The 99,412-nt window shown below is 41.6% G+C and carries 82 protein-coding genes and 3 pseudogenes; 43 read left to right on the forward strand and 42 right to left on the reverse strand.

Annotation, left to right across the window (positions count from 1 at the left end):
• Both PN457_RS16165 and PN457_RS16170 read left to right on the forward strand, forming a co-directional pair.
• Nucleotides 1–370 (forward strand): hypothetical protein (locus PN457_RS16165; protein ID WP_271734450.1); only part of this gene is annotated, 370 nt, incomplete at its 5' end.
• A gap of 75 nt (nt 371–445) precedes the next feature.
• A complete protein-coding gene (locus tag PN457_RS16170; protein WP_271734452.1) occupies nt 446–1,654 on the forward strand; it encodes a GNAT family N-acetyltransferase in 1,209 nt (402 codons plus the stop codon).
• On the opposite strand, the gene queA is transcribed toward PN457_RS16170, so the two are convergent.
• The 5 genes from queA to panB all read right to left on the reverse strand — a co-directional run bounded on the left by queA (nt 1,629) and on the right by panB (nt 7,432).
• Nucleotides 1,629–2,762: a tRNA preQ1(34) S-adenosylmethionine ribosyltransferase-isomerase QueA gene (gene queA / locus PN457_RS16175; protein WP_271734453.1), complete on the reverse strand. Its 1,134-nt coding sequence runs from the start codon at nt 2,760–2,762 to the stop codon at nt 1,629–1,631. The two genes, PN457_RS16170 and queA, sit on opposite strands and share 26 nt — an antisense overlap.
• An 11-nt stretch (nt 2,763–2,773) precedes the next feature.
• Nucleotides 2,774–3,670: a 50S ribosomal protein L11 methyltransferase gene (prmA, locus tag PN457_RS16180; RefSeq protein ID WP_271734454.1), complete on the reverse strand. Its 897-nt coding sequence runs from the start codon at nt 3,668–3,670 to the stop codon at nt 2,774–2,776.
• Nucleotides 3,671–3,717: 47 nt separating this feature from the next.
• Nucleotides 3,718–5,298, reverse strand: coding sequence for a phosphoglycerate dehydrogenase (gene serA / locus PN457_RS16185; RefSeq protein ID WP_271734456.1), 1,581 nt, complete (start codon nt 5,296–5,298; stop codon nt 3,718–3,720).
• A gap of 534 nt (nt 5,299–5,832) precedes the next feature.
• Nucleotides 5,833–6,630 carry a Uma2 family endonuclease gene (locus tag PN457_RS16190; RefSeq protein WP_271734458.1) on the reverse strand — a complete coding sequence of 266 codons (798 nt, stop codon included), beginning with the start codon at nt 6,628–6,630 and terminating at the stop codon, nt 5,833–5,835.
• A gap of 31 nt (nt 6,631–6,661) precedes the next feature.
• Nucleotides 6,662–7,432 carry a 3-methyl-2-oxobutanoate hydroxymethyltransferase gene (panB, locus tag PN457_RS16195; protein ID WP_271734460.1) on the reverse strand — a complete coding sequence of 257 codons (771 nt, stop codon included), beginning with the start codon at nt 7,430–7,432 and terminating at the stop codon, nt 6,662–6,664.
• A 755-nt stretch (nt 7,433–8,187) separates the two neighbouring features.
• Here panB and PN457_RS16200 point away from each other — a divergent pair.
• The 3 genes from PN457_RS16200 (at nt 8,188) to PN457_RS16210 (ending at nt 10,508) form a co-directional block, all read left to right on the forward strand.
• Nucleotides 8,188–9,618, forward strand: a complete 1,431-nt coding sequence (locus PN457_RS16200; RefSeq protein ID WP_271734461.1) for a form I ribulose bisphosphate carboxylase large subunit — start codon at nt 8,188–8,190, stop codon at nt 9,616–9,618.
• 103 nt (nt 9,619–9,721) lie between these two features.
• On the forward strand, nt 9,722–10,120 hold the full coding sequence (rcbX, locus tag PN457_RS16205) for a RuBisCO chaperone RbcX (RefSeq protein ID WP_271734464.1): 399 nt from the start codon (nt 9,722–9,724) through the stop codon (nt 10,118–10,120).
• Nucleotides 10,121–10,178: 58 nt separating this feature from the next.
• Nucleotides 10,179–10,508 carry a ribulose bisphosphate carboxylase small subunit gene (locus PN457_RS16210; RefSeq protein ID WP_271734466.1) on the forward strand — a complete coding sequence of 110 codons (330 nt, stop codon included), beginning with the start codon at nt 10,179–10,181 and terminating at the stop codon, nt 10,506–10,508.
• A gap of 210 nt (nt 10,509–10,718) precedes the next feature.
• Here the strand turns inward: PN457_RS16210 and mgtE are convergent, their stop codons facing one another.
• From mgtE to fabG, 3 genes are all read right to left on the reverse strand, one after another.
• Nucleotides 10,719–12,086: a magnesium transporter gene (gene mgtE / locus PN457_RS16215; RefSeq protein ID WP_271734467.1), complete on the reverse strand. Its 1,368-nt coding sequence runs from the start codon at nt 12,084–12,086 to the stop codon at nt 10,719–10,721.
• Nucleotides 12,087–12,387: 301 nt separating this feature from the next.
• Complete coding sequence (locus PN457_RS16220; protein ID WP_271734468.1) at nt 12,388–12,816, reverse strand: hypothetical protein; 429 nt, start codon at nt 12,814–12,816, stop codon at nt 12,388–12,390.
• A gap of 114 nt (nt 12,817–12,930) precedes the next feature.
• Nucleotides 12,931–13,626 carry a 3-oxoacyl-ACP reductase FabG gene (gene fabG, locus PN457_RS16225; protein WP_271734469.1) on the reverse strand — a complete coding sequence of 232 codons (696 nt, stop codon included), beginning with the start codon at nt 13,624–13,626 and terminating at the stop codon, nt 12,931–12,933.
• A 353-nt stretch (nt 13,627–13,979) separates the two neighbouring features.
• Here fabG and PN457_RS16230 point away from each other — a divergent pair, with 353 nt between their 5' ends.
• Together PN457_RS16230 and PN457_RS16235 are read left to right on the forward strand one after the other, a co-directional pair.
• The gene (locus PN457_RS16230; RefSeq protein ID WP_271734470.1) at nt 13,980–15,845 is read left to right on the forward strand and encodes an ABC transporter ATP-binding protein; all 1,866 of its coding nucleotides are present in this window, start codon (nt 13,980–13,982) and stop codon (nt 15,843–15,845) included.
• Nucleotides 15,842–17,365 carry an AbgT family transporter gene (locus PN457_RS16235; RefSeq protein ID WP_271734472.1) on the forward strand — a complete coding sequence of 508 codons (1,524 nt, stop codon included), beginning with the start codon at nt 15,842–15,844 and terminating at the stop codon, nt 17,363–17,365. Before PN457_RS16230 ends, PN457_RS16235 begins: the two co-directional genes overlap by 4 nt.
• A 142-nt stretch (nt 17,366–17,507) precedes the next feature.
• On the opposite strand, the gene yidD is transcribed toward PN457_RS16235, so the two are convergent.
• On the reverse strand, nt 17,508–17,765 hold the full coding sequence (gene yidD / locus PN457_RS16240) for a membrane protein insertion efficiency factor YidD (protein ID WP_271734474.1): 258 nt from the start codon (nt 17,763–17,765) through the stop codon (nt 17,508–17,510).
• Nucleotides 17,766–17,826: 61 nt separating this feature from the next.
• Here yidD and PN457_RS16245 point away from each other — a divergent pair, with 61 nt between their 5' ends.
• The 8 genes from PN457_RS16245 (at nt 17,827) to PN457_RS16280 (ending at nt 25,059) form a co-directional block, all read left to right on the forward strand.
• The gene (locus tag PN457_RS16245; protein ID WP_271734477.1) at nt 17,827–18,540 is read left to right on the forward strand and encodes a diacylglycerol/polyprenol kinase family protein; all 714 of its coding nucleotides are present in this window, start codon (nt 17,827–17,829) and stop codon (nt 18,538–18,540) included.
• 238 nt (nt 18,541–18,778) lie between these two features.
• Nucleotides 18,779–19,078, forward strand: coding sequence for a CTB family bacteriocin (locus PN457_RS16250; RefSeq protein WP_271734479.1), 300 nt, complete (start codon nt 18,779–18,781; stop codon nt 19,076–19,078).
• 290 nt (nt 19,079–19,368) lie between these two features.
• On the forward strand, nt 19,369–19,671 hold the full coding sequence (locus tag PN457_RS16255) for a CTB family bacteriocin (protein WP_271734481.1): 303 nt from the start codon (nt 19,369–19,371) through the stop codon (nt 19,669–19,671).
• A 300-nt stretch (nt 19,672–19,971) separates the two neighbouring features.
• The gene (locus PN457_RS16260; RefSeq protein ID WP_271734482.1) at nt 19,972–21,486 is read left to right on the forward strand and encodes an HlyD family secretion protein; all 1,515 of its coding nucleotides are present in this window, start codon (nt 19,972–19,974) and stop codon (nt 21,484–21,486) included.
• Between the two features lie 132 nt (nt 21,487–21,618).
• Entirely contained in the window at nt 21,619–23,784 is a 2,166-nt protein-coding gene (locus PN457_RS16265) for a peptidase domain-containing ABC transporter (protein WP_271734484.1), read from the forward strand.
• 33 nt (nt 23,785–23,817) lie between these two features.
• Nucleotides 23,818–24,123: a hypothetical protein gene (locus PN457_RS16270; RefSeq protein WP_271734487.1), complete on the forward strand. Its 306-nt coding sequence runs from the start codon at nt 23,818–23,820 to the stop codon at nt 24,121–24,123.
• Between the two features lie 335 nt (nt 24,124–24,458).
• Nucleotides 24,459–24,662, forward strand: coding sequence for a hypothetical protein (locus PN457_RS16275; RefSeq protein WP_271734489.1), 204 nt, complete (start codon nt 24,459–24,461; stop codon nt 24,660–24,662).
• A 160-nt stretch (nt 24,663–24,822) separates the two neighbouring features.
• Complete coding sequence (locus PN457_RS16280) at nt 24,823–25,059, forward strand: hypothetical protein (RefSeq protein ID WP_271734492.1); 237 nt, start codon at nt 24,823–24,825, stop codon at nt 25,057–25,059.
• Between the two features lie 858 nt (nt 25,060–25,917).
• Here the strand turns inward: PN457_RS16280 and PN457_RS16285 are convergent.
• Entirely contained in the window at nt 25,918–26,814 is an 897-nt protein-coding gene (locus tag PN457_RS16285) for an alpha/beta fold hydrolase (RefSeq protein WP_271734494.1), read from the reverse strand.
• Between the two features lie 375 nt (nt 26,815–27,189).
• Here PN457_RS16285 and pyrH point away from each other — a divergent pair, with 375 nt between their 5' ends.
• The 3 genes from pyrH to PN457_RS16300 all read left to right on the forward strand — a co-directional run bounded on the left by pyrH (nt 27,190) and on the right by PN457_RS16300 (nt 29,770).
• Nucleotides 27,190–27,918 (forward strand): UMP kinase, encoded by a 729-nt coding sequence (pyrH, locus tag PN457_RS16290; RefSeq protein ID WP_271734496.1) that lies wholly within the window; start codon nt 27,190–27,192, stop codon nt 27,916–27,918.
• Nucleotides 27,905–28,453, forward strand: a complete 549-nt coding sequence (frr, locus tag PN457_RS16295; protein WP_271734522.1) for a ribosome recycling factor — start codon at nt 27,905–27,907, stop codon at nt 28,451–28,453. The genes pyrH and frr overlap by 14 nt, the downstream gene beginning before the upstream one ends.
• Nucleotides 28,454–28,654: 201 nt before the next feature.
• A complete protein-coding gene (locus PN457_RS16300; RefSeq protein ID WP_271734524.1) occupies nt 28,655–29,770 on the forward strand; it encodes a geranylgeranyl reductase family protein in 1,116 nt (371 codons plus the stop codon).
• Between the two features lie 176 nt (nt 29,771–29,946).
• Here PN457_RS16300 and bchB read toward each other — a convergent pair whose 3' ends face one another.
• The 3 genes and pseudogenes from bchB to PN457_RS16315 all read right to left on the reverse strand — a co-directional run bounded on the left by bchB (nt 29,947) and on the right by PN457_RS16315 (nt 32,903).
• A complete protein-coding gene (gene bchB, locus PN457_RS16305) occupies nt 29,947–31,473 on the reverse strand; it encodes a ferredoxin:protochlorophyllide reductase (ATP-dependent) subunit B (RefSeq protein WP_271734526.1) in 1,527 nt (508 codons plus the stop codon).
• Between the two features lie 353 nt (nt 31,474–31,826).
• Nucleotides 31,827–32,237, reverse strand: a pseudogene (locus PN457_RS16310) (ATP-binding cassette domain-containing protein); the annotation flags it as partial.
• Between the two features lie 342 nt (nt 32,238–32,579).
• Nucleotides 32,580–32,903, reverse strand: a complete 324-nt coding sequence (locus PN457_RS16315) for a hypothetical protein (protein WP_271734528.1) — start codon at nt 32,901–32,903, stop codon at nt 32,580–32,582.
• 981 nt (nt 32,904–33,884) lie between these two features.
• Here PN457_RS16315 and PN457_RS16320 point away from each other — a divergent pair.
• The 5 genes and pseudogenes from PN457_RS16320 to PN457_RS16340 all read left to right on the forward strand — a co-directional run bounded on the left by PN457_RS16320 (nt 33,885) and on the right by PN457_RS16340 (nt 38,749).
• On the forward strand, nt 33,885–34,148 hold the full coding sequence (locus PN457_RS16320; protein WP_271734530.1) for a hypothetical protein: 264 nt from the start codon (nt 33,885–33,887) through the stop codon (nt 34,146–34,148).
• A gap of 404 nt (nt 34,149–34,552) precedes the next feature.
• Nucleotides 34,553–35,089, forward strand: a pseudogene (locus PN457_RS16325) (beta-ketoacyl synthase N-terminal-like domain-containing protein); the annotation flags it as partial.
• A 9-nt stretch (nt 35,090–35,098) separates the two neighbouring features.
• Complete coding sequence (locus tag PN457_RS18480) at nt 35,099–36,133, forward strand: phosphopantetheine-binding protein (protein ID WP_271734535.1); 1,035 nt, start codon at nt 35,099–35,101, stop codon at nt 36,131–36,133.
• Between the two features lie 129 nt (nt 36,134–36,262).
• Complete coding sequence (locus PN457_RS16335; RefSeq protein ID WP_271734537.1) at nt 36,263–36,955, forward strand: hypothetical protein; 693 nt, start codon at nt 36,263–36,265, stop codon at nt 36,953–36,955.
• 126 nt (nt 36,956–37,081) lie between these two features.
• A complete protein-coding gene (locus PN457_RS16340) occupies nt 37,082–38,749 on the forward strand; it encodes a PfaD family polyunsaturated fatty acid/polyketide biosynthesis protein (RefSeq protein WP_271734539.1) in 1,668 nt (555 codons plus the stop codon).
• A 285-nt stretch (nt 38,750–39,034) separates the two neighbouring features.
• Here the strand turns inward: PN457_RS16340 and PN457_RS16345 are convergent, their stop codons facing one another.
• The gene (locus PN457_RS16345; protein ID WP_271734540.1) at nt 39,035–40,126 is read right to left on the reverse strand and encodes a DJ-1/PfpI/YhbO family deglycase/protease; all 1,092 of its coding nucleotides are present in this window, start codon (nt 40,124–40,126) and stop codon (nt 39,035–39,037) included.
• A 53-nt stretch (nt 40,127–40,179) separates the two neighbouring features.
• On the reverse strand, nt 40,180–40,566 hold the full coding sequence (locus PN457_RS16350; protein WP_271734541.1) for a DUF2267 domain-containing protein: 387 nt from the start codon (nt 40,564–40,566) through the stop codon (nt 40,180–40,182).
• Between the two features lie 262 nt (nt 40,567–40,828).
• Between PN457_RS16350 and PN457_RS16355 the strand changes: the two genes are divergently transcribed.
• Nucleotides 40,829–41,227, forward strand: coding sequence for a DUF6335 family protein (locus PN457_RS16355; protein WP_271734543.1), 399 nt, complete (start codon nt 40,829–40,831; stop codon nt 41,225–41,227).
• A 42-nt stretch (nt 41,228–41,269) separates the two neighbouring features.
• Here the strand turns inward: PN457_RS16355 and PN457_RS16360 are convergent, their stop codons facing one another.
• Nucleotides 41,270–41,659 carry a hypothetical protein gene (locus tag PN457_RS16360; RefSeq protein WP_271734544.1) on the reverse strand — a complete coding sequence of 130 codons (390 nt, stop codon included), beginning with the start codon at nt 41,657–41,659 and terminating at the stop codon, nt 41,270–41,272.
• A gap of 131 nt (nt 41,660–41,790) precedes the next feature.
• Between PN457_RS16360 and PN457_RS16365 the strand changes: the two genes are divergently transcribed.
• Together PN457_RS16365 and PN457_RS16370 are read left to right on the forward strand one after the other, a co-directional pair.
• Complete coding sequence (locus tag PN457_RS16365) at nt 41,791–41,991, forward strand: nuclear transport factor 2-like protein (protein ID WP_271734546.1); 201 nt, start codon at nt 41,791–41,793, stop codon at nt 41,989–41,991.
• A gap of 40 nt (nt 41,992–42,031) precedes the next feature.
• A complete protein-coding gene (locus tag PN457_RS16370; protein ID WP_271734548.1) occupies nt 42,032–42,823 on the forward strand; it encodes an MBL fold metallo-hydrolase in 792 nt (263 codons plus the stop codon).
• A 210-nt stretch (nt 42,824–43,033) separates the two neighbouring features.
• Here the strand turns inward: PN457_RS16370 and sodB are convergent, their stop codons facing one another.
• The 3 genes from sodB to PN457_RS16385 form a co-directional block, all read right to left on the reverse strand.
• Entirely contained in the window at nt 43,034–43,636 is a 603-nt protein-coding gene (sodB, locus tag PN457_RS16375; protein WP_271734549.1) for a superoxide dismutase [Fe], read from the reverse strand.
• Nucleotides 43,637–43,849: 213 nt separating this feature from the next.
• On the reverse strand, nt 43,850–45,448 hold the full coding sequence (locus tag PN457_RS16380; protein WP_271734550.1) for a bifunctional pantoate--beta-alanine ligase/(d)CMP kinase: 1,599 nt from the start codon (nt 45,446–45,448) through the stop codon (nt 43,850–43,852).
• Nucleotides 45,449–45,568: 120 nt separating this feature from the next.
• Entirely contained in the window at nt 45,569–46,645 is a 1,077-nt protein-coding gene (locus tag PN457_RS16385; protein ID WP_271734609.1) for a septal ring lytic transglycosylase RlpA family protein, read from the reverse strand.
• A 779-nt stretch (nt 46,646–47,424) separates the two neighbouring features.
• On the opposite strand from PN457_RS16385, the gene glsA reads away from it, so the two are divergent.
• Nucleotides 47,425–48,405 carry a glutaminase A gene (gene glsA / locus PN457_RS16390; protein WP_271734551.1) on the forward strand — a complete coding sequence of 327 codons (981 nt, stop codon included), beginning with the start codon at nt 47,425–47,427 and terminating at the stop codon, nt 48,403–48,405.
• Here glsA and PN457_RS16395 read toward each other — a convergent pair.
• Nucleotides 48,402–50,438 (reverse strand): glycoside hydrolase family 10-like protein, encoded by a 2,037-nt coding sequence (locus tag PN457_RS16395; protein ID WP_271734552.1) that lies wholly within the window; start codon nt 50,436–50,438, stop codon nt 48,402–48,404. The two genes, glsA and PN457_RS16395, sit on opposite strands and share 4 nt — an antisense overlap.
• A gap of 202 nt (nt 50,439–50,640) precedes the next feature.
• On the opposite strand from PN457_RS16395, the gene PN457_RS16400 reads away from it, so the two are divergent.
• A complete protein-coding gene (locus PN457_RS16400) occupies nt 50,641–51,102 on the forward strand; it encodes a hypothetical protein (protein WP_271734554.1) in 462 nt (153 codons plus the stop codon).
• Between the two features lie 13 nt (nt 51,103–51,115).
• Here PN457_RS16400 and PN457_RS16405 read toward each other — a convergent pair whose 3' ends face one another.
• The gene (locus PN457_RS16405; protein ID WP_271734556.1) at nt 51,116–52,513 is read right to left on the reverse strand and encodes an amidohydrolase; all 1,398 of its coding nucleotides are present in this window, start codon (nt 52,511–52,513) and stop codon (nt 51,116–51,118) included.
• A 377-nt stretch (nt 52,514–52,890) separates the two neighbouring features.
• Between PN457_RS16405 and PN457_RS16410 the strand changes: the two genes are divergently transcribed.
• The 4 genes from PN457_RS16410 to PN457_RS16425 all read left to right on the forward strand — a co-directional run bounded on the left by PN457_RS16410 (nt 52,891) and on the right by PN457_RS16425 (nt 55,500).
• Nucleotides 52,891–53,259 carry a helix-turn-helix domain-containing protein gene (locus tag PN457_RS16410; RefSeq protein ID WP_271734558.1) on the forward strand — a complete coding sequence of 123 codons (369 nt, stop codon included), beginning with the start codon at nt 52,891–52,893 and terminating at the stop codon, nt 53,257–53,259.
• An 83-nt stretch (nt 53,260–53,342) separates the two neighbouring features.
• Nucleotides 53,343–53,840: an IS630 family transposase gene (locus PN457_RS16415; RefSeq protein ID WP_271734559.1), complete on the forward strand. Its 498-nt coding sequence runs from the start codon at nt 53,343–53,345 to the stop codon at nt 53,838–53,840.
• A gap of 430 nt (nt 53,841–54,270) precedes the next feature.
• Complete coding sequence (locus tag PN457_RS16420) at nt 54,271–54,726, forward strand: cupin domain-containing protein (RefSeq protein ID WP_271734561.1); 456 nt, start codon at nt 54,271–54,273, stop codon at nt 54,724–54,726.
• 153 nt (nt 54,727–54,879) lie between these two features.
• A complete protein-coding gene (locus PN457_RS16425; protein WP_271734563.1) occupies nt 54,880–55,500 on the forward strand; it encodes a 4Fe-4S single cluster domain-containing protein in 621 nt (206 codons plus the stop codon).
• Between the two features lie 59 nt (nt 55,501–55,559).
• Here the strand turns inward: PN457_RS16425 and msrA are convergent, their stop codons facing one another.
• Both msrA and PN457_RS16435 read right to left on the reverse strand, forming a co-directional pair.
• Complete coding sequence (gene msrA / locus PN457_RS16430; protein WP_271734566.1) at nt 55,560–56,228, reverse strand: peptide-methionine (S)-S-oxide reductase MsrA; 669 nt, start codon at nt 56,226–56,228, stop codon at nt 55,560–55,562.
• A 127-nt stretch (nt 56,229–56,355) separates the two neighbouring features.
• Nucleotides 56,356–58,503, reverse strand: a complete 2,148-nt coding sequence (locus tag PN457_RS16435; protein WP_271734567.1) for a recombinase family protein — start codon at nt 58,501–58,503, stop codon at nt 56,356–56,358.
• Nucleotides 58,504–58,590: 87 nt separating this feature from the next.
• On the opposite strand from PN457_RS16435, the gene PN457_RS16440 reads away from it, so the two are divergent.
• Complete coding sequence (locus tag PN457_RS16440) at nt 58,591–59,910, forward strand: proton extrusion protein PcxA (protein ID WP_271734568.1); 1,320 nt, start codon at nt 58,591–58,593, stop codon at nt 59,908–59,910.
• A 100-nt stretch (nt 59,911–60,010) separates the two neighbouring features.
• On the opposite strand, the gene argJ is transcribed toward PN457_RS16440, so the two are convergent.
• The gene (gene argJ, locus PN457_RS16445) at nt 60,011–61,279 is read right to left on the reverse strand and encodes a bifunctional ornithine acetyltransferase/N-acetylglutamate synthase (protein ID WP_271734570.1); all 1,269 of its coding nucleotides are present in this window, start codon (nt 61,277–61,279) and stop codon (nt 60,011–60,013) included.
• 440 nt (nt 61,280–61,719) lie between these two features.
• Here argJ and PN457_RS16450 point away from each other — a divergent pair, with 440 nt between their 5' ends.
• Nucleotides 61,720–62,697 carry a CHAD domain-containing protein gene (locus PN457_RS16450; protein ID WP_271734571.1) on the forward strand — a complete coding sequence of 326 codons (978 nt, stop codon included), beginning with the start codon at nt 61,720–61,722 and terminating at the stop codon, nt 62,695–62,697.
• Nucleotides 62,698–62,785: 88 nt separating this feature from the next.
• Here PN457_RS16450 and PN457_RS16455 read toward each other — a convergent pair whose 3' ends face one another.
• Nucleotides 62,786–63,727 (reverse strand): N-acetylmuramoyl-L-alanine amidase, encoded by a 942-nt coding sequence (locus PN457_RS16455; RefSeq protein ID WP_271734572.1) that lies wholly within the window; start codon nt 63,725–63,727, stop codon nt 62,786–62,788.
• Between the two features lie 812 nt (nt 63,728–64,539).
• On the opposite strand from PN457_RS16455, the gene PN457_RS16460 reads away from it, so the two are divergent.
• Entirely contained in the window at nt 64,540–65,160 is a 621-nt protein-coding gene (locus PN457_RS16460; RefSeq protein WP_271734573.1) for a hypothetical protein, read from the forward strand.
• A gap of 229 nt (nt 65,161–65,389) precedes the next feature.
• Nucleotides 65,390–65,599 (forward strand): hypothetical protein, encoded by a 210-nt coding sequence (locus tag PN457_RS16465; RefSeq protein ID WP_271734576.1) that lies wholly within the window; start codon nt 65,390–65,392, stop codon nt 65,597–65,599.
• 60 nt (nt 65,600–65,659) lie between these two features.
• On the opposite strand, the gene hetR is transcribed toward PN457_RS16465, so the two are convergent.
• From hetR to PN457_RS16485, 4 genes are all read right to left on the reverse strand, one after another.
• Nucleotides 65,660–66,559 carry a heterocyst differentiation master regulator HetR gene (hetR, locus tag PN457_RS16470; protein ID WP_271734578.1) on the reverse strand — a complete coding sequence of 300 codons (900 nt, stop codon included), beginning with the start codon at nt 66,557–66,559 and terminating at the stop codon, nt 65,660–65,662.
• A gap of 857 nt (nt 66,560–67,416) precedes the next feature.
• Nucleotides 67,417–69,603 (reverse strand): EamA family transporter, encoded by a 2,187-nt coding sequence (locus PN457_RS16475; RefSeq protein ID WP_271734610.1) that lies wholly within the window; start codon nt 69,601–69,603, stop codon nt 67,417–67,419.
• A 769-nt stretch (nt 69,604–70,372) separates the two neighbouring features.
• On the reverse strand, nt 70,373–71,611 hold the full coding sequence (locus PN457_RS16480) for an inorganic phosphate transporter (RefSeq protein ID WP_271734579.1): 1,239 nt from the start codon (nt 71,609–71,611) through the stop codon (nt 70,373–70,375).
• 119 nt (nt 71,612–71,730) lie between these two features.
• Entirely contained in the window at nt 71,731–72,777 is a 1,047-nt protein-coding gene (locus PN457_RS16485; RefSeq protein WP_271734612.1) for a zinc-dependent dehydrogenase, read from the reverse strand.
• 132 nt (nt 72,778–72,909) lie between these two features.
• Between PN457_RS16485 and PN457_RS16490 the strand changes: the two genes are divergently transcribed.
• Both PN457_RS16490 and patX read left to right on the forward strand, forming a co-directional pair.
• Entirely contained in the window at nt 72,910–74,664 is a 1,755-nt protein-coding gene (locus tag PN457_RS16490) for an FAD-dependent oxidoreductase (protein WP_271734580.1), read from the forward strand.
• 106 nt (nt 74,665–74,770) lie between these two features.
• A complete protein-coding gene (gene patX, locus PN457_RS16495) occupies nt 74,771–75,004 on the forward strand; it encodes a heterocyst-inhibiting protein PatX (RefSeq protein WP_271734583.1) in 234 nt (77 codons plus the stop codon).
• A gap of 197 nt (nt 75,005–75,201) precedes the next feature.
• Here patX and gndA read toward each other — a convergent pair whose 3' ends face one another.
• The gene (gene gndA / locus PN457_RS16500) at nt 75,202–76,632 is read right to left on the reverse strand and encodes an NADP-dependent phosphogluconate dehydrogenase (RefSeq protein WP_200987492.1); all 1,431 of its coding nucleotides are present in this window, start codon (nt 76,630–76,632) and stop codon (nt 75,202–75,204) included.
• A gap of 350 nt (nt 76,633–76,982) precedes the next feature.
• Between gndA and PN457_RS16505 the strand changes: the two genes are divergently transcribed.
• The 3 genes from PN457_RS16505 to PN457_RS16515 all read left to right on the forward strand — a co-directional run bounded on the left by PN457_RS16505 (nt 76,983) and on the right by PN457_RS16515 (nt 80,146).
• Nucleotides 76,983–78,212, forward strand: coding sequence for a cation:proton antiporter (locus tag PN457_RS16505; RefSeq protein ID WP_271734585.1), 1,230 nt, complete (start codon nt 76,983–76,985; stop codon nt 78,210–78,212).
• A gap of 48 nt (nt 78,213–78,260) precedes the next feature.
• Nucleotides 78,261–78,977: a Ycf66 family protein gene (locus PN457_RS16510; protein ID WP_271734586.1), complete on the forward strand. Its 717-nt coding sequence runs from the start codon at nt 78,261–78,263 to the stop codon at nt 78,975–78,977.
• 392 nt (nt 78,978–79,369) lie between these two features.
• Nucleotides 79,370–80,146 (forward strand): DUF5131 family protein, encoded by a 777-nt coding sequence (locus tag PN457_RS16515; RefSeq protein ID WP_271734588.1) that lies wholly within the window; start codon nt 79,370–79,372, stop codon nt 80,144–80,146.
• On the opposite strand, the gene PN457_RS16520 is transcribed toward PN457_RS16515, so the two are convergent.
• From PN457_RS16520 to PN457_RS16530, 3 genes and pseudogenes are all read right to left on the reverse strand, one after another.
• Nucleotides 80,136–81,263 (reverse strand): three-Cys-motif partner protein TcmP, encoded by a 1,128-nt coding sequence (locus PN457_RS16520; RefSeq protein ID WP_271734589.1) that lies wholly within the window; start codon nt 81,261–81,263, stop codon nt 80,136–80,138. The genes PN457_RS16515 and PN457_RS16520 overlap by 11 nt on opposite strands.
• 378 nt (nt 81,264–81,641) lie before the next feature.
• Nucleotides 81,642–82,040, reverse strand: a complete 399-nt coding sequence (locus tag PN457_RS16525) for a helix-turn-helix domain-containing protein (RefSeq protein WP_271734590.1) — start codon at nt 82,038–82,040, stop codon at nt 81,642–81,644.
• Between the two features lie 159 nt (nt 82,041–82,199).
• Nucleotides 82,200–82,483, reverse strand: a pseudogene (locus PN457_RS16530) (type II toxin-antitoxin system HigB family toxin).
• A gap of 151 nt (nt 82,484–82,634) precedes the next feature.
• Here PN457_RS16530 and ileS point away from each other — a divergent pair.
• Nucleotides 82,635–85,511, forward strand: a complete 2,877-nt coding sequence (gene ileS, locus PN457_RS16535) for an isoleucine--tRNA ligase (RefSeq protein ID WP_271734592.1) — start codon at nt 82,635–82,637, stop codon at nt 85,509–85,511.
• A gap of 69 nt (nt 85,512–85,580) precedes the next feature.
• On the opposite strand, the gene PN457_RS16540 is transcribed toward ileS, so the two are convergent.
• The 4 genes from PN457_RS16540 to PN457_RS16555 form a co-directional block, all read right to left on the reverse strand.
• Nucleotides 85,581–86,465 (reverse strand): ParA family protein, encoded by an 885-nt coding sequence (locus tag PN457_RS16540; RefSeq protein WP_271734593.1) that lies wholly within the window; start codon nt 86,463–86,465, stop codon nt 85,581–85,583.
• 117 nt (nt 86,466–86,582) lie between these two features.
• Nucleotides 86,583–89,126: a DNA translocase FtsK gene (locus PN457_RS16545; RefSeq protein ID WP_271734596.1), complete on the reverse strand. Its 2,544-nt coding sequence runs from the start codon at nt 89,124–89,126 to the stop codon at nt 86,583–86,585.
• A 5-nt stretch (nt 89,127–89,131) separates the two neighbouring features.
• On the reverse strand, nt 89,132–91,225 hold the full coding sequence (locus PN457_RS16550) for an ATP-binding protein (protein WP_271734597.1): 2,094 nt from the start codon (nt 91,223–91,225) through the stop codon (nt 89,132–89,134).
• Between the two features lie 46 nt (nt 91,226–91,271).
• Nucleotides 91,272–92,093 carry a transcription factor RcaD gene (locus PN457_RS16555; RefSeq protein WP_271734599.1) on the reverse strand — a complete coding sequence of 274 codons (822 nt, stop codon included), beginning with the start codon at nt 92,091–92,093 and terminating at the stop codon, nt 91,272–91,274.
• A gap of 578 nt (nt 92,094–92,671) precedes the next feature.
• Between PN457_RS16555 and PN457_RS16560 the strand changes: the two genes are divergently transcribed.
• Nucleotides 92,672–93,835 carry a helix-turn-helix domain-containing protein gene (locus PN457_RS16560; RefSeq protein ID WP_271734601.1) on the forward strand — a complete coding sequence of 388 codons (1,164 nt, stop codon included), beginning with the start codon at nt 92,672–92,674 and terminating at the stop codon, nt 93,833–93,835.
• A gap of 284 nt (nt 93,836–94,119) precedes the next feature.
• Here the strand turns inward: PN457_RS16560 and PN457_RS16565 are convergent, their stop codons facing one another.
• The 5 genes from PN457_RS16565 to PN457_RS16585 form a co-directional block, all read right to left on the reverse strand.
• Entirely contained in the window at nt 94,120–95,106 is a 987-nt protein-coding gene (locus tag PN457_RS16565) for a hypothetical protein (RefSeq protein ID WP_271734604.1), read from the reverse strand.
• An 11-nt stretch (nt 95,107–95,117) separates the two neighbouring features.
• On the reverse strand, nt 95,118–95,363 hold the full coding sequence (locus tag PN457_RS16570; protein WP_271734605.1) for a hypothetical protein: 246 nt from the start codon (nt 95,361–95,363) through the stop codon (nt 95,118–95,120).
• Nucleotides 95,364–95,880: 517 nt separating this feature from the next.
• Nucleotides 95,881–98,850, reverse strand: coding sequence for a cation-translocating P-type ATPase (locus tag PN457_RS16575; RefSeq protein ID WP_271734607.1), 2,970 nt, complete (start codon nt 98,848–98,850; stop codon nt 95,881–95,883).
• A 128-nt stretch (nt 98,851–98,978) separates the two neighbouring features.
• Complete coding sequence (locus PN457_RS16580; protein WP_271734613.1) at nt 98,979–99,194, reverse strand: hypothetical protein; 216 nt, start codon at nt 99,192–99,194, stop codon at nt 98,979–98,981.
• Nucleotides 99,195–99,225: 31 nt separating this feature from the next.
• Nucleotides 99,226–99,412 (reverse strand): zinc ribbon domain-containing protein (locus PN457_RS16585; RefSeq protein WP_425332781.1); only part of this gene is annotated, 187 nt, incomplete at its 5' end.

Consider the following 99,412-nt stretch of genomic DNA (forward strand, 5'->3'; position numbering starts at 1 on the left):
GGTGACCGGTGCTGATTTATTGTTCATTGACCAATATCTGCTGTTACGGAATAATCCTAACGTCGATGCGATTCTCCAAACTTCCTTTAATCTCTTTAGCACTGAAACCGTGGGAGCCACAAACACCACAGGTGCAGCTTTAAGGAGTGCGATCGCCAATGGGGTCAACAACTTAGCTTTTGACGTTGATGGTAATGGTCAAGTGACAGGGGGGGATATCTTCTTAATTCGTCAAGGATTGTTACTCAAGAATAATCCTAACGTCAATGCGATTCTGGAAACTACCTTTAATCTGTTTACTAGTGAACTCACAGGACCGAGAAATACAGGAGCCGAAATTAATGCTTTCACCTCCGGGTTGCTGGGGTAGGCTACGCCAACACCCAGCGACTAAAATATATAGTAATTAGTCATCAGGAAGTTGGTTCCCCAGAAAAACCTTACAATGGTCAAACAAATCAAACCTAATTACTCTAGTCTCTGGATTAACCACATTGCACAAGTACCCCAAAATGCTTGGGATGCTTTAGCAATACCCCTGAAAACCCCGTTTTTAGAATGGGATTGGCTGAATAATTTGGAAATATCCCAGAGCGCGACGGCGAAAACCGGATGGTTACCCAATCACTTAACACTTTGGCGAGAGGGGACTTTGATAGCAGCAGCGCCACTGTACCTGAAAGGACATAGTTATGGTGAATTTGTCTTTGACCAGCAGTGGGCAGAATTAGCCCATCGCTTGGGAATACAATATTATCCCAAACTACTGGGAATGACACCATTTACCCCCGCTGAAGGCTATCGTTTTTTAATTGCTCCGGGGGAAGATGAAGACTACATTACAGCCATGATGGTACATGAGATAGATTCTTGGTGTAGTAAGCATGGAATTTCTGGGTGTCATTTTCTCTATGTTGATCCTCAATGGCGCACTGTCCTAGAACGCCAAGGTTTTACCACTTGGTTACACCATAGCTACATTTGGGAAAACCTGGATTTTAAAACTTTTGATGATTACTTAAAATTATTCAACGCTAATCAGCGCCGCAATATCAAGCGAGAGCGCAAAGCTGTGGAAAAGGTGGGTTTAGAATTTCAACCGGTGACTGGTGATGCAATTCCTCACTCTTTATTTCCTTTAATGTACCAGTTCTATGGTGATACTTGTGATAAGTTTGGCTGGTGGGGTAGTAAATACCTGACAAAGCAGTTTTTTGAGCAGCTACACACTAACTATCGCCATCGAGTGGTGTTTTTCCCAGCTTATCATCAGGAAGAGCAAGGGGAACCTATAGGTATGTCTTTTTGTTTGTATAAAGGCGATCGCCTATATGGACGCTACTGGGGGAGTTTTCAAGAAATAGACTGTTTACATTTTGATGCTTGCTACTATACACCAATTGAGTGGGCGATCGCCCATGGTATCCAAAGCTTCGATCCTGGTGCTGGGGGACGACATAAAAAACGCCGTGGTTTCCCAGCTACACCCAATTATAGTTTGCACCGCTTTTACAATCGGCGCTTAGAAAAAATTCTCCATCCCTATCTTAGGGAAGTAAATCAACTAGAACAGCAGGAGATAGAAGCCATCAATCAAGATTTACCATTTAGTCAAACTTCCCCCAGTATTAAAATCCCGGAAGAATTAACATAGCATCCCCAAAGGAATAAAAGCGATATTTCCCAGCTATAGCTTGTTGGTATATATTTAACAAACGCTCCCTACCAATCAACGCACTTACCAGCATCAACAAACTAGAACGCGGTAAGTGGAAATTGGTAATTAAACCATCTACTACCCGCCATTGGTAACCCGGATAGATAAATAAATCTGTTTGACCACAGAATGATTGTAAATCCCCAGACTGTGCTGCTCCTTCCAAGGCGCGGACTACTGTAGTCCCCACTGCAATAATTCGACCCCCCGCTGCTTTGGTGGCGCGGATTTGTTCTACCGTAGCGGGGGGAACCGAAATCCATTCTTGATGCATCTGGTGATTAGTTACGTCTTCTATTTCCACAGGGCGAAATGTCCCTACCCCCACGTGTAAGGTGATGAAAGCTTGATTAATGCCGCGATCGCGTAACTTATCTAGTAACTCTGGGGTAAAATGTAATCCTGCTGTAGGTGCGGCGATCGCTCCTGGTTGCTGGGCGTAAACCGTTTGATATTGTTCATCAGCAGCAGTGGATGAGGTAATATATGGCGGTAGAGGTATTTCACCGAATTGCTCTAAAACCTCTATCAAAGGTTTCCCATCGGGGACATCAAAATCTAATAAACGCCCTCCCGTAGCTGGGTCGGTTGCTAAAACAGTAGCAGTTAGGGTACTGGGATTTTGTAGAGAATCTTTAGATGTAAAAAAAATTCTAGATCCTATTTTGAAGCGTTTCCCGGGTTTAACTAAAGCTAACCAACAGTTATATTTTCGTTCTTCCAAAAGCAAAACCTCTACCATAGCACCAGTAGATTTACTGCCATACAGCCTAGCTGGAATTACTTTTGTGTCATTGACAATCAGCAAATCACCAGGGCGTAACAAATCTGGTAAATCTCGAAAAACATGATGTACAGGTGCAGTTTCGGTAGAGGAATTTACCACTAATAAACGGGAGCTATCCCTGGGAAATACGGGATTTTGAGCAATTAGTTCCTCTGGTAATATATAATCATACCCACTCAATGAGTAGTCTAAACTCACATCTGGTGTTTCTGTGGTAGCAGTTACCGGTAAATTACTATGTCTTATCTGTTGCTCCATTGAATTCATCACTAACTCTGAGAACGCCGCACATTCAGGCAACACCATTCTTTCTTTTTTAACAGGTTATCAACAATCCAACCATTTTTTTCTAAGGCATCAGCCACAGTTTGAGATTGTTCTACTAAAATCCCGCTAAAAATTCCCCAACTACTGGGTTTAGTGATGTTGCTCATTTGTGGAAGCAACTGAATAATCACATCAGCCAAAATATTACAAACAATGCCATCTACTGGTTCTTGTAACCCTTCCATGACCATATCTACACTACCTTCCGCCGGTACTAAGGATACTGGGCTAATCCGATTCATGTCACGATTACTCACAGTTGATTGCACCGCTAAGGGGTCAGTATCCACTGCATAAACTTTTTTTGCCCCCAGTAGTAATGCTCCTATGGAAAGTATACCAGAACCACAGCCGATATCAGCAACTAACTGACCACTTTTACCCTGAAAATCCACCTTTTCTAGGGATTCCAAGCATAATTGGGTTGTGGCATGATTTCCTGTACCAAATGCTACGCCAGGATCTAGAAGAATTACCAGGCGTTCCGGTGCGGCGGGTATTGGTAGCCAGGCGGGATTAATCAAAAAGCGATCGCCTATTTTTTCCGGTTGCCAGTATTGTTTCCAACTAGTAGCCCAATCTTCCTCGTTAATTAACTCACAACTGAGAGTAGGGATAGGTGAGCCCACACACACAGCATCTTCATGCAACTGGCTAGAGAGCAACTCTAAATCTAGAGTTGCTCCTGGCAATTTTGGTAGGTAAGCCTTCACCAGACACAAATCACCTTTACCCTCGCTGGCTGTACCACGGCTGCCAAAATCTTCCAGTCGCCAAAAGATAGAATCTTCTAGGGCTGGATCACATAAAATCTGTAATTCCCACCAACTGTTTGTCATATTTACTTCTGATTTCAAGAAATGAGGCAGGCCTCATTTCTTCAAGTTTATAAAGTTACTGTGTATGCGTCCCGAATTCCCGGTACTTTGACAATTTCATCCAAAATGCCATCCGGCAATGGATCATCGATGCTCAGAGCCATGACAGCATCACCACGGACAATTTTACGGCCTACCTGCATACTAGCAATATTGACATTAAAACTGCCCAGGAGCGAACCAAGTTTACCAATAATTCCCGGCATATCACGGTGTAAAGTAAACAGCATATATTTACTGGGGGGTACATTAATGGGGAAACCATCAACGTCAGTTAAGTGAATTTCTTTGTCCCCTAATAAAGCGCCTGTTACCGAATGAGTTCCCAAAGTACCTGTAGCTTCCAGGTGCAAAGATCCAGCGTAGTCACGAGCTGAAGCGTCCCGGGTTTCAATCACCCGAATTCCCCGCTCTTTGGCTTCTATACTCGCGTTGACGTAATTCACCCGTTCCCGCAAGGCTTGGTAAAGTAGTCCTTTCAAGGAGGCGACAACTAAAGGCTGACTCTTATTAGTTGCGAGGTCACCTTGTAGTCGGACATTGAGTAACTCCACTCTTCCACCAGCTAGCTGTCCCACCAGTTTACCCAGGGTTTCTGCTAACTGCATATAAGGCTTGAGTTCTTCTAGGACATCCGGACCCAATCCGGGTATATTCACTGCTGAACGCGCTGGTAGTCCTAAGAGAACGTCGCGAATTTGTTCGGCCACATCAATAGCTACATTTACTTGTGCTTCCGTTGTGGAGGCTCCTAAATGGGGGGTAAGGATGACTTCTTTACCGAGCGATCGCAAATCAGACTCACCCAGTGGTTCTGACTCAAACACATCCAACGCAGCACCGGCAATTTGACCTTCTTTAATTGCCGCTGCTAAAGCAGCTTCATCAATGATACCACCACGAGCGCAATTAATTATTCTGGCTGTGGGTTTCATTTTTGCTAGACTTTGAGCATTAATTAAGTGGGTGGTTTCTGGTGTTTTGGGGATGTGTAGCGTGATATAGTCAGCTTGTTGCATCAGTAAATCCATATCCACTAACTGACAGCCAAGTTGTTCGGCTCGTTCTCTGGAGATAAAAGGATCGTAAGCTAAGAGTTTCATTCCCATAGCTTTAGCTACTGCTGCAACATGGGAACCGATTTTACCCAAACCCACAACACCGAGAGTTTTTTTATAAACTTCCGCCCCTACGAAAGTTTTACGATCCCACTCACCGCTTTTCACAGAAGCGTTAGCATCGGGGATGTGACGAGATAAAGATAACATCATCGCTAGGGCGTGTTCCGCTGCGGCGATGGTGTTACCTTCTGGCGAATTGACAACGACAATTCCGCGCCTGGTCGCTGCGGGAACATCGACATTATCCACCCCCACACCAGCACGACCGATGATTTTTAACTGGGTACCAGCTTCAATAATTTCTTGTGTAACCCGCGTACCAGAGCGGATCATCAGCGCATCATATTCACCAATAATTTCGATCAGTTCTGCTGGTTTGAGACCTGTTTTGACATCTACCGTAGCAACTTGGGTGAGAATGTCAATTCCAGCTTGGTCAATAGGATCGGAGACGAGAACCTTGGACATGATTACTTGATTTTTTGGCAATTTACAGGTTATGCAGCACAAGACTTTTTAGTTTAGTCTTTATCTGTGGCAATTGAGCAGGAGTTTAAAATTTAGCATTTTCATATCAACTTCTTACCTGGTGATGGTACAAGTAAGAAAGCATCAGTTGCACAGATATTCCGGTACTGGTTTATCGGATCTGATTCCGTAGCGTGGCGTCAGCCATAGACTATTAGTGATTTGTGGCACCCTTCCGGTAATATAAACCATGATCATAGCTACAAAGCTAATATTTTTATAAATAATGGCGTAAAGTTTTTTCTAGTAGTTTGACGTTGGCGTATACTCTATCCATATTGTAGGGGCATGGGTGAGTTTTCCCAGTTCAATCACCGCTCCCAGAATCCCCTCAACTTCTGTAGGCCGCCCCTCGATTGTGCAACTAGACTGAATACATTTGACTTCAGTTGCTCATATGTCAAAGTTAGTTGGGCTGCTGTTAATAAGGCTGGATGATCGTCTTTTCCAGTTATCATATCTAAGTATATGATACTATACCATCCCATCAGGGTCAACACCTAGCTCACGTAACTTTGCTGCTAGTATTTCCGCCCGTTGGCGTTCTTGTTCAGCCCGTTGGCGTTCTTGTTCAGCCCGTTGGCGTTCTTGTTCAGCCCGTTGGCGTTCCTGTTCCGCTTGTTCACTACTCCACAACAACAAATTACCTTCTTTATCCCACCACCGCAACCAATTCATATTTTGGCATAGTCTCTCACCTGGCCAAATTCCCAGGAATAATTCTAACTGCTCAATCCAGTAACGACCATTATCATCTGCCGTCATTAAGCTATATTTTTCGTTTTCTAAACACCTGACTTCTAGAATCACTTCGTAGGGGTCATAGGTGATATAAGTGGGAACTTTAAGAATATGCTCGTAAAAATATAGTTTACCGTAGGGCGGTGTTGAACGGATTGATAGTTCTCCATTTTCTGTGTCTGATAAAAATTCCATGACTACAGCCACAGGAGCACCTTCTAAATAGGGGGTATAACTACGACGAATCACCCCAGAGGCTACGGGTTGGACTTGGGGAACGTACAACCAGTCAGGCGCTTTGACAACTATTTTTTTGTTGACTGTCGCTACTAGACCGAAGTTAGAAGCAATTAACATCTGGGGTTGGATGCGTTGTGTGGCTCCTAGTGCATCGGTCAGTGCCGAAGCCAGCGCCGGTTGTTGAATATTTTCCACTGGATCATCGGGTAGAATGAATTCGGCGGGAAGAGCTTCCCAAGTAATATTTAATTCTTTTTGTGTTTTTTGAGTAGGGGGAATTTGTACCAACATTTAACTACTCCTAATATTTCAGTATATCGGGTTAGGGAAACTGGCGATCGCGCACTTCTGATGCGTAATCTTTCACAGCTTTGGTTATTGTCTCTCGCAAATTTGTGTAAACTTTTGCAAAGGGTGGGTGCTTTTCTCCCAAACCTAGGACATCGGAGGTGACTAACACCTGTCCATCACAATCAACTCCCGCACCGATGCCAATCGTGGGAATATTTAATTTTTGTGTAATCTTGCTTGCTAAATCTGCGGGTATATGCTCTAAAACAATGGAAAATACACCGGCTTGTTCTAGAGCCATGGCCTGGTGGAAAATTCTCTCCCTAGCGTCCTGAGTTTTTCCCTGTTGTCTTAGTCCCAGTTGATGTACTGATTGGGGTGTCAAACCGACATGACCCATGACTGGGATCCCCGCTTGTACCAGTCGAGCCACAGTTTCTACCATGGCGGGATAACCACCTTCTAACTTAACTGCTTGGGCCCCTGTTTCCTTCAAAATTAATCCAGCTGAGTGCATCGCCTGTGAGATGCTTTCTTGGTAAGTTAAAAATGGTAAATCAACCACCACTAAAGCCTGTTTGACACCACGACGCACAGCTTTAGCATGGTGCAGCATTTCCTCTAGGGTAATTGGTAGTGTTGTTTCGTAACCTAAAATCACCGCCAGTGAGTCCCCCACTAAGATTAAGTCTACCCCTGCTGCATCTAGAAGTTGGGCGATCGCATAATCCCAAGCAGTCAAGGCGACGATTGACCGCCCCTGTTGTTTCCATTGAATTAATTGCCCAGTAGTAATTGCCATTGTTGAACTAGGTAGACGCGAGACTTATGCCTTCTGTACGCGAGAGTGGGGAAGCTGTGGACATTGAGTATAGTCTAGTTTATTCTCCGGTACATTTTCGGGTTATGCCTCCTCTCGTCTCCATTTCCTCCCACTTGGGTACATTTAAATTGGACTTTTGTAAATCAGTCTTAACAAAATGTTTAAAACTTTATGTAATAACAAATTTAAATAAATAAGTTAAAAACTTTGAAAGAATAACTTATCAAATTCTTGATATATTGTAAGACAACATACAAATGACGTGGTGTGCAATTTCTTTTTCTTTCGCTTATCACTCTGCCGAGTTTATGTCAAGCAAATTCTCCCGTGATCTATTCCCCCATTATGAGGGGAATAGATCACCGAGTCTATCCTTGGGATATCAACCCAGTCAGCTAAAAACGCCGTTATGTGGGGTAATAGTCCTGTGACCATCCTCAGACAGCGGTGTAAAGACAAAAATTTAGCGGGGTAAGAGAAAGAGTTAAAAGAGAATTTTTATTTACGGGATGAGGAAACAGCATGACGGGCTTGATGCACCCCAGCTTGGGGAGAACATTTGTAAATAAATGTTTCGTTGCCAGAAAATCTACCCGCCAAAACCAACCTCTAACAAAAAATTTTTCCTGATTTTTCGCCCAATCAATAAGGGTAAAAAGCGGGAGTGAGAAAAAGTTGCACAGAACGTGATTTGATTAAGTAATTAATAGAGTGACTTCTTGGAAGGGGAATTTATGTCTTACGCTCAAACGAAGACCCAGAGCAAATCAGGATATCAAGCCGGGGTTAAAGATTACAGACTAACTTATTACACCCCAGATTACACACCTAAAGATACAGACCTTCTAGCCGCCTTCCGGATGACTCCCCAGCCTGGAGTTCCCCCAGAAGAAGCGGGTGCTGCTGTGGCGGCTGAGTCTTCCACCGGTACTTGGACAACTGTATGGACAGACTTGCTCACAGACCTAGATCGCTACAAAGGTCGTTGCTACGACATCGAAGCCGTTCCTGGTGAAGATAACCAGTACATCGCCTATGTTGCTTATCCTCTAGACCTATTCGAGGAAGGTTCCGTTACCAATATGTTGACCTCTATTGTAGGTAACGTATTTGGTTTTAAAGCTTTGCGGGCGCTACGTCTAGAAGACTTACGGATTCCCGTTGCTTACCTGAAAACCTTCCAAGGACCTCCTCACGGTATCCAAGTAGAACGTGACAAATTAAACAAATATGGTCGTCCTTTGTTGGGTTGTACCATTAAGCCCAAATTAGGTTTGTCTGCTAAGAACTACGGACGCGCTGTATATGAGTGCTTGCGCGGTGGTTTGGACTTCACCAAAGACGATGAAAACATCAACTCTGCACCATTCCAAAGATGGCGCGATCGCTTCTTGTTTGTAGCAGAAGCCATCCACAAAGCACAAGCAGAAACCGGCGAAATCAAAGGTCACTACCTGAACGTTACCGCCCCCACCTGTGAACAAATGTTGCAACGGGCTGAGTTCGCTAAAGAACTGAAGATGCCCATCATCATGCACGACTACCTCACCGCAGGTTTCACAGCCAACACAACCTTGGCTCATTGGTGTCGTGATAATGGCATTTTGCTGCACATTCACCGCGCTATGCACGCCGTTATCGACCGTCAAAAGAACCACGGTATCCACTTCCGTGTATTGGCTAAAACCCTACGGATGTCTGGTGGTGACCACATCCACACCGGTACAGTAGTTGGTAAGTTGGAAGGCGAACGTGGTATTACCATGGGCTTCGTGGACCTGTTACGTGAAAACTACGTTGAGCAAGACAAGTCTCGCGGTATCTACTTCACCCAAGACTGGGCTTCTATGCCTGGTGTAATGGCAGTTGCTTCTGGTGGTATCCACGTATGGCACATGCCCGCACTGGTAGAAATCTTCGGCGATGACTCCGTACTCCAGTTTGGTGGTGGTACACTGGGTCACCCCTGGGGTAACGCACCTGGTGCAACCGCTAACCGCGTAGCTCTAGAAGCTTGTATCCAAGCTCGTAACGAAGGCCGCAACCTCGCTCGTGAAGGTAACGATATCATCCGCGAAGCTGCTAAGTGGAGCCCTGAGTTGGCTGTTGCTTGCGAACTGTGGAAAGAAATCAAGTTCGAGTTCGAGGCCATGGATACTGTCTGATCCTCAAGTAACCGGTAAAAAGTTAAAGAGTACAAGAAAATAATCATTCTTTCTTTTAACCTTTGACTTTTGACTTTTTACTTTTTATGGGCTGGGGTCAAGCATGAATCTAAAGCAAATTGCGAAAGACACAGCCAAAACTCTCCAAAGTTACCTGACTTATCAGGCGCTGCGGACTGTATTGGCACAGCTAGGCGAAACGAATCCTCCCTTAGCGTATTGGTTGCAAAACTTTTCTGCGGGGAAAATCCAAGACGGAGAAGCATATCTTGAGCAACTGCTCCAAGAAAAGCCAGATTTGGCACTGCGGCTCATGACAGTCAGAGAACACATAGCCGCAGAAATAGCCGAATTTTTGCCAGAAATGGTTTGTACTGGCATTCAACAAGCCAATATGGAGCAACGTCGCCAGCATCTAGAACGCATAACACAACTAGATACATCTAACCCCAGTCCGCACCCGGAACAGCAGACAAGTTCAGATCCCCACAGTGAAGAGTGAACAGTGGTTCACTAATAACTGAAAAACTACTATCAATCCCAAACCATTATCAAAAGCTATGCAAACTTTACCAAAAGAGCGTCGTTACGAAACCCTTTCCTACTTACCAGCTCTTACTGATGCTCAAATTGCCAAGCAAGTTCAGTACATTTTGAGTCAAGGTTACATTCCTGCTGTTGAGTTCAACGAAACTTCTGAACCCACAGAATTGTACTGGACAATGTGGAAGTTACCTTTATTCAACGCCACATCTACTCACGATGTACTCAGCGAAGTTCAATCTTGCCGTTCTCAGTATGGTAACTGCTATATTCGTGTTGTAGGTTTTGACAACATCAAGCAGTGTCAAGTTCTCAGCTTTATTGTTCACAAGCCCAGCAGATACTAAAATCTGAGAAGTTGAATTAATTTTTTCCCTTAAAGAGAGGTATAATTATGTACCTCTCTTATTTATTCAGGCACAGGTGCGGTAAATTTTAGCTCAAGGCCACATCATCAACTTTGAACACCTAACTGGAAAGGATGATTCAACGACTCAATCAGAGGTTAGTCAATAGCTATTTTTTCCCGAAACAGTCAGCTGCTTTGGCCGTTCTCCTCATAACCCTAAAATCATGCGAGCTACATTTAGGTAAATTAAAACCCCCAATACATCCACAGCTGTAGTAATAAAAGGTGCTGACATCAAAGCCGGATCTAGTCCCATCCCCCGGAATAAAAATGGCAATGCGGAACCAGAAACCGACGCTAAAACGCAGATGGAAAATAGACTAATACCCACCGCCAGGGCTACTGAGATATTAGCTTGTAATAAGTATGCCCAGACTATGACTACAGTACCTAACATACCTCCCAGGAGTATGCCGGCGATCGCCTCCCGTCTAATTATATTTAAAGCTTCGTGAGAGCGGACATCCTCTGTATTCAACCCCCTAATCACCACAGTCGAAGACTGAGCGCCTACGTTCCCCCCCGTATCAATTAATAAGGGGATAAATGCAGTTAAAGCTACTACTTTTTGTAAAACATCCTCTTGGTCTCTAATTACCGCCGCCGTTGCACTATTAGTAATCAACAGAATAAATAACCATACTACCCGCTTACGGGCAACAGTAAATAAGTTAGTTTGAAAATAATTATCACCACCAGCTTGTAGACCACCCAACTTATAGATATCTTCTGTAGTTTCTTGTTCTAAAATATCCAGGACATCATCCACCGTGACAATACCAACGAGGCGCTGTTCAGCATCTACCACAGGAATGGCCACAAAATCATAGTGCTGAATTGTCCGCGCCACCTCTTCCTGGTCAGTATTTGTATTGACAAATACCACATCACGGGTCATCATGCTGCCAATAGTTTCCTCTGGTTGAGCCAAAATCAGATCCCGCAGGGAGAGAATCCCCGTCAACCGACGAGCATCATCAGTGACATAAATATAGTAAATAGTTTCCCTGACATCAGCCTGAGAACGAATCTGTGCTAACGCCTGAGTAATGGTGATATTTTCCTTGAGTGAGAGATACTCAGGAGTCATAATGCGCCCAGCAGTATTAGGCGCATAACCTAAAAGCAAAGCAGTTGCATCCCGTTCATCTGGGCTGAGTTGCTGTAATAGCCGTCGGACAACTTTAGCCGGGAGTTCGTCAAACAGACGAGCCCGGTCATCAGGCGACATATTACCGACGATTTCCTGGACATCGTGACGCTTAAAGTCTTCTAGTAGTGTTTGTTGTACGGTAGGATCGAGGTATTCAAACACCTCTATGGACTCTTCCTTAGAAAGTAACCGAAAGGCGATCGCCTGGGTAGCCTCTGGTAAACCTTCAATGGATGCGGCAATATCTGCTACCTGAACGGGAACCAACAAAGCTTTAGCACCCTGAAAATTTTTCTGTTCAAGTAGGATTTGCAGCTGCTCGCGCACTAGGTCTTGTAAATCTTGTCTGGATCTGCTTTGCATTTGTGAACTAATAATAAAGGCTGTGTTCTCTCAAGCTCATTTACTTTTACTGTGACCAACTGTGACATTAGACTTTTTCCCTACTTTACAATAAGGTTTTGCGAGTTACTTATGTTACGAGTTTTTCTTCACTTATCCAGAGCAAGTTTATATTTTAGTTGCTTGCAGTCTGACTGCATAGGCAGTTTCTAGGCCGCAAATAATGAAGATGTGGAGGTTGACAATTACTCCCAGATTTGTTATCATATAATCGATAAGGAAGAACTATCATAGTTTATTAGTTCAGTCAGTGGCATAACATCTAAAATCCGCTACTGGGCAAAAGTAAAATATCGATCATTTCACCGACTACCAAACCGCACAAAGCTAAGAGGGTTAAAATCCAAAATGAGTCGGTTTTGTTAAAGCCTTTCCAACGCATTTCTAAATCAGCTAAAAACGTAGTTGCTATGGGTATGAGAAACAGACTGAAGAATAGCGACCAAGTTTCTACCAAAGCAACTGATAGACTTAAAAATAAAACCACAACCAAGATTCTAGAGCCAAGAGCCACTAAGTGATCCAACCAAACAATAGTTTTTCTGACAATGGCTAAGGTGACGGCGACAACAAAAGCCCCCGTCAACCAAATAATGTGATGAGCAGCAAGATACCACCCTAAAAGGGCATAAGCTAACCAGAGTAATATCAGGGGTATGACTGGTATCCTGTGAAAAAATTCCACGTGCATGATTTTCTTTCCCTACCTAGTCAGAATCAAAGATTGACAACTCAATAAAACCGTTCACCTGTTGATCAATGCTACACTTTGATATCAATTACCTGGCTGACTCACCTTTTGGGACTAAATATCACCGTATATGGGAATTGCAGCACCACGGATATCCTGAGCAGCTTCTGAAGCCAGAAAGCAGATTAATTGAGCTAGAGATTCGGGTTTTACCCACTTGTGAGCATTTTCTGGTCCCATAGATTCGCGATTTTTAGGTGTGTCAATTACACTGGGAAGAATCACATTAGCAGTAATATTTGTACCCTTAGTTTCATCTGCGATCGCCTTTGTTAAGGCTACCACACCGGCTTTAGCCGCAGAATACGCCGCTAATTGCGCCGCAGGTTCTACAGCAGCCCTAGAAGCCACCGTGACAATTCTACCATAGCCATGTTCCCACATACTTTTTAGGCTATACTTGCAAGTCAAGAAAGTTGTATTCAGATTTAAATCAAATTCCCGCTTCCAACTGTAAAAACTGTATTCATGAGTTTTCCCCATAGAAAACCCCCCCACCAGATGAATTAATACATCCACCCGTCCCATACGATTGATCAGATGATCCACTGAGGCTTCTTCCTCCAGATTAGCAGGGATAAAGTGAACTCTGGCGAAATCAGCAGGTGAAAGGATTCCTTTGAGACGTTCAACTTCTTTGGGGAGACGATAAGGAATAGTTACATTTGCACCCCGGGACACAACAGCTGGGGTGACTCCTAAACCTAGTCCACCAGTACCACCGGTGAGTAAAACTTGCTTACCTTTCATGAATTTTCGATGCACTCGGCGAAAGTTCAATTTTAGAATAACGCGATGTCAGCAATCTGGTGAAAATTACTGACTTTCCCATAAACACAACACCAAACCCGAAGATGGCTCAAAGATATAGCATTTCCCATGCTCGTGAGGTACAATTTTTTTTAGTTTGAGGGAACAGGGAACAGGGAACAGGGAACAGGGAATAGGGAATAGGGAATAGGGAATAGGGAATTGGTGTGTACTTCATGAGCCTGAAAAAGGCTATAATCAGATTTCTGAGAAATTCTTAGTTTGGGGTTATAGAGCAGGAAGTATTGCTAAAATCCAAATAAATTACCGTCAATATTTATCACCTGATTCCTATGAAACAAACTGTCCTAGAGGTTCGCAATCTAAAAGTGGAATTTTCCAGTGATGGTAGCAGTGTCAAAGCAGTAGATAATATATCCTTTGAAATTAATCGCGGCGAGACTCTAGGTATAGTCGGTGAATCGGGTAGTGGTAAATCGGTAACATCATTGGCTGTCATGGGTTTATTACCCACTCCCGGTAAAATTAGCGGTGGTGAAGTTTGGTTTCGTCCCCAGTCCGGTAGTAACCCGATTAATTTAGTAGAATTACCTCCTGAAGAAATGCAGCTACACCGGGGTGGCGATATCGCCATGATTTTTCAAGAACCCATGAGTTCCCTCAATCCGGTTTATAATATTGGGTTTCAGATGGCAGAAGCAATTATGCAACATGAGAATGTTTCTCTAGTTGAAGCCAAAAGAATTGCGATCGCTCTTTTGCAAGAAGTCAAACTTCTGCCTCATGATGAGATTATACAACAGCAGTGTCTGCAAAGCACAGGTCAACCAGACGGGCTAACCTTGGCTAGGTTAGTCAAGCAGCACAAAGAAGCTATCCTAGAGCGTTACCCCCACGAACTTTCTGGAGGTCAGCTACAACGGGTAATGATTGCCATGGCTATTTCTTGCAATCCCGTGGTATTAATTGCTGATGAACCCACTACAGCTTTAGATGTGACGGTGCAAGCTACTATTATCGAGTTGTTGGGAGAATTGCAGCAAACCCGTGATATGTCCATCATTTTCATTACCCACGATTTGGGACTGATTTCGGAAATTGCTGACAAAGTAGCGGTAATGTACAAAGGCCAAATTGTCGAATATGGTGCTGCAGCAGAAATTTTTAGCCGTCCCCAACATCCATATACTAAAGGTCTGGTGGCTTGTCGTCCTAAACTTAACCACCGTCCTCACAAACTACTTACTGTTTCCGACTATATGAGCGTGGAAGAAACTCCCACCGGAAAAGCAGTAATTCACCCCAAAGAACCCCTGCATCCCCCAGAGTTCACCCTTGAAGAAATGTCTCAAAGGTGGAACAACTTTAATCATAAGTCACCTTTATTGCAAGTCCGCAACCTCCAGGTAGGTTTCCCCGTGCGGGGAGTATTCGGTGGTACAAAACGCTACCATATGGCAGTTAACAATGTTTCTTTTGATGTTAAGCCTGGGGAAACACTGGGATTGGTGGGAGAATCTGGTTGTGGTAAAACTACCCTGGGTAGAAGTTTGCTGCGATTAATTCAGCCAATGAGTGGTGAAATTATCTTTGAGGGTCAACATATTACTCACCTTAAGGGTGAAGCATTGCAGAAACTGCGCCGAGAAATGCAAATTGTCTTCCAAAATCCCTTTAGCTCCCTAGACCCCCGGATGAAAGTTGGGGATGCGGTGATGGAACCGTTGTTAATTCACTCTGTGGGGAAGACCAAGGGACAGCGCCGAGAACGTGTAGCTGAACTTTTAGAACGGGTAGGTTTAAGTGCAGATGCAATACACCGCTATCCTCATCAGTTTTCTGGTGGTCAACGCCAACGGGTTTGTATTGCGCGTTCTTTGGCTTTAAATCCTAAGTTTATTATCTGTGATGAGTCGGTTTCTTCCTTGGATGTTTCTGTACAAGCCCAAGTGTTGAATTTACTCAAAGAATTGCAGGATGAATTTCAACTTACCTATATTTTCATTTCTCATGATTTAAGTGTCGTCAAATTTATGAGCGATCGCATTTTAGTCATGAATTGTGGTCAAATTGTAGAACAGGGAACAGCCGAAAGTATTTACATGAACCCCCAGGAAGAATATACACAAAAATTAATTGCTTCCATTCCTACCGGTAGTCCTGAACGAGTACGCGCTCGCCAAGCACACAAACTATGAATCCTCCAAAAAGTCAAAAAGCTACCGGTTTAGGTGCAGCTTTAGCCTTCATCGAAGCTGTAGGAAATAAACTCCCCGACCCACTGACGATATTTTTCCTATTATCCTTAATGGTAATTCTCGCCAGTACCATCGCCGCTGCTTTTAACCTTTCTGTTGTCCACCCTGGAAACGGTGACACCATCGTCGCAGTTTCCTTACTTACCCCGGAGGGTATCCGCCACATTTTTACCTCCGCCGTGAACAACTTCAGGGAGTTTCCTCCCCTGGGTACTGTCCTGGTGGCTATGTTGGGGGTGGGAGTGGCTGAGTATACTGGGTTTCTCTCAGCAGTAATACGCAAAATAGTATTAATTGCCCCTAGTAAATTTATCTGCCCTGCGGTAGTATTTACTGGTATTATGGGCAACATTGCTGCTGATGCTGGTTATGTAGTACTTATACCCCTGGGAGCCATTGTATTTTTAGCATTTCGCCGGCATCCTTTAGCTGGTTTAGCAGCGGCTTTTGCGGGTGTAGCTGGTGGGTTTAGTGCCAATTTACTCATTAGTTCCCTAGACCCGTTACTGGCTGGATTAACCCAAAGTGCCGTAGAATTAATTAACCCTAATTATCAAGTTAATGCTACTGCCAATTATTATTTTATGGCAGTTTCCACTTTGTTAATAACTCTAATTGGCTGGTTTGTTACCGAAAAAATTGTAGAGCCCAGATTGGGTAATTACACAGGGGAAGCACATTACCAAATGGAACAACTCAGCCTAGGGGAAAATAAAGGATTACGCTGGGCTACTTATGCTTTACTAGGATTTATCGCCTTCGTTTTGGTTATGGTGCTACCACCACAAGGAATTTTACGACATCCAGAAACCTTGACAATTATTCCTTCACCTTTTCTAGATAGCATCGTGTTTATTATTGCCTTGGCTTTTCTCATTCCTGGGATTGTTTATGGTAGGATTGCCGGAACTATTGAAAATGACAAAGATATTGCTAAAGCCTTGAGTAATTCCATGAGTGCCATGGGATATTATATCGTTTTAGCATTTATCGCCGCCCAATTTATTGCCTATTTTAGTTGGAGTAATTTAGGGGTGATTATGTCGATCAATGGGGCAGAATTTCTCAAGTCTACAGGGATTACAGGGGCACCATTACTGATATTATTTATCATAGTCAGTATGCTGCTGAATTTATTTGTGGGTTCAGCCTCCGCCAAGTGGGCAATTATGGCTCCTGTATTTGTACCCATGTTTATGTTAATGGGTTACTCCCCAGAGTTAACCCAAGCTGCATACCGTATTGGTGATTCTACTACTAATATTGTCACCCCTTTGATGCCTTATTTTCCTTTGGTGGTGGCTTTTGGCCAGAAATACGATCAAAACCTAGGTATGGGGACGCTCATAGCTATGATGTTACCTTATGCGATCGCCTTTTTGTTGGGTTGGTCTATTCTATTAATCATCTGGTTTGTTTTGGCTTTACCCCTGGGTCCTGGGGCTTTGATGAGAATTTAATTTACACCTTGGCGGCGTTAATATCAAGCAGTCAGTGCCAATTTTGCAGCATCAGGCTTTACCTTTGGGTGTACAATTAATCCCTGCACCCTATAACCAAGCCTTCATTTTACAAGTGACGGCTGTGTTAGAATCCCGGGGGTTATTTCTCGCAATCAGGTAGAGTAGAATCACAGCAATGGGTCTTAGCCTCCGGGACTGGATCATAACCACCTGGATGAAAAGGATGACAACGTAAAATCCGCCGCGTAGCCATCCACCCACCGCGCCATACCCCAAATCGCTCAATAGCTTCAATAGCATACATTGAACAAGTTGGTTGAAAGCGACAAGTAGGGGGAAATAATGGCGAAATAAACATTCTGTAACCTTTAATTAACCAAATGAATAATAATTTCATCACCATCCCCTAGATCCGATAAATTAATAATAAATCTGAAAACTTATATCTTGTAGTTTCTTTGTTATCTTCTGTTATAAATTTAACCTCTGTTCCACCTTTGTGGCTGCAAATTACCGTAGTTACAGTTTGGGTGTCACTGATCCTCCTGATTTCATGGGTGGTGCATCGCTTTGGTAAGGGTGAACCAGAAATAGTTAGGAAAATAGTTCACATTGGCACAGGTAATGTAATTTTACTAGCCTGGTGGCTAAATGTTCCCGCCAGTTTAGGTATTACAGCTTCCATTGTCGCCAGCACCATCACCTTATTATCATACAGATATCCCATTCTGCCTGGTATTAATAGCGTCGGTCGGCAAAGTTTGGGAACCTTCTTTTATGCTGTCAGTATGGGCATTTTAGTCGCCTGGTTCTGGCATATACAACAGCCCCAATACGCCGCCATCGGGATCATGGTCATGGCCTGGGGTGATGGGTTAGCAGCATTGATTGGGCAACGCTTTGGTCAACATAAGTATAAACTTTTGGGAGCGCAAAAAAGTTGGGAAGGCTCCTTGACCATGGCTACAGTGAGTTTTTTCATCAGTAGTTTAATTTTATTGAGTGTTGAAGGTAACTTTTGGCAAACTTGGGTAATATCCCTGGCGATCGCTCTAGTTGCTACTAGCTTAGAAGCAATTTCATTTTTAGGCATTGATAATTTAACAGTTCCTTTAGGAAGTGCCACCCTAGCACTTATATTAACTAACACTCTGTTACACCATTCCCCATAATCAACAGATAATTAAAAACTCGATGATTTGATCAATAGCCGCAAAAACCGAGAATATTAACCATTTATGTCCTAGGTGTGTGACTTTACCTCGAAAAAATCGGACATTATATCTACTTTAAGGAGTAAATAGATAACATTGATTTCTATCTCCAGATTTATGAATTCGTGACAAACAGTGCTTATAGTTGAGTTCTTAGGTGCTCACACACCTATGTACATAACTGAGGCTAACAATCATGTCACATGGAATATTCACATCAGAATTATTTGTTACTTTATCTGATGAGCAACAGCAGCTTTTAACTGGCGGTGCGGACTTTGAACTAGCCGGGAGCAACTTCTCACGAAGACGTGCCAACTTACAAGGAACAAGTAAGGCCGGTCCAGATGGTAGTAATGCCAACTCTACAGGTGATGTTACGGCTATTAATACTGCGGCTCAAGACTTGTTGGGATTGGGTGCCCAAGAAGTACCTTCAGTTGACGCTTTGGGTTCTGCACCCGTGCTAAATGGTGTAAATGATAACAACGCTTAATAAGTAACCCATAAATCCGATTTGTGAGAGCGTTGCACCCACCTCAGTCGGAAATCATGTGTGGGGTTTAACAAACAGTCTCTAATAACTGAAATATTACAGACATCACCCTGGTGAATTTCCCCAGGAAATATGGTAGCGATGAATCAACGAAACACCGGGGTTTCTTGTGAGCAGGGGTGGAAAGTAGGCTATTATTCCAGAATTTTCTTGATTTTGGCTAAATGGCTGTTAGTTAAAATCTAGAATTTTTGGCAAAAATCAAAAATATGTAACCGAGGCTAACAATCATGACAGAGCATATTTTATCAGAGTTGTGTGTTGCTTTATCCCATGAGCAGCAAGAACTTATAGCTGGCGGTGTTGACTTTGACCTAGCTGGGAGCAATTTCGCTAACAGACTGGCAAATTTACAAGGATCAGTCAGATCTGGTCCGGATGGTAGCAGTGCAAACTCCACAGGTGAGTTGACAGCTACTAACACCGCAGCACAAGATTTATTGGGATTGGGTGCCGCACAAGTTCCTGACGTTGATGCTTTGGGTGCTGCACCAATTCTCAACGGCGCAGGGAATAACTCCAATAACGAATAACATCCCTTCGGCTCTGGTCTGTCAAGTTGAAATTCATCAGTGATCATTTGACCAGTACTAGAGATATTTGCAATTACCATCTTGAATGATTTAGGACTTACGCAACTATCAAAGACTATCAAAGAAAATTTTCTGTTTGTGGTCATTGCTATTCCTGATCACAGGGGACTAAAGTCCTCTCTAGCCAGGCTATGATGTTAGTTGCGTAAGTCCTGTAATTGATGACTGCACAGGTAACTGTGTTTATGAATGTTTGCAACATTTTTTTATACATGAGAATCCCAGCCAAGGTACAGTATAGTGAATTCCTTTCCCCAACCAGAAAACCAGTGGAATAGGTTTAATGAACCGACTCCAGAAGAACTCAGTTTAGTGCAACCTGAGGAGTTTCTTCCCCGCATCAGTAAATGGACAAATATCGGTGCTGGAGTTTTACTAAGTATATTTCTGGCGGCCACTGGTCTCACATCTATTTTTAATTACAATGTCACAGTCAAAGTTCCAGCCACTATTCGACCAGAAGGAAAACTAGGAATTGTGGAATCCGCCGTCATCGGAACAGTGCAAAAAATAGATGTGCAAGAAAATCAAATAGTCAATCAAGGAGAAGCCATAGCTTACATTGATGATTCCCGCCTGCAAAATCAAAAAAGCCAACTAGAAAACAGCATTGAGCAGAGTCAATTACAACTGCGCCAAATCGATGCTCAAATCCGTGAAATTACTACTCAGATCACAGCCCAAACAACCTTAGTTAACCGGGCTATCATCGCCGCACAAGCCGAACTCAGTGCGACTCAACGCAACTATGAAGACCAACAAATTAGAACCATAGCCGAGCTGACAGAGGCCGAAGCTACCTGGAATTTAGCGAAAATACAACGCGATCGCCTACAACAGAATAACCTATTAACAGCAACTGTACAAGAGGCCGAAATAGCTTTAAATTTAGCCAAATTGCAACGCGATCGCTTACAATCAATAGTAGAATCCGGAGCCGTTACTCGCAGTTTATATGAAGAAAAAGAACAGGCTGTCAAGTCAGCCCAGGCTAAGTTAGAACAAGCAAAAGCTAGCGCCAAAGACCTAATAGAAGAAAAAGAACAAGCCTTAAAAATTGCTGAAATCAAACTCAAAAAAGCTCAAACTAATCTCAATCCCAGTAATGCCGCACTCACCGTCGCCTATGAACGGATTCAACAAGAAAAAGCCAGTGGAAAAGCGACCTTAGCCGCTTTGAACAGAGAGCGAGAAACCCTCATGCAACAGCGTCTAGAACTACAAAAACAAATGATTCGGACGCGCAAAGAACTACAACAACTACAAACTGACCTGAATCAAACTGTAATTCGAGCGCCAATTACAGGGACATTGCTACAGTTAAATCTGCGTAATCCTGGGCAGGTAGTACAACCGGGCCAAGTTATTGCTCAAATTGCTCCCCCCAATGGTCCGATGATGATTAAAGCTTTTATTCAGCCTCAAGATATCGACAAAGTACAACCCGGGCAAAAAGTGCAGATGCAGGTTTCCGCTTGCCCCTATCCAGATTATGGTACTCTTCACGGAACGGTGAGAACCGTCGCACCAGATGCCCTACCAGTGGGAAATCACAGCCCCCAGCCCACTGTTCAAAATCCTACCCAGATGGTTGCTTATCAAGCCACTATAGAAGCCCAAACTACATCTGTGGGTAGAGGCGATCGTCAGTGTCATCTCAAACCCGGTATGGAAGGTAGGGCTGATATTATTTCCCGTCAGGAAACAGTCCTTAATTTCATTCTCCGCAAAGCCAGATTAATCACTGATTTTTAGGAAAGTTTGGGGGTCTGAAATTCTCTGACGTAATTACAAACAGTTAACCGCCGATAAATAAATCTTTAGTTACATTTCCAGCGCTAGCAAGTTTGAGATTAAGGATAAAAGTTCAACAAACAAAACTTAATTATGTTTGGTTTAATCAAACTGCAAAAAAACTATCAGTGCGTTTCACAGTTGAGCGAAGAAGACTGTGGAGCAGCCTGTCTGGCTTCTATTTGCAAACATTATGGACGGTTTTTGAGTATTAATCGCAGTCGAGAATCAGTAGGAACTGGACAACTAGGCACTACTTTGTTAGGTCTCAAACGCGGATCTGAGAATTTGGGTTTTAATGCTAGAGCAGTTAAAGCCTCCCCAGAAATTCTGGACAGAATCAAAGAAGTGCAGTTACCAGCGATTATCCATTGGCATGGTTATCACTGGGTAGTGTTATATAAGCAAGAGGGCAAAAAGTATGTGATTGCTGATCCATCTGTAGGGATTCGTTATGTTACCCGAGACGAGTTAACAGCCGCTTGGAATGGGGTGATGCTCTTACTAGAACCAGATCCAGACCGCTTTTTTGAGCAGCCCCAAGAGCAACCAATAGGCGGATTAGGACGCTTTATTAAGCGGATATTGCCTTATCGTGGTTTGCTCACTCAGGTTTTAATGCTCAATATTGTCCTGGGTGTACTCGCTTTGGGTTCTCCGGTACTCATCCAAATCCTGACAGATGATGTTTTAGTGCGCGGAGATGTCCAGCTACTCACTGTTGTTGTGGCTGCAGTTGTAGTTATGACCTTATTCAGTAGTACCTTACAATTATTACAATCGACAATGATTGCTCACTTTGGTCAAAGGCTACAATTGGGGCTAGTTTTAGAGTTTGGGCGCAAAATACTCCAGTTACCTTTGAATTACTACGAAGCCCGCCGTAGTGGTGAAATCACCAGCCGATTAAGAGATATTAATGACATTAACCAGTTAGTATCACAGATAGTGGTTCTTTTACCTAGTAAATTTTTCATTGCAGTGATTTCTTTCTGCTTAATGCTGTTTTATAGTTGGCGGCTCACACTAGCAGTTATCCTCATCAGTGGTTTAATGACTTTATCTACTTTGCCTTTTTTACCTATCCTCCAACAAAAGACTCGCAGTCTTTTAGTCTTGGGGGCGGAAAATCAAGGGGTTTTAGTAGAAACATTTAAGGGCGCACAGGTAGTTAAAACTACAAATGCTGCTCCCCAATTTTGGGAAGAATTTCAAAGTCGTTTTGGTCGTCTGGCTAATCTGACTTTTAGTACTGTGCAATTGGGAATTATCAATACTACTATTTCTAGACTCTTTTCTAGTATTGGTGGTGTGGCTTTACTGGGGTTGGGAAGTCTTTTAGTGATTCAGGGCCAATTAAGTATTGGGCAAATGCTCGCCTTTAATGCGCTACAGGTGAATGTTCTGGGTTTAATTAATTCTTTAGTGGGCTTAGTGGATGAATATTTTCGCTCTCAAACAGCAGTTTCTCGGCTTTTAGAAGTGATTGATGCTACACCGGAGGATGCGGGAAGCAGTCAAAAGCCTGTGTCCCAAATTTCTGGCGGTGCAGATATTCATTGTTCTCATGTGACATTTCACCACCCCGGTAGAGTGGACTTATTAGAAGATTTCTCTCTCAAGCTACCCGGTGGACAAGCGATCGCTTTAATTGGTAAATCTGGTTGTGGTAAAAGTACCTTGGCAAAACTGTTAGCAGGTTTATATCAGCCAAATTCCGGTAATATCCGCATTGGCTCTTTTAACCTCGATGACCTCGCTCTTGATTGTCTACGACAACAAATAGTTTATGTACCCCAAGAACCTCATTTCTGGAGTCGCTCGATTTTAGAGAATTTCCGTTTAGGAACGCCCTACATTTCCTTTGAGGAAATTGTCAAAGCTTGCGAAATTGCGGATGCTGATAGCTTTATCAGTCAACTTCCCAATAAGTATCAAACTGTGTTAGGTGAATTTGGCGCTAATCTCTCTGGTGGACAAAGACAAAGATTAGCGATCGCTCGGGGAATTCTCACTAATCCACCAGTCCTCATTTTAGATGAAGCCACCGCCGGACTAGACCCAGTAAGTGAAGCTAGCGTTTTAGATGCCATCTTAGCACACCGCCAAGGCAAAACTACAATTTTAATTACCCATCGCCCCAGTGTGATCAAGCGAGCCGATTGGATTGTGATGTTAGAAAAAGGTGAAGTGCAGTTACAAGGTGATCTAGAAACTTTTCTTTCACACAAAGGAGAGCATCAAAAGTTTTTATTGTGATGAAAATTAACCCTAGTATGAGCAACTATAATCATGTCTGAAAATCATATATATTTTTGGCAGCACCTCTGTGAAGAACAGCAAGAAAGCCTAGTAGGTGGTCAAGGAGAAAACATACTAGCAACTAGTAATTTTTTCTTTCAAAAAACTGATATTCAAAGTCAGGCAGATAATAACTTAAATTTGGGAGAAGATGAATCTGGAACCCAAACTACAAAGTACAATTTATCACAGATTACTATGGCATCATCTATAACCTTTACATTACAAAATTTTCCTTCTCCTGGGAATAGCTTAAACAATCTCATCGCTCAAATTATTAGAGGATTTATCTCTTAAACAATTACTTAAACCATAAACTGTTAATATATACGTGTTGGTCTGGTTTGGCTATTTTTGTAAATAGTTAAATTTAGCTGCCAACCTTTTTTAATTATATATTGAATACATCCTCAGATGTTTTTTATCTGGGAGTTTTTTGTATATATAAATATAGTAATAAACAAATTATAGCATCATAAATAAAGATAAATTAAGACAATTTACATGAGTCTATAGAGATAAAAATTAATGAGATTTTTATAACTTAAGGGACATTTAAATAAATCGATTATGCCCAATAATAAAAACATAGGTAATTACACACCTAAAGCCATTAATTGAGGTACAAAATTATGTCAAACAAAATTACCCTATCAAACCTGTTTGAAGATTTATCTGTAGAGCAACAAGAGCTTTTAGCTGGTGGACAATCTGAAGACCAAATGAACCAATTTGACACTCAATTTCCCGAAGAAGATAGCTTTGATGAACGACCCAGGAAACGTGTTCGCCGTATTCCCATCCGCTTAACTGGTATTCTTGAAGTCGTTAAATAAAGACTAAAGTATTACCATGATTTCTACTTGGAAAATAGTCTTGTATTACAGATATTTGGAGGTACAACACCAAACCTGATCTGTAATTTGGTAGCACCCATGATAGGTGCTACCTACCTAAAATATATCTGGTATATCTGCGAGATTGAGGGAATAAATTATGTCAGAAAAAATAACTCAACCTGATTTATTGGTGGATTTATCCCCAGATTCACAAGAACTTATATCTGCGGGTCAACAACTACAATTGGGTGGACCGACTAGACCTGATATTACCGTCGTTGGTACTCTTATTGATTCTCGTGGTCAACGTATCCCCGTTCGCATTTTTGGCTTTGTTGCTGGACCACCTACTGGTGGTGGTGGTGGTGGTTCTTTTGACGGGTTCTTCCAGTAAGACTCAAAAGAGGATGTTTGCGAAACATTAAATCACCTGGAATAATACCATTTGGGATTTGGGATTTTCAACTATGGATGAGTAATCCCTTGATATACCTGGGGGCGTAAGTCTATCTGTCACTATTACCTTTAAAGTTGTTATAAGTTTCCTCTTCTCTAAAACAGAAGAGGAATATTCACAACCTTTTTTCCATGAAAAAAAGGTTGATAATTCTGTCTTATTCTAATATCAAATTAATGGTAATTTTTCGTTATAGCCGTTATTTTTAATTCATATTTTTGCGCAGATAATAGACTAAAATTAAGTGCTTATAGATTAACCAATAGATATATTATTTGAGATTATTTTTTATAACTTGGGGATAATTTAATGACTATAAAATTGGTTTAAAAATGAAAAACAAGGTACTACACTCTCATATTTCTTGTTACGGAAGTGTGTACCACATACAAACGAATTTGAGGGAAAATTATGTCAGTTAAAGACCTCCCATCTAATTTGTTGATGGATTTATCCGCAGAAGAACAACAGGATGTTTCTGGCGGTTTCGGTTTCGTCGGAGGATTAGGCTACAGAGGCTGGGGTTACGGTGCTGGCCGTGGCTTCGGAGGCTTCGGAGTCCCTGGCTTCGGTGCTGGCCGTGGCTTCGGAGGCTTCGGAGTCCCTGGCTTCCGAGGCTACAGAGGCTGGGGCTTCGGTCTTGGCCGTGGCTTTTTCTAAGTTGGCAAAGTCCACCAACTGGGTCATTTGCTAGTTTCAACTGTGCATGAGGAGGTAAGCAAAGACTCATACCACTTATGTGAAAAGGCTACCTCCACAAGTTTGAGGAAACGAAGACCGCGCGGTCTTCGTTTTTTATACGGGCGATCGCTCGCCCATCCAATGGAGTAAAATCGGATTGACTAACTCAGGTGCTTCATCTTGGGGGCAATGTCCCACCCCTTCCAGGGCGATAAACTTAAGCACTTGTGGATAGTTAGCTAATTCCCTACCTAAATCTACTGGTTCCCAGGGGTCTGCCGTCCCCCACAAGATAATAGCAGGACAAGGGAGCAGGGGCAAAAGGTCTTCTGGTAAAGGTCCTGTAGAATAAGCAGTAAAGGCGAGAAACACCGCTACAGCGCCTGGGTCTTTTGCTGGTGCCGTGAGAATATCCACCAACTCATCTGTAACTATCTCTGCATTAGCATAGGCTTGGAGCAAAATCTTGCGTACTGTTTTCGGTTTAGCAACTTGATTGAAAAAAAACTTACCAACTGGTTTGATAGATAATATTTTTTGGAGAATTGGTGCGCCGAAGCGACGTGACCAGGGTAGTGTTGCCCGCTTGCGCTCGTGTAACAATCTTAAAGAACAATTGATTAGGGATACTCCTAAAGCTATATCTGGGTTACTAACTGCTGCTTGTAATACCACAATACAGCCAATGGAATTTCCGACTAAAAAGGCAGGTTCACCCACAACTTGGCGGCAAAAGTCGGCTAATTGCTGTCCCCACGTTTCGAGGGTGTAGGTGATTTCTCCCCCTGGTTCAGGTTTAGCCGAACCACCAAAGCCAATCAAATCAATGGCATAAACACGACAATTTTCTGCTAGCACAGGGATATTTTTCCGCCAGTGCCACCATGAAGCTCCAAAGCCATGGACGAGAACAACTGCGGGGCCATGAGTTCCTAGAGTTTGATAGCAGATGGGGAAACCCTGCCAAGTCCAAGTTTTACTTGAGGTAAATGTGGTTGTGGAAGTTGTCATCAGGAATTTGTAAATATTAAAGAAAGATATAAGGGGGACGGCGTATCGCTCACCTGAAGCGTGCCGGAGGCTTGATAAATTTCCCCGCAACTTAGCCCCATGTCTAAAGCCAGGGGATTCCTACGGATTACCTGGTGATGTTTTTTGCGAATTTCGATATTATTGTTATAATACTTCACATTTCCTAATCTTGCCGTTTTCTGTCCTGCATAGCTCGCAGCAGGTTAGTTAACAGCAGCTATGTAAGTGGAGAATTTCCGCCTGTGGAGAAAAAACCATCCGAGGTACTGATTTGGCCTAACTAGACATATATAGTCACTCTACTGCTATCTTAAATTGGAGGCAATTGCAACTTTTTTTGATAAGCGTAACTTCATGGGAACAAATTACCGACGGGTTTTACTTAAACTAAGCGGTGAAGCCTTAATGGGCAATATGGGCTATGGTATTGACCCTGAAGTGGTCAAAGAAATAGCCGAGGAAGTAGCAGAGGTAGTAGCCACTGGGGTTCAAATCGCCATCGTCGTAGGCGGTGGTAATATTTTTCGTGGTGTTAAAGCTGCGTCGGCAGGAATGGACAGGGCCACCGCTGACTACATAGGAATGATTGCCACGGTAATGAATGCCATGACGCTACAAGATTCGTTAGAACGTATGGGGGTACAGACGCGGGTACAAACCGCGATCGCTATGCAAGAATTAGCGGAACCGTATATCCGTCGTCGCGCTATCCGCCATCTAGAAAAAGGGCGGGTGGTAATTTTTGGTGCTGGTTCAGGAAATCCTTTCTTTACCACTGACACCACTGCAGCTTTAAGAGCCGCAGAAATTGATGCCGAGGTGATTTTTAAGGCCACTAAGGTAGACGGAATTTACGATGCTGACCCAAATCTATATTCTAACGCCAAGCGTTACACCAGTCTTACTTACGCCCACGTCTTAGCTAAAGATTTGCGCGTAATGGATAGTACTGCGATCGCCTTGTGTAAAGAAAACAATATCCCAATTCTGGTTTTTGATTTAACGGTGCGAGGTAACATCCACCGAGCCGTTTTGGGAGAATCTATCGGTACCCTTGTGGGAGGTTCTTGTGAAATTATCTGAAGCTGAGAGTACGATGCAAAAAACCGTTGAGGCGACTCAACGAGCTTTTAACACTATTCGCACTGGCCGCGCCAATGCGAGTTTACTAGATAAGGTCTTGGTGGACTACTATGGTTCACCTACACCCTTGAAATCACTGGCAAATATTAGCACTCCCGATGCCACAACTATCTTAATTCAGCCTTATGATAAAAGCAGCTTAAACCTAGTTGAGAAAGCAATTGCTCTCTCTGATGTCGGTTTAACACCCAGTAATGACGGTTCTGTAATTAGGCTCAACATTCCACCTTTAACAAGCGATCGCCGGAAAGAATTAGTCAAAATGGCTGCTAAGTATGCTGAAGATGGTCGCGTAGCCATCCGCAATATCCGTCGTGATGTCCAAGACTCTATTCGCAAGCAGGAAAAAGCTGCAGAAATCTCTGAAGATGAATCAAAAGACCAACAAGATAAACTGCAAAAGCTCACAAATAAATACACTGCCAAAATAGATGAGTTGCTGGTAGAAAAAGAAAAAGACATTACAACTCTCTAGGAAGCTATGGCTGTTAAGCAATTGCTCCTAGACTAGAGTATTATCAAATTTAAAGGCTGAAGAAACATTCTTCAGCCTTTATGTATGCCCAATAAGGATGTTAATAGCGTTTTCTCTAGCTATGGGGAAAATATCACTTGACACAGATAAATAGAGATAAAATCCACAATTTACTAATTCGAGGGTAAAAATTCAGCTATTATGTACGACACTATCATCGTGGGTGCTGGACCAGCTGGTGCCACGGCAGCATATCATTTAGCCAAGAAAGGACACTCAGTGTTACTTTTGGAAAAGGAATCGCTACCTAGGTATAAGCCCTGTGGTGGTGGTGTCTCACCAGCCATTGCGCAATGGTTTGACTTTGACTTTAGCCCAGCAATTTCGGTAAAAGTAGACTCTCTGCGCTTCACTTGGAAAATGGGCGACCCTGTAGAAGCAAAAATCGTCACCAAAGAACCAATCTGGATGGTAAGACGTGAGATTTTTGATTATTTCTTAGTGCAGCAAGCACAGAAACAAGGGGCTAGACTAAGTGATCATAATGGGGCTACAGGACTTGAATTTAAAAATGACTATTGGCAAGTTAACACGAATAATGGGCCGGTTACAGGTCGTTACTTAATTGCGGCTGATGGTGCAAAGGGAACCATGGCTAAATGGTTAGGCTTCAAAGACAGGAAACGTGTTTTAGCAGCAGCTTTAGAAGCAGAAGTTCCTGCTAATGTGGTCAATCAATCCACTGCTCACCTTGAGTTTGGTTTGGTTAAAAACGGTTATATCTGGAATTTCCCCAAAGCTGATGGTTATTCAATTGGCGTAGGGACATTTATGGGCGGTCAAAGACAAAACTTTAAGAAAATTTTGGACGAATACGCCCAATCCTTTGATCTAGATATTAAGACTAGTCAGCAATATGGTCATCCCATTTGTTCGTGGAATGGTCATCAAAAGCTACATACCCAAAACGCAATTTTAGCTGGGGAAGCGGCTTGTGTCGTTGACCCCATGACAGCAGAAGGTATTCGCCCCTCTATTTTTAGCGGTTTACTCGCTGCGGTGTCAATTGATCAAGCACTTTCTGGTGACATTAACGCTTTAGAGCAATACAGCGCCGCCATGAACGAACAATGGGGTAGTGAGATGGCTTGGGCGCAAAAACTAGGAGGTGCATTCTATCGTTTTCCTGGTATCGCTTACAAAGTGGGAGTTAAGCACCCATCTAGTGCGAAAATTATGGGTCAGCTTTTCTGTGGTGAAGTACACTACAGTGAGGTTACTGGACGCGCCTTGAAACGTTTAATTCGTGGTTTGTAAGCTATAGAACATTCTGTATTGCTGAATTTAAGTATATCGCCGGAAGATGATTTTTAACGCAAAGGGACGCAGAGGTTTATTGCGTCAGATGTGGGGGTCGGGTATTGGCGATTTCATGGAGTCCCTCTCCCCACCGGAAAGGGACAATGAAGATGTTGTGTTTAACAGGATTTTGACTAAGCGCCTACAGCTTCTTTAGCTGCGTAAAGGACTTCGGCGTTTATCTCTTTTAAGCCGCGATCACGGGCAAATTTCTCCGTGTTGCGCTTGACTTTACCACGGACAAATCCGGGAATTTTGTTTAGTTCTGCTTGACCGTCCTTGGTCCAGTTGAGGTCAGATGCGGCTGAAATTCCTTTGGTGATTACTTCTTTGGTATCGTGTCCCCCAAATATTTCTAACAGGTGGTCTTCCATTCCCAAGGTGAAGGAGTTGTAAATTAAATCTGTAATTTGATTTGTACCTTCGTAACCTAAAAATGGTTTGTAACCGATGGGGAAGTTCTGCACGTGTATGGGTGACGCAATTACACCACAAGGAATATCTAAGCGTTTACCAACGTGGCGTTCCATTTGTGTCCCAAAAATCGCTGCGGGTTCGACACGGGCGATCGCATCACCAATTTCCCCATGGTCGTCGCTAATCAACACTTGATCACAATATTCACTCACCTGTTCCCGGAACCACTCAGCATCATATTTACAGTAGGTTCCCGCCCAGACAACGTGAATCCCCATTTCCCGCGCTAAAATCTTCGTGATTCCCGCGGCGTGGGTATTATCACCAAATACCACAGCTTTTTTACCAGTCAAATTTTGACAGTCAATAGAACGGGAGAACCAAGCCGCCTGAGACACATGGAGAGTTTGTTCATTGATAAAGTCTTCGTAGTCTACCTCCGCACCCTGGGCGTTAATCACCTGCTGAATCTTGCGAATACACCGAGCAGTTTCTACTACCCCCATAGGGGTGATGTCTACATAAGGCGTTCCAAATTCTTGTTCTAGGTAAGTAGCAGTGGCTAAACCCAATTCCCGATAAGGAACCAGGTTAAACCAGGCTTGGGGCAGTTTTTTCAAGTCATGAACCGCAGCACCTTCGGGAATGATCGTATTGACTTCGATTCCCAAATCCGCCATTAACCGCTTCAGTTCCGTACAGTCGTGGTTATTATGGAAACCAAGAGTAGAATTACCAATGATGTTAACAGATGGTTTTGTGGTTTTCCCTTGGGGTAATTCGCCCCGCTTCCTGGCTTTTTCAATGTAGTATTGCACGATTTGGTGCAGGGTGCGATCGGCGGCTTGTAGTTCGTTGAAACGGTAGTGGTTGACATCCGCTAGCATCACGTCTCCTTTAGCCTCCAGCTGCGCCCGCTCGACAAAATTGTGCAGGTCTTCTTGTAGGATGCTAGAGGTGCAGGTGGGAGTTAACACAATTAAATCTGGGTGTTCTTCGGCATCTTTGCGGGTGATGTTATCTACTACCTTTTCTTGAGAACCCCTTGCTAAAACGTTGCGGTCAACTACACTGGTGGTCACCGGGGTGAAGTTTTTCTCCCGCGATAACATGGATCGCATGACGTTAAAGTAATCATCGCCTAATGGGGCGTGCATAATCGCATGAACGTTTTTAAATGAACTAGCGACCCGCAGAGTGCCAATGTGGGCAGGTCCTGCATACATCCAGTAAGCCAATTTCATGACTGTGTTCTCCCTTTTCTACTCAAATAATTATGAGTGCATGATGATTAAATCGCTTCTGATTGTCTCAAAACTTTGGAGTTAGTGAGAAATAGTAATTTTGGCTGCTTGGGCAGGTCGTTAATAGCTCAAACCCTCTTAGTGATTGGCATCTAGCCTCTGTTTTTACTGGTATTCCTATTGTTGAATTAAATAACTCTTAACGAATTGATAAATATTTTTATCAATTTTTGTTAATTATGTTGATGATTAAATTGTTCCCAATAATTTTGAGAAGAGAATACCTGTATTTACTCCCTAGGGAAAAATATGACTGTGGGCGACTTATATTTGACACCTATTCATAAGTCGGATTACACACCACAAGCCCGGGCGATCGCTACCCGTTGCTTTTGTCCTCCTGAAAGATTGGATGGATAGTAATTGACTCGATATCCCAATTTCACACCATGGATCTGTGCATTACGCAACTGTGCTTCTAGACGAGCAATTGTAGCTTGTCTTGCAGAGATGTCTCCGGCTTTTGCTCCCGCTTTTACCTGATGGACAACAGCTTGAGCAACTACAACTTGTTTTTGCGCTTTTTCTAAAGCTGCAAGTCGAGGGTGATAATTGTCAAGAATTACCACCACCTGTCCTTGAGACACTCAACCCCCTTGCTTAACCAAGAGTTTTCCTATCCGCACCCCAGTTTGAGAATTAGGAGCAGATAAACGGACTACTTCACCTTGAGGCTCTAAACGTCCTAAAGCAGCAACAGCAGTTCCCTACCATAACTACTGGATTTTATGTGTGGTCGGTGAGCGAAGTCGATAGGGATAGCGTGGCGTTAGCCATACCGTGTTCGGTGTGTTCCCTGTTCCCTAAGATAAAAGTTACCTGTTGAAAACTTATCAAACATCCTCTTACAGGTTTTGTAAATAAGTGCTTTTGCTTGGGTACCATAATCACTTTTTTTCTCAGTTAGAGATATCTAGAAGTTGTTGATATCTTTTGTTGGTGAAGATATACGACAGTCGTCGTATATCCGGTCTGCTTGTGGATAATCCCGGTAAAACTATGGAATACATGAGCAGCATCCGCTTTTAATAAAGCTTCAGACATTCTTACTTGTTAATCACTGCGGCTTGTTCGTTTTTCAAAATTGCTAAGTATTCACTCCGTGTTCCATCTATCCGGTAATGGTCGCAAATTTTGCATAGTTTCAAAACATCCAATCGGCTGAATAGTTTTTGATGCTGAATCTTATTATCAGTCCTCCATCGCCAAAAAGTTGTTCGATCAATACGACGATTACTTTCAGGCCATCTTCGTCTAGATAGGAAATCTATTATTTCTTGTTCATAAAACGAGTAGCCCTTGGGCAATTTTAGAAGTTCTTCTCTTAACTCAATTAGCGGTATGAGTGGATCTAACTCAGATAGTCTCATGCCAGCAATCCTTTATAGTTTCGTGTCCGTCTAATGATGTACAATACTTAATGCAGCACGGTTTAATGATATGCAAGTGCATTGTGTGAGCACGTGAATTTCCCTGAAGAGAGATAGGAGACCATCAAGTAATTGTATGTCTCTGTATTTCTCAGATTGGCAATTCAACAGCATTTGATTAGCCTTTATATCACCTACCATAAACATCTTGATCCTCAATTGCAACCCATAAGCAACATATTTGAAAATAAATTTTAAAATGAAAAAATGGCAATTTGGCACAGAGATAATATGTAAATACGTTATGGAAATTAAGCAAGTATTAAAATCTTATTTCATCAGATAAAAATGCTACATAATCAATTATTTATATTCTTAATGAGATATAAATAATTGATTAGTAAATAAATTTACCTAGGAATAGAAATAACATTAATAATCAGCATAAATAAATGAACTATACAACATTTATGGCAATTAGAAAGTAAATATAATCAAGCTTTAGAAGCATAGCGATGTTCCCCAGGATAGATGTAGTGCAAATAAATTAAAATTGATGTATAGGGGAGATTCTACCCAATCTTAGTCTAGTTATTTCTCAGGTTTGTACTCATTCACTCATGAGGTACTAATGTCTATATTAGACTGGTGAACTTTGTGACAATAGTCTATATATTGAAAATAATGATTTCAATTTTAATCAATCTTTAGGCAGATGTAAAAAATCTTAGATAAATTAAGTATCTAAAGTTAATATTTTTGACACATAGATTTATAGTAGGATACAACAGTCCAATTAGAAAATAAACTTCAAAACCCCTTGGCAACAAATACGAAAAGTCTCATCTATGCAATTTATATGCAATTGATACCAATAAAACCTTACCGTATGACATACTAGTAAGTCAGACATTAAATAATTATTGAGTTCATACTTACTGCCCTTCCAAGAGCATAGACAAAATGAGATTACAGAGATTCATGCTCTCCTTACCAAGTTTTGATAATCAGAGGCTAATTTTTCATGCCGCTCGCCAAACTCTTCGCAAAGCTGAAATGGCACGACTAGCGGTGCATGAATGGCTAAATCACCATGATTTTGAACTAGAAGAGTGGAAAAATAAAACGGCTTCTGAGCTTGGTATTAGTATTAGTGAGCTAGAGCAGAAACTATTAGCTGCTAATCAGAAAAAGGCAATGAAGAAAAAAGAAGATAATCATGGGGATTCAGAAAACAATTATTGATCAAGTTAATCAAGTTAATCATGTCTAAGCACAACCATGTGACCAAGAAATTGCTCGGCTGATATCATCCGGCTTAACAGGGTGTTTCATCTATGTTAGACATATGGAGTTGCATAGGAGTTGCGATCAAGAATCAAACATCCTAATATAACTGTAATTAGCAAATTAATCGATGTGCATGAGGCTGAGGTTTCGAGATTCAACTATTCCACCCACCTATGGCAAACTTCCATATATCTGCTGTTGATGTTTCCAGAATAACCTTGTGGAGCATAGATTATTCTCAACTCTCTCATTGACACAGTAAAACTCTGAACCTATCTAAATTTGACAAGCAAAATAGTGACCGTGAATTCATTACTGCTTCTACAATTGAAGCTCAATTACAACAGTTGCAATAAGATATCAGCAATTGTGAAAATTTTCTGCTTCAGATCATACAGGGGAAGAAAATAATGGTGACAAATGTATCGTTAAACCCTAGGGAAATTAACACAAAACGGCAACAGACCCCAATTGCCATCATCAGCATGGCTTTTATATTCCCCCAAGCCAAAAACTTACAGGAATATTGGGAAAACATTATTCACAAAGTAGATTGTATTACTGATGTTCGAGCTTCGCGTTGGAGCATAGATGATTATTATGACCCTAAACCCAGAACACGTGACAAAACCTACCGTAAACGGGGCGGATTTCTCCGAGAAGTTGACTTTAATCCCATGGAATTTGGGCTACCACCCAACATCTTAGAAGTCACAGATATTTCCCAGTTGTTAGGGTTGCTGGTGGACAAATCTGTCATAGAAGATGCTGGCCATGGTGAATCTGGAAATCGTCATATCTACGATAGACTTCGCGATCGCACCGGTGTAGTGTTAGGTGCAGCCCTGGGTAGACAATTAGCATTACCACTCAGTTGTAGAATGCAGTATCCCATTTAGGAAAAAATGAGCAATGGTAACTCAGCCCCAGTTAACAAAAATCACTCAGAAACACCAAACCTTTTTACTTCTGAGGATTCGGGTCAGAAAACCACACCTACAAACAAGGTAGCAGTGAATGGTATTGCCAAATCTATGAACAACAGCCAATCAGACCAACAGGATAGCAACTCTACACCAACCAATTTAGAAACATTTGTGAATTACCAAAGGGCTATAGACAACTTAGAGTATACTCTCATCCAACTAAATCGCCATCAACGTCAAATATTGCAGGTTCATGAACAATCTTTGCGGCATCAAACAGAATACACGAACAGCTTTTTCGGGCTGATGCAACAACAGCATATCCTCTGGGGAAATGGTCAATTCATTGAGAAACAACCCGAAACCCAGCAACTAGCCATCTCCAGTTTAGAACGTAGCATGATGCGGTTTCACGATCATCAAGCTGACAGCCTCCGCATTCATGAGCAATATCTGAAGTATCAGCAAGAATATACTCATAACTTTTTCCAGTTAGTCCAGCAACATCAACTACCAACCTGTGATGACAGGATTCAACACAGTTTGAATACTCCGGTATACGGAGAAGATCGGCCCATACCAGTAACAGCCGTATCGGCTGTGGCGACTGAATTACAGACGGTGACAACTAACGGTAGTGGTAACGGTAATGGTCAGGGTGCACATCATCAAACCATACCAGTTACAGATATAATTGCCACCCGGCAGAATCCCACTGCAACCATAGTAGCCACACCACCCGTAGATATTGATCCAGCTACCCTGCAGCCCACCCTGCTCACCATTGTCAGTGATCAAACAGGCTACCCCAGTGAAATGTTAGAGATGTCCATGGACATTGAAGCAGATTTAGGGATTGATTCCATCAAACGGGTGGAGATTTTGGGAGCATTATTAGAAATATACCCCGATTTACCCAGGCCCAATCTAGAGGAACTGGCACAGCTACGGACTCTGGCCGAAATAGCCGAGTACATCAGGACTATAGCAACGCCCACCATCAATAAAAATTAAATAACATTTTTAGTATTTGGGTGATGGGAAAACCAACACAGAATCAAATACCAAAAATAGCGATTGTGGGCATGGATTGCTATTTGGGTGGTAACTGCCAGGGTTTAGATAGTTTTGAACAAAGTATTTATGAATGATCATATTTCTATTATCAGAGTATTAGCAAAGCTATTGAGTCATAGAGTGGACATGGATTTGTCGCCACTGTATTCTCTCTCAGACCGTAGCTTGAATCACAATCAAATACTAGATCAAAACATCACCTTGGGTAGCCAGAAAACTGATGACATATTTCTGGGTAAGAATAAGCAGGAAATATTCCCAGAAAAATTTTATAACCCATCAATTAGTCCTCCCAGTCAGCAGTATGAATTACTGGAATTTAGTCAAGCCAGACCCACATATTCTCTGAATAAAAATTCAGTATTAGCTGAGGAAAAGAGATTTATGAGCAACTTAATCGCCGGGGATGATAAAGCTTCTAGTGTATTATTGAAGGATAGACCAAGCCCTGACTTGTCAGTTAACCCTAAGGCTTCGCTACCCAAGCTATCACACAATGTCGGAGTAGGTCATACTATTTCACCTCAAGAAGATGAGATTTTTATTGTGGAAGAAAGAGACTGCAAAAATGATCATACAGTTGATAAAGAACAGCTAGATAATTTACGCAATCCTCAGTATCAGAAGCTGATATATAATGCTTTTTACATGGCACAAAACCACAGCAATGTATTAGAAATACGACAACAATCACTACATCAAATCAGCGTCATAATCCAGCAACAACTAAATCTATACCAGAAAATATTTAACGCATAAAGTCATTAATTCACGAAAGTATTTCATGATGATAACAAAGCCATACCCCATTGTTTCTTAAGCAATTAAAAATTATGCCGACAATTGCTCCTCATAATGCCTAACAAATAACACCCTAAAAACCTCATGTTTAACAAAAATGTACTCAGTCATAAACGCGGAAATTCACTGTTAAAAACATCTAATTTTTTTGTGAGTAACCGTCAAGCATGGCATGGTGATATAAATACAATATCTTTTGATGGTAATGGCATAAGAGCTAAACTAATTAACTTAGCTAAACCTTGTTACATTATCAGAGTAGAAGATAAAATTGGTGTTACTAATCAAGGAGAATTAATTCATTATCCTAATGGTAAAACTGGACAAGAAATGTTGATGTCCGTTCCACCTATACATATTCAACAGTTAGGAGATCCCAACTTTATAGATTTCCATAATGTTAAATATGCCTATGCTACTGGTTCCATGGCTCATGGTATTGCTTCTGAACAATTAGTAATAGCTCTTGGTAAGGAGAAAATTTTAAGTTCATTTGGTGCTGGTGGTCTCTCTCCTGACCGTGTGGAAGCAGCCATCAAGCGTATTCAGCAAGCCCTACCCGAAGGAATTTACGCTTTTAACTTACTTCATAGTCCCAGTGAACCTACTCTTGAACGTGGTACAATTGATTTGTATTTGAAATATCAAGTCAGAACAATAGAAGCATCTGCATTTTTAGATTTAACTGATAACGTTGTCTACTACCGGGTTGCGGGACTAGGCTTGAATGCAGCTAATCAAATCCAAATTAAAAATAAAGTCATTGCCAAAGTTTCTCGCCGAGAAGTGGCCACAAAATTCTTAGAACCTGCTCCTGTGAAAATTCTTAAAAGATTAGTACAGCAAGGTCTCATCAGTGAATTACAGGCAAGTATAGCCGCAAAAGTTCCCATGGCTGACGATATTACCGTGGAAGCAGATTCCGGTGGTCACACAGATAATCGTCCCTTAGTTTGTCTGTTACCATCGATTTTGGAATTAAGAGATCAAATTCAAGGCCAATATGGTTACGAAAGACCGGTCAGAATTGGAGTAGCGGGAGGAATTGCGACTCCCCAATCAGTATTGGCTGCTTTTATGATGGGTGCTGCTTATGTCGTTACTGGTTCCATTAACCAATCCTGTATTGAAGCTGGAACTTCTGAATATACTAAACAATTGCTAGCCCAAGCGGATATGGCTGATGTGATGATGGCTCCAGCAGCAGATATGTTTGAGATGGGAGTAAAACTGCAAGTTCTCAAAAGAGGAACGCTCTTTCCTCTCCGGGCGCAAAAACTGTTTGACTTATACAAAAACTATGATTCAATTGAAGATATACCTGTTACCGAAAGAGAGAAGATAGAAAAGCAAATCTTCAGAAATAGTCTAGATAGCATTTGGCAAGAAACAGTTAATTATTTATCTCAACGTAATCCCGAAAAACTGCACAAAGCCGCCAACAATCCCAAGCTGAAAATGGCTCTAATTTTTCGCTGGTATCTAGGATTGTCTTCTCGTTGGTCTAACTCTGGTGAGAAAGGTCGGGAAATTGATTATCAAATCTGGTGCGGTCCATCTATGGGAAGCTTCAATAACTGGATACAAGGTTCTTACTTGGCAGATTTAAATAATCGGAAGGTAGTTGATGTTGCCCATCATATGATGATAGGAGCAGCATTTTTATACAGATTACAAAATCTGAAGATTCAAGGATTACAAATACCCGATTCTTATACTCAGTATCATCCAGTCATTTCTGGTAAATTGTAAGAGGTTGTTTGATAAGTTTTCAACAGGTAATTTTTATCTTAGGGAACAGGGAACACCGAAGGATTGGGGAACACGGTTCGACTTCGCTCACCGACCGCACAAAAAACAATAAAATCCAGTCTCCTCCCCTTACAAGGGGAGGGTTAGGGTGGGGTAAAACAATATTTGATACACTAATCATAACTTGACAAACATCCTCTTAGAGTAGCGGGGACTGGCTAAGGGATCAAGATTCTGAATTGATTCTCCCAGCGGTAACCCTATTTCGTCGCAGTTGCTAGATATCTACAGAGCTACGCCTGTGGTGGGCTTGGGAGGCTGAATTTCAGTGCCTATGCCTCGGCGATATAGTTGTGCTAATCGCTGCTCGTATTTAAGTAAGTCCTGGTAAATTTCCTTAAATATCGCGGTTGCTACGGGGTCAGTATACATTGCAGACAAATTGCTAATATCGCCAAGACCTGTTTGTACATCTCCTAGGGCGCAACGTAACTGATAGATGTCATCGCTACCAGTAAAGGTACTTTTAACTTTGGCGTATTGATTGGCGATATTTGCCACTATCGAAGGTTTTTCATGGAGTGTGTTGAGATAGGTTTCCAATTTCTGAATGTGGCGCTGTCTATTACTAATCATCTCTTGAAACAGCGATCGCACTTCGTGATCTGATTCTTTTTGGGTGTACTGTTCTAAGGCTTCCATTGAATAACGCTCCCCACTCAGTGCTATATTCAACCCCCTGGTAATTTCACCTTTAGTAGAACCACCCCAAGCATCAGCGAGTTTCCACCACTGGGCGCTAGTATCTTTTTCCTCTGGAAGTGCAGCATCTTTACCACCGTACCCCAGACGACTGAGCAATGCTGTGGTGAAAATCCCTAAGTCTCCTGGTTCGCGTGAGGTAATTAAATTCCTATCTACCACTAAGGGTTCATCTAGGTAATTTACACCTGCATTAATCATATCTTTGCGGATAGCAGTAAAGCCCGTGGCTTTTCTACCTTTGAGCAAATCACCTTCAATTAAAAGTTGCGGCCCGTGACATACAGCTGCTACCCATTTCCCTTGTTCCATGGCTTTTTGCACAAAGCTGACTGTGTTCGGGTTCCGCCGCATTTTATCCGGGGCCATACCACCGGGAATTACTACTGCGTCAAATTCCGCTGCTATGGCTTCTGTGGTGGTAGCGTCGGGCTGAACTGAAACTTTACCTCGTTTACCTTTATATTTTTCATTCATGCGTGAACCGAGGACAACTATCTCCATCCCAGCTTGCTTTAGTCCATTACACGGGATAGTAAATTCTATATCCTCAAATCCATGTTCTATGAGGATGGCGACTTTTTTCTTCCGAGAATGATTGTTATGATTGGTCATGATTTTTGCCTAGGTTAATAATTTTACTCAATAGGATGCTTGACTGCAGGAATTTAAGTTGGTGATGTGGTGAATAGTTCCTCATAGTCATGATCAAAATAATTATGAAATTTGCTGAATTTGTCAGGCTTAATGGCGTTTTGTAAGACTGCAAATACAGCCCGAACATGAATGGCGCTGGTTGTCGGTTCTATATTTTCTCTTTGACTCACACGAGTAATGAATTCTTGCAGGTTGAAAGGTTCACTAGTTTCTCCTTCTCGCCTTTGCAAAGATTGAGCTAATTCTTGTGGTAATTCTGCTGCTACTTCTTTGAATTCATCGCCGGGGATACGCTCTGTGATGGTTTCTAAGGTAGCACGGGTGGCGCGTTCGGCTTCTTCACGAGAATTTGATTGAGCTAGGCTTTGTACGTGTGTAATAAACTCGTTATATTCCATTCTATACCTCTTTTTATTGTAATTTGTAATTAAGAGTAGACTATTGATTTAATTCCTATTTAATTGCTAATATATGGATTTCACTCCTACACAGTTGAGGAATTTCAATTGAGACTTATTTATTAAAGTATCTTCTAATTACTATTTTTTCTTCGTACTCAGGGGATATATTTTTTTATCACTAAAGTAATATACCCTTGGTGATACTGTCTTTACCTTTGGTAAGGTTATGATGAATCGGTAAATAGAATTAATATTATTTATGGAAGAAAATAATCAGAATCAAGAAGTCAATTCTGATGATTTAACCGCAGAAATTACCGAATCTTACGGTACTGGTGTTAAGGATTTGCCGGGGTATAATATTGGCGGGCGATCGCTCAGACAAAGAAAACGTCAGTATACACACACAAGTCCGGAAATTACTGGCGGTGATGTTGATGCTTATTGGCAACAGGAAGATACGGTCGGAGATGAAGCTGTAGGTGGTACTGCCCCTACTCCTGATCAAAGTGTAACTGATGATTTAGGAAAGGCAGTAGGATTACCGATGAATGACGGTGATTTTCTCCATACTGAGGATATTTTAGAGCGGCGTGATCATTCTCGCTGGGAATTAGATCCGATGTCTTCTGATGATTATCAAGAGCGGAAAGATTAAACCCAAAACTTAAAAATTTAAGTTTTGGGATGTGAGGATAAGTTAAAACCTAATGCCTAATTGTCCATTAAATCCTCGCACAGAATTGTAACCAGCACCGATAAAAATATTATCGGTAGCACCTATTTGGACACCGCCAGAAACAGCAACACCTTGATCTTCTGAATACCAGCCGAGTCCGACATAAGGTGAAATCACTGGTAAACTGAAGAATTTTAAAACATCCCCTCCAGTAGCACCTTCGGGACCTCTGCCGATCTCAAAACCAAAATCTAAAACCCTCACACCAGCAGCATAGGTGACTTCTCCATCCTTTTCACCCACAGAAACCCAGGGTTGTGGTAACAATTGGGCAGGTGCTGGACTGGGGACAAATACAGTTAAGCAAGTTAAGGATGGAATGAGTATTTTGGCAATAACCGATTTTTTCACCGTTTTTATGGGAAACTACCTGTCATATTGTATTGCAACTCTCAGGTAAACCATCCACCTTTGAGTATTTTTCCGTGAATTTACTGTAAAATAAAAAGATATTTTTAATCTATCAGTCATCAACTCCCATCATGTCACCCCAAACCATTGAAAAAATTATATCTACCTACTTTGCCAATATTGCAGCAATGAATCCAGAAGGGTGGGTGAGTAAGACAGGTAAGCCAGTTATCTTTGCAGGAATTACGATTTTTGAAATCAACTCAGCTGGTAAGATTCAAACAACTCGCGCTTACTGGAATCCCCAAGAGATGGTAGCACAATTGCGGTGAACTCATCCATAATAGGGTAAGTATTATTTTTAATTTGATTATGTACTTAACTTGGTTAGACAGCAATAGTTGGTTACTGGAAATGGGTAACCAACGCATATTACTGGATCCTTGGCTGGTTGGTTCTTTAACTTTTGGCAATTTAGATTGGTTTTTCAAAGGTTCTCGGATACAAGAACGCCCCATACCACAAAATATTGATTTGATTTTGCTGTCTCAAGGTTTAGAAGACCACGCTCATCCACCCACTCTTAAACAACTAGATCATGAAATTAAGGTTGTGGGTTCTGCCAATGCGGCAAAATTATCACGTGAGTTGGGCTACAATTACGTAACATCCCTGAAGCACGGGGAAAGTTTCAACTTGAATCAACAAGTGGAAATCACAGCTGTTCCCGGCTCTGTGGTAGGTTATAATCTGGTAGAAAATGGTTATCTGATTAAAGAATTAACCAGTGGGTTAACAATTTATTATGAGCCTCATGGATCTCATTCGCCGGAAATTAAACAATTTGCCCCGGTTGACGTGGTGATTACGCCGATAGTAGATATAACATTGCCTTTAGGCTTGCCAGTTATTAAAGGTAGGAAGAGTGCATTGGAAGTTGCACAATGGTTACAACCTCAAATTATGCTTCCCACGGCCGCGGGTGGAGATGTGGTTTTTGAAGGTGTGCTGACGAAATTCTTGAAAGCTCAAGGAAGTGTGGCAGAATTTAATTGCCTACTGCAGCAGTATAATTTGTCTACCCAGGTGATGGAACTCACCCCGGGCGATCGCCGAGAATTGCAGTTGAGGAATAATTCAACTGTGAGCAAGTCCAAGCTCTAGATATGGCGGTTAGCCGTTGGCGATTTTAGTCGCCACCGCAATTCTCAAATCAATTGTGTTTGTATTTACCAAGCACCTGTAGCAAGTACAGAGCTTACTGTCCTGAGTAAAAACAGCCACGATACTAATCGTGACTGAGTACTTTGAATTAACTGATTTTTACTTTCTAGAATTAACTAGGGTTAAACTCAGAGTAAGACTGAGAAATTATCAGGCTTGAGCGTAATTTGCGGCAGCAAAGTCCCAATTGACTAATTGGTCTAAGAAATTCTTGATGAAAGCAGGACGCGCATTTTTATAGTCAATGTAGTAGGCGTGTTCCCAAACATCTAAAGTTAGGAGGGCTTTTTTGCCATGGGCTAAGGGGTTCTCTGCATTTGGTGTTTTCATGATCTTGAGAGTACCACCGTCATCAACTAACCAAGCCCAACCGCTACCGAATTGAGTTGCTGCAGCGTTAGAAAATTCTTCTTTAAATTTGTCAAAGCTACCAAAATCCTGATTAATTTTGGCTGCAAGGTCGCCAGTGGGTGCGCCCCCACCTGCGGGCTTTAAGCAATTCCAGAAAAAGGTGTGATTCCAAACTTGAGCAGCATTGTTGAAGATTCCCACCTTAGAGGAGTCTTTAAAGGCAATTTGGATGACCTCTTCCAAAGATTTGTCAGCCAGTTCTGTACCGTCAGTCAGCTTATTTAAGTTAGTCACATAGGCTGCATGATGTTTGCCATAGTGATACTCAAATGTTTCTCCCTTCATGCCATAGGGCTCGAGAGCGTTAAAGTCGTAAGGTAAGGGGGGTTGTGTAAATGCCATTTTGTGAAATCCTCTCTTGACTGTTTTCCGGTTTAAAACTGTTGAGCGAAACTTAGGAAACGACAGGTGTTATCTGTATGCGTTTTCTATCCCAACGCTATAGGATATAAAACTTAACATTGTCATTCTACTACCAAAGGGAGGATTCGGGCAAAATACTGTTTGATTTGAGCCAAATTGCATAAAGGTAGAAATATCAGAGATGCTCGACAACTAAGATAAGCGTTTTTGATAGTAGTTAACAATTTGTGCTGTAACTTCAGACACGTTAAGACCATCAGACTGTATTTCTACTGCATCCGCTGCTTTTTGTAAAGGGGAAATTTTCCGAGTGCTATCTTTTCGGTCTCGTTCGGCAATGTCGCCTTTGAGACGCTCTAGATTCACTTCGGGTTGTCCCTGTTTTTTCAAGTCTTGCTGACGGCGATGTGCTCGTTCATCAACAGATGCGGTTAAGAATACCTTAACTTCGGCATCGGGGAAGACATGAGTCCCAATGTCTCGACCTTCGGCGACTAAACCACCTTTTTTACCCCAGCTTTGCTGTTGTTTAACGAGTGCTTGACGCACGGCGCTTTGTGCTGCGATCGCCGATACTTGAGATGTCACTTCAATTGTGCGAATTGCTTGAGTTACATCAGTACCATTAATCCAAACCCTGACGGGAGATTGCAGATCCTCAGTGGGGGTAAGTTCAATATTGCACCGATTAACTAACTCAGCAATGGCGCATTCATCATCAAGAGCAATACCCTTTTGCAGCACCAGCCAAGTCACAGCCCGATACATAGCTCCTGTATCGAGATACACTAAACCCAGGTGAGTGGCCACTTGACGAGCCACTGTAGATTTACCAGCACCGGCTGGTCCATCGATAGCGATGATGGGCTGACGATCGCGCAGGATGGTATTATCAATCAAACGTGTGGAACCAAGACGACCTGCGATCGCCAGCATTCCCTCCTCCTCAACTGTTTCTAAAGACATTAACGTACTCGGATTAACTAATTCAATATATTCCACCATGAGATTAGGAACCTTTGCCAGTTCTTGCTGTACCAATCCTATGAGGGTACTGCGATCACGAACACCCTTACCAAACCCAGCAGCACTAGCCCGTAAAGCTTGATATAAAATTACTGCTTGGGCTTTTTCTTGTGCAGTCAAATATTGGTTACGAGAACTTAAAGCCAGACCCGACTCTTCCCGCAGGGTTGGACAAGCAATAATCTCTACTGGCAAATTTAAATCACTCACCAACCGTCTAATAATAGCTAGTTGTTGACCATCTTTTTGTCCAAAGTAGGCGCGGTCGGGTTGTACCAAGTTAAAAAGCTTGGTGACAATCGTCGCGACACCCTGAAAGTGACCAATGCGAGAACGACCACACAAACTGGACATCATAGCACATGGAGGCATTACTTGTGTCAGTTGAGATGCTTCTAGACTGTTCTGAGAAACACCCATTTCCTCTGGTGTGGGGGCAAAAATCGCATCTACCCCCGCTTTTCTACACATTTGTTGGTCTAGCTCTAAAGTGCGGGGATAACGTTGATAATCTTCATGGGGGCTAAATTGCAGGGGATTGACAAAAATACTGACAATCACCGTAGAATTTTCTTGCCTTGCCCTTGCCATCAAGCTCAAATGACCTTGATGTAATCCTCCCATAGTTGGCACCAAACCGACAGCCGTCTGGTACCAGCTAGACATCGCATCTAGTCCCAAATCTTCGGGAACCCTGAACTGATGTTGTGAACAAAGTTGAGTTAAATAGCAGCGTAAAGCTGCAACTGTTGTCAGCAGACGCACAAAATACCCCTAGTTCTTTTTAAGCCTCTCCCCCGTTAGTTTATATCTGAAATAGGGGGCTGGGGTATGGAACTAGGGGTATTAGGGACTGGGGACATTATCCACTGAAATTCTCAGGAATTATCGCCCCATAACTTCAATCTTCACAGGTGCTAAACCGTTGTTAATCATTCCTAAGCTACGAGCAGCACCAGTGGATACATCGATGACTCTACCGCGAATGAATGGGCCTCGGTCATTAATTCGCACCACAACCGAACGACCATTACGGGTGTTAGTCACACGAACTCGCGTGCCGAAAGGTAAGCTACGATGGGCTGCAGTCATACCTTCGGGATTAAATCTTTCACCGGTGGCGGTAGGTCTACCAGCAAAACCGCGACCGTAAAAGGAAGCTATACCACGGAAAGTGAGTCGTTTGTTGCTCGCAAGCTGCTGTGCGGGCTGCTGCGAACCAACTTTTACTGGTTCAGGGAGATTAGCAATTTCTGTGATGGGAGATGCATTACCAATGAGTCTCCGCAAGCGATTAGTTACTTGCAATGCATCTTCTGCGAGATTTTCGGTGGTTCCTGCTAGGATGGTTTTTGCATTGATTTCCACCAATTCCCGATCTTTAATTTTAATCGTATAGCTCTCGCCGGTGTGTTGTGTGACAGAGGCACTTTTGTTGCCATCTGTAGATTCGCCCTGACCCCTCCAACTAACGGTAATCTGTTGAGCATCCTCACCATTACGCACTAGCTGGTTAATACTGGCTGCTATGAGTCCAGCTCTATAAACCGGGTCATCATTAAGGGATTTCTTTTCCTTTGTCGCATTCCTCAAGTTCCCTACACTCGTCCCCGTGCGACCAGAGGACTGTTGTCCCGCAGTAGTTCCAATTCCACTCACCGTCAAACTTTGCGGCTGTGGCTGAGAACTCAAAAAGGTAATAACTGGAATATTTTTGATAAACAGGGTTGCCGCTTTACGACCTCCAATGTAGTGAGAATGAATGTTTGTTATCACAGCATCGGAAGTCAGTTTCCCAGATGAGGTTTGAAACTCTCCTACTTTAACTACATTTTTAACTGATGTTTCTGGAGAAACTCGATTAGTTTGCTTTGTAGTAGTAGTTTGAGTGCGTCCGACTAAGGGCGTACCCACAACAGTCAGAAACAGGGCGACAATAGTCCACAAATATCGTTGATTCATGCGTCCGATTTTTAAAGCGAGTGTAGAACAGCAGTTTTTTAGTTCCTGGGATTTTTTGCCAGTTTCAGTGACATCTCCCATGAAGTTTCCTGGGTTCTGGGTTTCACTTTTTTGATTTATAACTGCAACACACTATCACGAACTTTGAAGGTTGGGGATCAGGGTTTTACCGTAGATCTAAATCACTTTATTCGATTTCAATTCTAATTTCCGCGGCGAAACCGTTTTCAAATCAGGATTTTGAGGATGTAACGTTTTTTGTAACTGACTCAAGCTTTCATATGAAAATCTAATATTTCGGCGGTTTTTGATTAGTAATAACACTCCTAAGAGAAAAATGTATTTTAAGAAACATATAAATTTATTAAATATATTTTTGTCAAAACTCCCTCAAAATACTTGAGTATATTTCCTTGAGGAATTTTTGGGCAGCCCACTCAAAATCATCTGTAAGTCTACATACAAATATTTTTAATTTTAAATAGGCTAGCAGTCATGTTCTAGTGGTTAGTCATCTGATGAGACCTTTTCTCAGTAAATACATTTACACAAGTATATATTTAAGTATTATATTTTATGTATATATGCCATTTAATTACTGAAAAACCCCCATCATTTGGTAACTAAAAAGTATTTTTTTACAAATTAAAATCAATGATGAGAAAATTAAAAAAGCTTCACTGGCTTGAGCTAACAAAAAATAAAGTAGCGAAAATTACATATATTTTCGGTTGCTAGATTAACTTAAATATGATTTCCGAGAGAAAAATATTAGGCTCATGGCAAACAAAGCAAATCCAGAAAATGTAGAAATCGGTTCAGCGCCATTTTTAGCTGTTCTCAACGACTTATATTCCCAATACAAGTTACTCAAGGAGGGTACACTAGCAAACTATATTCCAGAACTGGCAAAGGTAAATCCAGAATTATTCAGCATTTGCATTGTCACAGTAGATGGTCAAAGGTACGAAGTCGGGGATAATCAACACCAATTTACTATCCAGTCCATTTCCAAAGTGTTTGCTTATGGACTGGCTTTAGAAGATCATGGACGGGATTATGTCTTAACTAAAGTGGGGGTTGAACCAACAGGAGACGCATTCAACGCCATTATTCTCGATGAACAATCGAAGCGACCTTATAACCCCATGGTAAATGCAGGTGCGATCGCCACTACCAGTTTAATTAAAGGGTCTGGTGCGACGGAACGCTTAAACCGGGTTCTGGATATGTTTCAGAAATACACCGGACAGAATGCACTGGTTGATATCTCAGTGTTTACCTCTGAACGTAGTACGGGACATCGCAACCGCGCCATAGCACATTTAATGCTCAATTTTGGCATGATTGACCAAAACATTGAAGAAGTTTTGGATCTTTACTTTCAGCAGTGTGCTGTGATGGTAAATTGCCAGGATTTAGCGGTGATGGCGGCCACCCTTGCTAACAGAGGTATGAACCCGATTACAGGAGAACAAGCAATAGATAGTCGTTACATTAAAGATATTCTCAGCGTCATGTACACCTGCGGTATGTATAACTTTGCTGGGGAATGGGCTTACAAAGTTGGTATTCCGGCTAAAAGTGGGGTTTGTGGTGGAATTATGGCGGTTGTACCCCATAAAATGGGCATTGGGGTATTTTCGCCATTGTTAGATGTCCGTGGTAATAGTGTCCGGGGAGTGAAAGTGTGTGAGGAACTTTCCCAGCGATTAGGGTTACATTTATTTGAATGTTCAGGTGAGGGACTGAAATTTTAACTCACTGTAATTACCGCTCCCAGACTCTCATTCGCCAACCTATCAACAGCACACACTGCATAGGTTCCAGCTTGTTGCACCGTGGCGGTAGCTGGCGTGGCGTAGCCATAAGTTCCAGCAGATAAGACCCGCTGAAGTACCCAATTTTCACCAGTCTGTCGATAAAGTGTCCAAGAACGCACGGGTTGCTCATCGCCGGGTTCCCAACTTAGGCGACGATTATTAACTTGTAGTTCTCGGGGTGGTGGTGGTGGGTCTGTATTCTGCCATGACATAGTAGGTACTATGGCGGGGGTGGGATAAAGGGAATTGCGGAAACTGTCAGCAATTCCCTGACGGTTTTGATTAATGTGACTCATGCTAAAAAAGATATTACCCAGTGACAAGTTAGCAGCTAGGTTGCGAGTGATGGTAACTTGTTTGCTAATCTCTCCACTCTTCCAAGCTTTGCCATCAAGTTGACTAATATTGTTGCCTACATATATATGTCGCTGCTGAGGATTAATTTCTGTCCACCATTTTAGTAGTGTGGGATAACTTTGTGCGGTCTGGTCAATGCGCCAATAAAGTTGAGGGGCGATATAATCCACCCAACCTTGTTCTAACCATTTTTTAGCATCAGCATACAGTACACTATAAGCATCTAGGCCATTTATTCCTGGTGGTTGTCCAGGTCGGTAAATACCAAAGGGACTAATACCGAATTTGACGTGGGGCTTTATGGCTTTGATTCCTTGAAATAGCCGTAATACCATTTGATTCACGTTTTCCCGTCGCCAGTCACTTAAGCTGAGTTGACCACCAGTTGATCTATAAGCTGCATAGGTTTTACTATCGGGGAAGGTTTGACCCTCGATGGGATAGGGATAAAAATAATCATCCAAGTGAATGGCATCTATATCATAGCGACGCACAACATCCATCATCACGTTGTACGCCCTATCCTGGACGATTTTGATTCCTGGGTCCATCCATAGTTGATTACCCCATTTGTAAACTACTTCGGGATTTGTCAAAGCTATATGGTTTCTGGCGTTGGGTCTAGCTGTGATGCTAGTTTTGGCCCGGTAGGGGTTGAACCAAGCATGAAGTTCAATATTACGTTGGTGACATTGAGCGATCGCAAATTCCAAAGGGTCATAAAATGGTTCTGGTGGTTTCCCTTGAGTTCCCGTCAACCAAGCGCTCCAGGGTTCTAGTTGGGAAGCATATAAAGCATCACCTTCTGGTCGCACCTGCAAAATCAGGGCGTTGAAGTTGAGTGCTTGTAATCGGTCGAGAATTGCAATCAATTCAGCTTGCTGTTGTGCTGTTGAGAGTCCGGCTTTAGAGGGCCAGTCACTATTCCATACTGTTGTCACCCACGCCCCCCGAAACTCTCGCTGATGATTTACCTTGACAGTTTTAGGAGTATTGACAAGTTTTGGGGTAACTATGATATAATTAGATAATATTTTATCGGCTCTACCTAAGTAAACCAAAGCTTGATATACAATTACTGCCACTTCTGCACGGGTGGCTGGTAAAGTAGGGTTGAGTAACTTCGTGTTGGGGTAACTAGCTACTAATTCTGTTTGAGTAGCGATCGCCACTTGATTTCTAGCATAACCAGGGATTTTTTCCGCATCTTGATATATTTCTGGTAATTTACTCAGCAAGTCTGGTGGAGCATCAATAGCTATTGCCAAACCATTGACTAAAGCAACTAAAGCATCGCCGCGGATAATTCTGTCATTGGGGCGGAAATTCCCGTCGGGATAACCAATAATAAATCCGCTTTCGTAAGCTTTTTTAATACCACTCACAGCCCAATGATTAGCCGGGACATCAGCAAAGGGGACATAACGACGCTTTGCTGATACTGTAAATACTGCGGCAATTATAGCAGCAAACTCCGCACGAGTCACTGGGCTATCTGGTCGGAAACTGCCATCAGGATAGCCATTTAAAATTCGACGCACCGCTAATTCTTGGATGAATAAGCCGGCCCAATGATTTTGAACATCCGGGAAACGAGTAGAATTAGATATCATGACCGATATTAACTAACTTGGCTTCATTCTTACACTATTTGTTAATTTAACAACAGCAGACCCATAGCCACTGTGATAGTGTATAAATTTTAATAATTTAAGTGACTTCTGTGTATTTTTGAGGATAAAAGTATGATGAACGCGGGATTCTGAATTCACTAGCTTAGATATGAATTTAAACAATTAGCCTACCATTGAAAAAGTGCGAAAACCTATAGTTTACACGTTATTTTTACTTGGTTTATTGAGCGTTATAGCATTTGCTTATATCTGTAATTATCTCTCTGAACAAAAGCCTATAGTTAGGTGTCAGCAATGGGTATTTCAGGAGGAAGGAGATCATAAATACTACGCACATCCTGATACATTAGTGGTTCAACCCTGGCGTGGACGACATCATGTCTATGCTATATTTTTAGTTCCCGCAGGATACGAACATGATGGATTGTTCACCTTAACAATACCTGGTTCTTCTACTCACTGTGGACGTTCTCAGAAGATTGGCAAGGTTGTATCTGGAGTTGATGACACTAATGATTACAATCGGGTGAGGGGATTTTTAAACACTCGAATTGCAGTACAATTTATTCTTCAAGGTAAGTTCAGTCAGTTAAGGGAACCGAAAAATTGGAGTTTGGGTTATTTTCAAAGTAAAGAGGCGTAAAGGTCAGCAGAGGCTATATGTCCATGACTTGGCGATAATGGGTTTGTATTTCTGCTACGGTTGGAGATTTGCGCTTTGTTTCCCACTGACTAACTTTAAATAATTCTTGCTGTAAATCATCTACTTTAATGGTGTTAACTTGACCATTGCTAACAATTTGCTTTCCATTTACCCAAGCACTATGGACAACATTGATAGGACGACCTAATACTAATAAGCCAATGGGATCTGTTCGGGGTAGTAATGATAGACTGGTGAGATCATACATGACTAAATCGGCTTGTTTCCCTAGGGTGAGGGAACCAAGTTTGTCAGCTACATTCAGCCCTTTTGCGCCTCCTAGGGAGGCCATTTCTACAGATTTTCTGGGTGTGATCCAGTTGTGATAGTCTGGGTCTGTAGTGTTGTGTAAGATGGAACCGATTTTGATGGCTTCTAGTAAGTCTTGGGAATCATTACTGGAAGCACCATCACAACCAAAGGAAACATTTACCCCGGCTTGGAGATATTTTAAAATAGGGGCGATACCACTGCCTAAACGGAGGTTACTCAAGGGGTTATGCACAACTGTACATTGAGTTTGGGCGAGGATGGTGATATCGTTATTGTTTAACCAAACACAATGAGCCAAGGATGTGCGATCGCTTAAATATCCGATGCGTTGTAGATGTTGGACTGCGGTACAACCGTATTTTTCTTGGGCGAGTTTTTCCTGTGCTTTAGTTTCTAGTAAATGAGAGTGACGACAAAGATGATGGCGATCGCTTAACTCAATACATCCTATAAATAAACTATCGCTGCACAATTGTATCCCCGTTGGTGCCACCACAATACTTATACCTGCTTCAGGACGGTGAAATTGTCTGACTGCTTCCTCTATAATTTCCAAGGTAGCCGCAGTTGAGCGAAAATACGGTGCATGGTTTTGATTTGACTCTCCCCCCGGTATACCCGCAGTGAGGGACTGATCTTGAATCAGGGGTGCGATAAAAGCACGTATTCCCACTTCTTCATAAGCACGAACCGCTGCAGCGATAGTTTCTAACTCCTGTCCAGGAGTTAACACCAAATGGTCTACCACACTAGTACCACCGGAAAGTAAAGTTTCCACAGCGGTTCCCAAAGCACTCAGATAAACTTTTTCTAAATCCAGAGGCGCAAAGTCATATAATTCCCCTAACCATAATTCTAAAGGCAACATGGACATAATTCCCCGTTGCCACATTTCCGATGAGTGGGTATGGGCGTTAAAGAAACCAGGGAGTAACAGCTTATTGCTACCATCAATGGTATTACCAACCACATCTAAATCCGGTGCTATGGCGGCTATCTTACCATCTATTACTTGTACATCTAGGGTGAGATAAGCATCCTCAATAGCAATTAAAACATTCTGAATGGTAAAATTCACGATTTTAACCTTGTTGGTGGTTGACGGTTGACGGTTGACGGTTGACGGTTGACGGGTCGGAAGCTAAGAGAATGTTTGTCAAGTCATGATTAGTGTATTAACTATTGTTTGACCCCACCCTAACCCTCTATGTTTTGATAGGTTATTTAAAAGGAAAATGATAAATTTGTCTAGTCACTGGTTGAGATTTCAAAATAGTTAAGTATCAACCATTAAGTATAAACTATCTTCTTAGTCCTATGCTGCCCTCAGTATTCAAAACTTGCATTCCCAGAGAAGAAATCTTAGCAGGGGAACTTTCTCCAGAATTACAGCAATTTCCAGGTAATTGAACCACAAAATGCGGTAAGGTGTGAAAGAAGTGATTATTAGATTCGATGCCAGTATCGTACTCAGGTGATTTGCGTCGTCGTGTGATTATAGCTTGGGAAGCAAAGGAAGGCTCTCAACGTCAGTTGGCTGAAAGATTTAAGGTCAGCTTGTCTTTTGTGCGAAATCTGTTGCGTCATTATCGTCAAAATGGAAAAATTGAGGCGAAACCACGTGGAGGATACCAACAACCAACAATTCAAAACGAGCAATTGAGGATCATTCAATCTTTGGTGGAGGAGAAAAATGATTTGTTGCTCAGAGAATTATGCGATCGCTATCAAGAAAAAACAGGAATTAGGGTGAGTATCCCGACAATGCATCGCGCCCTAAAAAAATTAGGCTTAAGGTCTAAAAAAAAGTCTTTATGCCAGTGAGCAAGATACTCCAAGAGTGCAAGAGTTAAGACATGACTATCGACGTTGCTTAGATCACATTGATGTGTTGAAATTTAGTGTTCGTGGATGAAGCCGGAATAAATTTATCAATGTCACGCTTGTTTGCCAGAGCCGTAAATGGTGAACGCGCTGTTGGTAGTATTCCTGGAAACAAGGGTGGAAATGTGTCTTTGATTGGTGCTTTGAACCTCGATGGGCTGATTGTATCGATGACTGTACCAGGAAGTACAAATACTGATGTGTTTCTCACTTATGTTACCCAGGTCTTACTTCCTCAGTTGTGGAAAGGGGCAATTGTAGTCATGGATAATCTTAAGGTTCATCATGCCGAGCGTGTCAGAGTTGCTATCGAGTCCGTCGGTGCCAAAGTCAAGTTTTTGCCCCCTTATTCTCCTGATTTATCACCTATCGAACTTTGTTGGTCAAAACTGAAGCAATTTCTTCGGTCTTGTGAGGCTCGTACCCCGGAATCACTCGATAAAGCCATGGCTGAAGCTGTAAATTATGTTACCGAAGATCATGCCTTCGCTTGGTTCAACCACTGTGGTCTATTTAACTGAAAATCGCTGTAAATCTATCTAAAGATAGATGCAAAAGTTTTTAAAGTAAACATTATTGCCAGAATACAAAGATGTCAGTAAAATGTAAAATTTAAAATTATGACCAAAAAATCTCAGATAATTTCCGAAAATCATTCATATTCTTGGCAAAAAACTTACTTGTGTTATCACGGCTATTACTGGTATTATTAATACAACAGTATGATTTACTGATTTTTAAAGATCTTACTTTTGCCGTACTATCTGTTATTTCCTTTAGCTGTGCTAGTCTAGTAGAGCGTTGTGATGATGCGTGGGGTAAACTTGATTCTTTAAACCCTTTTTTCTTCAGCAGAATTAAAAACTCATAGTGGTTAACCTAGTTCGCTGTTCTAAATATTAACAGTTGGGCAATGTGGACAAATAATTTGGCAGGGATAAATTTATGCTTATGCACGCTACTAAATGTGTAATTCCTATTATCAAGTCTCCGAAAGATTATCAAACATATCGGATTAGTCCAGATGATTCTAATCGGTTGGCGATTATTTTTGATTCGATGAATGCTAATACTTCCTTGACTTGCTGCGTAGAAATTTTTGACGTGGGGGGTCAAACACCACCGAATCGTCATCAATGGGCGGTAGAAATGTTTTTTGTGCTCAAGGGGGAAGCCCTAGCAATATGTGATGGTAAGACTGTGGAAATTAAAGCCGGGGATAGTTTGTTAGTACCGCCTACTGGAACTCATTTGATTAAGAACACAGGTAAGACTCGGTTGTATACTTTAACTGTGATGGTTCCCAATGAAGATTTTTCCGAATTAATTCGTAGTGGTATTCCCGTTGAGTTAGATGGGGAGGATATGGCGGTGTTAGGGAGAGTAGATGGGTTGATGGGTTATTAAAAAACTGTAGAGATGCTTTTGGGTGAATAAATTTTGCTACCCTTAAGAGTGAGAGAAGCTCAAAGAAGAACAGTTCTATTAGTCAAATCAATAGCAGCGAGTCAAGCAGCCTGTGGTGACAATTGGTTTACTATGGAATAAAGAGGAATAGAGATGGAAACTAAATCAACCGAACCATCTGTAGCACCGACAGAAATTCCCCCGGGGTATCTGAACATCATGGGTTATGTGGATGAGTCAGAGGTTAACGGTCCTGGTCGTCGTGCTGTTGTGTGGGTACAAGGTTGTCCCCGTGAATGCTCTGGTTGTTTTAATCCTGAGTCTTGGTCATTTGAGATTAATCAATTAATTGCTGTTGACACTCTTGCTGAAAACATCCTCAGCAAACCTCAGAATACAGGTGTGACATTTTCTGGTGGAGAACCATTTTGGCAAGCCACCGCATTAAGTGCATTGGCCCGTAAGCTCAAGGCTGGGGGATTAAATATCATGTCTTTTACTGGGTTCACCCTCAAACAATTACAGTCGGAATCTGCTCCCCCAGATTCTCAGGCCTTATTAGCAGAACTAGATATCTTGATTGATGGGCCTTTTGTGGAGTCTCTAGCTATCAATTCTCCCACGTCTCTGGTTTCTTCTAGTAATCAAGGGGTTCATGTTTTTAACCCAGAGTTAGCAAACCAGATGACTTGGGCTAGCGACCAGATAGAAATACATATTCTCAAGGATGGTAGCCGGATTGTGACTGGTTATCAAGGCGGTTTGAGCAAATAATTATCATCAAGACGGAGACGTTCATGGGAACGTCTCCACAAGGAGTAGTTAATTTTGTATTAACCGGTAACTTGAGATTCTACAACACCGATGGGACAAGTAACATTTGTCCCCCCTAGACCACAATAACCATTGGGGTTTTTGGCGAGATACTGTTGATGATAGGCTTCTGCGTAGTAAAATTCAGGGGCATCTAAGATTTCTGTGGTAATCGTACCATAACCTGCTTTGTTGAGAGCTTGTTGATAAGCTTCCCTGGATGTTTCTGCTAGTTGCTTCTGCTGTGGGGAATAAACGTAAATTCCCGAACGGTATTGAGTACCAGTGTCGTTACCTTGGCGCATTCCTTGGGTGGGGTTATGGCTTTCCCAAAAGACTTTGAGTAATTGAGTGTAACTAATCACCTTGGGGTCAAAGACAACCAATACGACCTCGTTGTGACCAGTCATTCCTGTGCACACTTCATGATAAGTGGGGTTAGGGGTGCTACCCGCAGCATAACCCACGGCGGTTGTGTAGACTCCTGGAAGTTGCCAAAATTTGCGTTCTGCACCCCAAAAACAGCCTAAGCCAAAGATTGCTGTTTCCAATCCGGCGGGAAAAGGAGGTTTGAGGGGATTGTGATTCACATAATGTTCATTAGGTACTGGCATTAATGAGCTTCTTCCTGGTAAAGCTTCTTCTGGAGAGGGGATAGTTAGTTTTTTTCCAAATCCAAATAGTCCCATAGCTTTTAAGTTTGATTTGTCTTAAATTTATTTACGTTACTTAATATTGTGACATACTCCTACACTGACGTAGGGTGACCCGGAAAAAACTCATGGATGATTCGCATTTTGATCACTGCCATAACTTTTACCCAATAGAATGTACTAAATATAACATACGTCCTAATTGTTCTTGCCCATTTATAGCCAAGTCGCTGTGACATAAATAGAGTTGATCGCTGACTCGAGAGAGTAAATCTGCCAAAATATGCGGTAATCTTCTTTCTTCTAGCAGATTTTCATCTTCTGCTGTCCAAGGTTCCCCTAACCTCTGTTGTAAGAATAATTGTGACCCAAATAGCATAGACGCACCACCTTTTACCCATAACGGGGAACCAACATCTAACCAGAAATGCCAAGGGTGAAATGTTCTGCTAGAACGATATTGGAAAATAGTTGTGAGGGTAACAGCTTTGCTACCTGGTCCAATAGGACGCAAGGGGTAGGGATTGGCGGTAATAGTCCCACGTCGGAGTAGTTGTATAAATTCAGCAATGGTTGTGCTGGAATTCCCCTGCTGTAATCGGCTATGAATTTCCCAATAGTGTTGAGCAGTTTCTAGGAATTCGCGCAATGCTGCCATTTGGTCGTAGGGAAGATGAGAATTTGTCAATAAAAAGTCTTGAATCGCTAGGAATAAAACAGAAATGGGATTGGAAATTAAACGCAGCTGTGATAGCGTAGCGCTGCTGCAAGCAGCTCGCTGTTTTTCTAACCACTGTAAAATCTGATGATAAGCTGTAGTAGCGGCATAGCCGATGCGATCCCAGCGATCAAATGCGGTAACTGGTAGCAAGTGGGGATGGTCGGGATGAGGTACAAAACAGTAATCTGCAATCAATCCGGCGCGTACTGGGTCGATGCGGGGGGAAAATGAGGAAGAATGATCAACAACTGCTGTTTTTCTACTCAAGATAACTAACATTTCGGCTACCGCATCTCGATGTACTAGGCGACCTAGACCCGGATAGATTAGTGTTAGCATGGTCAGTAATGCACGAATCACAGATGAAGTAATCAGGGGTCGTTGGTGGTTGAGTGATTGGACTGGTATATTTTGCTTGGTGAGGATTTCTACTAAAGTATAACGAGCGATCGCATCTAGACCAGGGGCGATAATTGCTACTTCCTCTGGTTTAACTTGTCCAGTTTTGATAGCTTGAATAATTTCCTTTGCTATATTTCTTAATAATTCAGCCCGAGATGTGGTTTTAATTAGCCGTGCTGGTGGTGGTAAGCTAGATAACATCATCGATGGGGTGATTAAGTCTAGCATGGGGGTCAAAAGTTTATCTGATAAACTTGGTAAAGGTGATGTAGTTAATGTCTGAATCTGACAACGCTGTGCTAAACCCTGCAAATAATCGGGGTCAGCCCCCAATCCCAGACGTGATGCACCATCTGGGTTATAGCTAAATGCACCCACTGCACCTTGATCCAACAAAAAATCAAACAGTTGTCGCGCTACTCCTGGGTAATCATCAACATCATCTGCCACTATAGCTTGATAGCGTTGATTTAAGTGCTGTTGGTAGTTGGGATGGCTGAATAATTTTTGACTATAAACTTCAGTAATTATCCCATAACTAAGCAATCCCCTTTCTAAACACCAGTTGCGCCAACCTAGCAATAAAGATGCCACAAAATCCGGATCTAAATCCATGGCATTTTCTTGTAAGCCTGTTTGCAAAATCTCACTAATATCTTCACAGCGGGTACCACTGTAAGCGGCTAATTGTAGTAAATCGAGGATACGGCGTACTAAACGGTACTCGTTCACTCCTGCACGACGGCGCACAGTAGCTGCATCCAACTGGGAACCCCACAATTTTGTAGCCAATTCTTGTTCAGTCTCGGGGCGTAATACTATGGGGAATTGTGCTTTGAGATTTAAAGACTCAATTAATAAAGGCCAAAATAAAATAACTTCATCTTGAAAAAAACCCATCATCGTTTTGACTCGAAGTGGATATTTTCCCTGAGTAGCTGTAGCGATTTGATCAGCCAAAGTACGACGATTATCACTATTTGCAGCTAAAACCAAAACCCCCGGATGTGTTTTTTGCAGATGTAAGAGTGGTTGTATGGACTGGGCTGGTTGCTTTCCTAGTTTATCGGTGTCAGATAATGGGGAATTATAATTTTCAGTTTGCAGCCAATTAGACAAATTCTCTACCAAGCGCGTCGTCTTACCACTGCGACTAGGACCTTCAACCCAAATAGAATGAGAAATCACAAATACTCCCCTTGTAGATTTGCTATTATACTTCGTATTTCAACTTAATGATCATAATCAATCATCAATGATGAATAATTACTGACGATGAAAATACCGATTTTGAGCCAGAAAGTTTACCCGTTTTTATTGTCTGCCTACAGATGGTACTTACTCACGCCTGAGCGTTCACTGGATGCAGCTTATAAGGCTGCATTAGAGATTAAATTAGTAGAAAATGAGCATTTCGCTGGGAACAAAATAGAGATAAATTCAGACATCTACAGTAACAGTGTGATGGATTATTTTGAGTCAGTTTTAAAGCAACAATTAAAAATTGCTCGGATGCGACTGACAGAGTTTCGAGCCAGTCGTTGGTTTTCTAATGAATCTCATCACAGGGCTGCGAGGAAAACCGGTATAGAATATCCTACTCCGTCTGCCATTTTAGAGAAATTAAATTTCATTGATCAAGTTATCTGTAAGTATCATAACTTGGATTCTGAGGTCAATTACCCGGAGTTAGTAAATCCGCCTCAAATAGTCAAAGTTACTCCGCCTAACTCTCAACCATCTGCACCAAAACTACCAAGTCAAAATCAAGAACAGAATCAAAAAAAGCGCGGTAAATCTGACACAGTTGGAATATTACCCCGTTCGCTTTTAGGTACAATCAGTCGTCTGCAAGTTGAATTAGATCCCAATGCTGAAGAAGATGTTATTAAAAACTTTCGTCATAATCAAAGAAGAACCATAATAGCCATTAGATTGATTTTATTATTAATAATAGTTCCTCTCTTAACCCATCAAATATCTAAGGTATTAGTAGTAAGTCCGCTGGTTAATCATTTCAGAAGTGAGGAAACAGTACCAATATTTCTCAACTTGGAAATGGAGGAAGAAGCATTATTAGAAATGCAAAGATTTGAAGAAAAAATCAAGTTTAAAAATTTGATTAGTGGCGCACCGCGACTATCTGGGGAAGAGATGGAAATGGAGATGGAGGAAAAAGCCCATGAAATTGCCGAACAATTTCGTCGGGAAAGTGCTAACGCCATTAAAAATGTTTTTTCAGATATTTTTTCTGTTGGTGCTTTTATTTATTTGCTGCTGATTAGCAAGCCTTCGATTATGGTGTTAAAAGATTTCTTTGATAATATTGTTTATGGTTTAAGTGATAGTGCTAAGGCATTTATTATTATTTTATTTACTGATGTCTTTGTCGGTTTCCACTCTCCCCATGGCTGGGAAATAATTTTAGAGAGTGTATCACGTCATTGGGGCTTACCAGCTAACCGAGATTTTATTTTCTTATTTATTGCTACATTCCCGGTGATTTTGGATACCATCTTTAAGTACTGGATTTTCCGTTATTTAAACCGCATATCACCTTCTGCTGTGGCTACATATCGGAATATGAATGAGTAAAAAATCATCAATGTTGCGGTAATAAATTCGGGAAATCTAGATGCAAGAGCTAGGCTTTATACCGAGTCATTACCGCACCGGGGTGTTTCTCAGCTTTAACTCAAGTGGTGTACTCGGCGTTAATTTTTACATAGTCGTAACTCAAATCACACCCCCAAGCTTTACCAGAACCATGTCCATTACCAACCTTAACTGCAATAATGACCGGATTATCTATTCTTTGTCCTGGGAGATGGTCGTGATACACAGAAGAGTCAGCCGCAGTTTGTTTTAAATATGCACTGGCTGCTGCACGGTTAAATGATACTGGTTGACCATTTTCTAATAATAGGAAATCCCCTAATTTAATTTGTAAGTTGTCTTGCTCAAAGGGTACGCCAGCACGTCCGGCGGCGGCGGCGATACGTCCCCAGTTGGGATCACGTCCAAAGATGGCAGATTTAACCAGAGATGAACCTACAATGGTTTTAGCAATTTGACGGGCGGAAGCTTGATCATGAGCACCTGTGACTTGAACTTCAATTAAGCAGGTTGCACCTTCACCATCACGGGCGATCGCTTTTGCTAAATGCTGACAGACTGCTGTCAACATGGCCTGTAATTTTTCAGCTTCTGGACCGATTTCGGTAATTGCTGGTGTGCGAGATTGACCATTAGCCAAAGCAATTAAACTATCGTTGGTGCTGGTATCACCATCTACGGTAATGGAATTAAAACTTTGATCGGCAGCCCTACTTAACATTTGTTGCCACAAATGAGATGAAACGGCTGCATCACAAGTCACAAATGCTAACATAGTAGCCATGTTGGGATGAATCATCCCGGAACCTTTGGCAATACCACCAATTCGCACTGGGCGATCGCCGATAGTTGTTTCTAAAGCAATAGATTTTGTTACCAAGTCTGTAGTGACAATTGCCTTGGCTGCTGCATCCGAACCTGTTTGGGAGAGTGCTGCTACTAGCTGAGGAATACCACCACGTAGGGCATCCATTTTCATGCGTTGACCAATCACACCGGTGGAAGCTAGCAAAATCGATTCCGGGGGGATATTTAATTCCCGCGCTAATATTTCGGCACTTTCTACAGCATCATGCATACCTTGCATACCTGTGGAAGCATTGGCTTGACCAGCATTGCAGAGGATTGCACGGGCGCTATGTTTGGCTTGTAGGCGTTGGCGACAATAGTCTACACAGGCGGCTTTAACTTGGCTAGTGGTGAATACACCAGCTGCGATCGCCTCTACATCGGACCAGATTAAAGCTAAATCTGGCAATCCCGAAGGCTTTAGTCCCGCCGTGATCCCCGCAGCCTGATAACCTCTTGGAGCTGTAACACCGCCACTAATTTCCTGCCAATCTGCCATTTTTTTCTCCCGCCACTCTTAGCTGATTAACTGGCGATGATTATACCAATTCTTCACAACCACCAGATATTTGCCGGGTATGAAATAAGGAGAGCCGCATGGGCAGCTCTCCAGATCATCAGGGTGCATCCACATAGCACAGTATAGCATTTTAGATATGAGGTGTCATACACTTTATTTATCTTTTGTATCAATATTCTTGAACGGCGAAGGTATGTAGGTCTGAATATATGGCTAAAACTGCTTATTACCAGGTGATTGCAATTATTTTGTTAATATTTTCTTAAACGACATATAATTTTCTTAATTCCAGATTAGGAATAAACACCATCAAGTGGTAACGGTATTATTGGTTACTATTCATAAAGGAGAATATACAAATACAATTTTTTAACTAATGTTAATATACAATCATTTAACTCAGTATTTGATTTTGAATTATGACATTGGTAGTAAAACCCACAGTGAAAAGTATCAAGGAATATGCTTACCAGGCAATTCAACAACACCTGAAAAAAACTGTGAAATGGGAGACAGCAGTAAAAAAAGATGAGGATCCAGAAGGATTGCATCAAATGCGAGTCGGGATGCGTCGCCTACGTACTGCAATCAGTAGGTTGGATTTGGTACTGAATTTACCGGAGTCAGCTAGTGACAAAAAAATCAGTAAAATTGCCAGTAATTTAGGTAATCTCAGGGATATAGATGTACTTAAAGAAACTTTAGAAACCCTTTACCAACCATATTTACCTCCCAAGGAACAAAAAGTACTGGCAACAGCTTTAAATGTTTTAGGTAAACAACGCCAAAAGGCATTATCGCGGACGCGGAAAACATTACAAGGGGAAGCTTACAATTCTCTCAAACAAGGATTGTTACTTTGGTTAGATCAACCTATTTATAAACCTTTAGCATCTCTAAGCATTGAACAAGTGTTACCGGATTTACTTTTACCTGAAGTGAGTAGTTTTTTACTACATCCGGGGTGGCTAGTGGGGACTGATATTATAGATGCAGATGTAGAAGTTTGTACAAACTGGCCAGCAGAAAACATAGAACAGGAATTGACAACTAAAGGCGCGAGCATTCACAATTTACGTAAACAAGCCAAACGCCTGCGTTACCAAATGGAGTTATTTAGTGATTTATATGGTGAATCTTACGCAGGTTATGTTGCGGAAGTCAAAAGTATCCAAGACATATTAGGAAAGATGCAAGATAGTGTGGTGATGGGTGAGTGGCTGGAGGATGTATTCCAGTCACTTGATGCCCAACTACCGACCCTCACCAGTTTATTAAAAGAAAATCGTTATCAAATGTGGCAGCAATGGCAACCTTTGCAAGAGCGCTATTTGCAAACTCAACATCGCCACAGTTTTCATTTAACAGTACTCAACCTTATGGCTACACAAGATTGAGAATTTGCTTGCCCCATGACATGTACAATTGTATTTGCCCCCAGTGGAGGAAGCCCCCACTGATTGCTTGCTGGTAACTCTAGTGAAGCTAACCAATTAATTTTTGCCAGGTCATTTGTCCAACAATACCATCGGTAAGTAAACCATTTTGTCTTTGATATGCCCTAATGGCTGTTCTTGTCTGGGGTCCATAGATACCATCCACACCAGCACCGACACGGTGTTGTAGATATCTGACAACTTCACCGCCAGCGTGGTTAGGTCTGACTATTCGTTTAGCTAAAATCAGATTAATCGCATTCCAGGTACTTGTGTCTGCAACTCCAGTGGGTGATAGTCCGACAATATTCTGAAAATTGACTGTTGCCGAGCTTGTGGCCTGTCCCATGATGTTATCTTCTACCAAAGGCCTACCATTACTATCGGTAATTTGTAATTGGTTTAAGGTTCTCTGCAGTCTGATAACTGTAGTGTCTATATTCAACTCTTCATCTGGCACCGGATTAACAGGGGTGCTAGGCAGTTCACCCGTCAAGCCTTTGACGATGGCATTAGCAGTTGCCTCCGATTCAAAGATATTCATATCTCTTGGTGAATCAATAAAGCAGCATTCTATAAGAATGGCAGGCATCCTAGTATTTTTCAGGACATATAAGTGAGACCCACTTTTAACCCCACGATTAAAAAATCCTAATTTGACAATTTCATTTAACACCGGTTGAGCAATTTTCCTTCCAGCATCACTAGTTGCAAATACTTCTGTACCATTAGCCCGACCATTAAAAGCGTTAAAATGTATTGAGACAAAAACTCCAACTTTGTTAGTATTGGCGGTATTAATTCTTTGGAACAGTGAATTCGAGACGGAAGTAGACCTATCTGGTTTACAGACTATGACTTCATGTCCCAAAGCCCTTAACTTTGAGATAACTCTATTCCCCACATCTGTATTTAAAACATCCTCAGATTTGATCCCAACAGCACCTGTGTCTGGAGGCGAATTATGACCAATATCAATGCCAAATTTCATGTGTTGAACCTCTAGTTTTGCTTCTAAGTTCTAATTTATTCTGGTTATACTAGGCCAATTATCAGGTTGTGAACTACCTACACTGACCTGACGCTACACTGTAGGCTTCTGGTTTGATTGACAGATACCCACAGCAAAGTCTTTCAATCCCAAATCAACACCCAGGATTTTATCTCCAAGGAGTTCACTAAAGTCACCCTCTACCTCACAGAAGATGGAAGCAAAATATTTATCTGTAGGGGTCTTGCTCAGGGTAACGGTTTTGAATTTACCCTCAATTGGTCTATGAAAGACTGCCTTAATCAAACCAATTTTGGGAACTTCTAAACAATCCCCTGCAATCTTAACATTTTGGCGATATTGAATTGATTGCTTATGCTGCTTTCATTGAAATCTGGGAAACTTAGCACACCCGTCAAAAAAGTTAGCCTGAGAGGATGTTTGTCAAGTCATGATTAGTGTATCAACTATTGTTTGACCCCCCCCTCACCTTTCCCTTTATAAGGGAAAGGTGACTGGATTTTATTGTTTTTTGTGTGTTCGGTGTGTTCCCCATTCCCTGTTCGGTGTGTTCGGTGTGTTCGGTGTTCCCTAAGATAAAAATTACCTGTTGAAAACTTATCAAACATCCTCTTAGCCTTGTTTAAACTGTCTCGGATTAACCTCTCAAGCAATACAACTTGTTTCCCCGCCACCCTAGAATCTGTCAAGATTTAGCTGCGGGTGATTAAAATTGCGCTAAATTTCCTGGTTTGCTACCATACTAGGCATAAATTTGAGTTAGCATAACCTTGGGTGTTTGGAGAAAGGCGATGAGGAAAAAAAAATTGAGTCAAGCTGGGAACTCCCAAGGTAGTTCAACTCTGGGAAGATTTGAGAGTAAAAGGATGCATTTGACAACGCCAGTTTTGGCTATAGCTGGATTTTTGGCGGTGATGATCCCCAATCCCAGTGTGGCTGTTTCTAACGCTAATGATTACCGTGTCTGTACAGCTCGACTGTTGGATTTGGGACTAACTGAACAAGCTGTATCACAAGGATGTGCAAAAGCACTGCGTCCGAGAGACTTATCGGCTTGCGTGGTGAGAATTAATCAGCAAACTCAAATTAGTGCCGTAGATGCTCTCTCTTCCTGTGAGCAATCCCGGCGACCCCAAGATTTATCTACTTGTGTTGTTGATGTCAGTATTAATACCGAAAAAACCGTAGACACAAGAGTTTTAAATTACTGTATGCGTAGTTTGTTACCTGAGCGTTTCGCTCAGTGTGTGGTGGGTTTACGTAGTGTGATGGATATTGCACCTACCCAAGCAATGGATACTTGTATTGATGCCAGTGACAGTGTGAGTGGCTTTTCACCTCCATCTGCACCGCCTAGAGTTCCCACAAAATTTAGTCCTTCTTTTGAGGTCACTCCCATTGTAGATTATTGAGTAATCGAATAAATTAGCTGTATGAAGTACCCCGCCCCATGGTGGATGGGGTTCCCCTCCCCATGAAGAAAGTCAGATAATGGCATCATACAAATGCCATGAGATCAGGGATCTGTCAGTAACAAACTATCTTAATTATATCAGACATTGGTGATAAATTCACTTACCTCTAGATTAGGCGCGGGTATGCTCCCTAGCACGGAGGACTAAAAGTTAAAAGCTCTTGCTTGTGAGTTTTTTAAGTGTTTTATCCCGGTTTGATCCCGCACTGCCAAGAGTTGATACTCTCCAGTCCCCAGAGGTGGAGATTCCTGGTTTCAGGGAAGCACTTAAAACTATTTGTTCTCCCCTAGATGCCATCGCCCCCTCTAGGTGCATAAAAGCGCAGTCACTTCAGCAGCGTTGCAGCGAAAGAGCAGCCCCTACCTTTAGAGTATAGTATTCATATTTACATCCCACTGTCATAGTAAAAGGTGTTAATGCTATAACACCTCGACTATCAGTCTTCTTTTCTCCCAAAAACCATCTGCAAAATCATAGGAATCCCACCGCTTTGGTGATATTTATCCCCCCAAGCACGAATGATTTCATCCAATTCTGCCATGGCCTGATCCCATTTTTCGGATGGTATATCAAGTTCTTCTAAGGCTCGCATGGTATTTGGCCGCTGTTCTGACCAATCTTTCATCATCCGGAAATACCGGGCTGTATCTTCCACCATGATGTATGTGCGCTCTTGATCGTCTACTGGCGCATAAAAAGGACGGGTAAGAGCGTAAAAGGGCATTCCCCAAGGAGAATCAATGCGCGTGACTGTACCCGAGTATAGTAGCCGACGCTTGATATGCTCTGCTAAGGCTTCGCTCAAGGGCATTTGATGCTCCGGTGGCAATACCTCTTGCGATCGCCTGTGTAGAAATTCAATCAGATCCAAAAACTCAAGAGATGTAGTCAATTGAGCATCAGGCAGATTACTCGGTAGTTTCTGCTCAATTTGTCTTTTTTCTTCACCGGTCAAACTCGTCCCAGGTACACGAGACATCCCTGGTTGCCAGGGAAACTTTTCCATCCAAACATAAGGCAATTGAATCAGATAGCGAGGTTCTTGAGAACCTAACATCTTTAATAATTTCCCTTCTGTTAGCGCTTGTCTGACTTCCTCCACAATGATTTTTACCCTTTTCGGCTCTAGATGATGCAAGTGACCGGTCATCCGCAGATTTTGTCCTTGCTCTAGATAGGTCATGTATATCGCACATTTAGCCGCCGTTGCTGCTGCATCTAAAAATGCTCCATGCCTATGCCCACTCGTCCGCATGGCACTAAAAGCCAGATAAAGCATGATCTGATCCATGGCACTAGGGCTAAGACGCTTAATCAGATCTATGTCGTTATTCATATTACAGACAGTTGAATAGCAAGTTTACAGATTTGTTAGTCACACAGTAATAACTATTATACATCCAATTGCCGCCAGTGTCTTCAGTTTCCAGCTAATTATCCTTATTATCCTTGAATTCCCAATTTTTCGGGAGTCGCACATGATAATCGAGTGGGTATATCTGACTACAATAACTCTCGCATGGATTCAATAAGCTTCCAGCATCCGTTGGTTGTTTACAGATTTCCATTCGTGGTTGGGACTTATTTAGCCATAAGGTGAACCTGATGCCATTAGGTTCACAGGCAGCTTTGCCAAGATGTTGTAACCCTGTTGGTTAAAACTTTCAGCATTTTTTGGGAGTATAGGCAGTTGCTCTAAGGTAAAGTTATCTACCTAAAATTTAGCAGATAATTCTCAGTTCAACATACATTTTATTTTCTTAGAATATGATATTCTTTTTTGGCTTGGTTTTGTATTAATTTTATATAAAGTAATTTATTTTCAATACCCACCTCAATAGCATTAAAATGCTTAATATGCAATTATTTGTCAAGCTTCCCTGATATTTACCCAAAGATGATCATTTATAGCCTCATTAGCTCTTCGGGCTGGACATGAGCCCGAATAAATCTCTGATTCTCAGAAAGTACTATGCTAAAAAACATAAGTAAATATTAATACATATACTATATAAGTAACATCAATATATTCACTGAAGAATTCATCTGAAAATGAAAAAAGGACGACACAAGTAAGCTACGTTGGGGCATCGGGGATGTAGGCTAAAGGAGTCGTGACAGCTAGTGTGGTTTTCCCCTGGTAGTCTTGTGTCAGGTCTGGACTTTGTGTCATTTTGCCAACTAGAAAAAGTTCTAAGGGGAGGGGAGCATTTTCTCCAAACTGTAAGCTGCTACGCCAATTGTTACAAATAACACTCCCATAACTTGCACAACTGCCAAGCTTTCCTCAAGTATTAAAGCAGCAAAAACTAAAGTTAAAATTGGCACACCCGCTCCAATAATCGCTGATCGTAAAGCACCTAATTTGCGAATACCAACATTGTTGAGGACATAACCTACTAGAGTTAGAACGCCCAAAATAAAAGCAATCAAAATAAGTTCCAGCAAATTAGAAGGCTCAACACTAATATTCAAGTTTCTTGGTAAAGGTAGCATCAAACAGATAAAGGTCAACAGGAACATGGTGCTAAAATTAACTAACGTAAAAGACACTGGATGCAGTTTACTAGCACATATCCTTGTCAAAATCACGTAGCATGCAAAAGCTAAACCAGCTAAAATACCCGTGGTGCTTCCCAGATTAAAAATACTCGTACCCATGGTACTAGAACCGCCTAAAACCATTAATTCACCGCATAAAATAGCAACCATAGCAGCAAATCGGAATCCATGAGGGCGATCGCCGAACAGTAACCATGAGAGAAATCCGCTGATCATGGGGTAGACAAAGAACAAAGCGATCGCCATTCCAGTAGCTACCTGACCAATAGCAAGGTAGATCAGCACCTGAGATACAAACAGAAAACAACCACTGGCGATCGACATCTGTAAAATTCTTTGTTTCTTCAGACTACGATTCGGAGTAGAGTTACCACCTAATGATTCCACCAGAGTTTGTATATCTTGCCATACTTGTGGATGCATCATGGGAGCCAAGAGCAACATTAGTGGCACAACTACCAGCAGACGTAGCATTAAAATTAAAAATATATTTCCCAGTGTTGGCGAAATAACTCCCTGTATCTCCAAAACTCCCAAATTGTCCTGAGGTTTAAAAAACATCCACTTGATGACTATGTTGTATAGCGATGATACGACTGTTGACAACACAACCAGCAAGAAACCGACCTGGACTGGCGAAAACCTGCGGGAGCTAAGTGACCGTCGTGATGGGGGTTTTACTTCTGGACTAGTTGCTGGTTCAGAACTAAGGGTTTTAGTCTTGGGTTCAGATAAAGTACTAGTTAATAAACTCGATTCCGTCACCTCTGGTGGTGATGGGGTTTCAGGTTCCAAAGCTTCCGTACTAGTTAATAAACTCGATTCCGTCACCTCTGGTGGTGATGGGGTTTCAGGTTCCAAAGCTTCCGTACTAGTTAATAAACTCGATTCCCTCACCTCTGGTGGTGATGGGGTTTCAGGTTCCAAAGGTTCCGTACTAGTTAATAAACTCGATTCCCTCACCTCTGGTGGTGATGGGGTTTCAGGTTCAGACACATCTCTATCGGGTAGAGAATTTGGTTTAGTCCCTAGAGATGATATTGTGTTCGACGATAAACCTAGTGTAGAAAGATCAATATTGTTACTTTCTGATAAATCTCCAGTAGAACTGGGGTCGCTGCTGCTAGTCTCGATTACTCCTGACTGTAAATGTGTCTGAGAAGAACGGGGTAGCTGTGACTCCGATGGGTGTAAAATGGCAGGAGGTGATGCTTTGACTGCTGATATAGAGATTTCCTCCATGGTTTTGACCAGTTCAGCACGCAGATGATTAATCAACTCCTGTGCCATCACTTCCCCTTGCTGCTGTTGGCTCTGCACTTGAGACAACTGTTGAGAAAGATGATTTTGATAACTTTTCAGATCCTGTTGTAAGGAGTTAAGGCTAATAATCAGGGTATCATTCAAAGTAGCAAGCATCTGTTCAACATTCTGACTGTTGTTCCCTGCTGACTGAATAGCAGGTGTTTCCTGAGAATCACCTTCTACTGATTTGCGAGCTAAACTGGCCAGTGATAATTGCAGTTGCGAAGATATATGTTTTGCTAAGGCTTCTGATAACTGACGGATTAACACTTGCTGTTCGGTGATTTGCCGTACCTTTTGTAAGTGTTCTTTTTCCTCTAATAACTGCTGAATTTCGTCAGATAAACGACTTTTATCCGCCTGAAGCCGTTTTATTTCTTCCTGTAAGGATCTGAGCACATTTTGCTGGAGACTTTCTAAGTCCTCCACTACAGCCCATAAAGCTGTCTCTGCTGCTCTGGATAGATCACCTCTAACTCGCTGGTTGTCTGGTCGCTTCTCAAATCGCCCCATTAGCTTCTCACCTCTAACACCTGGAAGATAAAGCTCCTTTTTGTCAACTGGCTTGGTACTCATACTCAGTTTCTGGATTTTGTCAGACTGGCTGAAAACTTTCGTAGAAACTGTAGACCTAAAGGTAATTTTGTCATGCTGAGTGCCCGGTTGGCAAAGTATCTAAATTTATTTATTTACATAACAGCCATACTATACTCTGTTATCTTCACTATCACAGAACTGCTTTTCATGACAGACTTATCTAAATTAACGGTTCTCTACGGAGAATTGATGACAGAAAAACATCATACCGCATATAAATACTGTTTTTTTAGCAGTAACAGTAATTCCTAACAACTTATGAGTAAGTATATTAAGACCACAGTATGAAAAAAGTTATGGGCTTGTATGTTAATTTTGTCTGAATGTATCTTGTGTGATAAGTCACATTATTAATATCTATTAAACTCGTAATCACCAGAAATTCCCAGTATAATTATCCTCTATAAACTATTTTAATCAATTAACTGTTATTCTGCAAAAACACATTCTGCTTTTGGCGTTGTAGCAACATGAGTTTGAGGTAGAAGGTAGATAAGTATCATTTGATGAACATAAATAAAGAATAATATATAGGACTCCTATTTGATTTTTGAACAAGACTCAGTACAAACGGCAATTCTTCTTACCTGTTACCTGTTCCCTATTCCCTGTTCCCTGTTCCCTACCTAGACAAATCAATTCAGAAATCAAAACGGATTTCTATATATTATAGGAATACTATATATTATAGGAATACAATCCTGGCTGTACTAAAGATGACAGCGCTCAGGATTGCAGTCACTGGAATTGTAATTATCCATGCAACTGCGATATCTTGTAAAGTGCGAAATTTAATTGATTTGGTATTTTGCACCATTCCAATACCAATCACACCGCCAACAAGAGCATGGGAGGTGGATACAGGTAAGCCTAACCGAGAGGCTAGCAGGATGGTAGTAGCGGTTGCAAGTTCGGCACAAAATCCACTACTAGGTTGTAAAGAAATTATATTTTCGCCAATGGTAGCAATTACCTTTTCACCCCACACAGCTAAACCGGCGACAATACCAGCACCACCAAGGATTAGAATCCAGATGGGGATGGTGATGCCATTAATAGGTACGCTACCAGTGAGATTAATATAGACGATAGTAGCTAAAGGAGCTATGGCATTACCCACATCATTAGAACCATGAGCAAAGGCGACAAAGCAAGCACTGAGAACTTGAAAGCGAGCGAATAGGCGTTCTACTTCTCCTCCCTGTGCTGCTAACTGTCGCCAACTAATGACCGTGAGTGCAACAGCTGCAACAGCACCTGTAAATAAGGGAATGTCATAACTGGGTAGGTTTAAACCTACTTGCTGATTTAAGTAGTTGGTCAGGGGTTCCGTTAAGGAAGGGAGAACAATTACACCGAATATAGTCAGTATAATTACACTCAACCAGGGAATCCACTGTTGCAGCTGTGCTATTGAATTTGGTTGTTGTAAAATCCAGTGCTTAATTTGACTGTAGAATAAAGCCGCAATGGCACTACTAATAATTGGTGTGCAAATCCAGCCGATGCTGACTAAGCCAATGGATGACCAATTAATTGCACTTCCTCCCCCAGCTACCCAACTAAATCCGGCGATCGCACCGACCACTGCATGAGATGAAGCTACAGGTAGACCGCGAGAGGTAGCAATTTGCAGCCACAAACCACAGGTAATTAAGACTGTGACCATACCAGTTATGTAAATTTCTGGTGTAGCAGTGAATAAAGCAGGATGAGCAATTTTCGTGGCTAAGGTTTGGGATACTTCATGCCCAAATAATACAGCGCCCGTAAACTCTAAAATTCCAGCAATAATTATTGCTTGTTTTAGGGTGATAGCTTTGGATCCTACAGAGGTTCCCATGGAGTTGGCGACATCATTAGCGCCGAGATTCCAGGCGACGTAAAAGGCTAGTAGGGCGATGAAAATTAAGGTAATGGACATTTAGGTAGGGGGTAGATGGAAAGAACACAGCGATTGTGTGATCAATCAATAGCAAGGGACTATCCTCAAATCACGAGCAGCGCTATAAATATTTTCTGCTGTTATCTTGTTTGCCCGGATTACGGATAAATTAAAATTTTGTATGTTTCTGGTGTAGGTGCGATCGCTTGTGCTACGGCTGCTGATAAATCTTGTAATGGATAGCGATCGCTAATCAAGGCTTGGACATCGATACGCCGATTAAACACAATATCCGCTGATAAACCCTGAAGCCGATAGGATGAACTGTAACTACCCATCAAGTCAATTTCCCGACGGTAAAGAATATTCGGGTTAATGGGAATTTCTACTTGATCGGGAAATTCGGCGAAGAATAGGATTTTACCACCTTTGCGGGTACATTCCAAGGCTTGAAAGAAAGCCTTATCACTGGGAACCGCTAAGAGAGTCACATCAACGCCCATCCCCCCAGTCAAGGCGTGAATTTTCCCTGGTAAATCAGGATCCCGCGCATCAAAAGCCGCATCTGCACCCACATTCAGGGCTTTCTCAATTCTCGATGGTAATAAATCAGTGGCGATCGCTTTCGCCCCAAAATACTTAACCAACATGACAAACATTAACCCAATCGGTCCTGCACCTGTTACTAGAACAGTTTGTCCCGGAGCAATTTGGGCTTTTTTCACAGCTTTGAGACAGCAGTTAGTCGGTTCTACAAAACTCGCCTCTTCAAAGCTGATCTCATCGGGAATGGGAATTAACCCCCCATTTTGGACAATATGTCCTGGAACCTTGACATACTCAGCAAAACCGCCACCGCTAGGATTAAATCCGGCTGTGGTAGAGATATTTTTATAGACATCGCACATAGAGAAATTATCATTGAGGCAGTAGGAGCAACGCATACAGGGGATATGGTGCATCACCGCTACCCGTTGTCCTACTTGCCAAGATTGTACCTGAGAACCTACAGCGGCAATAGTTCCGGCTGTTTCATGACCAAATATCCGCGGTGGTGCATACAAAGGATAACGAATTTTTTTAATATCTGACTGACACAACCCCACAACTCTCACCTGTACCAGCACCTCATCCGGTTCTAGGTTCGGGACTGGGATTTCTTCGTATGATAGTTGATTGACACCTCTAAATACTTGTGCTTTCACCTTTGTTTTTTCCCACTCATCTTTATTAGATTTAACATTTAGTCGAGCTGAAATAATCAACTGTCATCCTCCCTTTTAAGATTAAATTTTCCCAATGAAATAAAATCATGAAAAATTGACCGAGGTGGAGTGATGGTTCATCAGACATATACAGCTGATGTCTTAGTTGTAGGCGGAGGAACTGGGGGAACTGCGGCGGCCATTCAAGCAGCAAGAAGGGGAGCAAAAACCATTTTAGTCAGTGAGTTTCCTTGGTTAGGGGGAATGCTCACATCCGCAGGGGTATCTGCACCCGATGGGAATGAGTTAATGGCTTTTCAAACTGGCTTATGGGGCGCATTTTTACAAGAATTACGGCGGCGACAGCCGGGGGGATTAGATAATAGTTGGGTGAGCTTTTTTAGCTATGATCCCGGCATTGGAGCCAAGATTTTTACTGATTGGGTGGAAGAATTAGAGAATCTGCATTGGATTTCTGGACAGGTACCAAAAGAAGTATTGCAGCTGGGGAATTGTATAACTGGTGCGCGGTTTGCCGACTTCACAGTTACTGCCAAGATAATTCTTGACGGTACAGAATTGGGGGATTTATTGGCTTTAGCAGAAATACCTCACCGTTGGGGCTGGGAATTACAATCTCAGTGGGGAGAAAGCAGCGCCCCAGCGGATTTTAATTATGTCACACAAAGGTATCCGGTGCAAGCCCCTACTTGGGTGGTAGTGATGCAAGATTTTGGTGAAAGTATTGCTCCGGAAATTATCCGATCCCCCAATTATGATCCGGCCTTGTTTGCCGGTGCTTGGGATAATTATGGGGCTGAGAAGTTCTTAAATTATGGACGTTTGCCGGGTGGTCGATTTATGATCAACTGGCCTATATGTGGTAATGACTATGGCGAAGGTGTAGGAAGATTAATCGAATCAGAAGCAGATAAAAAAGAATTTTTACAAGAATGTCGCTGGCATAGCCAAAATTTTGCTCATTTTATCCAAAAAAACTTGGGTAGGCGCTATGGTTTGGCTAAGTCAGTTTTTCCGGGTAACTGTGGTGCTTTTGCCTTGCATCCTTACTACCGGGAAAGTCGCCGCTTGGTGGGGGTAACTACTGTGGTAGAACAGGATATTTTACCCATGTCTGGGGGTAGGGTCGCCCCTTTGTGTGCCGATACCATTGCTGTGGGTAATTACGCTAACGACCATCATTATCCTGGATTCAATTTACCACTGCAACCTAAATCTATATGCTGGGGGGGGCGTTGGACTGGTACACCCTTTACTGTTCCCTATGGGTGCTTGATCCCCAGAATCACAGATGGTTTATTGGTTTGTGAAAAGAATATTTCTGTATCTCACATTGCCAATGGTGCTACTAGATTACAACCTGTGGTGATGGGTATTGGTCAAGCTGCGGGAATGGCTGCAGCTATGTGTGTGGAGTTGAATTGTCAGCCGAGGGATTTACCTGTGAGACAACTGCAAATTGCTCTGTTAACAGACTTGCAAGCGCCTGGGGCTATTGTACCTTTATTTAATTTAGATATATCAGCCCAAAATCCTGCATGGATAAATTGGCAATTGTATTATTTAAATCAACCTCAAGCCTATCCATTCAGTGGAAATTACCCTATTTACTTAGAGAGTAAACAAGTGTTAACACACAGTGTAAGTTGTTTTACAGGTATTTTTCAGGGGCGAAATCAGCAGGATTACCAATTTACCATGACAACACCAGATGACTATGATGGTCAAACTTGGCAGATTGTGACCTTGCGATCGCCCATAGAGGAAAAACTACAAAGGTTAATAGATGGGCAACCCCTAACTATTTGGGGTCACTTAAATCATGCTGGTTATTGGTTAATAGCTGAAGAAGTGGACATATCCTAAACTGATTTTTTTTTCAGTAAAGCTGACTACCTTTTGAGGATTTTTCCGGAAACTCTACCAGAAAAACAGTAGTATTAGTCAGAGAGTCCTAAAATAAACATCTATTATGGGAGCTACGATTTCACTTTTGGTTCCGAGTTTGGTTTTCAGTGTATTAGCTGTTAGCTACCAGGCAAAGGCAAATCTCTCATCTGAGATGTTGTTATTTTCTTCTAGTTCGCAACAGTTCTACTCAGATTCATCTGCATATCAAGCGCGAGCTAATGACCGAGAAAAACCCATACCACACCGGGGTAGTGGGCGTATCAATAGCATAGAAGAGCAGGGTATTGATGGTTGACCGAAGAGTGGCCTATCTGTTCGGTCAGAAGTGAAAAGCACCCGGATCAAATCCTCAACAAGCCTGCGGTAATTGTCTGGTAGGGGTAAATACTGAATGATGGGATGAAGCGCTGATATGTATGTATACGGAGTGACTCTGAAGTTCAGAGTCACTTTTAAGTATGTTACCAGATAATCTGGTTAAGGCTGGAGAACTTACTTTTTGGCTTCAGCAATGGGAACCCACTCAGTGTGGAATGTTCCTTCCTTGTCAAGACGCTTGTAAGTATGTGCGCCGAAGTAGTCCCGTTGCGCTTGAGTGAGATTTTGAGGTAGGCGATCGCGGCGATAGCTGTCAAAATAATCCAAGGATGCACTAAAAGCAGGTACTGGGATACCCACTTTTGCAGCTGTCATAATCACTTCCCGCCAAGCATCTTGTCTGTCGAGAATAGTTTGCTTAAATTCGGGAGCCAACAACAGATTAGGTAATGCAGGATTTTCGTTAAAAGCCTTCTTGATTTTATTTAAGAAGCCAGCACGAATAATACAGCCACCTTTCCAAATCCGAGCCATTTCACTCAGAGTCAAATCCCATTTATAAGTCTGGGAAGCTGTAGATAACAGCGCCATACCCTGAGCATAAGAACAGATTTTAGAACAATAAAGAGCATCACGCACCTTATTGACAAAATCCTTCACATCCCCATCAAACTTAGCACTAGGACCTGTGAGGCTCTGAGATGCTGCTACCCGTTCATCTTTAATAGAAGACATAATGCGGGCGTTAACTGCTGCGGTAATTGTGGGAATAGCCACACCCAATTCCAAAGCAGTTTGTACAGTCCAACGTCCAGTTCCCTTTTGACCAGCTGCGTCAACAATTAAATCTACCAAGGGTTTCTTGGTTTCGGGGTCAACGTAAGGGAAAATATTAGATGTGATCTCAATCAAAAAGGAATTAAGTTCATCGGTGGTGTTCCACTCAGTGAACACCTCATGTAACTGACTTGCACTTAACCCAGCCACATTTTTCAGCAGGTCGTAGGCTTCTGCAATTAACTGCATATCACCATACTCAATACCGTTGTGTACCATTTTGACATAATGGCCAGAACCACCAGGGCCAATATAGGTTACACAAGGGCCATCATCGACTTGGGCGGCAATCTTGTTTAAAATTGGGGAGAGATATTCATAGGAGCTGGGTGTACCACCAGGCATAAGTGAAGGGCCATTCAAAGCGCCTTCTTCACCGCCACTCACACCCATACCAATAAACCGCAGTCCCACAGGTTCTAATTCCTGAGTCCGGCGTTCTGTATCTTCAAACCAAGAGTTACCACCATCGATAATGATATCGCCTTCATCTAGTAAAGGTTTGAGTTGGGCAATTACTGCATCTACTGGCTTACCAGCTTGCACCATCACCAGGATTTTGCGGGGGCGTTCTAATGATGCAACAAATTCTTCTAGGGTAAAGGCGGCTTTGACGTTCCTTCCTGGTGCACGCTGCGCCATAAACGCGTCGGTTTTTTCTCTGGAGCGGTTATAAACTGCAATTGGGAAGCCATTACGCTCGACGTTAAGAGCTATATTTTCACCCATTACGGCTAATCCAATCACACCAAAGCTTTGTAGTGTCATAAATTATGTTTGGCTAACTCTTGCAGATCCTTTTATCTTTAGGGTAGACCGAGATTTTGGCTGATCTCCTAAAGAAGACCTTAAGACTTGAATAAACAGTGAGAATCTATAATTAACACAAGGAAATAGTTGTTGCAACTCTCAGTATTCCAGTCAATTTTGTATACTTGTTACTTAAGTACAAAATCAGGAAATGACAATGTTAACTAAACTCGGGGAATTCCCCATCAGCTGATGGGGCGGGGTAGTTGATTAAATCAATTTCTTTCATATAGAGGATGAGTTAACCCTCTCCATTGCTTTAGACATAGTAGAAGGTCAACAAATCAAAAACAGTCAGGACAGCCTATATGAATGAATCCTTACAGGCACTACCATTATTGGTGTTACTGGTGGGTATAGCAATTGCGATCGCCATTTTCATCAAGTCTGGTTTAGAAAGCATTGGTGTTCCTGCTTTGGTTGGCTATTTAGTAGTAGGATTTGTCCTGCGCCTGATTGATCATCAATGGCATATCCTTTCCCCAGAGGGAGAAGAAATTTTTGACTTCTTGGCAAAATTAGGCATCATTATCTTACTATTCCGAGTGGGATTAGAAAGTGACCTAGCCGGACTAATCCGCCAACTTTACCGTGCCAGCATCGTCTGGGCGGGTGATGTTTTAGTGAGTGGCTCACTTGCTTTTGTTGTCTGCTACTGGTGGCTGCAACTAAGTTTAATTTCCAGTTTGTTTGTCAGTACTGCCATGACCGCTACCAGTGTAGGGGTAGCCGTTGGGGTTTGGCAGGAACAGAAAGCGACAGACTCCCCCAACGGTCAGCTAATGCTAGATGTAGCCGAAATGGATGATATTTCCGGTGTGATTTTGATGGCATTGCTGTTTGCGATCGCACCTATGTTAGAAGAGAGTGCCAACGGTTCTATCTTACCCGTTATAGTTAAAACAGCAGGAGGTTTCTTGCTGAAATCTATATTATTTGCCACTATCTGTTATGTATTTTCCAGGTATTGTGAGGAGGCAGTTACAGTTTTTCTCAGGAGAATAGAAAAACCCCCAGATCCAATGTTGACTGTTGCCAGCATTGGATTCATGATTGCTGCGATCGCTGGTTTATTGGGATTTTCCGTTGCCATCGGCGCATTCTTTGCTGGACTCGTGTTTAGCCGCGACCCTGAAGCTGTCAAATTAGATACTTCATTCAGTACACTTTATGAATTTTTTGTGCCGTTTTTTTTTATTGGTATCGGTTTGCAAATTGAACCTAACGCCTTAATAACGGCTTTCGGTCTGGGTGGCGCTCTGTTAATTGTAGCCGTACTAGGTAAAATTATTGGTGCTACAGTACCTGCTGTATTTATGAGTGGATGGGTCGGAGCGACATTACTAGGTGTGAGTTTGGTTCCCAGAGCCGAAATTACCCTAATTATCATGCAACGAGGTCTATCATTAGGAAATTGGGTAATTTCTCCACAGGTATTTGCTGCTATGGTTGTTGTATGTGGTTTGACTAGTGTCGCCACGCCTCTGATTGTGCACCGAATGTTGGAGCAATGGCCACAAACACAAACAGGAGAATGATGACAAAAATGGGTTTAAAACCCCTGATGCAATAAGGAGTAACCAAAAATGCTGGCATATATTCTAGCTTTTGTGGTTGGACTAGGTAGTTTAGCCATTTATATAACAGCTTTCTTGTTTCCGGAAATCCACCGTAAAAATGATTTTATCTGGAGTGGTGTGGGACTTTTCTATGGTTTAGTGTTATGGGTGTTTGCTCCGCACATTTCTGGAGGCTTATTACTGGGTCATATAGCTAGCGTCGCTCTGTTAGTTTGGTTTGGGTGGCAAACTTTTTCATTACGTCGCCAAGTCACCCCCCAAACAGCACAAACCCCAGTCCCCAGTGCTGAAACCATAAAAACTGGGATTCAGGAGCAAATAACTAAGTTATCTCTCCCAGATAGGCTGGCTCAGGTACAACAAAGTATTAGTAAGATATTTAGCGGCGCACAAGACAAGGGACAAGAGGCGATCGCCCAGAAAACCCCTGAAACTCCTAAGATGGAGCCAACCAACTCTACACCACCCCAGAAACCTCTAGTAGAGATTATTGATAAAACTGCGGTGACACCAGACGCACCACCAGCAGAACAAGTTCCAACCCAGGAAGTCCCAGAACCAACTCCACCAAATCCCCCACCTGCGGAAATGGTAGCTGCAGCACAACCTGAGACGGAAGAAAAACCATCGCTTCCTGCTGAGGAAATTGCACCGGATGCAGCACTTGCGCCCCCTGCGGAAGCGCCAGTAGAACAAATACCACCTACTAATCAAGCTGGTTGACTTGGATTAAACCCAAAACATGAAAGCTTCTAAGCTTTCGTGTGCTGGGTTTTACTTCATTTGTTTAAATTTATTGCTACTGGTAACTATCGAGTTTTGTGAGAACTAAAAGCAAATAATATCATTAATTTACAGCAGATTTCATCTGAGTAGATACAAGGGCGGGCAAGATGCCCACCCCACAAGATTTATGATATTAAGATGTGTACTTTATTTAAGTGCTACTACCTCTAGTAATTTGGGTGTATTTTGATTCATTTTGGCTCATCTTCCTGTATAAAAAAATAGTTAGAGTAATTTCTTAATTCAAAACTCTGCTATACTATAGTACAGATGAATTACAAGCATTTAAAATAATTAAGCCAAATTAATAATTATCAGGTTAAATAATCATGTCTAGTACACACACAGGTATTGAGTGGACTGATAAAACTTGGAATCCCACAACTGGGTGCGATAAAGTTAGTCCAGGATGTTTACATTGCTACGCAGAGGCTTTGACTAAACGGTTTCCTAATAATTTTAGAAATGGATTTAATTTAACTTTACATCCCGACAGGTTGGTAGAACCTTTAAAGTGGAGAACCCCTAGCAGAATTTTTGTCAATTCCATGAGTGACCTTTTTCACGAAGAAGTACCTCTAGATTTTATACAAAAAGTATTCAAAGTTATTGAGGCTACACCTTGGCACATATATCAAATCTTAACAAAAAGACCTGAACGTTTAGTTGAGTTAGCACCTAATTTACAATTCCATAAAAATATATGGTTGGGTGTATCCGTAGAAAATCAAAATTATGTCCACCGCGTTGATTTGCTGCGTCAAGTTGCTGCAAATGTCAGGTTTCTTTCATGTGAACCACTTTTAGGTTCATTGAACCTGAACTTAAAAAATATTGATTGGGTTATAGTTGGGGGAGAGTCAGGACAAAAACATCGTCCTATGAAAATTGAGTGGGCTGAGGATATTCGTGACCAATGTCAAAAATCTGAAGTAGCATTTTTCTTTAAGCAAGTTGGTGGAAGAACTTCTAAAGCTGGTGGTAAGTTACTAGATGGTAAAATCTGGGATGAAATGCCTAATGCTTGGCAAAAACACCATCAACAATGGGGTGTATCTCCACAGAAATTAAGAGTTAAAAAAGAAAGTTTAGGGCTTACTGCTTAGGTGGAAATGTCACTTTAACTGTATCTCCAAAGGTAATTTCTCCTTTGTATTTTCGTCTTTTATTAGCAGGTGGTTCTGCTGTGATTTTTCCTTGGGATTCGAGATTTTTCAGAGCGGCTTTGTAATTCTTCTTAATGTAGCGTTTACCTACATTATGCTGTAGATAAATTTTTTCCATGGTGATTGTTTTTCCTGCAAATTCATCTAAGAGCATTTGTTCTAATTCATCTAGAGGACGACTAAGTTCAAACAGCAATGGTTGTATAGAAGTAGCTGGGTTATATTCAAAAGATGGTACGCCTTGATTTTCTTCAGAACTCTCTTTAGCCATTATCTCTTTCATTATTTCATATCCCTTGAATTCCTTACTGACGAAAATTAAATGATGGCTTGTACGATTTCCGTTTTCATTTTTAAAACAAAAGGGTAAAACATACTTACCACCCATTTCTTGCAGAGCTTCGCATATAGCCTCTAAGATTGTTAACTCCCTTTCTCCTGGCTTGAGTGCTTGTAGTTGTAAACGTAGTTTATCTGCTCTTGTTTTTCCAAATAGTGCATTTATATGTTCTTCAACTAATGCATTACCTAACCCCATGCTAATCCGATTGTAATTAAAAAAGAAAAGGCAATCACAGCCCCAGTTTCTGACGACTGAGTTGATAAGTTCTAATGACAATCCTTTGTATCCCCAAGGATCTACAAAGAATAATGTAGGAACTAAATTTAGCTGTTTAAATGTTTGAACAATATTTTCTCCTACTTCGTAATTGATGACGTTAGGTTGATATTTTAAGTTTTGAATACCAGGAATTGCATTGATAGCTGATTGCAGAGAATTAGTATGCTGAGAATTAGCATCATTAAATAATGTCTTCAGCATATTTCGCATATCTGGGTCAGCAATTGCGGTTTCTAAAACTTTGATTGGTGTTGATTTAGAACCATTTTCATATCTACCAGGTCCAGCAAAAAGGTCGATGTAGGCAATTTGAGAACCTCTTTTTTTTGCATGTGGTATAATTACTTTCGCCCAAGCCGGTAGATATTTTTCTACAATTCTGGCTTTAATTAAAGATTGCTCTGTCTGTTCATCAAAGAAGGAATCACCAGCCATACGTAATTACTCTATGTCAAACTAGTAAATATTATAATATATAAGTTATTAATAGATGTCTAAAAAATAATGCAGTTTATTATTGAATATGATATATAGCAATCCTAAATGATTCATGAACAATTTCTGTTCCCTGTTCCCTGTTCCCTGTTCCCTTTCCTCACTGATAATTTCTCAAGTCAAATAGGATGACTATAGTTTGACTTGTTGCCAAGGTTGCAACTAATATTTTAAGAAAAGTAGCAAGAAAGCTAGGTTTAGACCTCAGCCGAAGCAGTAGGGTGTCTTTGATAGCACCATTGAAGGGTTATTTGTGGAGTCTTGAAGAATTACCCGGCTTCTAGCCCAGGAGGGTATCAAACCCACCTAATTATACTGCTAGATAAACAATGCTGGAGAAACATTAAAAAATTCTCCTAAAGCTTTGGCTTGACCTTTACTAATTGCTCTTTTCCCATTGACAACTTCGCAAACAACTCCTTTCGAGCCAATAATTCCTACTAAGTCAGATTGTTTAATTCCCTGAACATCCATTAAGTGCTTCAGAATTGCACAAGGGGACGATGCTTCAATGGGATACTGCTTGTTTTCAAATTCTTCAATAAGAGTTACTAAAAGCTCTAGTATAGCAGTTTGCTCTGGCGTACGTTGTTTACAGGCCATTAATTGCTCAACTGTTTTTAAAGCGCGATCGCATTCTTTTTCTGTGGTGATAACTTGAGGTTGATACTCTAGCAGAAGTTGACTGTAAGTGATTCTGTTAAAAGAAGTCGTCATATTCCTTTGCGCCCGCTTGGCGGCGACCCAACATTAGGAGGATTTTCCCCCGTTATCGGCGGGGACCCGTATCATGGCTTACTTCAATCCACAAAAGTAAGTATGAAAGTTAACAGTTATCAATCTAATATATTATTATATAATAATTATATCTAGTTCTCAAAAGAAAGGGTCATTTTTCCATTTATCTTTACTATATTCAGCGTGGGTTAAAAAATATTTGTAATAAACTGTTTGAATTTCATAATCAATACTCACAATGAGGCGATAGGCATTACCTTTAATAATATTGAATACTGTAAAATTGCTGACCACATCTGCTGTGGGGTAAACTTGTGCCATGATGCAGATTTCACAACTTGATACCAAGAGTTAATAGGTTCTACTGCATCTGGGTATTTACTAGCATCAGCTCGTAAGTTGCGAATGCTGATTAGGTGCATTTTGCCGGTTTATATCAAACTAGATGTTTTTTGTCTCACTTAATTTAGGTTCTCATTTTGAGAACTAATTGTCAAGGTGATTTCTCGGTATCCATGCCCATCTTCTATAATTGATGGGATAACTTGCATATATAATCATAGGCATGAGACTGTGACAGAACCTGGAAGCTACAAAGATACGGTAAACTTACCCAAGACTCAATTTGAGATGCGGGCTAACGCGATGAAGCGGGAACCCGAAATTCAAAAATTCTGGGCAGAAAATCAGATTTACGATCGCCTGTCGCAGGAAAACCCCGGCGAATTATTTATACTCCATGATGGGCCTCCCTACGCCAATGGCTCATTGCATATTGGTCATGCCTTAAATAAAATTCTCAAAGATATTATTAACCGCTACCAATTACTGAGAGGACGTAAGGTTAGATACGTCCCTGGATGGGATTGTCACGGTCTTCCTATTGAGTTGAAAGTTCTGCAAAACATGAAGTCAGCAGAACGGCAAAGTTTAACGCCTTTGACACTGCGACAAAAGGCGAAAGAGTTTGCTTTAGGTACAGTAGATGACCAACGGGAATGTTTTAAACGGTACGGTGTGTGGGGTAACTGGGAACATCCCTATCTGACTTTGAAGCCGGAATATGAAGCGGCACAGATTGGGGTGTTCGGCGATATGGTGTTAAAAGGATACATCTATCGTGGTTTAAAGCCGGTTCACTGGAGCCCTAGTTCTAAAACTGCTCTAGCTGAGGCGGAGTTGGAATACCCAGAAGGTCATGTTTCCCGCAGTATCTATGCAGCTTTCCCGGTAACAGGTCTGTCTGAGGCGGCTAAACCTGTTTTGGGTGAATTTTTACCTCATTTGTCTGTGGCTGTTTGGACTACGACCCCTTGGACTATTCCGGGGAATTTGGCTGTGGCGGTAAATGGTGATTTGAGTTATGCTGTGGTGGAGGTTTCACCCACAGACCCACCGTCGCACAGAGAGTTTTTGATTGTAGCGGCTGATTTGGTAGAGCGTTTGTCTGCTATTTTGGCTGTGGATTTGGCTGTGAGAGCCACTTTTGATGGGCAGATTTTAGAACATACTACTTATCGTCATCCTTTGTTTGACCGGGAAAGTCCCGTGGTGGTGGGTGGTGATTATATTACCACTGAGTCCGGTACTGGGTTAGTACATACTGCCCCCGGTCATGGTCAAGAGGACTATATTGTGGGTCAGCGTTATGGTTTACCTATCCTTGCTCCCGTGGATGATCATGGTAATTTTACTCAGGAGGCGGGTGGTTTTGCTGGGTTAAATGTTTTGGGTGAGGGAAATCAGGCGGTAATTGATGCTTTGACTGCTGCTGGTTCTCTGTTGAAGGAGGAAGCTTACGCTCACAAATACCCCTATGATTGGCGGACAAAAAAACCTACAATTTTTCGGGCGACTGAACAATGGTTCGCTTCGGTGGCTGGTTTTAGGGAAGCAGCTTTAAAGGCGATCGCTGGTGTAAAATGGATTCCAGCCCAAGGGGAAAATCGCATTACGCCCATGGTGGCGGAGCGTTCTGACTGGTGTATTTCCCGTCAACGGACTTGGGGTGTCCCTATCCCGGTGTTCTATGATCAAGGGACGGGGGAAGCACTGCTAAATGAGGAAACTATCAAGCACGTTCAAGGTATTATCGCTGCAAAAGGTTCTGATGCTTGGTGGGAAATGTCGGTGGAGGAGTTGTTACCGGAGTCTTACCGCCATAATGGTAAGTCTTACCGCAAGGGTACTGATACCATGGATGTATGGTTTGATTCTGGGTCTTCTTGGGCGGCGGTGGCTAAACAACGTCCAGAGTTAAGCTATCCTGCTGATATGTATTTGGAAGGTTCTGACCAACACCGGGGTTGGTTCCAGTCAAGTTTGTTGACTAGTGTAGCTGTAAATGGTGTTGCACCTTATAAAACTGTACTGACTCACGGCTTTGTTTTAGATGAACAGGGGCGAAAAATGAGTAAGTCTGTGGGGAATGTGGTTGACCCGCAAATTGTGATCAATGGCGGTAAAGACCAGAAGAAGGAACCTGCTTATGGTGCTGATGTGCTGCGTTTGTGGGTGTCTTCGGTTGACTATTCTGCTGATGTGCGTCTGGGTAGTAATATCATTAAGCAATTGGCTGATGTGAGGAACAAAATTCGCAATACAGCGCGGTTTTTGTTGGGTAGCTTAGATGATTTTGACCCGGAAACGGACGCAGTACCTCTGGATGATTTAGCAGAAATTGACCGCTATATGTTACACCGGATGACTGAGGTGTTTACAGAAGTTACCACAGCTTTTGAGAGTTTCCAATTCTTCCGCTTTTTCCAAACTGTCCAGAATTTCTGTGTGGTGGATTTATCCAATTTCTATTTAGATGTTGCTAAGGATAGGTTATACATCAGTGCGCCGAATTCTTTGCGCCGTCGCAGTTGTCAAACGGTGTTGCAAATTGCTTTGGAGAATTTAGCACGGGCGATCGCTCCGGTTTTATGTCACACTGCTGAGGATATCTGGCAATTTATCCCCTACCATACACCCTATAAGTCAGTGTTTGAATCTGGCTGGGTACAGGTAGATGAAAAATGGTTAAATCCTGATTTAGCGGAATTTTGGCAAGAATTGCGCCAAGTTCGCAATGATGTGAATAAGGTGTTAGAACAAGCTAGGGTAGAAAAAATGATTGGTTCCTCCCTGGAAGCAAAGGTTTTGCTGTACGTGAAGGATGATCAATTACGTTCCCTGGTGAAAAAACTGGATTCTGACAATGGTAATGGTATTGATGAACTGCGCTATCTGTTTATTACTTCCCAAGTGGAACTATTAGAGACTCCAGAAGCATTAGCAGATTTAAAATACAATTTGCAATCTGATAGCTGGGGAATTGGGGTAGTAGATGCGGAGGGGAAAAAATGCGATCGCTGTTGGAATTATTCTACCCATGTAGGAGAATCAGCAGAACACCCCCTACTGTGTGAGCGTTGTATCCCAGCTTTAGCAGGAGAGTTTTAATCAAATACAGAATCTCACCCCCCACCCTCAGAGGATGTCTGAGGGTGGGGTAAAACCCATGGAACCCCGTTACAACTTCTGTAATAATTCCTGAGTTAATTGATTAAATGCTTTGGAACCTGATGACTGAGGCGCATTTAAAACTACAGGTAGAAAACTATCCACAGCTTTGGCGACATTCATATCAACTGGTATTTGGGCTTTACAAATTTGTTCTACACCAAAGTCTTCAATGACGCGGTGCATTACTTGTCGATAATATCTAGCGTTGAGAAGATTAGAACTAGCCATTGTAAAGACAATTCCCAGCATTTTGATATCTATTTTGGCTTCTTGTTCGTGACTGTCCTTTAATTGACCAATACGTCGTTCTAATAGCTGGATACCAACCACAGATAAGGGTTCGGGTTTAGCGGGGAGAATGTAAAAGTCACTCGCTGCTAAAGCACTCCGGGTTAATAAATTATAGCCCGGCGCACAATCTAAAAGGATGAAATCATACTCATCACGCACTGGTTTTAAAATATTATTGATCAGGACTCTTTCAAAGCGATTCCATACAGTTTCAAAATCTTGTTCACCTAAAGCTATTGCTTGTTGGTGCAGCATTTCTGACACAACAAATTCATCATATAAGTCAATATCTCCGGGTAATAAATCTAGTCCAGGAAGATTACAAACCTGAGCTTGGATAATATCATGAATTGTCAGTTTTGCGTCTGGTTCAGGGTTGATAATTTGGTCTATTAAATATCTAAATGTTTTGCGGTGTTTGCGAAGTTTAGCAAACTCTAAAGGAGACATCATGCTAAGTGTAGCACTGATTTGGCTGTCTAAATCTAAGACAAGTACCCGCTTACCGTGATTTTGCGCTAAACAGGTGGCGATGTTGACTGTAAGGGTGGTTTTACCAACGCCGCCTTTCATATTTGCAGTAGCTATAATATATCCCATTGGTGAATTCCTCTGATGACGCGTTCCCATATTTAGGTAGGGTACACTGTTACTCAATAATTAAAACTTGTATAAAGTTAATATTTTTGGCATATTTTGGGAAACTTATTTTACAGCTTAAAATGAGGGTATGTAAATCTTTTGAGCATACAAGCTCTGTAGTCGCTGCATTTGCGCCCCTATCTGGTAAAGCAAATCACCTTTACCCAACAGGTAAGCAGCAGATGTTTCTGTCCCTCCCAGGACAATTTTTGAGTCAGCTTCGCTAGCAGTTCGCAGGGCGATTCTTCCCGGTAAGTTAGAACGGATAATGGGGGTAACAATACCCGCTTCTGGGCGCTGTGTGGCTATAATTAGATGTATACCTGCAGCTCTAGCCATTGCTCCCAAACGTTTTATACTTAATTCTAATACTTTACGGACTGCTTTTTCTGCCATAAAGTCGGCATATTCATCAAAGATGCAGACAATACGGGGTAAAGGGTGGGGGGAATTTTGATTATAGGTGATCAAATCAGGACATCTGGCGTTCTCCAATTTGTGGTAACGAGATTCCATTTCTGTAACTAATTCTTCCATGAGTTCTACAGCGCGATCGCTGTCTTTGACTACAGGAGAATATAACCAGGGGATTTGCTCAAATTCTGGGAATGTGACTCTTTTGGGGTCAACTAGTGCAATTTTCAGATGTTGGGGAGAATGATGATATAGTAAACTTAAGAGGAGCGATCGCAAAAACTCACTTTTACCGCTCCCAGTAGTACCACCTACCAAAAAGTGACAAGTATTCGCATCGGATAAATCAGCCTCTATCAAATCTCCTTCTATACTCACCCCCATAGCGATTTTTATCGGTACTGTGGGTGGTAAAAATTCCTGTTGAATATATGTTTCAAATCTAGCAACTTGACGCTGTGGACGTGGTAAATCAATGCTGACATAACCAGCTTGGGGAGCAATCAAAGGCGGTCGTTCTAAACCCAAGTGTACTTGTAAATCTGCTGATAATTTCATAATGGCATTGACTTTTACACCTAAATCAGGTTTAAGCTTCACCCTGATAAAAGCTGGACCAATCGCCGCACCCTGGTACTCCACGGGTACTTTAAAAGATTGCAGAGTATTAACTAAATCCTCCCCAATAGCATCAGCATTTACAGACTCTCCTCTATTATTTTCCCAAGTATGATCTTGAGTAACTTGATTGTCCCTGTTTTCAGGAACCACACTAAAAAAAGTCCCACACTTTTGCTGCTGGGGACAAATTTCACACAAATGAACCTGAGTTGTTACAGGTGGCCCATCGGGTTGGGGTGGTTCCCAACTCAACCATTGCTGCATCTGTAATAATTTGTAGGGAATCAGTTGATGTATTGTACTTTCTAGCTGTTCCCAAGAATATTGATATTCTTTAAACTCCGGTAAAACACAATAAACCGATGCATCCACAGCCACCTTTTTAGTTTGCCATAGCATATAACTATAAAGTGAAACCTGGGCTAATTGCGCCGATGGGTCTACAGGCTGATAGGTCTTAAATTCTACCACACACAAACGTTTTTTAGCCAAGTTAAAAACTAAGCAATCAAATTCCCCCCTCACCCGTTGCTGTCTGCCATCAGGTAAAGTAAAGTAATGCTCAAGGCTGGATTCTCCAGATATGAAAGTCTGACTAATTAAACTTTCTCCATCGCAATAACTACGATTAGCGATTAACAACTGTGCAAAGCGTTTAATCAGTCCCTGTAAGCCCTCCCAAACTTTTAATAAAATTACTACTGTATCAGGGTAGTTTTGGATTACTCTTTCTAAGTATGGGTAAAATATTAATTTATAAAATATTCCTTGCATTCTAGAGGCAACCTCCTCTATATTTAGCAAGTATGATTCTGGCTCAAATAAAGTCTGAAATTCAGGTTCTACTAAAGCTAGTTTGATCAACTCATCTGCTAATTTGTGAAAGTGGTTACCAATACCTCTAGGAGTATCAGGGGGTAAAAATATTGCTGAGTCGCCAAATTTATGATTTAAATAAAAAAGCCGCGGACATTCAAAAGCGATTCTCACCTTAGTAGGATTTAAGGAGGGGTGAGAAGGTCTTTCTTTTACCGGTTCTGAAATATTATTTTCCATATCTAATAAACTCCGATGTACAGCAGCTAAATACACTGTATCCATAGCTGCATATTGTAATTGCTTTTCGCTCAGGGGGCGTATTCCCCAGTCGCTTGCTCCTGATTCCGCATCTACATTGACAAAGTGACAAAGTTCTGATGCTAAGGTTTTCAGTTTTAAATTAGAAACTTGCAAACGTTCACGGGTAATTTTTCTGGCTATTTTTAGGGTACAGGTAACATTAGTTGCTAGTTCTCCCCCTAAATACCTCAGGTCAAAACTAGCATTGTGAAAAACCTTTTCAATACTAGAATTAACCATGATTTGATTAATAAACTTTGTGGCTAAATGATATTGATCTAATACATCCAGAATATAAGCAGATACCCCTGTTAAATCTTTAGAGTCAGCTAACACCTGAATTAGGGATAACCGGGGATTTTGAGTGTACCAATCTGCAATTTCTGTATCTACCCATAGGAGTTTTGTAGATGCTAACTCAGATATTACATATTTAATTTCGCCTGGGTCTGTGAGGTACTGCATTAACTTTAATTAAGTAAACAAATCACTTGTTCTTTCACTTCAGCATGGGGGTTAACAATTTTTACTTTCTTTTCCTGACATAATAAATCAATTAATAGGTGAGTTTCAGTTTCTTTGAGATTGGGAAACTGACTTGCTGCTTGGGAAATTAGAATAGGGACACCCAGAAAAGCTTGGGTTGTGATGACATTTAATAAAAACTCTTTGATTGGTCTGAAATCTTGTTTAGCATTTCTATTAAAGTTGCTATCATCATTAGGTTCAGGTTTGGTAATAATTCCTAAATCTTGCAGTAAAACACATTTGTGCAATACTTTACACTCACGGATAAAGCTTTGTAATGTCTGTAAATTAATGTTTTTCTTCCCTATAAATAATTCTTGGCAAAGTGCCGAATTAACTAAAGAATGGTAAGTAGCTAAGTGATGCACTGATTGAATAGTCGGTTTAATGTGAATATGTTGAGTATTGTTAAAAATCTGGCTATAGATCTCATAAGATTTCAGTTGTGGTTTTCCTACATTACTAATTCTAATTAGGACAAGTTTCTGACATAGATTTTGCTGAACTGCTTTATCACAGGCGTTCATTACATGGAAGAAATTCATCATGTTAGAATCTTCTGTCCATACAACACCTATTTTTTGTCTACTACCACGATGTTGATAACTCAAGGAATAGCTCGCATATTTACCTGCAATCATTTTAGATTTTACGGACTGCAATTGTAATGCTTCTAATGCTTCTTGCAGCATCCGCACTAACTCAGGAGATGACAATAAGGAAATTTTACTCAATTTCCCTTGATACTTTTTATATTCTTGTTGCCATAATAATTGAAATTCCGCCCGATCTTTCTCCTCAGAATCGAAGCTCCCAGAAAAATCATTCTTTCTGACTTTAAAATTTATGGGCTGTTTTTGTGGCTGTTGTGGTAGGTCAATTAATATAGTTTGTCCAATATTCAAAAGGGAAACTTTATATTTTTGGTACTCTGACCTTCCCAACATTAACGCATTTCGGGGATTAGTTTTACCACCGGGGAAATTTTTCTCTAATAATTGAATATTTAAGGGAAAAATAGGTGATTCCGGCTGGGGTTGGGCTTGTTGATATATTGTTTGTAACTGGTAGTACCACAGTGCTTCTGCTTGTTTGAGGTCAATCTGTTTTAGGAATATTTCTCTATCGATTCTCGCTCGGTCAGATTCGGGAATATGATCCCGCGTTTGCTTCCAAGGATCTAACACTAAGGTAATTATTATGAGAAAATTGTAGATATTTTCATTATGAATAGTAGTGTTTACCCTAAATATGGATTGCGGATTAGATAAGAAATTGGGTATACTTTCTACCTGATCAAAACATAAAACAATGGGCTGAGTAGCGGTGGATATTTTACCAAAGTTAGCCAAAATCTGCTTGGCTGCATCTTCTGTGTCAATACATTGCTTAACTCTTAAAGTCTGCATTGATTCTTCACTTAAGTCATCACCTCTCAACCACTCGCAAGCGAGGGGATAAAGTTCTGGATCTGTGAGGTCATGTAGAACTCCAAAATAATGATCTGGGTTGTAAATACCAGCAGTTTGATACTTTCTTTTCAGTTGTTTAATAAATTTTTGACGATCATTTAGCAATAATTGCCAAATACTATCATTAAATGGTTTATTTTTTAAGTTTCCTTGAGTGAAGGCTGATAAATTTTTCAGCCACAGAATTAGTTGAGATTCTTGCTGTCCATCTGGTACCTGAATTAAACTGTCAACGGTAGCTCGTAAGATATGACGCCAAATATAATTATCATCTACCCAGGGAGTTATATAAGCAAAAAAAGCCTTTGGGTTGAGTTGACGCTTGACTCTACCTAAAAGATAGCTTTTACCGGAACCAGAATCACCTATAAGTAAAATTGTCCGACTACTATTATCTTTAACTACTAAATTCAGCAGGTTTTCAGTTTCTGTGATTACCTCTTGATGGATTGACTCAACCATAGAGTTTAACTCTTGACTTTGACCCCAAAAATTACCCGTCCTCAAGTTTACTAAGTCAAAGGGGTTAACTTCGCGTTTAATAATGTCGTTAATAGATGCCATAATTGATTCAGGTGAGGGAGCGAACTTGATTGATAAACTAATGTATCTATTGGTCGTTCACAATTATAAAGAACAAGGAACCACCGACGTTTTGCGGAATACCTGCATTAATTTCTTGTGTGGTGTACCGTGTAGGATCTAACAATGAACTCAATTCAATTTTGTCAGTTTTTTGCAACCGATACAGCGCCTGGTCTAGTTCATCTCGTGACAGTGGCGGTTGTAACTTCTGACGTAAGTGAAAAATGGGTAAGTAATTCCTTGTACCTAGTTCTTTATCTAACTGTTGAATAATCTGTAAAATATCTTCATCACTAAAATTAAGAGTTGTTTTTGCAGTAGTAATTTCCGCTACAGCTACATTACCGCGTAAATGCTTGCGCAAAAACCGGAGGTAATTATTGAGTAAGTCTAGGCTAATATTTGCCGTTCCTGTGGGGGTGTATTCATCCCGTAAGAACTCCATTCCTCTTTCAGTTAGCCACACTTGAGATTTTGTTGTTTTGATTTTGAGTTCAATTGCAATCAAACCCCGGTCATTCAGGGTTTGTAGTACGGTGTCTCGTTCAGCAGCTTTGAGTGAGGTGATTTTACTGGGGGTGATTTTACCGGATGTTTTAGCAATCTTCTGTAGTACTTTGAGTTCTTTGGCTGGAATGGGAACTTGAGTTAAATCAAGTTTGAGCAGTGCTTGACCAGGGGGGAGAATTTTAACGCTAGCAATCTCACGAGAATAGTCTACCAGCTCGCGATCGCCTAAACTCTGGCAAGTTCGTTTACTACCTTTAAAAGCACTACTAGTCAGGCTGGCTCGATAATTTATACATCCGAGCAATTTTAACAGAAACTTTAACTCATTAGTATCCATACCTGTCAGCCTGATTTGCTATTTCCTAGAAAAATTGACAGTACATATTATAACATTCAGTCTCAGTTATCTGGGAGTATAGGTAAAAAATACTTCTGAGCCTTTGATATCAAGTCCGCCTTGTGTATTCTGGGTCTGGAGGGATTAGTTATGAAAAATTAAACTAATTTAACAGTGTGCTATCAGTAAGAGCATGGTTGGTAATTAGACATATATGTAAACCCATAACCAAAGGTAGAAGTTAATGATCGTAAACAAGTTTAAAGTTTGAAGAGTATGGAAGCACATCGCTACACCTGAATAATCGCCAGTAGAAAACCTTCAATATACAATGTACAAATATTGTAAGATTATATTTACCAAACTTCTGAGAACCCTATTTTGTGTTACCTTAAAGAAATAGTATAGCAGTCAAATATACGTACGTACATATTCAAGGAACCTATGGGCAATAGTTGCTGCTTATTCAAAGTTAGTTTCATGATTGAGGAGCTTGAAAACTGGCGTAGTTTATCCTGGTATTCTGCTAGGAGACCTTTTTTTGCTCAATCTCTGCAAGTAAGTAACGAGAATTTAAGGTGAATATAGAACAATTTATTCAAAGTGCAGAAGCATTACATAGCCGTTTAGCAGATTTGTACCAAACAGCTAACGTATTACCTTGGATTCCGCCTGAACTGCTACCCCAAGCTATGAAAGAACTTTATAGTAGCTCCAAAATGGTGCGGTCAGCAGCAGAGGAACTTTATCAGCAAAATGAGGAGATGATTCAAACAAGCAATTGGCTAGAAGCTGAACGCCAACGCTACCAGAATTTATTCGACTTTGCACCAGAAGCTTATTTAGTGACTAATACCGCGGGAATCATCGAACAAGCGAATCTGTCCGCAGCTAAATTACTCAACATTTCCAGACCATTACTAGTAGGTCAAGCAATAGTTAATTTTCTCCCTCTGGAAGAAAGACAGCCCTTTCGAGGTGAACTCAGCCAGCTATACCACTCGGACAGAGTCACAAGATTAAGAGTCCGCTTACAACAAAATGAATGTGAGTATTTTGACGCAGCTTTAAAAGTGTCCGCAGTCCGTAACCCAGAGGGTAAAGTAAACTTTCTCTGTTGGCTGTTGCGTAATATCAATGAAGGTGAGAAACAGAAAACAGAAGCGATCAATTATGAGAGTGATTTGATTCATGATCGACCTGTATATAAACACCTGAAAGGAGAAAGCATTCCCCTCAATCCTTTAGTTGTTTGGTATGTACGCCAGGGCTTAGTGAAGCTCAATACTTTTTGCGAAACTGGGGAAGAAATATTCATAGGATTAGCTACCAAAGACATGATTTTTGGCTCTCACATGACCTCTCTACCCATTTATCAAGCCGTAGCCCTGTGTGATGTTGAATTAAGCTCAATTTATGTAGCAGAAATAGCAGCTAACCCAATGCTCAGTCATATGCTGTTACCAAAAATTAATCAACGCTTACAACAGACGGAATCTTTTTTAGTTATTACAGGTAAGCGTCGGGTGGAAGAAAGACTATATCATCTGTTGCAACTTTTGAAACAGGAAATAGGTGAGCCTGTACCACAAGGGACTCGCTTAAGTGTGCGATTAACTCATGAAGATATGGCTAGTGCTTGTTGTACTACTAGAGTAACAATTACCCGATTGATGGGAAAATTACAACAACAGGGTTTGATTAGTTTTGACCCCAAAAAATATATTATTTTAGGGGATTAATTATCCCTTTAGGGACAATTGATGAATTGTCCCTAAGAGGATGTTTGATAAGTTCTCCACAGGTAATTTTTATTTTAGGGAACAGGGAACAGGGAACAGGGAACAGGGAACACCGAAGGATTGGGGAACACACAAAAAACAATAAAATCCAGTCCCCTCCCCTTACAAGGGGAGGGTTAGGGTGGGGTCAAATAATATTCGATACACTAATCATGACTTGACAAACATCCTCTAAGAGGATGTCGGAGATTTCTAAATGGGGAAAAAAATAACTATTTGCCCTTTCATCTCCCTCTACTACCCGCTAGCATCAACTTTGAATCCCAAGTGTAAACGCCAATTTTGTCGGGTACTCTAGAGAATCGCCCTATGCGATAACCTCGTGATAGTTCATTAAGAACTTTACTCTTGACTTCTCGCACTTGCTGATCATCTAGTTCACCATAAAGACCATTAATGATTTGCGCCACACTGAAAACCCTCCCTGAATGTTTTTCCAAGAAATCCGAAAGAGCATCGATCAAAAATCGACCTTCAAATTCTTTAACCATGGGTATGGCATTTGTCTGGGGGATAATCTGCGGTTTCTTCGGTTTATATTTCCCGGTAGGAGAGTAACTTTTAGTTTTGTTGGACTTAACTAAACTTAACTTGAGAGTGTAGCAACCAGGTTCGTCAGGAACGACTGACCAGGCGCCCCTTTCTTTCCCCTGTGTCAGGGAGGATTGCACTCTGGCTTTAACAACTCTAAAGATGGGTGATGCTAAATCTCCATAAAGCGATCGCACAATAAAGTCTATATGACAGACAGTACCAATATGTTCTTCTAGAAGACTTTTAATAGCTTCCATGCGACTTTGAGATTGATACTCAGGTACCATGGGGATATCTGGGACTTTAATTGATTGATCTTGACTTTCTAGAGATGTTGCTGGTGCGCGAGGCTCTGTAATCTCTGTATTTTTCCCATTTAAATTCTCTGACTCTTGAAGTTCAGACCTGGCGGACTTAAGAGTCTTATCAGGTATGGATAACAACGAGTCTGTTTCAGGTGGGTAGGAAACTTCTGGAAGCATTTCAAGTTTTCCCACATCCTGAGCATCTGACCCAGAAGACCAATGAGATAACAAAGAATCTACATGATGCAGCTGCGATCGCGCCTGTGTGTATAAGGTTTCATACTCTTTAACCAGACGAGCATAGTAGTCTCGTAATTCCAACAACGGCGAGATAAAAACTTCAGGGGGTGCTGATGGTAGTCGATTATTCATAAAACTTCAAATTATCCTAAATTGACATCACTTTTATAAGTCATTGCTCTGGGTTTTGCTTTTTTAGATGACTCATGGGATTTTCTTGGTGCTTGTGGTGGCCGGCATTGTTCGCAATACAATGGACGAGGCCCAAAGGTCTCGCGTTGTGTAGTTTGGTCGCATTGCTTACAGACGAAGTGGAAAACACGAGTATGAATCTGTCTTTTATGCGCCCGAACAGTATACTCTCTAACATCAATGAACTTACTAGGCATAATCCAGAACGGTGAGTTTTATTCCTATTAATATAACTATTCAAGCAAAGGAAATGTGATCAGTGTATCTTCAATTGTAAGTTTTATTCAAGTCATTGATTGGAATCAAGTTAACTTGGGAGGAACCAATAGGTTATCTTTTTGAGATACATATAGTTAATTATCACCATTGATCTGTAGATAATTTCTATGTCTTTGGGTTACTAAATATAGAAATTAGACATATTTTGAGCAATATTTCTGACAAATCATCTGAATTGTTCAGCTTGCACTTAAGGTTATGGCTTTTGATGCTACGTGTAAAAATCTCATCCAAAACTGTCTGACAATAGCAACAAACCCTTATCTGATTCCACCTATTTTTTCATACCCAAATAGTTAGTAGCCTTAGAGAAAAACATCTCTTGAACTAGGTTTCTCAGTTTTTACCCCGACTGCGTGAACTACAAATACAGCATATTTCATCTGAGTGAGGTACACAAGGGAGGTTATGGACTCTTGTTAATTAAAGTAAATCTCAAAATCCTTCTAGCTTTGATTTTGCAGTTTCATCACCAATCTTTGTAGTTTCGTTCACAAGGAAAGGCAATAAAGCACCACCAACAATCACCGCACTATCCACAAAACTAATGGAGGTAATCTTTAAAAGGTTCCTTAATGGTGGCATAGCTAAAGCCAACAGTTGTATAATAAGAGAACCTATAATAGCAGTATTTAAGTAGGTATTATTAGGTAATCTATCTTGACTAAATATGCTGTGGTTTTCCGAACGGCAGCTAATGGTATGTAGTAGTTGTGCGGTTGTTAGGGTCATACAGGCCACAGTACTAGACCGGGATCCTGTACCATATCTGAGGATAGCATAAATGTATGCTGCTAAAGTACTCACAGATATTGTTCCCGACTCAAAGACAATTCTACCCAAGTCAGAATTTTTAATAATTGGTTCATGAGGATTTCGCGGCGGCTGACTCAATACGTCAGGTTCTGGTGCTTCCATAGCTAGGGACAAACCAGGGAAAATATCACTGATTAAATTGAGCCACAGCAGTTGAATAGCATTTAAGGGTTCACCTAAACCAGCAGCTGTAGCGGTGGTCATGACCATGATTTCGCTGAGATTGGTAGAGAGGAGGAAATGCACTGATTTTCTAATGTTGTTATAAATAGTCCGCCCCCGACTGACAGCAATGATCATAGTTTCTAGTCTGTCATCTTCTAGGACAATATCTGCCACTTCACGCGCCACATCAGTTCCTCCCTTACCCATTGCCACACCGACTTGCGCCGCCTTCAGTGCTGGCGCATCATTAATACCATCCCCGGTCATGGCCACCACTTTTCCCGCTGCTTGCAAAGCTTGGACAATTTGCAGTTTATTGCTAGGACTGATACGGGCAAAAACGTTAACTTTATCGCTGACTGCTGTCAGTTCATCGGGAGTCAGACTTTCAAGGTGGGTAGCATCCAGAATCTCTAATTGGGAATCTTGACTTAATTCTAATTCCTGAGCGATCGCATAAGCAGTGGAACTTTGATCACCAGTAACCATCACCGTCTCAATTCCAGCTTGATGAAAATCCCCAATTAATTGTTTCACACCCATTCTAATCGGGTCTGTCATCCCCACCAAACCCAGCCAAATCAGGTTGGTTTCATAATTATCAGAATTGCCATGATCAACATAGCTATAAGCTACCCCCAACACTCGCAGAGCCTTTGCAGCCAAGCGATGGTTTTCCATTTCAATTACCCGCCTGTCTTCTGCTGTTAAAGGCACAACTTGGCCATTTTTCATCCACCATTGACATAAGTTAATCATTTCGCCGGGGTTACCTTTAACTGCAATCAACTTGTGATCATTGTCAATGCGATGAATTGTACTCATAAGATTACGGTTTTCACTGCGCAGATTAGTTTCTAACAGTTCATACTTTTGTCTGAGTGCGATGACATCCACCCCAGCACTAATTGCCAAGTAAATCAAAGCATTTTCCGTGGGCGAACCTGTAACCGCATACTCACCATTATCCTGTAGAGTGACTTCACTTTCGTTGCACAGAACGGATATATGAATCAGCTTTAACAGTTCATCATTGCTGTAGGGGTTAAGATTTTCTTCCTCCACAGTAATTTGTTGAGTGGTTGTACGTATTTCCACTACCAACATTTTATTTTCTGTAATTGTCCCGGTTTTATCCAAGCAAATTGTTTGTACAGAACCCAAAGCCTCCACAGCCCTAAGACTGCGAACCAGGACATTATTCTTCCTCATCTCACGGATACCTAAAGCCAGGGTTGTGGTAGCAATTGTGGGCAAACCTTCAGGAACAGCCGCTACCGCGAGGGATATAGATGATTGCATCATTGTTAATAAACCATATCCCCGCAGCACTCCCAAACCAAAGACAAAACTACAAATTCCCATACCCAATAAAACCAGTTGATTTCCCACCTGGTCTAGTTGTCTTTCTAGCGGGGTATCTGTAGCTGTGGACTGATTCACCAGTTGTTGGATTTTGCCCATTTCTGTAAATCTACCTGTGGCCACAACCACAGCCAATCCTTGACCGCCAGTGACAAAAGTTCCTTGATAGACCATGTTCAAGCGGTCTGCTAAAGGTATATTTTCACCAGACACAGGCGCAGTAGTTTTAGTAATGGGGATGCTTTCCCCAGTCAGGGGAGATTCATCAACAATCAAGTTATCAGCTTCCATGAGTCTGGCATCTGCGGCGATATAACTACCAGATTTGAGCAATAAAATGTCTCCTATAACCACGTTCTCTGTAGGTATTTCCACCTGCTGACTATCTCGAATTACCCAAGTTAATATTTGCTCTTGACTTTGGAGAGATTGAATGATTTTTGCTGATTGGCTTTCTGTGGTGTATCCAATGAAGGCATTCAGACCCACAACACCCATAATTACCACAGCATCTATTATCCCCCCGGTAATCATGGCAATTCCGGCCGCTCCCACTAGTAAAGCTACTGGCAGAGATTTAAACTGGTCAATTAAAATATTGCTAGGGGAACGGGTCGGAATTGCAGTTAAAACATTTCGCCCATATTTACTGAGGTTTGCTATGGCAGACTCACTAGATAAACCTGATATTTTCGCAGAATTTAACCTATCTATGACTCTATCTGCTGTCATTAAATGCCAATTATCGGTGTTTTCTTGGTTGGCATCATTAATAACTAATCTCTGATTATTTAACCAACTTTCGGTTGGAGTCAAACTAGATTTTTCTTGAAATTTTCTTAAAGTTGTCTCAAGAAGTAAACCTATAGTCTGAAAGCTATGTTTATTTGTGAAAATAACCAGAATATTACTAGTTAACGAATTAGCAGAAACATAAATTATTTCTGGGTTATTACCAAGCGATCGCTCTAAATATCTTTCTAGTAATAGCGAACCATAAAGTTGATTAACCTTGTATCTAGCTCTCCCTTTAACTTTAGTGTGTATAGCCTTAATCACAGCAAAATTTGCTCCTGTAACGCCGCTAATAGCTGAGAATATTATAATTTATCTAGCAGTTTTGCATCTCCCTATCAAGTAACAATCCCCTGCATTTTCTGCCAGGGGAGTGTCAACCTGTGAATAATTTAGTTTTTTTCCTTTAGTTGAGCAGTACCTTGGCCATGAGAATTTTCTATATGTTGGTTTAAACTTTCAGCCATCTCAATGGCGACAATAATTAATTGCTCTTCCATAGCCCCATTACCGCCCTCATCACTAACTTTTGGGTAAATATGAGGGTTAGATAGCATAGCGGCCAGCAGTTGAGATGCAGTTTGTTGGAGTTGATTAAGTTGTGACACCCTTATTCCGATACTTTTTTGCTAACATTTACTAACAAATACACTCTTTAAGAGAGGGCGTATCAACCAATGCACGTAGGAAAATCCCCCGCGCACCATTTATGTCCCGGCTCATTACCCGCCCATCAGATGGAGACTTAACGAACTTAGCACCACCAAGGTTGGGGATGATTTCACCAGTCCAACTGACTGTTTTTGATGTGTACGCTTCGTTCACA

This window comes from Anabaenopsis arnoldii, assembly GCF_028331025.1.
Lineage (GTDB): Bacteria > Cyanobacteriota > Cyanobacteriia > Cyanobacteriales > Nostocaceae > Anabaenopsis > Anabaenopsis arnoldii.

Coding starts and splice junctions, on each gene's coding strand:
- PN457_RS16170 (WP_271734452.1), top strand. CDS start 446: ATGGTCAAACAAATCAAACCTAATTACTCTAGTCTCTGGATTAACCAC.
- queA (WP_271734453.1), bottom strand. CDS start 2,762: ATGGAGCAACAGATAAGACATAGTAATTTACCGGTAACTGCTACCACA.
- prmA (WP_271734454.1), bottom strand. CDS start 3,670: ATGACAAACAGTTGGTGGGAATTACAGATTTTATGTGATCCAGCCCTA.
- serA (WP_271734456.1), bottom strand. CDS start 5,298: ATGTCCAAGGTTCTCGTCTCCGATCCTATTGACCAAGCTGGAATTGAC.
- PN457_RS16190 (WP_271734458.1), bottom strand. CDS start 6,630: ATGTTGGTACAAATTCCCCCTACTCAAAAAACACAAAAAGAATTAAAT.
- panB (WP_271734460.1), bottom strand. CDS start 7,432: ATGGCAATTACTACTGGGCAATTAATTCAATGGAAACAACAGGGGCGG.
- PN457_RS16200 (WP_271734461.1), top strand. CDS start 8,188: ATGTCTTACGCTCAAACGAAGACCCAGAGCAAATCAGGATATCAAGCC.
- rcbX (WP_271734464.1), top strand. CDS start 9,722: ATGAATCTAAAGCAAATTGCGAAAGACACAGCCAAAACTCTCCAAAGT.
- PN457_RS16210 (WP_271734466.1), top strand. CDS start 10,179: ATGCAAACTTTACCAAAAGAGCGTCGTTACGAAACCCTTTCCTACTTA.
- mgtE (WP_271734467.1), bottom strand. CDS start 12,086: ATGCAAAGCAGATCCAGACAAGATTTACAAGACCTAGTGCGCGAGCAG.
- PN457_RS16220 (WP_271734468.1), bottom strand. CDS start 12,816: ATGCACGTGGAATTTTTTCACAGGATACCAGTCATACCCCTGATATTA.
- fabG (WP_271734469.1), bottom strand. CDS start 13,626: ATGAAAGGTAAGCAAGTTTTACTCACCGGTGGTACTGGTGGACTAGGT.
- PN457_RS16230 (WP_271734470.1), top strand. CDS start 13,980: ATGAAACAAACTGTCCTAGAGGTTCGCAATCTAAAAGTGGAATTTTCC.
- PN457_RS16235 (WP_271734472.1), top strand. CDS start 15,842: ATGAATCCTCCAAAAAGTCAAAAAGCTACCGGTTTAGGTGCAGCTTTA.
- yidD (WP_271734474.1), bottom strand. CDS start 17,765: ATGAAATTATTATTCATTTGGTTAATTAAAGGTTACAGAATGTTTATT.
- PN457_RS16250 (WP_271734479.1), top strand. CDS start 18,779: ATGTCACATGGAATATTCACATCAGAATTATTTGTTACTTTATCTGAT.
- PN457_RS16255 (WP_271734481.1), top strand. CDS start 19,369: ATGACAGAGCATATTTTATCAGAGTTGTGTGTTGCTTTATCCCATGAG.
- PN457_RS16265 (WP_271734484.1), top strand. CDS start 21,619: ATGTTTGGTTTAATCAAACTGCAAAAAAACTATCAGTGCGTTTCACAG.
- PN457_RS16270 (WP_271734487.1), top strand. CDS start 23,818: ATGTCTGAAAATCATATATATTTTTGGCAGCACCTCTGTGAAGAACAG.
- PN457_RS16275 (WP_271734489.1), top strand. CDS start 24,459: ATGTCAAACAAAATTACCCTATCAAACCTGTTTGAAGATTTATCTGTA.
- PN457_RS16280 (WP_271734492.1), top strand. CDS start 24,823: ATGTCAGAAAAAATAACTCAACCTGATTTATTGGTGGATTTATCCCCA.
- PN457_RS16285 (WP_271734494.1), bottom strand. CDS start 26,814: ATGACAACTTCCACAACCACATTTACCTCAAGTAAAACTTGGACTTGG.
- pyrH (WP_271734496.1), top strand. CDS start 27,190: ATGGGAACAAATTACCGACGGGTTTTACTTAAACTAAGCGGTGAAGCC.
- PN457_RS16300 (WP_271734524.1), top strand. CDS start 28,655: ATGTACGACACTATCATCGTGGGTGCTGGACCAGCTGGTGCCACGGCA.
- bchB (WP_271734526.1), bottom strand. CDS start 31,473: ATGAAATTGGCTTACTGGATGTATGCAGGACCTGCCCACATTGGCACT.
- PN457_RS16315 (WP_271734528.1), bottom strand. CDS start 32,903: ATGAGACTATCTGAGTTAGATCCACTCATACCGCTAATTGAGTTAAGA.
- PN457_RS16320 (WP_271734530.1), top strand. CDS start 33,885: ATGCTCTCCTTACCAAGTTTTGATAATCAGAGGCTAATTTTTCATGCC.
- PN457_RS18480 (WP_271734535.1), top strand. CDS start 35,099: ATGAGCAATGGTAACTCAGCCCCAGTTAACAAAAATCACTCAGAAACA.
- PN457_RS16335 (WP_271734537.1), top strand. CDS start 36,263: ATGAATGATCATATTTCTATTATCAGAGTATTAGCAAAGCTATTGAGT.
- PN457_RS16340 (WP_271734539.1), top strand. CDS start 37,082: ATGTTTAACAAAAATGTACTCAGTCATAAACGCGGAAATTCACTGTTA.
- PN457_RS16345 (WP_271734540.1), bottom strand. CDS start 40,126: ATGACCAATCATAACAATCATTCTCGGAAGAAAAAAGTCGCCATCCTC.
- PN457_RS16350 (WP_271734541.1), bottom strand. CDS start 40,566: ATGGAATATAACGAGTTTATTACACACGTACAAAGCCTAGCTCAATCA.
- PN457_RS16355 (WP_271734543.1), top strand. CDS start 40,829: ATGGAAGAAAATAATCAGAATCAAGAAGTCAATTCTGATGATTTAACC.
- PN457_RS16365 (WP_271734546.1), top strand. CDS start 41,791: ATGTCACCCCAAACCATTGAAAAAATTATATCTACCTACTTTGCCAAT.
- PN457_RS16370 (WP_271734548.1), top strand. CDS start 42,032: ATGTACTTAACTTGGTTAGACAGCAATAGTTGGTTACTGGAAATGGGT.
- sodB (WP_271734549.1), bottom strand. CDS start 43,636: ATGGCATTTACACAACCCCCCTTACCTTACGACTTTAACGCTCTCGAG.
- PN457_RS16385 (WP_271734609.1), bottom strand. CDS start 46,645: ATGAATCAACGATATTTGTGGACTATTGTCGCCCTGTTTCTGACTGTT.
- glsA (WP_271734551.1), top strand. CDS start 47,425: ATGGCAAACAAAGCAAATCCAGAAAATGTAGAAATCGGTTCAGCGCCA.
- PN457_RS16395 (WP_271734552.1), bottom strand. CDS start 50,438: ATGATATCTAATTCTACTCGTTTCCCGGATGTTCAAAATCATTGGGCC.
- PN457_RS16410 (WP_271734558.1), top strand. CDS start 52,891: ATGCCAGTATCGTACTCAGGTGATTTGCGTCGTCGTGTGATTATAGCT.
- PN457_RS16420 (WP_271734561.1), top strand. CDS start 54,271: ATGCACGCTACTAAATGTGTAATTCCTATTATCAAGTCTCCGAAAGAT.
- PN457_RS16425 (WP_271734563.1), top strand. CDS start 54,880: ATGGAAACTAAATCAACCGAACCATCTGTAGCACCGACAGAAATTCCC.
- msrA (WP_271734566.1), bottom strand. CDS start 56,228: ATGGGACTATTTGGATTTGGAAAAAAACTAACTATCCCCTCTCCAGAA.
- PN457_RS16440 (WP_271734568.1), top strand. CDS start 58,591: ATGAAAATACCGATTTTGAGCCAGAAAGTTTACCCGTTTTTATTGTCT.
- argJ (WP_271734570.1), bottom strand. CDS start 61,279: ATGGCAGATTGGCAGGAAATTAGTGGCGGTGTTACAGCTCCAAGAGGT.
- PN457_RS16450 (WP_271734571.1), top strand. CDS start 61,720: ATGACATTGGTAGTAAAACCCACAGTGAAAAGTATCAAGGAATATGCT.
- PN457_RS16455 (WP_271734572.1), bottom strand. CDS start 63,727: ATGAAATTTGGCATTGATATTGGTCATAATTCGCCTCCAGACACAGGT.
- PN457_RS16460 (WP_271734573.1), top strand. CDS start 64,540: ATGAGGAAAAAAAAATTGAGTCAAGCTGGGAACTCCCAAGGTAGTTCA.
- hetR (WP_271734578.1), bottom strand. CDS start 66,559: ATGAATAACGACATAGATCTGATTAAGCGTCTTAGCCCTAGTGCCATG.
- PN457_RS16475 (WP_271734610.1), bottom strand. CDS start 69,603: ATGGGGCGATTTGAGAAGCGACCAGACAACCAGCGAGTTAGAGGTGAT.
- PN457_RS16480 (WP_271734579.1), bottom strand. CDS start 71,611: ATGTCCATTACCTTAATTTTCATCGCCCTACTAGCCTTTTACGTCGCC.
- PN457_RS16490 (WP_271734580.1), top strand. CDS start 72,910: ATGGTTCATCAGACATATACAGCTGATGTCTTAGTTGTAGGCGGAGGA.
- patX (WP_271734583.1), top strand. CDS start 74,771: ATGGGAGCTACGATTTCACTTTTGGTTCCGAGTTTGGTTTTCAGTGTA.
- gndA (WP_200987492.1), bottom strand. CDS start 76,632: ATGACACTACAAAGCTTTGGTGTGATTGGATTAGCCGTAATGGGTGAA.
- PN457_RS16505 (WP_271734585.1), top strand. CDS start 76,983: ATGAATGAATCCTTACAGGCACTACCATTATTGGTGTTACTGGTGGGT.
- PN457_RS16510 (WP_271734586.1), top strand. CDS start 78,261: ATGCTGGCATATATTCTAGCTTTTGTGGTTGGACTAGGTAGTTTAGCC.
- PN457_RS16515 (WP_271734588.1), top strand. CDS start 79,370: ATGTCTAGTACACACACAGGTATTGAGTGGACTGATAAAACTTGGAAT.
- PN457_RS16520 (WP_271734589.1), bottom strand. CDS start 81,263: ATGGCTGGTGATTCCTTCTTTGATGAACAGACAGAGCAATCTTTAATT.
- PN457_RS16525 (WP_271734590.1), bottom strand. CDS start 82,040: ATGACGACTTCTTTTAACAGAATCACTTACAGTCAACTTCTGCTAGAG.
- PN457_RS16540 (WP_271734593.1), bottom strand. CDS start 86,465: ATGGGATATATTATAGCTACTGCAAATATGAAAGGCGGCGTTGGTAAA.
- PN457_RS16545 (WP_271734596.1), bottom strand. CDS start 89,126: ATGCAGTACCTCACAGACCCAGGCGAAATTAAATATGTAATATCTGAG.
- PN457_RS16550 (WP_271734597.1), bottom strand. CDS start 91,225: ATGGCATCTATTAACGACATTATTAAACGCGAAGTTAACCCCTTTGAC.
- PN457_RS16555 (WP_271734599.1), bottom strand. CDS start 92,093: ATGGATACTAATGAGTTAAAGTTTCTGTTAAAATTGCTCGGATGTATA.
- PN457_RS16565 (WP_271734604.1), bottom strand. CDS start 95,106: ATGAATAATCGACTACCATCAGCACCCCCTGAAGTTTTTATCTCGCCG.
- PN457_RS16570 (WP_271734605.1), bottom strand. CDS start 95,363: ATGCCTAGTAAGTTCATTGATGTTAGAGAGTATACTGTTCGGGCGCAT.